General features: G+C 72.0%; 105 protein-coding genes, 1 other RNA gene and 6 pseudogenes (2 of these 112 cut by a window edge). 49 read left to right on the forward strand and 63 right to left on the reverse strand.

The window, feature by feature from the left end; genetic code table 11:
- From KHP12_RS35285 to KHP12_RS35295, 3 genes are all read right to left on the reverse strand, one after another.
- A protein-coding gene (locus KHP12_RS35285) for a GNAT family N-acetyltransferase (protein WP_086883609.1) crosses the window boundary here: on the reverse strand, nt 1–297 show its 5' portion. Its footprint begins 270 nt before the window's first position; only the first 297 of its 567 coding nucleotides appear in the window; its start codon is at nt 295–297; its stop codon lies off the left edge, out of view.
- Between the two features lie 65 nt (nt 298–362).
- The gene (locus KHP12_RS35290) at nt 363–1877 is read right to left on the reverse strand and encodes a cytochrome P450 (protein ID WP_086883608.1); all 1515 of its coding nucleotides are present in this window, start codon (nt 1875–1877) and stop codon (nt 363–365) included.
- Between the two features lie 102 nt (nt 1878–1979).
- Nucleotides 1980–3032, reverse strand: coding sequence for a Strvi_7410 family MBL fold metallo-hydrolase (locus KHP12_RS35295; protein WP_086883607.1), 1053 nt, complete (start codon nt 3030–3032; stop codon nt 1980–1982).
- Nucleotides 3033–3215: 183 nt separating this feature from the next.
- On the opposite strand from KHP12_RS35295, the gene KHP12_RS35300 reads away from it, so the two are divergent.
- Together KHP12_RS35300 and KHP12_RS35305 are read left to right on the forward strand one after the other, a co-directional pair.
- A complete protein-coding gene (locus KHP12_RS35300; protein WP_211834074.1) occupies nt 3216–4682 on the forward strand; it encodes an aldehyde dehydrogenase in 1467 nt (488 codons plus the stop codon).
- Entirely contained in the window at nt 4682–4915 is a 234-nt protein-coding gene (locus KHP12_RS35305; protein WP_086883605.1) for a ferredoxin, read from the forward strand. Before KHP12_RS35300 ends, KHP12_RS35305 begins: the two co-directional genes overlap by 1 nt.
- A 50-nt stretch (nt 4916–4965) precedes the next feature.
- Here the strand turns inward: KHP12_RS35305 and KHP12_RS35310 are convergent, their stop codons facing one another.
- Together KHP12_RS35310 and KHP12_RS35315 are read right to left on the reverse strand one after the other, a co-directional pair.
- Nucleotides 4966–5586: a response regulator transcription factor gene (locus KHP12_RS35310; protein WP_182470612.1), complete on the reverse strand. Its 621-nt coding sequence runs from the start codon at nt 5584–5586 to the stop codon at nt 4966–4968.
- 229 nt (nt 5587–5815) lie between these two features.
- Entirely contained in the window at nt 5816–6430 is a 615-nt protein-coding gene (locus tag KHP12_RS35315) for a TetR family transcriptional regulator (RefSeq protein ID WP_044576156.1), read from the reverse strand.
- Between the two features lie 392 nt (nt 6431–6822).
- Here KHP12_RS35315 and KHP12_RS35320 point away from each other — a divergent pair, with 392 nt between their 5' ends.
- The 3 genes from KHP12_RS35320 (at nt 6823) to KHP12_RS35330 (ending at nt 10108) form a co-directional block, all read left to right on the forward strand.
- The gene (locus tag KHP12_RS35320) at nt 6823–8163 is read left to right on the forward strand and encodes a glycosyltransferase family 4 protein (protein WP_210609217.1); all 1341 of its coding nucleotides are present in this window, start codon (nt 6823–6825) and stop codon (nt 8161–8163) included.
- A 113-nt stretch (nt 8164–8276) separates the two neighbouring features.
- A complete protein-coding gene (locus KHP12_RS35325; RefSeq protein WP_037947107.1) occupies nt 8277–9011 on the forward strand; it encodes a class I SAM-dependent methyltransferase in 735 nt (244 codons plus the stop codon).
- Nucleotides 9008–10108: a prenyltransferase/squalene oxidase repeat-containing protein gene (locus KHP12_RS35330; protein ID WP_086886597.1), complete on the forward strand. Its 1101-nt coding sequence runs from the start codon at nt 9008–9010 to the stop codon at nt 10106–10108. Before KHP12_RS35325 ends, KHP12_RS35330 begins: the two co-directional genes overlap by 4 nt.
- A 397-nt stretch (nt 10109–10505) precedes the next feature.
- On the opposite strand, the gene KHP12_RS35335 is transcribed toward KHP12_RS35330, so the two are convergent.
- The 5 genes from KHP12_RS35335 to KHP12_RS35355 all read right to left on the reverse strand — a co-directional run bounded on the left by KHP12_RS35335 (nt 10506) and on the right by KHP12_RS35355 (nt 15111).
- The gene (locus KHP12_RS35335; RefSeq protein ID WP_037947102.1) at nt 10506–10799 is read right to left on the reverse strand and encodes a hypothetical protein; all 294 of its coding nucleotides are present in this window, start codon (nt 10797–10799) and stop codon (nt 10506–10508) included.
- A gap of 100 nt (nt 10800–10899) precedes the next feature.
- Nucleotides 10900–11910 (reverse strand): LLM class F420-dependent oxidoreductase, encoded by a 1011-nt coding sequence (locus KHP12_RS35340; protein ID WP_211834946.1) that lies wholly within the window; start codon nt 11908–11910, stop codon nt 10900–10902.
- A gap of 185 nt (nt 11911–12095) precedes the next feature.
- On the reverse strand, nt 12096–12935 hold the full coding sequence (locus KHP12_RS35345) for a DUF5336 domain-containing protein (protein WP_086885603.1): 840 nt from the start codon (nt 12933–12935) through the stop codon (nt 12096–12098).
- Between the two features lie 162 nt (nt 12936–13097).
- On the reverse strand, nt 13098–14033 hold the full coding sequence (locus tag KHP12_RS35350) for an N-acetylmuramoyl-L-alanine amidase (protein WP_308016973.1): 936 nt from the start codon (nt 14031–14033) through the stop codon (nt 13098–13100).
- A gap of 397 nt (nt 14034–14430) precedes the next feature.
- Nucleotides 14431–15111 carry a class I SAM-dependent methyltransferase gene (locus KHP12_RS35355; protein WP_210609216.1) on the reverse strand — a complete coding sequence of 227 codons (681 nt, stop codon included), beginning with the start codon at nt 15109–15111 and terminating at the stop codon, nt 14431–14433.
- Nucleotides 15112–15338: 227 nt separating this feature from the next.
- Between KHP12_RS35355 and KHP12_RS35360 the strand changes: the two genes are divergently transcribed.
- Complete coding sequence (locus tag KHP12_RS35360) at nt 15339–16799, forward strand: MFS transporter (protein WP_210609214.1); 1461 nt, start codon at nt 15339–15341, stop codon at nt 16797–16799.
- A gap of 5 nt (nt 16800–16804) precedes the next feature.
- Here the strand turns inward: KHP12_RS35360 and KHP12_RS35365 are convergent, their stop codons facing one another.
- Both KHP12_RS35365 and KHP12_RS35370 read right to left on the reverse strand, forming a co-directional pair.
- Complete coding sequence (locus tag KHP12_RS35365; protein ID WP_086885420.1) at nt 16805–17410, reverse strand: response regulator transcription factor; 606 nt, start codon at nt 17408–17410, stop codon at nt 16805–16807.
- A gap of 50 nt (nt 17411–17460) precedes the next feature.
- Nucleotides 17461–18675 (reverse strand): sensor histidine kinase, encoded by a 1215-nt coding sequence (locus tag KHP12_RS35370; protein ID WP_211834075.1) that lies wholly within the window; start codon nt 18673–18675, stop codon nt 17461–17463.
- A 317-nt stretch (nt 18676–18992) separates the two neighbouring features.
- On the opposite strand from KHP12_RS35370, the gene chsH3 reads away from it, so the two are divergent.
- The 3 genes from chsH3 to KHP12_RS35385 all read left to right on the forward strand — a co-directional run bounded on the left by chsH3 (nt 18993) and on the right by KHP12_RS35385 (nt 21968).
- Nucleotides 18993–19847, forward strand: coding sequence for an enoyl-CoA hydratase ChsH3 (chsH3, locus tag KHP12_RS35375; protein ID WP_086885421.1), 855 nt, complete (start codon nt 18993–18995; stop codon nt 19845–19847).
- A gap of 97 nt (nt 19848–19944) precedes the next feature.
- Nucleotides 19945–21030 (forward strand): Zn-dependent alcohol dehydrogenase, encoded by a 1086-nt coding sequence (locus KHP12_RS35380; protein WP_086885417.1) that lies wholly within the window; start codon nt 19945–19947, stop codon nt 21028–21030.
- Nucleotides 21027–21968, forward strand: a complete 942-nt coding sequence (locus tag KHP12_RS35385; protein ID WP_086885418.1) for a 3-oxoacyl-ACP reductase — start codon at nt 21027–21029, stop codon at nt 21966–21968. The genes KHP12_RS35380 and KHP12_RS35385 overlap by 4 nt, the downstream gene beginning before the upstream one ends.
- Before the next feature lie 76 nt (nt 21969–22044).
- On the opposite strand, the gene KHP12_RS35390 is transcribed toward KHP12_RS35385, so the two are convergent.
- Both KHP12_RS35390 and KHP12_RS53840 read right to left on the reverse strand, forming a co-directional pair.
- Nucleotides 22045–22206, reverse strand: a complete 162-nt coding sequence (locus KHP12_RS35390; RefSeq protein ID WP_210609212.1) for a hypothetical protein — start codon at nt 22204–22206, stop codon at nt 22045–22047.
- Nucleotides 22207–23038: 832 nt separating this feature from the next.
- Nucleotides 23039–24241 (reverse strand): annotated as a pseudogene (locus KHP12_RS53840) (hypothetical protein); the annotation flags it as partial.
- Nucleotides 24242–24468: 227 nt separating this feature from the next.
- Here KHP12_RS53840 and KHP12_RS35400 point away from each other — a divergent pair.
- The 4 genes from KHP12_RS35400 to KHP12_RS35415 all read left to right on the forward strand — a co-directional run bounded on the left by KHP12_RS35400 (nt 24469) and on the right by KHP12_RS35415 (nt 28502).
- A complete protein-coding gene (locus KHP12_RS35400) occupies nt 24469–25503 on the forward strand; it encodes an ABC transporter substrate-binding protein (protein WP_210609211.1) in 1035 nt (344 codons plus the stop codon).
- A 128-nt stretch (nt 25504–25631) separates the two neighbouring features.
- Nucleotides 25632–26480: a Nif3-like dinuclear metal center hexameric protein gene (locus KHP12_RS35405; protein WP_210609210.1), complete on the forward strand. Its 849-nt coding sequence runs from the start codon at nt 25632–25634 to the stop codon at nt 26478–26480.
- A 41-nt stretch (nt 26481–26521) separates the two neighbouring features.
- On the forward strand, nt 26522–27265 hold the full coding sequence (locus tag KHP12_RS35410) for a zinc ribbon domain-containing protein (protein WP_210610393.1): 744 nt from the start codon (nt 26522–26524) through the stop codon (nt 27263–27265).
- Between the two features lie 4 nt (nt 27266–27269).
- Nucleotides 27270–28502: a bifunctional RNase H/acid phosphatase gene (locus tag KHP12_RS35415; protein WP_211834076.1), complete on the forward strand. Its 1233-nt coding sequence runs from the start codon at nt 27270–27272 to the stop codon at nt 28500–28502.
- Nucleotides 28503–28601: 99 nt separating this feature from the next.
- On the opposite strand, the gene eda is transcribed toward KHP12_RS35415, so the two are convergent.
- From eda to KHP12_RS35435, 4 genes and pseudogenes are all read right to left on the reverse strand, one after another.
- Nucleotides 28602–29261 carry a bifunctional 4-hydroxy-2-oxoglutarate aldolase/2-dehydro-3-deoxy-phosphogluconate aldolase gene (gene eda / locus KHP12_RS35420; RefSeq protein ID WP_210609208.1) on the reverse strand — a complete coding sequence of 220 codons (660 nt, stop codon included), beginning with the start codon at nt 29259–29261 and terminating at the stop codon, nt 28602–28604.
- A gap of 115 nt (nt 29262–29376) precedes the next feature.
- On the reverse strand, nt 29377–30180 hold the full coding sequence (yaaA, locus tag KHP12_RS35425; protein WP_211834077.1) for a peroxide stress protein YaaA: 804 nt from the start codon (nt 30178–30180) through the stop codon (nt 29377–29379).
- Nucleotides 30181–30450: 270 nt separating this feature from the next.
- Nucleotides 30451–30911, reverse strand: a pseudogene (locus KHP12_RS35430) (alpha-amylase family glycosyl hydrolase); the annotation flags it as partial.
- A gap of 30 nt (nt 30912–30941) precedes the next feature.
- Entirely contained in the window at nt 30942–31271 is a 330-nt protein-coding gene (locus KHP12_RS35435) for a DUF2795 domain-containing protein (RefSeq protein ID WP_086885211.1), read from the reverse strand.
- 272 nt (nt 31272–31543) lie between these two features.
- On the opposite strand from KHP12_RS35435, the gene rnpB reads away from it, so the two are divergent.
- Nucleotides 31544–31945: RNase P RNA component class A (rnpB, locus tag KHP12_RS35440), an RNA gene on the forward strand.
- Nucleotides 31946–32481: 536 nt separating this feature from the next.
- Here rnpB and KHP12_RS35445 read toward each other — a convergent pair.
- Nucleotides 32482–32847, reverse strand: coding sequence for a hypothetical protein (locus KHP12_RS35445; protein ID WP_210609206.1), 366 nt, complete (start codon nt 32845–32847; stop codon nt 32482–32484).
- Between the two features lie 93 nt (nt 32848–32940).
- On the opposite strand from KHP12_RS35445, the gene KHP12_RS35450 reads away from it, so the two are divergent.
- Entirely contained in the window at nt 32941–33429 is a 489-nt protein-coding gene (locus tag KHP12_RS35450) for a hypothetical protein (protein ID WP_143678395.1), read from the forward strand.
- Nucleotides 33430–33831: 402 nt separating this feature from the next.
- On the opposite strand, the gene KHP12_RS35455 is transcribed toward KHP12_RS35450, so the two are convergent.
- Nucleotides 33832–34239, reverse strand: coding sequence for a MerR family transcriptional regulator (locus KHP12_RS35455; protein ID WP_308016974.1), 408 nt, complete (start codon nt 34237–34239; stop codon nt 33832–33834).
- An 86-nt stretch (nt 34240–34325) separates the two neighbouring features.
- Here KHP12_RS35455 and KHP12_RS35460 point away from each other — a divergent pair, with 86 nt between their 5' ends.
- The 7 genes and pseudogenes from KHP12_RS35460 (at nt 34326) to KHP12_RS53530 (ending at nt 37856) form a co-directional block, all read left to right on the forward strand.
- Nucleotides 34326–35054 carry an SDR family oxidoreductase gene (locus KHP12_RS35460; RefSeq protein ID WP_086885208.1) on the forward strand — a complete coding sequence of 243 codons (729 nt, stop codon included), beginning with the start codon at nt 34326–34328 and terminating at the stop codon, nt 35052–35054.
- A gap of 297 nt (nt 35055–35351) precedes the next feature.
- A pseudogene (locus KHP12_RS35465) lies at nt 35352–35775 on the forward strand (transposase); the annotation flags it as partial.
- Nucleotides 35776–36256: 481 nt separating this feature from the next.
- Nucleotides 36257–36481, forward strand: a complete 225-nt coding sequence (locus KHP12_RS35470; RefSeq protein ID WP_037946845.1) for a hypothetical protein — start codon at nt 36257–36259, stop codon at nt 36479–36481.
- Between the two features lie 143 nt (nt 36482–36624).
- Nucleotides 36625–36894, forward strand: a complete 270-nt coding sequence (locus KHP12_RS35475; protein ID WP_276328674.1) for a MerR family DNA-binding protein — start codon at nt 36625–36627, stop codon at nt 36892–36894.
- Between the two features lie 2 nt (nt 36895–36896).
- Complete coding sequence (locus KHP12_RS52530; RefSeq protein WP_276328673.1) at nt 36897–37019, forward strand: hypothetical protein; 123 nt, start codon at nt 36897–36899, stop codon at nt 37017–37019.
- A 91-nt stretch (nt 37020–37110) separates the two neighbouring features.
- On the forward strand, nt 37111–37647 hold the full coding sequence (locus KHP12_RS35480) for a zinc-binding dehydrogenase (RefSeq protein ID WP_244203313.1): 537 nt from the start codon (nt 37111–37113) through the stop codon (nt 37645–37647).
- A 131-nt stretch (nt 37648–37778) separates the two neighbouring features.
- The gene (locus KHP12_RS53530) at nt 37779–37856 is read left to right on the forward strand and encodes a 50S ribosomal protein bL37 (RefSeq protein WP_370443954.1); all 78 of its coding nucleotides are present in this window, start codon (nt 37779–37781) and stop codon (nt 37854–37856) included.
- Between the two features lie 112 nt (nt 37857–37968).
- Here the strand turns inward: KHP12_RS53530 and KHP12_RS35485 are convergent, their stop codons facing one another.
- The 3 genes from KHP12_RS35485 to KHP12_RS35495 form a co-directional block, all read right to left on the reverse strand.
- Nucleotides 37969–38451, reverse strand: a complete 483-nt coding sequence (locus KHP12_RS35485; protein ID WP_211834078.1) for a MepB family protein — start codon at nt 38449–38451, stop codon at nt 37969–37971.
- A 107-nt stretch (nt 38452–38558) separates the two neighbouring features.
- On the reverse strand, nt 38559–39635 hold the full coding sequence (locus tag KHP12_RS35490; RefSeq protein ID WP_211834079.1) for a tartrate dehydrogenase: 1077 nt from the start codon (nt 39633–39635) through the stop codon (nt 38559–38561).
- 70 nt (nt 39636–39705) lie between these two features.
- A complete protein-coding gene (locus KHP12_RS35495) occupies nt 39706–40593 on the reverse strand; it encodes a LysR family transcriptional regulator (RefSeq protein WP_211834080.1) in 888 nt (295 codons plus the stop codon).
- A 150-nt stretch (nt 40594–40743) separates the two neighbouring features.
- On the opposite strand from KHP12_RS35495, the gene KHP12_RS35500 reads away from it, so the two are divergent.
- Nucleotides 40744–41646 carry an alpha/beta fold hydrolase gene (locus tag KHP12_RS35500; RefSeq protein WP_086885203.1) on the forward strand — a complete coding sequence of 301 codons (903 nt, stop codon included), beginning with the start codon at nt 40744–40746 and terminating at the stop codon, nt 41644–41646.
- A 78-nt stretch (nt 41647–41724) separates the two neighbouring features.
- Here KHP12_RS35500 and KHP12_RS35505 read toward each other — a convergent pair whose 3' ends face one another.
- Nucleotides 41725–41904: a hypothetical protein gene (locus KHP12_RS35505; protein ID WP_211834081.1), complete on the reverse strand. Its 180-nt coding sequence runs from the start codon at nt 41902–41904 to the stop codon at nt 41725–41727.
- Here KHP12_RS35505 and KHP12_RS52995 point away from each other — a divergent pair.
- Nucleotides 41869–42315 carry a citrate/2-methylcitrate synthase gene (locus KHP12_RS52995; RefSeq protein ID WP_244203312.1) on the forward strand — a complete coding sequence of 149 codons (447 nt, stop codon included), beginning with the start codon at nt 41869–41871 and terminating at the stop codon, nt 42313–42315. The genes KHP12_RS35505 and KHP12_RS52995 overlap by 36 nt on opposite strands.
- Nucleotides 42316–42318: 3 nt before the next feature.
- Here KHP12_RS52995 and KHP12_RS35515 read toward each other — a convergent pair whose 3' ends face one another.
- From KHP12_RS35515 to KHP12_RS35575, 13 genes and pseudogenes are all read right to left on the reverse strand, one after another.
- Entirely contained in the window at nt 42319–43089 is a 771-nt protein-coding gene (locus tag KHP12_RS35515; RefSeq protein WP_211834082.1) for an IclR family transcriptional regulator, read from the reverse strand.
- An 83-nt stretch (nt 43090–43172) separates the two neighbouring features.
- The gene (locus tag KHP12_RS35520; RefSeq protein ID WP_086885201.1) at nt 43173–43604 is read right to left on the reverse strand and encodes a DUF2267 domain-containing protein; all 432 of its coding nucleotides are present in this window, start codon (nt 43602–43604) and stop codon (nt 43173–43175) included.
- A gap of 72 nt (nt 43605–43676) precedes the next feature.
- Entirely contained in the window at nt 43677–44255 is a 579-nt protein-coding gene (locus KHP12_RS35525) for an Hsp20/alpha crystallin family protein (RefSeq protein WP_211834083.1), read from the reverse strand.
- 149 nt (nt 44256–44404) lie between these two features.
- Entirely contained in the window at nt 44405–44875 is a 471-nt protein-coding gene (locus tag KHP12_RS35530) for a cyclic nucleotide-binding domain-containing protein (RefSeq protein ID WP_211834084.1), read from the reverse strand.
- Nucleotides 44875–45138: a UBP-type zinc finger domain-containing protein gene (locus tag KHP12_RS35535; RefSeq protein ID WP_086885212.1), complete on the reverse strand. Its 264-nt coding sequence runs from the start codon at nt 45136–45138 to the stop codon at nt 44875–44877. Before KHP12_RS35535 ends, KHP12_RS35530 begins: the two co-directional genes overlap by 1 nt.
- A 116-nt stretch (nt 45139–45254) precedes the next feature.
- Nucleotides 45255–45443: pseudogene (locus tag KHP12_RS35540) on the reverse strand (ClpB D2-like domain containing protein); the annotation flags it as partial.
- A gap of 80 nt (nt 45444–45523) precedes the next feature.
- Nucleotides 45524–45913, reverse strand: coding sequence for a chaperone modulator CbpM (locus KHP12_RS35545; RefSeq protein ID WP_086885198.1), 390 nt, complete (start codon nt 45911–45913; stop codon nt 45524–45526).
- Nucleotides 45910–46878 carry a DnaJ C-terminal domain-containing protein gene (locus KHP12_RS35550; RefSeq protein ID WP_210609204.1) on the reverse strand — a complete coding sequence of 323 codons (969 nt, stop codon included), beginning with the start codon at nt 46876–46878 and terminating at the stop codon, nt 45910–45912. The genes KHP12_RS35545 and KHP12_RS35550 overlap by 4 nt, the downstream gene beginning before the upstream one ends.
- A gap of 7 nt (nt 46879–46885) precedes the next feature.
- On the reverse strand, nt 46886–47497 hold the full coding sequence (locus tag KHP12_RS35555) for a nucleotide exchange factor GrpE (RefSeq protein ID WP_210609202.1): 612 nt from the start codon (nt 47495–47497) through the stop codon (nt 46886–46888).
- Between the two features lie 114 nt (nt 47498–47611).
- Nucleotides 47612–49531 (reverse strand): molecular chaperone DnaK, encoded by a 1920-nt coding sequence (gene dnaK, locus KHP12_RS35560; RefSeq protein WP_210609200.1) that lies wholly within the window; start codon nt 49529–49531, stop codon nt 47612–47614.
- A gap of 203 nt (nt 49532–49734) precedes the next feature.
- Nucleotides 49735–52302, reverse strand: a complete 2568-nt coding sequence (locus tag KHP12_RS35565; protein WP_211834948.1) for a SpoIIE family protein phosphatase — start codon at nt 52300–52302, stop codon at nt 49735–49737.
- Nucleotides 52303–52324: 22 nt separating this feature from the next.
- Nucleotides 52325–53527 carry a PP2C family protein-serine/threonine phosphatase gene (locus KHP12_RS35570; protein WP_210609198.1) on the reverse strand — a complete coding sequence of 401 codons (1203 nt, stop codon included), beginning with the start codon at nt 53525–53527 and terminating at the stop codon, nt 52325–52327.
- A 61-nt stretch (nt 53528–53588) separates the two neighbouring features.
- Nucleotides 53589–54722: a DMT family transporter gene (locus tag KHP12_RS35575; RefSeq protein ID WP_210609197.1), complete on the reverse strand. Its 1134-nt coding sequence runs from the start codon at nt 54720–54722 to the stop codon at nt 53589–53591.
- A gap of 192 nt (nt 54723–54914) precedes the next feature.
- On the opposite strand from KHP12_RS35575, the gene KHP12_RS35580 reads away from it, so the two are divergent.
- Complete coding sequence (locus tag KHP12_RS35580) at nt 54915–55535, forward strand: TetR/AcrR family transcriptional regulator (RefSeq protein ID WP_037965831.1); 621 nt, start codon at nt 54915–54917, stop codon at nt 55533–55535.
- Between the two features lie 243 nt (nt 55536–55778).
- On the opposite strand, the gene KHP12_RS35585 is transcribed toward KHP12_RS35580, so the two are convergent.
- From KHP12_RS35585 to KHP12_RS35595, 3 genes are all read right to left on the reverse strand, one after another.
- Nucleotides 55779–56627, reverse strand: coding sequence for a glycosyltransferase family 2 protein (locus KHP12_RS35585; protein WP_211834949.1), 849 nt, complete (start codon nt 56625–56627; stop codon nt 55779–55781).
- A gap of 185 nt (nt 56628–56812) precedes the next feature.
- On the reverse strand, nt 56813–57424 hold the full coding sequence (locus KHP12_RS35590; protein ID WP_210609196.1) for a hypothetical protein: 612 nt from the start codon (nt 57422–57424) through the stop codon (nt 56813–56815).
- Between the two features lie 257 nt (nt 57425–57681).
- Nucleotides 57682–58455 (reverse strand): SDR family oxidoreductase, encoded by a 774-nt coding sequence (locus KHP12_RS35595; protein WP_210609195.1) that lies wholly within the window; start codon nt 58453–58455, stop codon nt 57682–57684.
- Nucleotides 58456–58628: 173 nt separating this feature from the next.
- Here KHP12_RS35595 and KHP12_RS35600 point away from each other — a divergent pair, with 173 nt between their 5' ends.
- Nucleotides 58629–60251, forward strand: coding sequence for an alkaline phosphatase D family protein (locus tag KHP12_RS35600; protein ID WP_211834085.1), 1623 nt, complete (start codon nt 58629–58631; stop codon nt 60249–60251).
- 101 nt (nt 60252–60352) lie between these two features.
- Here the strand turns inward: KHP12_RS35600 and KHP12_RS35605 are convergent, their stop codons facing one another.
- Complete coding sequence (locus tag KHP12_RS35605) at nt 60353–61378, reverse strand: Gfo/Idh/MocA family protein (protein ID WP_211834086.1); 1026 nt, start codon at nt 61376–61378, stop codon at nt 60353–60355.
- 91 nt (nt 61379–61469) lie between these two features.
- Here KHP12_RS35605 and KHP12_RS35610 point away from each other — a divergent pair, with 91 nt between their 5' ends.
- The 3 genes from KHP12_RS35610 (at nt 61470) to KHP12_RS35620 (ending at nt 65342) form a co-directional block, all read left to right on the forward strand.
- Entirely contained in the window at nt 61470–62801 is a 1332-nt protein-coding gene (locus KHP12_RS35610) for a multidrug effflux MFS transporter (RefSeq protein WP_086884845.1), read from the forward strand.
- A 5-nt stretch (nt 62802–62806) separates the two neighbouring features.
- A complete protein-coding gene (locus KHP12_RS35615) occupies nt 62807–63877 on the forward strand; it encodes a serine hydrolase domain-containing protein (RefSeq protein WP_372455320.1) in 1071 nt (356 codons plus the stop codon).
- A gap of 121 nt (nt 63878–63998) precedes the next feature.
- Nucleotides 63999–65342, forward strand: coding sequence for a cytochrome P450 (locus KHP12_RS35620; protein WP_245010083.1), 1344 nt, complete (start codon nt 63999–64001; stop codon nt 65340–65342).
- A 402-nt stretch (nt 65343–65744) separates the two neighbouring features.
- On the opposite strand, the gene KHP12_RS35625 is transcribed toward KHP12_RS35620, so the two are convergent.
- Nucleotides 65745–66761, reverse strand: coding sequence for a small ribosomal subunit Rsm22 family protein (locus KHP12_RS35625; protein WP_211834087.1), 1017 nt, complete (start codon nt 66759–66761; stop codon nt 65745–65747).
- Nucleotides 66762–67125: 364 nt separating this feature from the next.
- Nucleotides 67126–68037 (reverse strand): glycerophosphodiester phosphodiesterase, encoded by a 912-nt coding sequence (locus tag KHP12_RS35630; protein ID WP_211834088.1) that lies wholly within the window; start codon nt 68035–68037, stop codon nt 67126–67128.
- A gap of 169 nt (nt 68038–68206) precedes the next feature.
- On the opposite strand from KHP12_RS35630, the gene KHP12_RS35635 reads away from it, so the two are divergent.
- Nucleotides 68207–68941 carry a bifunctional DNA primase/polymerase gene (locus tag KHP12_RS35635; protein WP_211834089.1) on the forward strand — a complete coding sequence of 245 codons (735 nt, stop codon included), beginning with the start codon at nt 68207–68209 and terminating at the stop codon, nt 68939–68941.
- A gap of 123 nt (nt 68942–69064) precedes the next feature.
- Here the strand turns inward: KHP12_RS35635 and KHP12_RS35640 are convergent, their stop codons facing one another.
- The 5 genes from KHP12_RS35640 to KHP12_RS35660 all read right to left on the reverse strand — a co-directional run bounded on the left by KHP12_RS35640 (nt 69065) and on the right by KHP12_RS35660 (nt 74395).
- Complete coding sequence (locus tag KHP12_RS35640) at nt 69065–69988, reverse strand: SCO2278 family lipoprotein (RefSeq protein WP_472911741.1); 924 nt, start codon at nt 69986–69988, stop codon at nt 69065–69067.
- Nucleotides 69921–70898 carry an iron uptake transporter permease EfeU gene (gene efeU, locus KHP12_RS35645; protein WP_086883419.1) on the reverse strand — a complete coding sequence of 326 codons (978 nt, stop codon included), beginning with the start codon at nt 70896–70898 and terminating at the stop codon, nt 69921–69923. The genes KHP12_RS35640 and efeU overlap by 68 nt, the downstream gene beginning before the upstream one ends.
- Before the next feature lie 88 nt (nt 70899–70986).
- Nucleotides 70987–72246, reverse strand: coding sequence for an iron uptake transporter deferrochelatase/peroxidase subunit (efeB, locus tag KHP12_RS35650; RefSeq protein WP_086883420.1), 1260 nt, complete (start codon nt 72244–72246; stop codon nt 70987–70989).
- An 11-nt stretch (nt 72247–72257) separates the two neighbouring features.
- Complete coding sequence (gene efeO, locus KHP12_RS35655; RefSeq protein ID WP_086883421.1) at nt 72258–73391, reverse strand: iron uptake system protein EfeO; 1134 nt, start codon at nt 73389–73391, stop codon at nt 72258–72260.
- Between the two features lie 359 nt (nt 73392–73750).
- Complete coding sequence (locus KHP12_RS35660; protein WP_086883422.1) at nt 73751–74395, reverse strand: biliverdin-producing heme oxygenase; 645 nt, start codon at nt 74393–74395, stop codon at nt 73751–73753.
- A gap of 390 nt (nt 74396–74785) precedes the next feature.
- Here KHP12_RS35660 and KHP12_RS35665 point away from each other — a divergent pair, with 390 nt between their 5' ends.
- Entirely contained in the window at nt 74786–76009 is a 1224-nt protein-coding gene (locus KHP12_RS35665) for an RNA-guided endonuclease InsQ/TnpB family protein (protein WP_086883423.1), read from the forward strand.
- Between the two features lie 54 nt (nt 76010–76063).
- Here KHP12_RS35665 and map read toward each other — a convergent pair whose 3' ends face one another.
- Nucleotides 76064–76921 (reverse strand): type I methionyl aminopeptidase, encoded by an 858-nt coding sequence (map, locus tag KHP12_RS35670; RefSeq protein WP_086883424.1) that lies wholly within the window; start codon nt 76919–76921, stop codon nt 76064–76066.
- 88 nt (nt 76922–77009) lie between these two features.
- Between map and KHP12_RS35675 the strand changes: the two genes are divergently transcribed.
- Entirely contained in the window at nt 77010–77234 is a 225-nt protein-coding gene (locus KHP12_RS35675) for a hypothetical protein (protein WP_037959585.1), read from the forward strand.
- A 47-nt stretch (nt 77235–77281) separates the two neighbouring features.
- On the opposite strand, the gene KHP12_RS35680 is transcribed toward KHP12_RS35675, so the two are convergent.
- Together KHP12_RS35680 and KHP12_RS35685 are read right to left on the reverse strand one after the other, a co-directional pair.
- A complete protein-coding gene (locus tag KHP12_RS35680) occupies nt 77282–77560 on the reverse strand; it encodes a hypothetical protein (RefSeq protein ID WP_211834091.1) in 279 nt (92 codons plus the stop codon).
- 98 nt (nt 77561–77658) lie between these two features.
- Entirely contained in the window at nt 77659–78261 is a 603-nt protein-coding gene (locus KHP12_RS35685; RefSeq protein WP_086883426.1) for a hypothetical protein, read from the reverse strand.
- Between the two features lie 128 nt (nt 78262–78389).
- Between KHP12_RS35685 and KHP12_RS35690 the strand changes: the two are divergent.
- Nucleotides 78390–78527, forward strand: a pseudogene (locus KHP12_RS35690) (IS481 family transposase); the annotation flags it as partial.
- Here the strand turns inward: KHP12_RS35690 and KHP12_RS35695 are convergent.
- The 4 genes from KHP12_RS35695 to KHP12_RS35710 form a co-directional block, all read right to left on the reverse strand.
- Complete coding sequence (locus KHP12_RS35695; protein ID WP_086883427.1) at nt 78513–79937, reverse strand: sensor histidine kinase; 1425 nt, start codon at nt 79935–79937, stop codon at nt 78513–78515. The pseudogene KHP12_RS35690 and the gene KHP12_RS35695 overlap by 15 nt on opposite strands.
- Nucleotides 79934–80671 (reverse strand): response regulator transcription factor, encoded by a 738-nt coding sequence (locus tag KHP12_RS35700; RefSeq protein ID WP_086883428.1) that lies wholly within the window; start codon nt 80669–80671, stop codon nt 79934–79936. The genes KHP12_RS35695 and KHP12_RS35700 overlap by 4 nt, the downstream gene beginning before the upstream one ends.
- A gap of 62 nt (nt 80672–80733) precedes the next feature.
- The gene (locus KHP12_RS35705) at nt 80734–82947 is read right to left on the reverse strand and encodes an MMPL family transporter (RefSeq protein WP_244203025.1); all 2214 of its coding nucleotides are present in this window, start codon (nt 82945–82947) and stop codon (nt 80734–80736) included.
- Between the two features lie 278 nt (nt 82948–83225).
- Nucleotides 83226–83951 (reverse strand): TetR/AcrR family transcriptional regulator, encoded by a 726-nt coding sequence (locus tag KHP12_RS35710; protein WP_244203026.1) that lies wholly within the window; start codon nt 83949–83951, stop codon nt 83226–83228.
- Nucleotides 83952–84083: 132 nt separating this feature from the next.
- Between KHP12_RS35710 and KHP12_RS35715 the strand changes: the two genes are divergently transcribed.
- On the forward strand, nt 84084–84704 hold the full coding sequence (locus KHP12_RS35715) for an NAD(P)-dependent oxidoreductase (protein ID WP_086883429.1): 621 nt from the start codon (nt 84084–84086) through the stop codon (nt 84702–84704).
- A 117-nt stretch (nt 84705–84821) separates the two neighbouring features.
- Here KHP12_RS35715 and KHP12_RS35720 read toward each other — a convergent pair whose 3' ends face one another.
- Nucleotides 84822–85445: an ISAs1 family transposase gene (locus KHP12_RS35720; protein ID WP_308289556.1), complete on the reverse strand. Its 624-nt coding sequence runs from the start codon at nt 85443–85445 to the stop codon at nt 84822–84824.
- A complete protein-coding gene (locus KHP12_RS51560) occupies nt 85352–85594 on the reverse strand; it encodes a transposase family protein (RefSeq protein ID WP_246649350.1) in 243 nt (80 codons plus the stop codon). Before KHP12_RS51560 ends, KHP12_RS35720 begins: the two co-directional genes overlap by 94 nt.
- Before the next feature lie 135 nt (nt 85595–85729).
- Here KHP12_RS51560 and KHP12_RS35725 point away from each other — a divergent pair, with 135 nt between their 5' ends.
- The 6 genes from KHP12_RS35725 to KHP12_RS35750 all read left to right on the forward strand — a co-directional run bounded on the left by KHP12_RS35725 (nt 85730) and on the right by KHP12_RS35750 (nt 91261).
- Complete coding sequence (locus KHP12_RS35725; RefSeq protein WP_086883433.1) at nt 85730–86857, forward strand: sialidase family protein; 1128 nt, start codon at nt 85730–85732, stop codon at nt 86855–86857.
- Nucleotides 86854–88209 (forward strand): ABC transporter substrate-binding protein, encoded by a 1356-nt coding sequence (locus tag KHP12_RS35730; protein WP_086883434.1) that lies wholly within the window; start codon nt 86854–86856, stop codon nt 88207–88209. Before KHP12_RS35725 ends, KHP12_RS35730 begins: the two co-directional genes overlap by 4 nt.
- A 5-nt stretch (nt 88210–88214) precedes the next feature.
- Nucleotides 88215–89147: a carbohydrate ABC transporter permease gene (locus KHP12_RS35735; RefSeq protein WP_086883435.1), complete on the forward strand. Its 933-nt coding sequence runs from the start codon at nt 88215–88217 to the stop codon at nt 89145–89147.
- Complete coding sequence (locus KHP12_RS35740; protein ID WP_244203027.1) at nt 89144–90148, forward strand: carbohydrate ABC transporter permease; 1005 nt, start codon at nt 89144–89146, stop codon at nt 90146–90148. Before KHP12_RS35735 ends, KHP12_RS35740 begins: the two co-directional genes overlap by 4 nt.
- A 47-nt stretch (nt 90149–90195) precedes the next feature.
- A complete protein-coding gene (npdG, locus tag KHP12_RS35745) occupies nt 90196–90933 on the forward strand; it encodes an NADPH-dependent F420 reductase (RefSeq protein ID WP_086883438.1) in 738 nt (245 codons plus the stop codon).
- A gap of 127 nt (nt 90934–91060) precedes the next feature.
- Complete coding sequence (locus KHP12_RS35750) at nt 91061–91261, forward strand: hypothetical protein (RefSeq protein ID WP_037959614.1); 201 nt, start codon at nt 91061–91063, stop codon at nt 91259–91261.
- 245 nt (nt 91262–91506) lie between these two features.
- Here KHP12_RS35750 and KHP12_RS35755 read toward each other — a convergent pair whose 3' ends face one another.
- Nucleotides 91507–92304: a site-2 protease family protein gene (locus KHP12_RS35755; RefSeq protein WP_086885634.1), complete on the reverse strand. Its 798-nt coding sequence runs from the start codon at nt 92302–92304 to the stop codon at nt 91507–91509.
- Between the two features lie 230 nt (nt 92305–92534).
- Between KHP12_RS35755 and KHP12_RS35760 the strand changes: the two genes are divergently transcribed.
- The gene (locus KHP12_RS35760) at nt 92535–95990 is read left to right on the forward strand and encodes an ATP-binding protein (RefSeq protein WP_211834093.1); all 3456 of its coding nucleotides are present in this window, start codon (nt 92535–92537) and stop codon (nt 95988–95990) included.
- Between the two features lie 60 nt (nt 95991–96050).
- Here the strand turns inward: KHP12_RS35760 and KHP12_RS35765 are convergent, their stop codons facing one another.
- From KHP12_RS35765 to panB, 3 genes are all read right to left on the reverse strand, one after another.
- A complete protein-coding gene (locus tag KHP12_RS35765) occupies nt 96051–96875 on the reverse strand; it encodes an ABC transporter permease (RefSeq protein WP_037959623.1) in 825 nt (274 codons plus the stop codon).
- Nucleotides 96872–97885 carry an ATP-binding cassette domain-containing protein gene (locus KHP12_RS35770; RefSeq protein WP_086885641.1) on the reverse strand — a complete coding sequence of 338 codons (1014 nt, stop codon included), beginning with the start codon at nt 97883–97885 and terminating at the stop codon, nt 96872–96874. The genes KHP12_RS35765 and KHP12_RS35770 overlap by 4 nt, the downstream gene beginning before the upstream one ends.
- Nucleotides 97886–98144: 259 nt before the next feature.
- Nucleotides 98145–99005, reverse strand: coding sequence for a 3-methyl-2-oxobutanoate hydroxymethyltransferase (gene panB / locus KHP12_RS35775; RefSeq protein WP_211834094.1), 861 nt, complete (start codon nt 99003–99005; stop codon nt 98145–98147).
- 157 nt (nt 99006–99162) lie between these two features.
- Between panB and KHP12_RS35780 the strand changes: the two genes are divergently transcribed.
- The 5 genes from KHP12_RS35780 to KHP12_RS35800 all read left to right on the forward strand — a co-directional run bounded on the left by KHP12_RS35780 (nt 99163) and on the right by KHP12_RS35800 (nt 106389).
- On the forward strand, nt 99163–100788 hold the full coding sequence (locus KHP12_RS35780; RefSeq protein ID WP_086885637.1) for an MFS transporter: 1626 nt from the start codon (nt 99163–99165) through the stop codon (nt 100786–100788).
- Nucleotides 100785–101393, forward strand: a complete 609-nt coding sequence (locus KHP12_RS35785; RefSeq protein WP_086885638.1) for a TetR/AcrR family transcriptional regulator — start codon at nt 100785–100787, stop codon at nt 101391–101393. Before KHP12_RS35780 ends, KHP12_RS35785 begins: the two co-directional genes overlap by 4 nt.
- 197 nt (nt 101394–101590) lie before the next feature.
- Entirely contained in the window at nt 101591–102616 is a 1026-nt protein-coding gene (locus KHP12_RS35790) for an endonuclease/exonuclease/phosphatase family protein (protein WP_086885639.1), read from the forward strand.
- Between the two features lie 181 nt (nt 102617–102797).
- On the forward strand, nt 102798–104003 hold the full coding sequence (locus KHP12_RS35795) for an MFS transporter (RefSeq protein ID WP_086885640.1): 1206 nt from the start codon (nt 102798–102800) through the stop codon (nt 104001–104003).
- A gap of 1510 nt (nt 104004–105513) precedes the next feature.
- Complete coding sequence (locus KHP12_RS35800; RefSeq protein ID WP_211834095.1) at nt 105514–106389, forward strand: alpha/beta fold hydrolase; 876 nt, start codon at nt 105514–105516, stop codon at nt 106387–106389.
- Between the two features lie 36 nt (nt 106390–106425).
- On the opposite strand, the gene KHP12_RS35805 is transcribed toward KHP12_RS35800, so the two are convergent.
- Both KHP12_RS35805 and KHP12_RS35810 read right to left on the reverse strand, forming a co-directional pair.
- Nucleotides 106426–108180: an NAD+ synthase gene (locus KHP12_RS35805; RefSeq protein WP_086885758.1), complete on the reverse strand. Its 1755-nt coding sequence runs from the start codon at nt 108178–108180 to the stop codon at nt 106426–106428.
- A gap of 97 nt (nt 108181–108277) precedes the next feature.
- A complete protein-coding gene (locus tag KHP12_RS35810; RefSeq protein ID WP_211834096.1) occupies nt 108278–110086 on the reverse strand; it encodes a multicopper oxidase family protein in 1809 nt (602 codons plus the stop codon).
- Between the two features lie 436 nt (nt 110087–110522).
- Here KHP12_RS35810 and glnA2 point away from each other — a divergent pair, with 436 nt between their 5' ends.
- The 3 genes and pseudogenes from glnA2 to KHP12_RS35820 all read left to right on the forward strand — a co-directional run.
- On the forward strand, nt 110523–111884 hold the full coding sequence (glnA2, locus tag KHP12_RS35815; protein WP_037959645.1) for a gamma-glutamylpolyamine synthetase GlnA2: 1362 nt from the start codon (nt 110523–110525) through the stop codon (nt 111882–111884).
- 120 nt (nt 111885–112004) lie between these two features.
- Nucleotides 112005–112175, forward strand: a pseudogene (locus tag KHP12_RS53845) (maleylpyruvate isomerase family mycothiol-dependent enzyme); the annotation flags it as partial.
- Nucleotides 112176–112294: 119 nt separating this feature from the next.
- A protein-coding gene (locus KHP12_RS35820) for a bifunctional [glutamine synthetase] adenylyltransferase/[glutamine synthetase]-adenylyl-L-tyrosine phosphorylase (RefSeq protein WP_086885760.1) crosses the window boundary here: on the forward strand, nt 112295–112978 show its 5' portion. 2538 nt of this gene lie beyond the right edge of the window; only the first 684 of its 3222 coding nucleotides appear in the window; the start codon lies at nt 112295–112297; its stop codon lies beyond the right edge, outside the window.

Here is a 112978-nt window from a genome sequence, read left to right on the forward strand (position 1 = left end):
CTCCGGCGCCAGCGCGTAGACGATCTCGTGGCCGCCGACGACCTCGGTCGGCTTGAGCTCGGCGTGGCCGACGTACCGGCCGTCCTCGCGGACGGCCCATACGTCGAACAGCCGCCGGGCGTAGACCTTGGTGAAGATCCGCCCGAACAGCGCCCGGTCCTCGGCCTCCTGGGCGAGCCTCCCGTCCCCCAGCCAGCGGCACACCCGCCGGTCCTGGAACAGCGCCACGAAGGCGTCCTCGTCCTCGGGCCGGTACGGCTCGAGCAGCAGGCGCGCGGTGCGCAGCGTCGGGGTCATGCGCCGCGACGCTACGCGGCCGGGCACCACCCGGCAATCCGAGTCCTCAGGCCCGACAGCTTCCGCTATCCGCGGCGCCACCACTGGGCCAGGGACTTCCACCAGCGGCGCCGGGCCTCGTGCTCGGCGCCGGATTCGGGCTCCGGTCGCGGCTCCGTGGTGGTGGACGCGGTGGCCGGGGTCTCGCCGGAGCCTTCGTCCGGGGCGTCCGCGCGGGCGACCGTGGGCGTCCGGCCCACGGCACCCGAGATGGCCGCGGTCGCTGCCGCCGCCATCTCGGCCAGTGCCTCGTCGGACTTGGCGGCGGTCCGCGGGAAGCGCACCGGCAGCGCGGCCAGGGCCCGGTGGAAGGGGCCGGGTCGCCACTCCAACGTCTCGGCGGGAACGGCGAGTTCGAGATCGGGCAGGCGGTCGAGCAGCTTCTCGATGGCGACGGAGGCGATCAGCTGGGCCGGGTCCTTCGCGGGGCAGGTGTGCGGGCCCGCGCTCCACGCCAGATGGGCCCGGTTGCCGCGCCGGTTGGAGAGCAGGTACGGGTCATTGTTGGCGGCGGCCAGGCTGATGACGACGGGGTCGCCCTTGGGCAGCCGGATTCCGTCGACCGTGACGTCGTGGCGCGGGTAGTGGACGCAGAAGTTGGCCAGCGGCGGGTCCTTCCACAGGACCTCGTTGAGCGCGTCCTCGATCAGCATGGTGCCGCCCGCGAGATCGCCCCGGAACCGTTCGTCGGACAGCAGGAGCAACAGCCCGTTGCAGATCAGGTTCTGCTGGGGCTGGGTGCCCGCGCCGACGAGGACGACGATCTGGTGGATCAGCTCCTCGTCGGTGAGCTCGGCGGGGTGGGCGATCAGCCAGGACGTCATGTCCGGGCCCGGATTCTCCCGCTTGAGGGCGATGAGCTGGAAGAGGGTCTCCGCGAGGAGCGCGTTGGCCTGCTCGGAGTCCTCGGTGACGTCGAAGAGCGCCGAGAGCGCCCGGACCAGCTTGTCGCTGAGCTCGGGCGGGCAGCCGAAGAGCTGGTTGAAGACGAGCAGGGGGAGCCGGGCGGAGTACTCCTTGAGCAGATCGGCCTCGCCCCTGGGGCCGAAGAGGTCGATCAGGAAGTCGGCGCTCCGCTCCACGTAGCGGCGCAGCGCGTGGATGTCCAGGCGGTCGAGGGTGTCGGAGATCGCCGCGCGCAGCCGGTGATGCTCCTCGCCGTCGCTGCACAGCGCGTTCGGCCGGTACATCATCATCGGCACCACGGGGTTGTCCATGGGGATGGTGCCATCGGTGAGCGCCTGCCAGTGGCGCGCGTCCTTGGAGAACGTCTCGGGGCCGCGCAGGATGTCCAGCGCGGTCTGATAGCTGGTGACGAGCGAGACGGGGACGCCGGGCGCCAGCTCCACGGGCGCGATCCGCCCGTGTGCCCGCAGCCGGGCGTAGGTGGCGGACGGGTCGGCGGCGAACTCGGGGCCGTGCAGCGACTCGAGCCCTGCCCCGGTCGGGGCCTGACCGGAGTGTGCGGGGCAGCCCGGGGGCGGCGTCGGGTCGGCCGTCGGACCTGGAGTCGGGTCGGAATCACGGGTGGGGCTCGTCACGCATGCTCCTGCTGATACGGCTGTCACGGGGGGTGTGCGCGGGTGTGCGCCAGGCCGGTAAGGCTAGCTTCCGGTTTGTCGGACCGGCACCCCATGCGTCACTCAAATCGCTTGGTACATCACCGGATTGCTACCCGGCACCGCTTCCGCCCTGCCCAGCTTCACCAGCCGGCGCACGTGCGCCTCCGCCTCCGAGACCGCGATATTGCGGGAGCCGAAGGGGATCTGCTCCCACGGGCGGTTCCACTCCATGGCCTCGGCGAGCCGCCACGGGGTGAGCGGAGTGGTGAGCAGCGCCAGCAGCCCGGACAGCCGCTCCTCATGGTGGTCCAGCAGCGCGCGCACCCGCGCCGGGGCGTCGGTGAAGGCGTACTGATGGGCGGGGAGCACCTCGGCCGGGGCGAGGGCGGCGACGCGTTCGAGGGAGTCGAGGTAGTCGCCGAGGGGGTCGGTGACGGTCATGTCGTCGGGGTCCTCGTAGAGCCCGATATGGGGGGTGATCTCGGGCAGCAGATGGTCACCGGAGAACAGACGGCCATGGCCGGGCAGGCCCTCCCCGGCCGCCGGATGGGCCTCTTCGAGGTGGAGGCAGACATGGCCGGGGGTGTGGCCGGGGGTCCAGATGGCTCGCAGCCGGCGGCCCGCCAGATCGAGGAGTTCACCGGGGACGATCTCGCGGTCGGGGAGCGCGGCCCGCTGCCCCGGGAGGTTCGTACGGCCGGACGCGCGGGTGGCGCGCAGCGGGGCCAGATGCTCCTCGGGCGCCCCGGCCGCGGCGAGCTTCTCCTCCAGATAGTCCAGCCAGCGGGAGGGCTCGGCCTCCCGGGTGCGCCGGACGACCTGGGCGTCGGCGGTGTGCATGGCGATCCACGCCCCGGACGCCTCCCGCACCTGGCCGGACAGCCCGTGGTGGTCGGGATGGTGATGGGTGACGAGGACGCCGTGGACGTCGGAGACGGAGGCGCCGCACGCGGCGAGCCCGGCGGTGAGGGTGTCCCAGGCCGTGGGGTCGTCCCAGCCGGTGTCGATCAGGACCGGGCCGCGATCGGTGTCGAGGAGGTGGACCAGGGTGTGCCCGAGCGGGTTGTCGGGGATCGGGACCGGGATGCTCCACACTCCACCGCCATGGTCGGTCACCCGCGTCACCTGCGCCATCGGCTCCCCCTCTCCTCGACACAAGCATTGCCCACTATAGCGAGAACTGGTATCAGTTCTGATGCAGCGTCAGATATTGGCCGCCTCCCATGGCGGTCCCGGCCCCCGGGCGGGCCCACCGCACATACCCGTACCCCCTCAGCCAGACCCACCCCCTCAGTCATCGGCCGGAAGGCATCAGCGATGAACGACCTCATCGAGCACGGGCAGCTCTTCATCGGCGGCGCGCTGGCCGATCCGGCGGGCGAGGACACCATCGAGGTCGTCTCGCCGCACACCGAGCAGATCATCGGCCGGGTGCCGCACGCCTCCCGCGCCGATGTGGACCGGGCGGTCGCGGCGGCGCGGACGGCGTTCGACGAGGGCCCCTGGGCCCGGACGAGCCTGGACGAGCGGATCGCGGTGGTCACCCGGATCAAGGACGCCATCGCCGTACGCCATGAGGAGATCGCCCGGGTCATCAGCGCGCAGAACGGCTCCCCGTACTCCTGGAGCGTCCTCGCCCAGGCGCTCGGCGCGATGATGGTGTGGGACGCGGCCATCACCGTGGCCCGCGACTTCGTCTTCGAGGAGCGGCGGGCCGGGGTGCTCGGCCCGCTGCTGGTGCGGCGGGAGCCGGTCGGAGTGGTCGCGGCCGTGGTGCCGTGGAACGTACCGCAGTTCGTGGCGGCCGCGAAGCTGGCGCCCGCGCTGCTCGCGGGGTGCTCGGTGATCCTCAAGCCGTCCCCCGAGACACCGCTGGACTCCTACATCCTGGCGGAGATCGCGGCCGAGGCGGGGCTGCCCGAGGGGGTGCTGTCGATCCTTCCGGCCGACCGCGAGGTCAGCGAGTACCTGGTCGGCCACCCGGGCGTGGACAAGGTGTCGTTCACCGGCTCGGTCGCGGCCGGCAAGCGGGTGATGGAGGTGGCCTCGCGCCGGCTGACCCGGGTCACGCTGGAGCTGGGCGGCAAGTCGGCCGCGGTGATCCTGCCGGACGCGGACCTGGAGGCGGCCGTCGCCGGGATCGTGCCCAACGCCTGGATGAACAACGGTCAGGCGTGTGTGGCCCAGACCCGGATCCTCGCGCCGCGCGCCCGCTACGACGAGATCGCCGAGCGGTTCGCGGCCGCCGCCTCCGCCCTGGTCGTCGGCGACCCGCTGGATCCGGCCACTCAGGTCGGGCCGCTGGTGGCGCGGCGGCAGCAGCAGCGGTCGCTGGACTACATCGCGCTGGGGCAGCGGGAGGGCGCCAAGGTGCTGACCGGCGGCGGCCGTCCGGAGGCCCAGCGGACCGGCTGGTACGTGGAGCCCACGCTCTTCGGCGATGTCGGCAACGACATGCGGATCGCCCGTGAGGAGATCTTCGGCCCGGTGATCTGTCTGCTGCCGTACGGGGACGAGGAGGAGGCGGCCCGGATCGCCAATGACTCCGAGTACGGGCTGTCCGGCTCCGTCTGGACGGCGGACGTCGGGCACGGCATCGACTTCGCACGGCGCGTCCGCACCGGCACCTACTCGGTCAACACCTTCAGCCTCGACATGCTCGGGCCGTTCGGCGGCTACAAGAACTCCGGTCTGGGCAGGGAGTTCGGCCCGGAGGGGTTCTCCGCGTATCTGGAGCACAAGATGATCCACCTGCCCCAGGGCTGGGACGGGGAGCCGAGCTGATGGGGGACCGCTGGCGGATCGAGGTGGACCGCGGCGTGTGCATCGGCTCGGGGATGTGCGTGAGCACCGCCCCCGGCGGCTTCCGGCTCGACGGGGCGCGGCAGTCGCATCCGGTCGAGACGGAGGCCGACGCTTCCGAGGCGGTGCTCGCGGCGGCCGAGGGCTGCCCGGTCGAGGCGATCGTCATCCGGCTGTCGGAAACCGGTGAGCAGGTCTTTCCCCCCGACGAGTAGCTCTCCTGGCCGCCGCCGCCCGCCGGGTCAGCGGCCCTCGTACCGCGATATCAGACCCAGCCCTCGCACTGCGATATCCGTATGGCGTCCACGCGGTTGCGCGCCCCGGTCTTCCGGGTGATCGCGGCCAGGTAGTTGCGGATCGTCCCGGTGGACAGGTGCAGCGTACGGGCGATCTCCGGTATGGAGGCGCCGTCGGCGGCCAGCGACAGCACGCCCAACTCCCGCTCGGTCAGCGGGATCTTGGCCGCCTGGAGGAAGCCGTAGCCGAGCGCGTCGTCCACGTACCGCTCCTTCTTCGCCACCTGCCGTATGGCCTCGACCAGCCGTTGCGGCGGTGCGTCCTTGTCCACGTAGCCGAGCGCCCGGGCCTCATGCGCGCGGCGCAGTGGGCCCGGCCGCTCCGAGTTGACCAGCACCAGCAGTCCGCAGTCCCCGCCCTCCCGAGAGGCGGCGGCCACGAACTTCCCCCACTCGCCCTTCCGTGCCGCCTTGTCGGCCGCCGGGCTGTCCGTGTCCACCACGCACACCTGCGGCTGCAAGGAACGGGCTCTGCTACGCGCGTCGCGCCAGGAGCACGCTGCCGCCTCGATGTCTGGTTCGGCCCCTATCACGGATGCCAGGGCTGATCGCAGCAATCCTGACTCGTGTACCAGAAGTAACCGGATCACGAACTTCTCCACCCCCCACGATGCGTTTCTCTCGTCGCGCGCCGTTGTCGCTCTGTCGCGCGCCGTTCATGAATACCGGGATTGGGCAGGGGCTGAACGCGGAATTTGAGCCAATGGGGGGCGCGAGGGCGCATAAACCCCGTCCAGAAGCTCGAAGGGGCGCAGGAATTGGCGCGCGCGCCCCTGTTGGTGTGCCGTCCGTCCGGCTATCGGGCCGGGGTCCGTCCGGCTATCGGGCCGGGGTCGGGGCGGTGAGGTCGATCAGCCGGCAGACGGTCTCGATGTCGATCTTCACCTGAGCGATCGAGGCACGCCCGGAGAGCCAGGTGATCAGCGCCGAATGCCAGGTGTGCTCGATGACGCGGACCGCCGAGAGCTGCTCGGCCGTCGGAGCCTCGTCCAGGCCCATCGCGTCGAGGATGATCGCGGTGGTGAGCCGGGAGACCGTGTCCACCTCCGGGCTGACCGACCGGTCGGCGAAGGTGAGCGCGCGCACCATCGCGTCGGCCAGATGGGGTTCGCGCTGGAGCGCGCGGAAGGCGCGCATCAGCGTCTGGGCGACCCGGGCGGCCGGTTCCTCCTCGGTCGGCGGCCGCTTGCGCAGCGTCTCGTGCATGTGCTGGAGCTGATCCTGCATCGTGGCGACCAGCAGATGGACCTTGGAGGGGAAGTAGCGGTAGAGGGTGCCGAGCGCCACCCCGGAGTTCTCCGCGACCTCGCGCATCTGGACCGCGTCGAAGCCGCCTCGGCTGGCCAGCCGGGCGCTGGCGTGCAGGATGCGCCGGCGGCGCGCCTCCTGCCGCTCGGTCAGCTGGAGGGCGGCCGGCTTGACTTCTGCGGTCATTTGTCCCACTTCGAATGTGTTGCGTCTGCGGGTCGGCGACAAGCGGACATCGTGCATGATGGCAGGACCGTCCCGGGCCTGCGAGTCACTGGAACTCGTTCTAGGCTAGCGCGGGTCCTTCGTGAAGCGCCCGTGTCCGCGCAGTTGGGGCAGGTTGCTGCCGCGCGGCGCCGGCGGTCGCGCCGGCGGGGGTTGCACCCGGTGCGCACCCCGGCCGTCAACTTCTCCTCAGGTCCCGGCTACCGAGTGGTAGGGATCACCTGCCCCGGCCCTGGAGCGGTCGCCGGGGGCAGGTATCTTCGTGACTCCTCAGGGGATGCGTTAGTGAAACTTGTTCTAGATAAACGGAAGCGGATACGCTCCCGCTGAACTGCACCAAGGAGGGGGCGCGAGTGACCGCAGAGGCCGCGCAGGAGACCGGGGCCGACCCGCTTCGAGCAGCACCCCCCACCGCCGCCGAGGAACGGCCGCTGCGCATCGCGCTGCTCAGCTACAAGGGGAATCCGTTCTGCGGGGGCCAGGGCGTCTATGTGCGCCATCTCTCCCGCGAACTCGCCCGGCTCGGCCACACCGTCGAGGTCATCGGCGCCCAGCCGTACCCGGTGCTCGACGCCGGGGAGGGCGTCACCCTCACCGAGCTGCCCAGCCTGGACCTCTACCGCCAGCCCGACCCGTTCCGCACCCCCCGGCGGGAGGAGTACCGGGACTGGATCGACGCCCTGGAGGTCTCCACCATGTGGACCGGCGGCTTCCCCGAGCCGCTCACCTTCAGCCTGCGCGCCCGCCGTCATCTCGCGGCGCGCCCCGGCCAGTTCGACGTCGTCCACGACAACCAGACCCTGGGCTACGGGCTGCTGGGCCTGGAGAAGCTCGGCTTCCCGCTGGTGACCACCATCCACCACCCGATCACCGTCGACCGGCAGCTGGAGCTGGACGCCGCCGAGGGCTGGAAGCGCCGGTTCTCCGTGCGCCGCTGGTACGGCTTCACCCGGATGCAGAAGCGGGTGGCCCGGCGGCTGCCCTCGGTGCTCACCGTCTCCGGCTCCTCCCGCCGGGAGATCGTGGAGGACCTCGGGGTGCGGCCGGACCGGATCCATGTGGTGCACATCGGCGCGGACACCGGCCTGTTCTCGCCCGACCCCGCCGTCCCGGAGACCCCCGGCCGCATCGTCACCACCTCCAGCGCCGATGTGCCGCTCAAGGGCCTGGTGCATCTGATCGAGGCGCTCGCCAAGGTCCGCACCGAGAACCCCGAGGCGCATCTGGTCGTCGTCGGCAAGCGGCCGGAGGAGGGGCCGGTGGCCACCACCATGGCGCGCCACGGGCTCGAGGACGCCGTCGAGTTCGTCAAGGGCATCAGCGACGCCGAACTGGTGGACCTGGTGCGCGGCGCCCAGATCGCCTGTGTGCCCTCGCTGTACGAGGGGTTCTCGCTGCCCGCCGCCGAGGCCATGGCCACCGGCACCCCGCTGGTCGCCACCACCGGTGGCGCGATACCCGAGGTCGCGGGGGCCGACGGCGAGACCTGTCTGGCCGTACCGCCCGGCGACGCCGACGCGCTCGCCGCGGCCCTGACCCGGCTGCTGGGCGACACCGACCTCAGACGGCGGCTGGGCGCGGCGGGCCGGGAACGGGTGCTGCGGCGCTTCACCTGGGAGCAGGCCGCGCGCGGCACCGTCGAGCAGTACCGCCAGGCGATCGGCGCCGCCGCGCGCACCGCCGCCCGCCGCTGAGCCCCGCTCCACCCCGTGTCACTCCCGCCCCGACCTCTCTCGCCCCCCGACCTCTCTCGCCCCCCGACCTCCTCTCCCGCCTCACGAATCCGCCGGACGAAAGCAGACCCCCCGTGCTGACCGTCGATTTCTCCCGCTTCCCCCTCGCCCCCGGCGATCGCGTCCTCGACCTCGGCTGTGGCGCCGGACGGCACGCCTTCGAGTGCTATCGACGCGGCGCCCAGGTCGTGGCGCTCGACCGCAACGGCGAGGAGATACGCGAGGTGGCCAAGTGGTTCGCCGCCATGAAGGAGGCCGGTGAGGCCCCGGCGGGCGCCACGGCCACCGCCATGGAGGGCGACGCGCTCGCCCTGCCCTTCCCCGACGACAGCTTCGACGTGGTCATCATCTCCGAGGTGATGGAGCACATACCCGACGACAAGGGCGTGCTCGCCGAGATGGTGCGGGTGCTCAGGCCCGGCGGCCGGATCGCCGTCACCGTGCCGCGCTACGGCCCGGAGAAGGTCTGCTGGGCGCTGTCGGACGCCTACCACGAGGTCGAGGGCGGCCATATCCGCATCTACCGCGCCGATGAGCTGCTGGAGCGGATGCGCGAGGCCGGACTGCGGCCGTACGGCACCCACCACGCCCATGCGCTGCACAGCCCCTACTGGTGGCTCAAGTGCGCCTTCGGGGTGGACAACGACAAGGCGCTGCCGGTGCGCGCGTACCACCAGCTGCTGGTGTGGGACATCATGAAGAAGCCGCTGGCCACGCGGCTCGCCGAGCGCGCCCTGAACCCCGTCATCGGCAAGAGCTTCGTGGCGTACGCGACCAAGCCCCACGCCCCGCGTGAGGACCGGGCGTGACGGCGCTCGGACCGCGCCCCGGCCCCCGCACCGAACGGCTCGCGCTGCCCGGGGTGCTCAGCCCCGAGCAGGTGCTGCGCACGGTCGAGGGCATCGCCGCCGTCCAGCGCGCGGACGGCGCCATACCGTGGTTCCGCGGCCACCACCTCGACCCCTGGGACCACATCGAGTCCGCGATGGCGCTGGACGCGGCGGGCGAGCACGAGCGCGCCACGGCCGCCTACCGCTGGCTGGCCCGGCACCAGAACCCCGACGGCTCCTGGTACGCGGCCTACCCCGACACCCCGGACGGCGTGGCCGCCACCGACCCCACCGACCGCGGCCGGGAGTCCAACTTCTGCGCCTACGTGGCCGTCGGTGCCTGGCACCACTACCTCTCCACGGGCGACGACGCCTTCCTCGACCAGAACTGGCCCACCGTCTTCGCCGCCATCGAGTTCGTGCTCGGGCTCCAGCAGAGCGGCGGCCAGATCGGCTGGCGGCACCGCGCCGACGGCACCGTGGACTCCGACGCCCTGCTGACCGGCTCCTCCTCCGTCTACCAGGCGCTGCGCTGCGCGCTGGCCATCGCGGAGCACCGCGAGGAGCCCCAGCCCGACTGGGAGCTGTCGGCCGGGCTGCTCGGCCACGCCATACGCCACCACCCCGAGCGGTTCCTGGACAAGCACCGCTACTCGATGGACTGGTACTACCCGGTCCTCGGCGGCGCGGTCACCGGCGCGGCCGCCAAGGAGCGCATCGAGGAGGGCTGGGACCGCTTCGTGGTCCCCGGACTCGGGGTGCGCTGTGTCTCGCCCAACCCCTGGGTCACCGGCGGCGAGAGCTGCGAACTGGCGCTCGCGCTCTGGGCGATGGGGGAGTCCGACCGCGCGGTGGACATCCTGCGGTGGATCCAGCCGACGCTGCGCGCCGAGGACGGCATGTACTGGACCGGCTACGTCTTCGAGGACGACGCGGTGTGGCCGGAGGAGCGCACGACGTGGACGGCCGGGTCGCTGCTGCTCGCCGTGGCGGCGCTGGGCGGTGACGAGGCGACGACGGCCGTCTTCGGTGGCGAGGGGCTGCCGCGTGGGTTGGACTCGGACTGCTGCGCCTAGGCCGTGGCCGGGCGCTGCTCCTCCGCGATTCGTTGCCGGGTGCCCTGATGGGGTGCGGGGCTGTGTCCATGTGCGGCTCCGCCGTGTGCGCCTGCGGCGGGCTCTTCCCCTCCCCGCCCCTTCCCACAGCGTCGATATGCGGCTCCGCCGCGTGGTGGGGCTTCGCCCCAGACCCCGCGGTCCAGGGGCGGAGCCGCGTATCGATGCGCCCCGAAGGGGCGCGGGGCTGTGCCGATGTGCGGCTCCGCCGCGTGGGCGCGACCGGCCACAACGGCGCCGCGGACGATCGACGACAGGTCGGGCCAGCCCCCGGGGGTCTGGGGCGGAGCCCCAGTTGTGGGAAGGGGCGGGGAGGGGAACAGCCCGCCGCCAGGCGTCACGTACCGTCGGACGCCCGCTAGCCGCGGCGGAGCCGCCCCGCGATGGCGTGGCCGATGAAGAGGTACACCACGGCCGGGAGGCCGTAGTTGAGGACGGTGCGGAGCCAGTCCGTGTCCATCGTGAAGAGGTCATGGGACCAGCCGGCGAGCCAGCTCGCCGCGTCATGGACCACCGTGACGAGGTCATTGGCGCGGTTGGCGTCGAGCAGGGCGAACAGGATCCAGAGGCCGAGGATGACGGCCATGACGTCCGCGACGACCGCCACGACGGTCGCCGCCTGGTTGCTTCCGTGGCGATAACTTCGTGACATGCCTCACGTGTTGCCCCGCGAAGCGAGGCCAAACCCAGCGCGACCGCACACCCGTACGAGGCGGTCGGTCGGCCCGGTACGACGCGCTTCGGTCCGCGTTTCAGCCCGCCAGCTCCGCCAGCACCCGCAACGTCCCGAGGTCCGGCGCCAGCGCCAGCAGATCCGTGATCGGGCCCTTGCGCCACAACTCCAGCCGCTCCGCGATCCGCTCACGCGGCCCGACCAGCGAGATCTCATCGGCGAAGGCGTCCGGCACCGTCTCGATCGCCTCCGCGCGCCGCCCCGCCAGGAACAGCTCCTGCACCCGGCGCGCCTCGGCCTCGTAGCCGAAGCGGGCCATCAGATCGGCGTGGAAGTTCCGGGCCGCGTGGCCCATCCCGCCGATGTAGAAGCCGAGCATCGCCTTGACCGGCTTCAGCCCCTCCGCCACATCGGCGCACACCCGCACCTGTGTCATCGGCGCCACCATGAAGCCGTCCCGGGCGTCGGCCAGCGTCGCCTGGTAGAGCTCCGTCCGCGACGGCGACCAGTACAGCGGCAGCCAGCCGTCGGCGATGCGCACGGTCTGGGCGATGTTCTTGGGCCCCTCCGCTCCGAGCAGCACCGGGAGGTCGGCGCGCAGCGGATGGACGATGGGCTTGAGGGGTTTGCCGAGGCCGGTGGCGTCCGGACCGGCGTAGGGGTGCGGATGGTAGCGCCCGTCGAGCCGCACCGGCGCCTCGCGGTTCAGCACCTGCCGGATGACCTCGACATACTCCCGGGTCGCCGTCAGCGGGCTCTTGGGGAACGGGCGTCCGTACCAGCCCTCGACCACCTGCGGTCCGGACAGCCCCAGCCCCAGCATCATCCGGCCGCCGGAGAGATGGTCCAGGGTGAGCGCCTGCATCGCGGTGGCGGTGGGGGTGCGGGCGGCCATCTGCGCGACCGCCGTGCCGAGCGCGATCCGGGTGGTGTGGGCGGCGAGCCAGGTGAGCGGGGTGAAGGCGTCCGAGCCCCAGGACTCGGCGGTCCACACCGAGTGGTAGCCCAGCCGCTCCGCCTCCTGGGCGAGTTCCAGATGGTGGGGGTCGGGGCCGCGGCCCCAGTAGCCGAGCGCCAGACCGAGCCGCATGTCGAGCCCCCTCGTTCCGCCGGACAGGGTGGAGAACGACGGCTGACGGCACGTCAGCCGCACACCGGCCGGACTGTACGGGCCGGGGCCGCACATGGCAACGGCCCCTCGCCCGAGCGTGACGGGCGAGGGGCCGTGGGTGCGTCATGCGACCCGTGTGCGCATGTCCATCGCGCACGTGCGGGTCAGCCGCGCTGGATCCCCGTGGTGTCCTGGAGCACACCGCGGCGGCCGTCCTGCGTCTGGGCGACCAGCGCCTGACCGCGCTGCTCCACCGCGAGGTACCAGGTGCCGGGGGCCAGTTCGGCGATGGTGCTCGACGAACCGTCCTCCGCGTACAGCGGACGGGCCACCGGGACCGCGAACCAGAACGGGGCGAAGTCCCCGCCACCCGCGGCCGGCGGGGTGGGGGCCGGAGCCTGCTGGCCGCCGAAGGACTGGCCGGGCTGCGGCTGGCCGGGCTGGCCCGGCTGCGGGGTGCCGTACGGCGCGGGGGCGCCGGGCTGGGCACCGCCCGGACCCGGGTAGCCGTACCCCGGCTGCGGGCCCTGGGCGCCGTACGGGGACGGGGCCGGGCCGGAGGCGTTCATCAGCGGGGCCTTGAGAGCCGGGACGCGCTGCGTGAGCAGCGCGACGGCCGCCATCGCCAGGGTGGCGATCAGGCCGAGGATCTGCCCGACGCCCTTGTCGACTCCGTCCGGGCCACCGATGATGGTCCACAGCGAGCTCCAGGCCGCGAAGACCGCGAGCGCCGAGCCCCACTGGTCGAGCGAGAGCCCGAAGAGGTTGCGGCCCGCGGGCTGGAAACGCGCGGAGACGATGAGCGCCGCGGCGATCAGGCCGGCCAGGAAGATCGACGGCAGTACGGGGAAGAAGCTGGACTTCCATCCGTTCTCACCGGCGTCCTTGCAGAAGCTGCTACCGCCGCAGTCGACGGTGTAGAAGTCGAGGAAGGAGGCGATGAACAGCAACACCGCTGCTCCGATCACCACGCCGTCGCCTCGAGTGAGCGAGCGGATGTTCAACGTGAGGTCCTTTGTCGGTTTCGTCTGTACGAGCGCTGCCGCCAGGCGCGATAGCGCGAAGGCGTCGGGGGTGGGCCCCATCGTACGGGTGAATCCGGCCGCGGAGGCCGGGGGTGTCCCATCGGTATCCCGGTCGTGACCTCCCGTTCGGTTGTGGAAGCCCTACTCGTTCAAGAAGTCCGTAATGCCCTGCGCGATACCGCGCGCCGCGCGCTCCCGCCACGCCGTATCGGTCAGTTCGGCGGCGTCCTGGGAGTCGCGCATATTGCCGCACTCGATGAACACCTTGGGAACGGTGGAGAGGTTGAGCCCGCCCAGGTCGCCCCGGACGTCCAACCCGCTGCCGTCGCCGATGTACTGCGCGGGCCCGCTGCCGGTGGCCTTGGCGAAATCGCCGCGCAGCCGCTCGCCGAGCCGGCGGGAGGGCGCGGTGATGGCGGAGGTGTCCGCGCCGCCGCCGCGTACGGACTTGGGCAGGATCACATGGAAGCCGCGCTCCCCGGCGGCCGCGCCGTCCGCGTGCACGGAGACCACGGCGTCGGCGTGGGCCTTGTTGCCGATCTCCGCGCGCTCGTCCACGCACGGCCCGTACGGCCGGTCGCCGTCCTGGGTGAACCGCACCGTGGCGCCGCGCGCTTCGAGCAGGGTCCGGGCGCGGCGCGCCACATCGAGGGTGAAGGACGCCTCGGGGTAACCGGAGTTGGTGGCCGTGCCCGTGGTGTCGCACTCCTTCTTCTCGGTGCCGATGTCCACGAGCCGGGCGATCCGCGAGGGGTGGTCGCGGTTGTGCGGATTGTGGCCGGGGTCGATCACCACGACCTTGCCCTCGAGGGGCTTTCCGGGCGCTCCGGGCTCCCCGGATGAGGCGGGCGGGGTGGGCGGGGCGGACGCGCCGGACGACGGGGGCGGCGGGGAGGACGTCGAGGAGGTCGTGGGCCCGCCCGTCCCGCCCGCCCCGCCCGCGCCGTCGTCCTTCGTACCGCCCAGGGAACTCCACAGCAGCCAGCCGACGAAGCAGGTCGGTATCAGCGCCACCAGAACGATGGCGAGGGTGCCGCGGCGACGACCGGGCTCTGGAGGAAAGCTGCCGTAGGACACGCGGGCGATGGTAGCGGCCCGGCCGGTGCACATCGGGCGCCGGGCGGGTAGCGGCCCGGCGGGCCCGGCCGCCCAGCCCTCGGCGGTCGCGCCGCCTCGTCCGCGCCGCCTCGTCCGCGCCGCCTCGTCCGGGTCGCCTCGGCCGGGGCGGGCGCCGCACCTTGTCACCGGGCGTGGCGGCCGCCGGCCTTCCGGCAGGCCCCGGCCGCGCGGGCGCGCTCACCGCGGATGCCTCAGCGGGGGACGGGGCGTCGGCCGCTGCCTGTCGCCGGGGGCGGGGCGTCGGCCGCCAACCGTCACCGGGGCGGGCGGGGGGCCAAGCCGGGCGCCCGGCCATGTGCTCGCGATCAGGCGGGCGGGGCGGCGGCGCCTCAGGCCCCGGCCTCAGGCCCCGGCCTCAGGCCCCGGGGCCGGTGGCGCCCGCCGTGCGGCGCAGGACGCGGAGTGAGCGGGTGGCGGAGACCTCGGTGAACGCGCCGGAGGCGAGCGCGCGGCGGTAGATCCGGTACGGCGCCTGGCCGCCGTCGGCCGGGTCGGGGAAGACGTCGTGGATCACCAGCAGCCCGCCCGGCGCGATATGCGGCGCCCAGCCCTCGTAGTCGGCGCTCGCGTGCTCGTCGGTGTGGCCGCCGTCGATGAACACCAGCCCGACCGGCTTCCCCCACACCGCCGCGACCCGCGGGGACCGCCCGACCACGGCGATGACGTGGTCCTCGAGGCCCGCCCGGTGGAGGGTGCGGCGGAAGGTGGGCAGTGTGTCCATCCGCCCCACCTCGGGGTCGACCACCTCCGGGTCGTGGTACTCCCAGCCCGGCTGCTGCTCCTCGGAGCCCCGGTGGTGGTCGACGGTCACGGCGACCGTCCCGGCCGCGCGGGCGGCGTCGGCCAGCAGGATCGTGGAGCGCCCGCAGTACGTGCCGACCTCCACCAGCGGCAGCCCCGGCGCCGCCGCCCGCACGGCCGCGGCATACAGGGCAAGCCCCTCGTCCAGCGGCATGAAGCCCTTCGCCGCCTCGAAGGCGTCGAGCACGGTGCGGTCGGGGGCCGCGGGCGCGGCGGCGGCAGCAGGCTGAGTCACCCGCTCATCCTGCCGCACCGCCATCGGCCCGCGGCGCCCGGGGCCACGGCCCCGTGACGGGTGCCCACCGGGGAGGTACTCAGCGGGTCAGAGCCAGCTACGACGGCGCCGCAGTCGGCCCACGGCGCATCGCGACACGTCCAGCGGGGGGCTTAGGTCTTGCGCCGTACCCAAATGCGCGGAAATGCCGATGCGTATGAGGGGTTCCGGATGCGAGCATCGCCGTCATGTCCACCCCAGCGCCCCTCCCCTCGGAAACCGCGGCCGCCGCCCGGGCCCCGCGCACCCCGCCCCCCGTGTGGGCGGTCCTGCTGGCCGCCTGCGCCGGACAGTTCCTGGTGGTGCTCGACATATCGGTGGTGAACGTCGCGCTGCCGTCGATGCGTACGGACCTGGGACTCGGCGAGACCGGGCTGCAATGGGTGGTGAACGCCTACGCGCTCACCTTCGCCGGGTTCCTGATGCTCGGCGGGCGCGCGGCCGACCTCTTCGGGCGCAAACGGGTCTTCCTCGCCGGGCTCGGGCTGTTCACCGCGGCCAGCCTGGCCGGTGGTGTCGCCCAGCAGCCCTGGCAGCTGATCGCCGCCCGCGCCCTTCAGGGCATCGGCGCGGCCGTGCTCTCCCCGGCCACCCTCACCATCCTCACCACCACCTTCCCGACCGGCTCCGCCCGCAACCGGGCCATCGGCACCTGGACCGCGGTCGGCGCCGGCGGGGGCGCGGCGGGCGCGCTGGTCGGCGGTGTGCTCACCGAGTACCTGTCCTGGCGCTGGGTGCTGCTGGTCAATGTGCCGGTGGGCATCGTGGTGCTGGTGGCCGCGGCGGTGTGGCTGGCCGAGGGCCGCTCCGGGACGGCGCGGCGGCTCGACGCACCGGGCGCGGTGCTGGTCACGGCGGGCGTCGCGGCGCTCGCGTACGGCATCGTGCAGACCGAACCGCACGGCTGGACCGCCGCCGCCTCGCTCGGCCCCCTGCTCGCCGGGCTCGTGCTGCTCGCGGTGTTCGTGGCCGTCGAGGCACGGACCGAGGAGCCGCTGATGCCGCTGCGGCTGTTCCGTATCCGGGCGGTGTCGGCGGCGAACGCGGTGATGGTGGTGTGCGGCGGCGGCATGTTCGCCATGTGGTACTTCATGACGCTCTACCTCCAGAACGTGCTCCACTACAGCCCGGTCAAGGCCGGTCTCGCCTTCCTCCCGCACAGCCTGTCGATCGTCCTCGGCTCGAAGCTCGCGCCCCGGCTGATGGCCCGGGTGGACGGCAAGCTGCTGGCGATCGTGGGCGGTTCGCTGGCCGTCGTCGGCTACGCGTGGCAGAGCCGGATGGGCGCCGACGGCACCTATGTGGGGACGGTCCTGGGCCCGGCGATCATCATGTCGCTCGGGAGCGGGCTGATGATGACCCCGCTCGCCGCCTCCGCCACCTCCGGCGCCGCCCCCTCCGAGGCGGGGCTGGTGTCCGGGCTGGTCAACACCTCACGGCAGCTCGGCGGCGCGCTCGGCCTGACCGTGCTGGCCACGGTCGCGGCCGAGCGGATCACGGCGCACGGCGGAGGTGGGCCTGAGGCGCTCGCGGCCGGGTACGGCCGCGCCTTCGTGGTGGCCACCGGGATCATCGCGACGGCGGTGGTGCTGATGGCCGTCCTGCTGCCGCGTACGCCCGCGGTCGCGGTCACCCGCGGCTCCTCGTAGCCGCCTTACAGCCAGCCGTTCTGGCGGGCGGCGCGGACGGCCTCCATGCGGTTGCGGGTCTGGGTCTTGCCGATGGCCGAGGAGAGATAGTTGCGCACGGTGGCGGGGGAGAGGTGGACCTTGGCCGCGATGTCCGCGACCGTCGCCCCGTCCACCGCCGCCGAGAGCACATCGCGCTCGCGCTGGGTCAGCGGGTTGGGGCCCGCGCTGAGGGCGGCGGCGGCCAGGCCCGGGTCGATCACGCGCTCACCGGCCAGCACCCGGCGGATCGCCACGGCCAGCTCCTCCACCGGGCCGTCCTTGACCAGGAACCCGGCCGCCCCCGCCTCCATCGCCCGGCGCAGATAGCCGGGGCGGCCGAAGGTGGTGAGGATCAGCACCTGGCACTCCGGCAGCGCCTCGCGCAGCGCGCCGGCCGCGTCCAGACCGCTGCGGCCGGGCAGCTCGATGTCGAGCAGCGCCACATCGGGCCGGGTCTCCAGGGCCCGGGGCACGATCTCGTCCCCGTTCCCGAGCTGCGCGACGATCTCGAAGTCGTCCTCCAGCCCCAGCAGCAGGGCGAGCGCGCCCCGCATCATCCCCTGGTCCTCGGCGAGCAGGAGCTTGATCACGCCTGTCGCGTCCCGCACGCCCTGCACGCCCTGCGCGTCCTCCGCCTCGTTCACGACGTCCGGGCTCCCTCGACCTCGGCCTCCACCACGTCCTCCGTATCCACCGGCAGTTCGGCGACGAGCCGGAAGCCCCGGCGCCCGGCGGGGCCGGACTCCAGCGAGCCGCCCGCCGCGGCCAGCCGCTCGGCCAGGCCCTTGAGCCCCGTACCGCCGGTCGTCGGACTGCCGGTCGTCGGACTGCCGGTCTTCGGACCGCCGTCCGCGTTCGTACCGGTGGCACGGGAGCCTACGCCGCCCCCGTCGTCCGTGATCTCCAGCCGTACCCGGTCCATGCCGCTCCGCACCTCGATCTCGCACCGGGACGCCCCGCTGTGCCGCACCACATTGGTGACGCCCTCGCGGACCACCCACCCCAGCAGCGCCTCGGTCTGCGGGGCCAGCGGCGGCCCCTCGCGGCGGACGACGGCCTCGATACCGGCGGCATCCAGCGCCGAGCGGGCCCGGTCCAGCTCGGTGGCCAGACTGCCCTCGCGATAGCCGGTCACGGCCTCGCGGATCTCGGTGAGCGCCTGCCGTCCCACCGCCTCGATGTCCGCGGCCTGCCCCAGCGCGGCCTCCAGGTTCTTCGGGGCGAGCCGACGCACCGCCTCCGCCTTGACCACGACGACCGACATGGTGTGGCCGAGCAGGTCGTGCAGATCGCGGGAGAACCGCAGCCGCTCCCTCTCCACCGCCGTACGGGCCAGCTCCTGGCGGGTCGCGCGGAGCTGGGCCACGGTCTCGAAGAGCGACAGGATGGCCGCCGTCACCAGGCCGGACAGCATGGTGCCGTAGGAGACCGTGAGCGAGTCCGAGGCGCCGCCGCGGAGCCCGGCGATGATTCCGGCGGAGACGGACAGGGTGATGATGACGGGCCCCAGCTTCCGCCTCCCCCCGCGCAGCACGATCCCGGAGGCCAGCGACAGCAGTGGGAAGCACAGCAGCCAGTTCCCGGCGTAGCCGATGCCCAGCGCATAGGTGACCGCCGCCAACCCGGCCAGCGCCAGCAGCGGGGTCCTGGTGTGGCGGCGGCGCTCGTCGAGGGCGGTGAAGACGGTGGTGAGATAGAGCGCCATGAAGGCCGCCACCCCCGCGCCGCCGAGCCACGGCAGCGGCGTCTTCCCCTTGAAGAGCGCCTGCACGTCCCCCGTGAGCATGAAGAGCCAGGGCACGAAGGCCAGGCGGCCCGGTGGCTTGAGGCGCTCGATGTGCTCGGCGGCATACATGCGTCCGACCTTACGGATCCCCGTATGAGCTGGGCAGATGCGGATGTCGGGGGATGGCCGTGACATTTGTCCCGGGGCCTTCGGCACCCAGGTCGCCGCCACCTGACGGGCCGTCAGCGCGCGTCGTCCGTACCCTTCCCCCTTCGGGGCGATTGGGCTATACAGGGTGCCATCGGCTAGAACGCGTTCTACATGTCCACGCGGACGACGTGACCCTGCCGACCAGCGACGACCCCGGCACGGCCGACGGTGCGGACGGGCGGGCCGGGGTCTTCGGACCGTGGCCCAGCGAGCGGACCAAGGAGTGGTGTCGCCCCATGCCCATCGATGTCGCGAAGGCCGTCTCGGCCGAACCCCGGAGCACGGCTCTCATCTGGGGGCAGAAGGACATCCAGCTCTACCACCTGGGCATCGGCGCCGGAATCCCCGCGACCGACCCCCAGGAGCTCCGCTACACCCTGGAGAGCAAGCTCCATGTGCTGCCCAGCTTCGCGACCGTCGCGGGCGGCGGGATGGCGGTCGCCGGGGGCATGGCCGCACCCGGTATCGACGTCGACCTCGCCGCGGTCCTGCACGGCGGCCAGACCGTCGAACTGCACCGGCCCATCCCGCTCGGCGGGGACGCCACCCAGACCTCGAAGGTCGCCGCCGTCTACGACAAGGGCAAGGCGGCGGTCATCGTGCTGCGCTCCGACGTGGCCGACGCGGACGGCCCGCTGTGGACCTGCGACACCCGGATCTTCGTCCGGGGCGAGGGCGGCTTCGGCGGTGAGCGTGGCCCCTCCGACCGCCTGGAGCCCCCGGCCCGCGAACCGGACCGCACCGTGGAGCGGGCCATCCGCGAGGACCAGGCGCTGCTCTACCGGCTCTCCGGGGACTGGAACCCGCTCCACGCCGACCCCGAGTTCGCCAAGCTGGCGGGGTTCGAGAAGCCCATCCTGCACGGGCTGTGCTCGTACGGGATGGTGCTCAAGGCGGTCGTGGACACGGCGCTGGACGGGGAGGTGGCCCGGGTGCGCTCGTACACCACCCGCTTCGCCGGGGTCGCGTATCCGGGCGAGACCCTGCGCGTCCGGATGTGGCAGGACGAGGGGCGCGTCCAGGTGACGGCGACCGCCGTCGAGCGGGACGACGCACCGGTCCTCACCGACACCATCGTCGAACACGCCTGAGACCACGCACGCCTGAGACCACGCACGCCTGAGACCACGCACGCTCGAGACCACGCACGCTCGAGAACACGCACGCTCGACATCACGAGGAGCCGCTGTGCGCGCAGCCGTACTTCACGAGACGGGACAGGACAAGCTCGAGGTCCTCGACGACATCGAGGCGGTGGGCTTCGGCCCCGGCAAGGTCCGGCTGCGGCTGAGGGCCACCGGGCTGTGCCACTCCGACCTCTCCGCGATGGCCGGGGTGCTGCCGCAGCCCGCGCCGTTCGTCCCCGGCCACGAGGGCGCGGGCGAGATCCTCGAGGTGGGCGACGGGGTGACCGGGCTGAGCGCCGGCGACCGGGTGCTGGTGTGCTGGCTGCCCGCGTGCGGCGGCTGTCCGTCCTGTCAGCGCGGTCAGACCGAGCTGTGCCTGACCGGGTTCATGAACGCCGGAACCCCCAACTTCCGCCGCCCGGGCGGCAGCCCGGAGGACGTCTTCGGCATGTCCGGGACCGGCACCTTCGCCGAGGAGATCGTCCTGGCCGCGCCCTGCGCCGTGCCGATCCCCGACGACGTCCCGTACGACATCGCGGCGCTCATCGGCTGCGGGGTGACCACCGGGCTCGGAGCCGTCTTCAACACCGCCCGGGTGGAGGCCGGTTCATCGGTCGCGGTCATCGGCTGCGGCGGGGTGGGCATCAGCGTCATCCAGGGGGCGAGGGCGTCGGGCGCGGCGCAGATCGTCGCCGTCGACCCCGTGGAGTCGCGGCGCGAGGCCGCGCTGCGCTTCGGCGCCACCGAGGCGGTGGCCCCGGACGGTCTCGACACCGCCAAGAACAGCGTCACGGCGGGCGAGGGCTTCGACTACGTCTTCGAGGTCGTGGGCCGCTCCGCCACCGCCCGCCGGGCGTACGAGATCACCCGGCGCGGCGGCACGCTGTGCGTGGTCGGCGCCGGGGCGCTGGACGACTTCCTCCAGCTCAACATGTTCGAGCTGTTCTTCGACGAGAAGCGGATCCTGCCCTCGCTGTACGGCGGCGGCGATGTGCTCCGCTCCTACCGGCGCACCATCGACCTGTGGCGGGCGGGCCGGCTCGACCTCGAAGGTCTGATCACCCACCGGGTGCGGCTCGGCGAGATCAACGACGCGATCGGCCAGATGCGGACCGGGGAGGCGCTGCGCACATGCATCGAGATGTGACCGGCCCGCTGACCGGGAAGACCGCGATCGTCACCGGCGCCGGGCGCGGCCTCGGCCGTGCCGAGGCCCTGGAGCTGGGGCGGCTGGGCGCCAGTGTCGTCGTCAACGACTACGGGCAGGGCGGACGCGACGGCAGCGGCGAGGCATCGGCGGGACCCGCCGAACAGGTCGCCGAGGAGATCCGCGCGGCCGGTGGCCGGGCCACGGCGCACGCGGGCGACGTGGCCGACTTCGGGCAGGCGGGCGAGCTGGTCCGGCTCGCGATCGACACCTACGGCACGCTGGACATCCTGGTCAACAACGCGGGCATCCTGCGCGACCGGATGGTCTTCTCGATGAGTGAGGACGAGTGGGACTCGGTGATCCGGGTCCACCTCAAGGGCCACTTCAACACCATCCGCTTCGCCGCCGCGCACTGGCGCGAGCGGTCCAAGGCGGCGGACGGCGGCCCGGTGCACGGCCGGGTGGTGAACACCTCCTCCGAGGCGTTCCTCGCCGGTTCGCCGGGCCAGCCGAACTACGCGGCGGCCAAGGGCGGCATCGTCGGGCTCACCACCTCCACGGCGGTGGCCCTCGCCAAGTACGGGGTGACGGCCAACACCATCTGCCCGCGCGCCCGCACCCGGATGACCGAGGACGTCTTCGCCGACTTCGAGCTCCCGGAGGACGGCCGCCTCGACGCACTCGCCCCGGAACACGTGGCCCCGCTGGTCGGCTATCTCGCCTCACCGGCCGCGGCGAAGGTGAACGGCCAGGTGTTCGTCGTGCACGGCGGCATGCTGGCGATCCTGGAGCGGCCGAAGGTGGCGGCGAAGGTGGACGCGAAGGGGGACGCCTTCGGCTTCGAGGAGCTGGACGCGGCGCTGACGCCGTACTTCGCGGAGCGGGGCGGGGAGGGCTTCGCGGCGGTGGAGGTGCTGGGGCTCAAGCGGGGGTGAGGTGCCGCCGGCCGGGGGCATCCCGCGATCGCGGGACGCCCCCGGGGCACCTACGGTCTTGGGGTCTTGACGGTCGTCAGGAGCCGTTCTCGTTCGGGCGACGGTGGCGGCCGTGGACCGGTGCCTGGGTCTCCTCGGACGCGGCCTGCCCCCGGTGCTTGCCCTGAGCGCCATCGGCCTGGGCCGCGGCGGCGTCCCGCGGGCGCGCCTGAGTCGTGTCGATGTGGGTTTCGGACATGGTGGGTACGTCACCCCGTCAGATCGCTTTGTACTGTGCGAAAGGGGCTGACCACGATGTCGCACGACGTTCCATGCGCATCACCCGAGGCGTCCCACGTGTGAACGCAGGGATGCGCAGCCCCTGACTCAGTCTAACCAAGTGGGTGATCCCGGACCCATCGGGGTGGCCGCGGCCGGGGTGGCCGAGCGAGCGGTGCCTGCTGTAGCGGTACGGGCCGCAGGGCGGGGCTCAGACCGGCCCCGGGGGCGGGCTCCGGCTCGGGCCCCATCTCCTGCTCGACCCCGGCCCACGACCCGGTCCCACCCCACGGCTCGACCCCGGATCCGCACTCGGGCTCGGGCACCCGCTCGTGTACGGGCAGTGGCGTCGGCTCGTGTACGGGCATCTCGTGCATGGGCAGCGGCGTCGGCTCGTGTACGGGCATCGGCACCGGTTGGTGTACGGGCATCGGCGCCCGCTCCCGTAGCGGCATCGGCTCGGGTGCCCGGGACGGCATCGGCGTCGGCTCTGGCGTCGGCCCGGACGCTCGCACGGGGGCGGACGCGCCGGGCCCGCCGACCCGGGTCCACGGTGTGATCCTGGTCGCGATCCCGGCCGCGGGCGCCGTCGCCCGCGACGCCTGAACGCCCTGCGCCTCGGCCGGAACCGGGCCGGACACCTCCGCCACCTGGCCGGACGGCTGGGTCGCCGGTGTCACCCGCGCGGTCCGCCGCGCTCCCGTCGCCTGGTCCGGCCCCCACGGCGTCGTCGCCTCGTCCGGCCCCCACGGCGTCGCCGTGGCGCCCGGTCTCCATGGCCCCGCCGTGTCGTCCTGCTGCCACGACCCCGTCGGGGCGTCGGGTCTCCATCGCGCCTCCGCCGTCCCGAACGACCCCGTCCCGAACGACCCCACCCCTGACGGCTCCGCCGCCGCGTGGCCCGTGGCACCGCTCGCCCACAAGCCCCCCGACAGCCTCGGTGCCGACCCAGCGGCCCCCGCCGCCCCGGATAGGCGCACCCTGGCCAGCCCGCAGGGCACCTGGGAGGTGACGTACGGCAGGCGCAGTTCGCCGTCCCTCGTCCACAGGCCCGCGCCCGGGAGCCAGCCCTCCGGGGCCGGGAACTCGCGCAGCCGCCGCTCCGCCGGGCGCCATACGCCCACCCACGGCCGCCCGGCCCCGGCCCCGGGCCCGGCCCCGGATCCGCCCCGTCCGTCGATGCGGAAGGCGACCGCGCACACCTCGGGCGTCAGCACCTGCCCCGGCTGCATCGCGAACGGCGTGGCCTCCGACCACCCCGCGGGCCGCAGACAGTCCGGGAACCGCACCGGCCGGGTGCTGCCCAGCACGCCCCAGCCCAGTCGCTGCTCGCCGGGTGCGTCGGACCGTACGAGAAGCAGACCGCTGTCGGGGTCGGCGAGCAGCAGCCGGTCGTCGCTGCGCTCGGTGATCTGGAGCAGCGGGCTGGTCTCGCCGCCGCGCCGCAGATCGACCACGACGGCCTTCGTACGGCCGTCGAGTTCGCGGTCGAGGGCCAGCAGCCGGCCCGTACGGTCCAGCCAACTGCCGCCCGTACATCGGCCGGGCACCTCGGCCAGGTGCTGGGGGGCGAGGACGCCGCCGCCGAACAGCAGCCAGACGGAGGTGGACCGCGCCCCGCGCCCCAGCGCGAACGCGCACAGGCCGCCGGGCGGGGGCGGCAGCAGCGAGACCTCGGCGCGGTCGATGCCGCCGAGCGGGCGCTCGCCGGTGCCGGGGCCGGTCGGGTAGAGCAGTGAGAAGGTGTGGTGGCCGGCCACCCGGCGGTGGATGAGCACCTGCCCGTCGGCCAGCGGCAGCAACTCGCTGTCCGGCTCCTCGGGCTGGGCGGCGGGCAGCGGTACGGCGTAGGGCTCCGGGCCGTCCAGCGTCCAGCGCTCGGGGTACCAGCAGCCCGTCTCCCCGCCGAGCGCGAGCCGCGCGCCGTACGAGCGGTCCGAGGCGATGGTGAAACCCCCTCGTGGCCGGTGGCCGACGCCCCCGGTGAGGGCGGTGTCGAAGGCACAGGCAGTCATCGGTCACTCACCTCCGGCCACTGAACGTAGTTTTCGCACTTCCTGCCGAAGGCCGTAATAGGCGCGCTCCACCCGTAAGTGTGGCTCTTGCCCGATTCGCCTGAGAGGTCGGGGGTGAATGTGCTGTAAGCGACGCGGGGATGGTTTGTGATTAAAGTAAGGCACACCTAAGTGCGATCGGCGCGCCCGGGAGAACGGGCGCGCCCAGCTATCCCTGGAGCTCCGTCATGTCCCTGCGCGTCCGCGGCAGTGCCGCCCTCGCCCTCGCCCTGGCCGGGGCGCTCTCCCTCACCGCCTGTGGATCGTCGGACGACGGCGCGGACGGCGGCAAGCGCAACGGCGGGGGCGGGAAGTCGGTCGCCCAGGGCGGCAAGGACTTCGGCAAGGCGGCCGAGGAGACCGCGAAGCTGGGCACGGACGCGAAGCCCGGCGCGTTCCCCCGCACCATCACCCACGCGATGGGAAAGACCGAGCTCAAGAGCAAGCCGAAGCGGGTCGTGGTGCTCGACGTCGGAGAGCTCGACAACGTGGTCTCGCTGGGGCTGAAGCCGGTCGGCTACGCCCCCTCCGAGGGCGACCAGGCCATCCCCGACTACCTCAAGAAGGACGCCGGGAACCCGAAGAACGTCGGCACCATCAACAACCTCAACCTCGAGGCCATCAACGCCCTCCACCCCGATCTGATCCTCGGCAGCAAGCTGCGCGCCGAGCCGCTCTACGACGAGCTGAAGCAGATCGCCCCCACCGTCTTCTCCATCCGCCCCGGCTTCACCTGGAAGGAGAACTACCGCCTCAACGCCGCGGCCCTGGACCGCACCGCCGAGGCCGAGCGCTCCCTCGACGCGTACGAGAAGAAGGCCGAGAAGCTGGGCGAGGACATCGGCGCCGACAAGCCGACGATCACCATGCTCCGCTTCATGCCGCAGGCCACCCGGCTCTACGCCAAGGCGTCCTTCATCGGCACCATCCTCCAGGACGTCGGTCTGCCGCGCCCGAAGAACCAGCAGGTCGACGACCTCGCCGCGGAGATCGGCCCGGAGCGGATCAACGAGGCCGACGCCGACTGGATCTTCACCGGTGTCTACGGCGACCCCAAGGCCACCAAGCGCGACCAGGCGCAGTCCAACCCGCTGTGGAAGAAGCTGACGGCGGTCAAGGCGGGCCGGGCTCGATACGTCGACGAGGAGACCTGGTACCTGGGTCTCGGCGTCACCGCCGCCGACCGGGTCCTGGACGATCTGCGCGGCTACCTCGTCCACTGATCCGCGACGACGGCGACTGATCCGCGACGACGACTGATCCGCGACCACGGCGACCGGGCGTCGCGGTGGTCGCGCTGAGTGAAGGCCGGGGCAGGGCTCAGCCGTGATCCGGGAGGTAGCCTTGCCCCGTGCCCGCACTCAACGACGTCCTCGCCGCGCTCGACGCCCTCTGGCCGCCCGAGCGGGCGGAGCAGTGGGACGCCGTCGGCACGGTGTGCGGTGACCCCGACGCCCAGGTCACCCGCGTGCTGTTCGCCGTCGACCCGGTCCAGGAAGTGGCCGACGAGGCGGTGGACCTCGGCGCCGACCTGCTGATCACCCACCATCCGCTCTATCTGCGGGGGACCACCACGGTCGCCGCTTCCACCTTCAAGGGCCGGGTGGTGCACACGCTCATCAAGAACGACATCGCCCTGCATGTCGCGCACACCAACGCCGACACCGCCGACCCCGGCGTCTCCGACGCCCTCGCCGGCGCGCTCGACCTGCGGATCGTCGGTCCGCTGGTGCCCGACGCCACCGACCCCGAGGGCCGCCGCGGACTGGGCCGGATCTGCGAGCTCGACCACCCCGAGACGCTGCGGGAGTTCGCCGGGCGCGCCGCCGCCCGGCTGCCCGCCACCGCGCAGGGCATCCGCGCCGCGGGCGACCCGGACCGCACCGTCCGCCGGGTGGCCGTCAGCGGCGGCTCCGGCGACAGCCTCTTCGACGCGGTGCGCGCGGCCGGGGTCGACGCGTTCCTCACCGCCGACCTGCGCCACCACCCGTCGTCGGAGGCGCGGGAGCACAGCGATCTCGCCCTGCTGGACGCCGCGCACTGGGCCACCGAATGGCCCTGGACCGAGCAGGCCGCGGCCCAGCTGGACGAGATCTCCGACCGGCACGGGTGGGGTCTGCGGACGCATGTCTCCCGTATCGTGACCGACCCCTGGACGGCCCACGCCGCGGCCCCCGCCGCCCCTCGCTCGACCCCCTGACCTCGTTTCCGTCCCCAACTCGACTCCCCTGGAGCCCCACGCTGAATGCCGCGCCCGCCGATCAGATCCGCCTCCTCGACGTCCAGGCGCTCGACGTCCGGCTGTCGCAGCTCGCGCACAAGCGCAAGACGCTGCCCGAGCACGCCGAGATCGAGACGCTGAACGCCGATCACACCCAGCTGCGCGACCTGCTGATCGCCGCGCAGACCGAGGAGAGCGACACCGCCCGCGAGCAGACCAAGGCGGAGCAGGACGTGGAGCAGGTGCGCCAGCGCGCCGCCCGCGACCAGAAGCGCCTGGACTCCGGGGCCGTCACCTCGCCGAAGGACCTGGAGAACCTCCAGCACGAGATCGCCTCCCTCGCCAAGCGCCAGGGCGACCTGGAGGACGTCGTCCTGGAGGTCATGGAGCGCCGGGAGTCCGTCCAGGAGCGGGCCGCCGAGCTGACCGAGCGGGTGGAGTCCCTCCAGTCCAAGATCGCTGACGCCATCTCGCGCCGGGACGCGGCGGCCGAGGGGATCGACGCCGAGATCGCGACCGCCACCAAGGAGCGCGAGGTGATCGCCGGGACCATCCCCGCCGATCTGCTGAAGCTCTACGACAAGCTGCGCGAGCAGCAGGGCGGCGTCGGCGCGGCCCGGCTCTACCAGCGCAGCTGCGACGGCTGCCGCCAGGAGCTCGCCATCACCGAGCTCAACGAGGTGCGCTCGGCGGCCCCCGACACGGTGCTGCGCTGCGAGAACTGCCGCCGGATCCTGGTCCGTACGCCCGAGTCGGGGCTGTAGGCCGATGGCGCGGCGCTTCATCGTCGAGGCGGACGGCGGGTCCCGGGGCAACCCCGGGCCGGCCGGCTACGGCGCCCTCGTGCGCGACGCCGAGACCGGTGAGACGCTCGCCGAGGTGGCCGAGTACCTCGGCACCGCGACCAACAACGTGGCCGAGTACAAGGGCCTGATCGCCGGGTTGCGGGCGGCGCACGCCCTGGACCCGGCGGCCGAGGTCCGGGTGCGGATGGACTCCAAGCTGGTCATCGAGCAGATGTCGGGCCGCTGGAAGATCAAGCACCCCGATATGCGGCCGCTCGCCGCCGAGGCCAAGAGGATCGTCCCGCCCGGCCAGGTGACGTACGAGTGGATCCCGCGCGAGAACAACAAGCACGCGGACCGGCTCGCCAACGAGGCCATGGACGCGGGCAAGCGGGGCGAGCGGTGGCAGCCGAAGGTGCCGCCCGGCGGCACGCTGGCGGCGGGCGCGCCGGAGGCCGCCGCGCCCGCCGACGACACTCTCGCCGAGCCCGCCGCCACGGGGGCCGCCCCGGCCACGGGGGCCGCCTCCGCCACGGGGCCCGCCTCCGCCACGGGGGCCGCCCCGGCGGTGGGCTGGGGCTCGGCGGATCTGGGCACCCCCGCCACGTTCGTCCTGCTCCGGCACGGGGAGACCCCGCTCACCCCCGAGAAGCGTTTCTCCGGCAGCGGCGGTACCGACCCCGCACTCTCCGACGTGGGCCGCCACCAGGCCGAGCGGGTGGCGGCGGCGCTCGCCGCACGCGGCACCATCCAGGCCGTCGTCGCCTCACCGCTGCGGCGCTGCCGGGAGACCGCCGAGGTGGTGGCCCGGCGCCTGGGCTTGGAAGTCCGCGTCGAAGAGGGACTGCGGGAGACGGACTTCGGCGCCTGGGAGGGCCTGACCTTCGCGGAGGTCAAGGAGCGCTACCCGGACGACCTGGACGCATGGCTGGCCTCCACGGAGGTGGCCCCCACCGGCGGCGGCGAGAGCTTCGCGGCGGTCACCCGCCGGGTCGCGCTCACCCGCGACAAGCTGATCGCCCGCTACCCGGGCCGTACGGTGCTGCTGGTCACGCATGTGACCCCGATCAAGACCCTGGTCCGGCTGGCCCTGGGCGCCCCGCCGGAGTCCCTGTTCCGCATGGAGCTCTCGGCGGCCTCGCTGACGGCGGTGGCGTACTACGGGGACGGGAACGCGTCGTTGCGGCTGCTGAACGAGACGGCGCATCTGCGGTAGGGGCTGACGGCGGTAGCCGTCACGGTGCCGATCGCGGGGGCGGGGGGCTGCCAAGGTGCCGCCCCGCGGCGGCCGTCACGGCGCTTACCGCGGTGGCCGTCACCGCCGCAGTGCCGCCGCCTCCCGGGCCAGGGACTCGACCCGAGCCCAGTCGCCCGCGTCCAGCGCGTCCGGCGGCAGCATCCAAGTGCCGCCCACGCAGCCGACGTTGGGGAGGGAGAGATACCCAAGGGCGTTCGAGGCGTTGACCCCGCCCGTCGGGCAGAAGCGGGCCCGGGGGAGCGGTGAGGCGAGCGCTTTCAGATACGGCGTGCCCCCGGCCGCCTCCGCCGGGAAGAACTTCATCTCCTCGACCCCGCGCTCCAGCAGCGCCACGACCTCCGAAGTGGTCGAAACGCCCGGCAGATACGGCAGGCCGGACGCGTCGAGCGCCCCCAGCAGCCGGTCCGTCCAGCCGGGCGTGACCAGGAAGCGCGACCCGGCGGCGACGGCCGTCTCCACCTGCTCCGGGGTCAGGACCGTACCGGCGCCGACGACCGCGCCCGGAACCTCGTCGGCGATCGCCCGGATCGCGTCCGCGGCGGCGGGCGTCCGGAAGGTCACCTCGATCACCGGCAGCCCGCCCGCCACCAGCGCACGGGCCAGCGGGACCGCCTGGGCCGCGTCATGGACGATGACCACGGGGATCACGGGGGCGAGATCGAGCAGCGAGGACGCCGGGGAACCGGGGGAGGGCGCGGTGCTAGTCACGGTGCCCATCCTGCCCGCGGTGCGGCGCACTGCGCAATGGTGGTTGCGTATGTCGCAACGCCCACGCATCGTCAGGGTTGCTCCCGGGCGCCGCAGCTCGGAACGCCACCTGGCTCCCCAAGCCCTACAGCTCGGTCACCACCACGTCCAGCCTCCACGCCTGCCCCGCCCGCTCCGGCACCGCGGCCTCCACCACGTACCCGAGCCCCCGCAGCGCCTCCACCAGCTCGCTCGGACCGCTCGGCGTGGCCTCGGCGGTCAGCAGGTCCCGTACCATCCGGCCCTTCGTCGCCTTGTTGAAGTGGCTGACGACGGACCGCTTCTCCACCCCGCTCACGATCTTCGACTGGAGCACCCGCACCGTCGCCGTACGCTCGGCGAGCGCACCCTTCGGCTTCCACGCCGCCGCGTACGCCGCCGACCTGAGGTCCAGCACCAGTCCGCGCCCGGCGGCCTGCGGGATCACCTCGGCCATCGGGGTCCGGTTCCGCCAGTACGTGCCCAGCGCGCCGAGCCCCGGCAGCTTCACCCCCATTGAGCAGCGGTAGGAGGGAATGCGGTCGCCGATCCGCACCGCGCCCCACAGCCCGGAGAACACCAGCAGCGACCGGCCCGCCCGGCGCCGGGCGGCGGTGGGCAGGGTGGCCAGACCGAGCGCGTCGTACAGCACCCCGGTGTAGATCTCGCCCGCGGGCCGGGTCCCGGCCTCCCGCAGCGCCGCGTTCTTCGCGATCTCGCCGCGCAGCCCTTCGCTGAGCCCCAGCACCTCGGCGGCCTTCGTCTCGTCGCCCGAGCACAGCGACACCAGCTCGTCCAGGACCTCCGCCCGTGCCTCGCCCAGTTCGGGCAGCGACAGCGCTCCCAGGTCCAGCGGGGAGCGAGAGCCTCCCGTGGCCTTTCCCTCGGACGGCGGCAGCAGGACGAGCACGGCGGATCTCCTCGAACGGTTGGCGGCAGGGCGCGGGACGGGCCCGGAGAACGACCCCCGCCCCGCCCGCAGCCTACGACCTCCCGCTCACGCAGCCAGACCGTCGTCTGCGCGGGCACCCGGTCCACGGTGCCGGCCTCCCCCTCGAGCGGACCGCTGGCCAGCACCACCTCCAGGCCCTCCGGCAGCGGCACCGGGCCCGCCGAGAGATTGCTCAGGCTGTGCAGCCGGTGGAGCGCCGGAAGTGCAGCACCCCCGCGCTCAGGGCGTGCGGCGGGAGGTGCGGACCCACGCCTCGGCCACGGCGATCCGCGGCGGGTCGTACTCGTCCCTCACCTTGCGCCACTCGCGGAAGATGCCGTGCACCTCATCGCGGTCCCACAGCGGATGGCTGCCGTCCTCGGGCAGTTCGTCCGGGCCGTAGCCCGGATGTCCTCGATGTCGCGCAGCGGTTCGGCCAGGTCCTTGGCGAGGCCATGGGCCACGTTGACGCGGAAGCCCGCCACGCCGCGGTCGGACCAGAAGCGCAGCGTGGCGAGGAAGTCGGTGCGCACCTCCGGGTGGTCCCAGTTCAGGTCCGGCTGCTCGGGCGCGAACAGACGCAGATACCACTGCCCGTCGGGGAGCCGGGTCCACGCCGGGCCGCCGAAGCAGGAGACCCAGTCGGTGGGCGGAAGCGAGCCGTCCGGGCCGCGCCCGTCGCGGAAGACGTACCGGGCATGGGCGGCGGCCGGTGCCGGTGGCGCGGGCCGGTGGCCGAGTCAGCGCTCCCGGCCCCGCTCCTGCTCCTCCTCGACCGGGGGCTTCGGCACGTCCCGCAGATACTGAGACTGCCCCGGTCTGCCGCCCCGCCGGGCCTGCTCCCCGCGCTGCCCGGGACTGTGCCCCAGATCCGAGTCCGGGGGCACCCGCACGGACCGTGCCACCTCCTCGCGGTTCTGGTACTCCTCCGGCGGAATACCGCGCAACGCCTTGACGACCCCCTCCGAGGCATTCGCGCGCCGCGCCGCGTCCAGCAGTTCGTCCTTGTCCGCGGGGAAATCGACATCCCGCACGGCGTCGAGCACCTTGTTCACATCCGTGTCGCTCATGGGCCCTCCTCGCAACCGCCTCGACCGTCCGCAGGACGGCCCCCGGGTGCCCGGGGGCCCATCGGGGAAACCGCCCAGAACGGAGCAAAGGGGGGCGGAACCGCGGCCCGCGACCCTTCAGCGACCCGGAGCCACCGACTACCGGCAGCACGTCACGGTCCCCTTCGACAAGCCACTCGACCTGCCCTGACCGTTCTCCTTCGGGTGGGAGACGGCGTGCTTCCGCTGAGCCGTCCGGCCGCCTCGCCAGGTATCATGGTCATTACGGCGGACGAGCCGGCCGGGCGGTCGCGTCGGGATCTTCGGATCCCGCCGAGGAACGTCCGGGCTCCACACGGCAAGGTGGTGGGTAACGCCCACCCGGGGTGACCCGCGGGACAGTGCCACAGAAAACAGACCGCCGAGGGCTTCGGCCCCCGGTAAGGGTGAAACGGTGGTGTAAGAGACCACCAGCGTCCGAGGTGACTCGGACGGCTCGGTAAACCCCACCTGGAGCAAGGTCAAGAGGAGCCGCCGCAAGGCGGCTCTGCGCGGACGATCGAGGGCTGCCCGCCCGAGTCCGCGGGTAGACCGCACGAGACCGGCGGCAACGCCGGTCCTAGATGGATGGCCGCCTCCCCGAGGGCCGCAAGGCCCCCGGGAGACAGAACCCGGCGTACAGGCCGACTCGTCCGCCGCTAGGGGGCTCTGATCAGGGAAATTGCTGGTCAGGGGCCTTTTTCGTGGAAACGGGAGCTTGGCCAGACCCCGGTCCGCACCGGTTCAAACGGGGCTATGTGGCTACGTACGTAGCCATGAAAGTAGCCATGAGCCCTAGGGCCGGAGATCGGCGGCGACAGGGCCTGACCTGCTGGAGTTGGCTTCTGGCCTGGGCCATCTGGGTGGTCCCGCCGCGGTGCCTGAGCGTACAGCGCAGCCACTGCTGGCTTGCACCATCCGGTCCGGTAGAGGGACGAGCACGATCCGGCGGTGGCGGGCCTGTTCCATGTTGCGCACGAGGGCGGGGATGCTGAACTTCGTTGGGATGGGAAGGTTGGCTAACCCGTCTTCGCAGACTCTACGCAGCGGCTCGCGCAGGGACATCAGCGGCCTCGACGTTGGTTTCTCTCGCAGCGGTGTGCGATAGGGGTGGGGGTGATGGTATCGACCGGCTGTGAACAAGTGTTCGCTATGAGGTCGTGGCCTCGGGGCTGCCGTCGCCCTGTTGGAACTAGCGGACCTGCTCGAGGACGAAGTCGAGCATCTCGGCGGACATGCCCTCCTCGCCGATGCTGCGGCCCGCGATGCCGCTGATGTCGCCGGTCCGGGTTCCCGCGAGGAGCGCGAGGCCCGCCATGACGTCTTCTACGACGTCGGTCTGGTCTTTGAAGAAGCGCCAGTTGGCGATGCCGAAGCCGAGGGCCAGGGCTTGCAGGGTCTCGTCGCGTACCTCGGTGATCTGGCCTTTGCGCAGCTTGCCGAAGTAGCTGTGGGAGAGGGCGCCTCCGTGGCTCTCGACGATCCGGCAGAACTCGCGGTCGCTCGGTGCTCCATCCGGGAACGCGTGATCCAGCAGGTAGACGATCTTCTCCTGCAAGGTGTGTGGCTCGTCTCTCTCGTCGCCACCCATTTCCGCCCCCAGCCCGTTCGTGCACCAGTTGATCCGAATTGCGTGCAAGGGGTTCGGGTGGTGGCCCATCCCACTGAGCAAGAGTTCACCTGGGCCTCCAGTCTGCGGCCCCCGGCGGCCAGGCGCAGCCCCGCTGGTTCGCAGGTCCTCAGCGCGGAGAACTCCCTCGAGTTCCGGACCGGCCCCGAACGCCAGCCCACCGAAGCCATGCGCCGCTCGCGCCGGTTCGCCGCAATGGTGCTGCCGGCGCTACTAGGCGAGATGTCGGAAGCCGCAGCCGTCGCCGAGTCAGTGCTCGGAGTGCTCACGGAGTTGGTCGACGTCACCGCGCGTCACCGCGCGAGTGTTGACCTGGCGGGCCGGATCTCATGCGACGGGGTCCATGTCCTGCTCGCCGTCGGGGAGATGGACCGGCCTCTGCCGGATCCGGAGGTAGAGCCGGGCCTGTATCTCGTGCACCGCCTGGTCGACGACATCGGCCAGTACCGCGGCGACGAGGCTGGGTATGTGACCTGGGCGTCCGTACCGGCTCCGTCGAAGACTCAGTAGCGCCTTTTCCTGCGCGACTGCTGCGGGGGGCTCCCTGTGCGTCATCGCCACAGCTTGCCCGGAGGGCCGGCATACGGCCCCCGTCGACTGCTCGGTGTGCGTGGCTCGACGCCCGCCACGATCACCCCATTGATCCCGCACCCCTCAGGTACGTGGGGTCGAGTCGATCGCCGTGGAGCGCCCTGTGATGGGTGAAGATCTGAGTTTCCGGATGCTTGCCGTTTCGGAAAGGGTGAGTCTCCGTCCCGGGTCCCCGTCGCAAGTTCAAAGGTCGTGGTCAGGCACGCCCACTCCGTCAGTGGGCGTGCTGAACAATCATTTCCGGGGTGAAACACTGGGAGAAAACGACCTCTGAAGCCCGGGGAGGTGCTCAGGACCCGGCGGCCAGTTCGAGTACCTCCCTCAGGCCGTGGCGGCGAGTGCGTCGTCACGCTGCCGGGCGAGGTGGCCCGCCGCCCCGGCCATCAGTGCGTCGAGGTGGTCGCGAGTGGTGAGCAGGGCGGAGATCTGCGCCTCGATCCGCTCGCGCTCACGTCGCATCACTTCCAACGCCTGCACGGTGATGTCGTCCGAGGGGGTGTCGGCGCACGGCAGCAGCGCGGTGATCGTCTCGCTCGACAGGCCGCCGTCGAACAGCCGGCGCAGCAGGCGCACGCGGTCCACCGCGTCTTCCAGGTAGAGCCGCTGCCCTCCCGTCGTCCGGGTGGAGGTCAGCAGGCCGCGCTGCTCGTAGTACCGGAGCGAGCGGATGCTGACGCCCGTGCGGGCGGACAGCTCGCCGATGCGCATCCGCTGGTCTTCTTCGCTCACTGTGACCTCCGCCACTTCTCGTTGAACCTGACATCAGTGTCAGATTCTACCCTGCGATCGGAACCACAACAGGAAAGGACACCATCGTGGAGATCGCGGGATCGGTCGCTTTGGTCACTGGGGCCAATCGCGGCCTCGGCCGGGAATTCGTCGAGCAGCTGAGGGAGCGGGGCGCCAAGAAGGTGTACGCCGCCGCGCGCGACACCAGCACCATCACGACGCCGGGCGTCGTGCCCGTGGCACTGGACGTGCTCGACCCGGAGAGCATCGAGCGGGCCGCCCAGCAGGCGGGGGACGTGACCCTGCTCGTCAACAACGCCGGGATCGCGACCGGCCAGAACCTCATCCGCGGCGACCTGGCGCAGGTCCGCCGGGAGATGGAGGTCAACTTCTTCGGCACGCTGACGGTCACCCGCGCCTTCGCCGACATCCTCGGCGGCAACGGTGGCGGGGCCATCATCAACGTCCTGTCGGTACTGTCCTGGTTCTCCTGGGACGGGGCCACGTCGTACTCGGCCGCGAAGGCGGCGGAGTGGAGCCTGACCGCCGGCACGCGCGTCGAACTCGCCGGGCAGGGCACGCAGGTGCTGGGCGTGCACCTCGGCTCCGCCGCCACCGACATGACGAGCGACTACGACGGGCCCAAGCTCAAGCCGAGCGAGGTCATCGGGGCCGCGCTCGACGGCCTGGCCGACGGTGCCGTCGAGGTCCTCGCGGACGAGTGGAGCCGGACCACGAAGGCCGGCCTCGCCCAGGACCCGGCGGAGTTCTACGCCGCGGCCATGCGCCCAATCCGGAGGCGCACGGCCGGGTGACCGGCCCAGACCTGGTGACCGGCCCGGCCGGTCACGGCGCGGGGTGGCGGCGGCTTCGGTCGCGGCCACCCCGGGATCCGGTGGTGGGGGTCGGCTCGGGGCCTGCTGGTGAGGCCACCCCGGGGACCGGTGGCCGGAACCAGCCCGGGATCCAGTGGCCGGGTTCGGTCTGGGAACCGATGGTCGGGACCGCCTCGGGAACCCGGTGGTGCGACTCGGTCCGAAATTCGGCTGTGGGATCGGCCCGGCAACCGGCGGCCGGGACCACCACGGAAGGACAACACATGTAGCTTGGCGCCGGGCTCGAAACACCATGTGCTGACCGACGGGAACGGCATCCCGCTGCGGGTATCACTGACCGGCGCCCACCGCAATGACGTCACCCAACTCCTTCCGCTGGTCGATGGACTGACACCGGTGCGGGGTAAACGGGGCCGGCCACGCCGCAAGCCCGGAGTGCTGTACGCCGACCGCGGGTACGACCACGACATCTACCGCCGACGGCTCCGCGAACGACGCATCACTCCGCGGATCGCGCGTCGCGGACAGGCCCACCGGGTCGGGGTTGGGCCGCGTCCGGTGGGTTGCCGAAGCCGCTATCACCCATCTTCATGGCCCGCGACGCTTACGTATGCGCTGGGAGTCGCGGGACGACATGCACGACGCGTTTCTCCAACTCGCTCACTGCATGGTCCTCGCCCGCAGACTCCCAGCTTTCTGAAAGCACTCCTTAGGGGAGGTTCGCGACGTCTATCAGTAATCGGCTTGGATTCAATCTGGTTGTGCGTGCGGCCGGTGTGGACGGGGCAGACGATATGTCGTCCATGCAGAGTGCTTGCCTGGCGCAGCTTGGGCCTCTGAATTTCGGAGATGGTCCCGCTGGGAATCGCCCGCCTGCATTACCCAAGCCCTCCCATCCCGCGAAGCCATCGTCCTGGCTCGCGACGCGAACGACGAGGCCGCCGACGCGGTCGTCGCGCACCCCGCACCGGAAGTCCCTGGACGGCCTGGCGCACGGGCCGGTCGTCGAGCTGATCGAGCGGGCCGCCCAGGGTGGCTGACCGCCCTGGGTCGCTTTGCCCCCGGCGCCGGTCGACCCGGACCTGCCGAGCGCGGACATCCGCATCGGCCAGGAGGGGCGCCGTGCTGGTGGCCTCGGGCCTGGAGTCCGTCCTGGCCGCGCGGTTTCCTACACTCACGGGATGGACAACAACACGTGCACCCACTGCGGCACCGTCGGCCTGGCGGAAGGTTTCATCGAGGACGCCGGCGAGCACTCGCGCGGGTACGCGCGCTGGATCGAAGGGGCGATGGAGCGGGGATTTTTCGGGGGTGCCAAGCGGACGGGCCGACCCCGACGGCAGATAGTGGCATTCCGCTGCCCCAAGTGCGGGCACCTCGAGCTGTTCGCCGCCGACGAGGTGTAGCCCTCCCCTGGTGAGGAGGGACCGGGCGCACCCTCACCAGCGGCGGGCCGGGACATTTGCGCTGGAGTCAACTCCAGCTTCTAGCGTGGGGGTATGGCTGACTCCTCCGCGCCGGACCGGGTCGGCATCCGCGCTGTGTCGCGCTGCGCCGTACCGGCATGTCGGTGGACGACGTGCGGGCCTTCGTGCGGATGGGCTCCGGCCTGGAGTGGCACGACAGGCGTACGGCGCTCCTGGAGCGGCGCGTCGCGGCCATCGAGGAGCAGATCGGTCAGTTGCGTCAGGACCTGGCGGTCGTGCGGGAGAAGATCGCGCACCACCGCGATCTGAAACGGCGTGGTCTGGACTGCGAGGACGAGATCGGCACGACGCGAACGGCGCGAGCAACGCGAACGGTGAAAGACGGGAATTGAGCATGCGTAAGGTCAGCGGATGGGCGGCTCACGCACCCGGCGCGGCCGTGACCCCGTGGGACTTCGAGCGCCGGAAGCCCCAGGACAAGGACATCGCGGTGCGGGTCCGCTACTGCGGTGTGTGAGCCAGCGACCTGTCCGCGATCCGCCACGGCGACCCGGCCGCCTTCCCGCTCGTTGCGGGTCACGAGATCGTCGGGGAGGTCAGCGCGGTCGTTGCGCCGCTGGGGCACCGGCCCCGGCCGGACGGTCGGCATAGTCGGCATGGGTGGCCTGGGCCATATCGCTCTCCAACTCGCCCATGCCATGGGCGCCGAGGTCGTGCAGTTCACCACCTCTCCCGACAAGGCCACCGAAGCACGCCGACTGGGCGCCGACGACGTGGTCTTCTCCCAGGACGAGCAGCGGATGGCCGCGCAGACGGGGCGCTTCGACCTGATCCTCGGCACCGTCGGAGCGCCGCACGCGCTGGAGCCCTGTCTGAGCGCCCTGGCCATCGATGGAACCCTGTGCCTGGTCGGCATCCCGGAGCAGGAACTGCGGCTCAGCGCGCTCAGCCTGATCGTCGGCGCGAAGAACCTGGCCGGCGCGGGCAGCGGTGGAACCGGCGAAACCCAGGGAATGCTCGACTTCTGCGGCGAGCTCGGCATCACCGCCGAGACCGAGATCGTGCCCGCGCACGACGTCAATACCAGCCTCGACCGGCTGGCCCGCAACGACGTGCGCTACCGCTTCGTCCTCGACCTGGCCTGATGCGCGGCGTGAGGTGTTTCACGGAGGGGCGTGAGGTGTCAGGGGGCTGGGTACGCGCGCCGCGATCATCGCTTGAGATGCCGAGGTAATCGGTACACATAGGGCGAAAGTATTGCTGGAAAGGAGGCGACATGTCGTCGAAGCGACGTCGTAAGAAGAAGGCCCGTCGTAAGAACGGAGCCAATCACGGTAGCCGTCCCCAGTCCTGACCTGGGGCTTCTGCCGAGTGACGGTGACGGGCTCCCCGAGCGCGTGGCGCGCCGCCGCGCCCGGGCGCGGGGAGTCCCGGCGGCGAGCCACTCCCCTCCCCGCCCCTTCCCGTTACCAGGGGCTCCGCCCCTGGACCCCGGGGGTCAGGGGCGGTGCCCCTGCCGTGTGGCGGTGCCCCTGCCGTGCGGCGGAGCCCCTGCCGTGCGGCGGAGCCGCGTATCGGTGGCGTGGGGAGGGGAGTGGCTCGCCGCCGGGCGGGTAGACCCGGAACCCCCGCTTCCCGCCCCTGCCGTCACGGGAGACGACGCCGCGCTCGCACAGCACCGCGCACGGGAACACGAACTGGCCGAAGCCGCGGTCGTCCCGGCTGCTGATGATGAAGAGGTCCACCCCGTCGTCGGCGTCGAAGGGGCGGATCGGCCCGTTCTCGGACCGCTGCCACACGGTGACGAACTGCTCCACCTTCGGCGGGGTGGTTTTGGCCACCCGGAATCGGACCGAACGGCCGTCGAGCGTGAACCCGCACGCCGCGTATTCGGCGCTCTCCGGTTCGGGCACCGGCGGCGAGCAGGTAAAACCGCTCGGGTCGTACACCAGTGCCTTCGCCGCCAGCAGGTCGCCATGGAGCCCCGCCCATGGCTGGAGCCCCGCCCATGGCTAAACCCCGCCTGTGGCTGATTTGTCACCATGCGGTCATTCTGTCATCGGAGCGGTTCGAGCAGGGCGTCGGTGAATTCCTCGGTGGTGGCCGTACCGCCCAGGTCCGGGGTGCGGACGGGGGTCTTCGCCAGGACGGTCGCCATGGCGTCGGTGACGCGGGTGGCCGCCTCGGGGTGGCCGAGGTGGTCGAGCATCATCGCGGCGGACCAGATCGCGCCGAGCGGATTGGCGATCCCGCGTCCGGCGATGTCGGGCGCGGAGCCGTGGACGGGCTCGAACATGGAGGGGAAGTCGCGCTCGGGGTTGAGGTTGGCCGCGGGGGCGATGCCGATGCTGCCCGCGACCGCGGCGGCGAGGTCGCTGAGGATGTCGCCGAAGAGGTTGGAGGCCACGACGACGTCGAAGCGCCGCGGGTCGAGGACGAACTTGGCGGCGAGGGCGTCGATGTGCTCCTGGTCCCAGACCACCTCCGGGTGCGCGGTGGCGCGTTCGGCCACCAGCTCGTCCCAGAAGGGCATGGTGTGGATGATGCCGTTGGACTTGGTGGCCGAGGTGAGCCGGCCGCCGCGCCGCTCGGCGAGGGCGAAGGCGTAGTCCAGGACGCGGGTGACGCCCTTGCGGGTGAACACCGCTTCCTGGACGGCCATTTCCTCCGGGAGCCCCCGCCCGAGGCGGCCGCCGATCTCGCCGTACTCGCCCTCGACGTTCTCCCGGACGACGACGAGGTCGACATCGCCGGGGTCCGCGTCGCGCAGCGGGCTGGGCACGCCCTCGAAGACGCGGATGGGGCGCAGATTGACGTACTGCTGGAAGCCCCGGCGGATGGGGATCAGCAGCCCCCACAGCGAGACATGGTCCGGGACGCCGGGGTGGCCGACCGCGCCGAGCAGGATCGCGTCATGGCCGCGCAACTGGTCAAGACCGTCGTCGGGCATCATCGCGCCGAGGTCGGCATAGCGCTCGCAGGACCAGTCGTACGTCTCGTACGTGAAGCCGAGGCCGTGCCGGGCGGCGACGGTGTCCAGGACGCGGCGGGCGGCCGGGATGACCTCGTTGCCGATGCCGTCGCCGGGGATCAGGGCGATGCGGTGGGTGGTGGTCGTGCGGCGGTTCGTCATGGAGGGGATTGCAGCAGGGGAGCGAGTTCCGCGTCCAAGACGCAGATCACATGGGTCTTATAGGCCCGCCCTATGAGGTTCCATGAGATTCCACGGCGGCGTTGACGAACGCCTCCGCCGCCGGTGTCAGCGGGGCCCGCCGGCTGACCAGGGCGATATGCAGACTGGTGCTCGGCTCCAGGTCCAGGACCAGGGCCCCCGCCCGCTCCGCGAGGCCGCGCCAGGCGTCGGCCACCACCGCCAGGCCGACGCCCCGCAGCACCAGCGGCAGGATCGACACCCGGTGCTCGGTCTCGACCACGACGGTCAGCGCCACGCCCTCGGCCACCAGATCGTCGACGTAGCGGCGCATCCCCGTCCCCTTCTGGCCCACGATCAGCCGGTGTCCGGACAGCTGCTCATGGCGCACCGGCACCCCGGGGCGGAACGGCCCGTCCGGGGGTGTCAGCAGCACGAAGCGCTGCTCGGACAGCGGATAGGTGCGCACATCGCCCTGCGGTACGGGGTCGGGGGAGGCCAGCAGCCCCAGCTCGCACACGCCGGTGCGCACCATCTCCGTCACATCGCGCGGGGTGAACGCGGCCTGCACCCGTACGGACACCGCGGGATGGGCGCGGGCGAAGCGGTCGATCAGCCCCGTCAGCGGCTCGACGGCCTGGGAGGGCGGGGCCGCGATGTCCACCTGGCCGCCGCGCAGCCCGTGCACCGACTCCACACTGGCCCGCGCGAGCTGGAGACTGCGCACCGCATCCCGCGCCGGTCCGATCAGGGCCGTGCCCGCGTCGGTGAGGACCGCCCGGCGGCCGATGCGGTGGAAGAGGTCGCTGCCCAGGTCGCGCTCCAGGGCGCGGATGGCCTGGGAGAGGGACGGCTGGGACAGATACAGCGCGGAGGCGGCCCGGTTGAACCCGCCGTGGTCCACCACGGCCAGGAAGTACTCCAGCTGTCGCACATCCACCGCGCCGCCTCCCCGCGCCTCGCCACTCCCGCCACCGTCGGCGCGCCCTCGGCACCTGTCGGCGCTCGCACCCGTCCATAGGTGTTGCTTATAAGGATTGTCGTCAACGGGTCTTGGACGCGCACCGCGGGTGGCTGCTGGGATCGGACCATGAGCGATCAGCCCCTGGGCGACTTCGACCGCCGCACCGTCCATGTCGAGGGTGTGGGAATCAACGTACGCACCGCCGGGGACGGGCCGCCGGTCCTCCTCCTGCACGGCTATCCGCAGACCCATATGATCTGGCACCACATCGCCCCGGCGCTCGCCGCCACCCACCGCGTGGTCCTGGCCGATCTGCGCGGCTACGGCGACAGCGACAAGCCCGCGTCCGACGCCGGGCACACCCCGTACTCCAAGCGGGCCATGGCGCGCGACCAGCTGCTGGTGATGCGGGAGCTGGGCTTCGACCGGTTCGCGGTGGTCGGCCACGACCGGGGCGGCCGGGTCGCCCACCGGCTGGCCCTCGACCATCCGCGCGCGGTCGCCGCGCTCGCGGTCCTGGACATCGTGCCCACGCGGTACGTCTTCCAGCACGCCGACAAGGACTTCGGTCTCGGCTACTTCCACTGGTTCTTCCTGGCGGCGGACCACGGCATCCCGGAACACCTCATCGGCCAGGACCCCGCGTTCTGGATCCGCACCCGGATGGGGGCGCGCCACCGGGGCGGAACCCCGTTCGACGAGGCGGCCCAGGCCGAGTACATCCGCTGCTTCTCGGATCCCGCGGCCATCCACGCCAGCTGCGAGGACTACCGCGCCGCCGCCTCCATCGACCTGGTCCACGACGACGCGGACGCCGCCGCGGGCCACCGGGTCACCGCACCGCTGCTGGCCCTGTGGGGCGCGCACGGTTTCGTCGGCCGCCACTACGACGTACCGGAGGTCTGGCGCGGTTACGCCGACGATGTGCGCGGGCAGGCCCTGCCGTGCGACCACTACCTTCCCGAGGAGGCGCCGGAGGAGACGCTGCGCCATCTGCGGGCGTTCCTCACGGACCCGGGGAGTGTCTGATCGGGGGCCAGGGGAGTGCCCGATCGGGGGGCCAGGGAAGTGCCCGATCGGGAGGCCAGGGAAGTGCCCGATCGGGGGTCACGGCGCCGCCTGGAGGTTCTGCTCCGGTGCGGCCGTCTCCTCGGCCGGGTCGGCGGCCCCGCGCGTCTCCCGCGCCAGTGCCACCGTGGCCACGGTGAGCGCGCTCATCAGGGCGATGAAGACGACGACGCCCGTGACGCTGTGGTCGAACCAGAGCAGCAGCGCGGACGCGAGCATGGGCGCGAGGCCGCCGGTGAGCACGGTCCCGATGTTGTTGGCGATGCCGACCGCGCTGAACCGGACCGTGGTGTCGAAGAGTTCGGCGGCGAGGCGCCGGGCTGGGCGCTGCGCGCCGGGACGGCCCTGGAGCGGGCGCTGGCGGAGGGCCGCAGCCGTCCCGTGCCGATGAACATCGACGGTGCCACCGCCATCGTCTACAGCGAACTCGGCTTTCCGCCCGAGCTCGGACGCGGGCTGTTCGTGCTCTCCCGCAGCGTGGGCATCCTCGCCCACGCCTGGGAGGAGAAGTCCGGTGGAGCCAGGATCAAGGGCCCGCTGCCCCGGCGGCTGCTGCCCTCCTACGAGGGCCCGGCGCCCCGGGACCTCAACCGGCCGGAGAGCGGTGGGAACGGCGCCGGGAGCGCCTGAACGTCAGCCGCTCCCGCCGAGGAACCCCAGCTCCGACAGCCGCTTCGCGGCCTCGGCCAGCGCCGGGCGGAACGACTCCACGCGCTCCTCGGTGAAGCGGCTGGTGGGCCCGCCGAGCCCCACCGCGGCGACGACCTGCCCGGTCGCGTCGGTGACCGGGGCGGCCACGGCGGACACCCCGTCCTCGCGCTCACCGTGGCTGACCGCCCAGCCCCGCTCCGCGGCGAGGCGCGCCCGGGTCGCCAGGACGGAGGTGAAGTCGGGGCCGCGCCCGGCCGCCGCGGCCACCCGGCTCAGGGTCCGGGACGAGCCGCCGATGAGCAGGACGTGCCCGGAGGCACCGGCCCACAGGGGCATCTCCTCGCCGATGCGCACCACATGGCGCAGCTGCTGGGTGCCCTCGTGCTGGGCCACACACACCCTGGAGCCGCCCTGGCGGATGTAGATCCGGGAGGATTCGCCACCCGACCGGATCGAGAGGACACGCAGACACTCCACCGCCTCCGGGGGCAGCCGCCAGGCGTCCTGGGCGAGCGCCGCCCAGCGCAGCAGACCCGCGCCGGGGGTGAGCCGGCCGTCCCCCCGGCTCCACAGCAGCCCGCGCTGTTCGAGGGTGGCCACCAGCCGCACCACGGTGGACTTGGCCAGCCCGGTGGCGTCGGTCAACTCCCGTACGCTGCGGGAGCGGTGGGTGTCGTCGAACAGGGCGAGCAGATCCAGTGCGCGCAGGACGCTCCGTACGCCCTCGCCGCCCTCTCCGGCCGCCGTCCCCATCGCCGTCCTCCTCGCCGCACACCGCATAAGCCACCTATCGGTGCGACGGTACCACCAGGCGGTCCAAGGGGGGTGGGAGTCGGCTACGCCGGAATGACCGTGGCCAGGTCGGCGGGCATCCGGCCCCGGAGATCATCCCACTCGCCCGCGCTGATATGGCGTTGCAGGGCCTCCAGGACGGTGTGGACCAGCTGTTCGGTGTCGCCCTGGATCGCGTACGGGAAGTCGTGCCGGATCCGCTGGAAGAACTCCTCGCTGTGCATCTTCACGGGCGTCTCCGCCGGTCTCCATCCCTCGTAGTAGATGCCGCGCACCAGCATCGGGAGCTGTGCGCCGAACTGGACGGCCTCGTCCACCGTCAGCCGGTCCCGCAGCTGGTGCAGCACCGTGCGCAGGGCGGCGTAGGACTGTTTACGGCGCTCCTTGGGCCAGCCGTACGCGTCCTCGATCTCCTTGAGGAGCCGGTTGGTCTTGTCGACGGTCGTGTCGAACGCGGGAAAGCCTGTCGCAACCATCGTGTTCGTCCTTTCGGTGCCCGCGGCGGCCGCCCGGCGACGCGGAGGGCCGCTGCGAGGGGTGGGAGAGCCTCAGAAGCCTCCCGGCTGTTGCGGCTGTTGCTGTTGCTGTTGCTGTTGCTGTTGTTGTTGCTGGGGCTCCTGCTGCTGTCGGCTCTCGCCCTGGATGCTCTCGGTGATCTCTATGTGGCGGGGCTTGGCGGTCTCCGCCTTGGGCACGGTGATCGTGAGGATGCCCTCGGACATGGCCGCCTTGACGCCCTCGGTGTTCACCTCGCTCGGGAGCCGCAGCCGGTACTCGAAACGACCCGTGCGGCGCCCGCCGCGGCGCAGGACGCCCTTGCGCTCCCGTTCCTTGATCTCCCCGGTGACGGTCAGCTCCTGGCCGTTGACCTCGATGTCGATCTCCTGGCGCCGCACGCCGGGGAGTTCGAGTTCGACGTGGTACGCCTCGTCCCCTTCGGTCACGTCGGCGGCGGGTGTCCACGTCGCGAGTCCGGGCACCGCGGCCCCCCCGACCGTGGATTCGAGCAAACCGCCCATCTGGCTGAGCAGGTCGTCGAACTCCGCCAGCGGATTGCGCACCCAGACCCGGGGGCGGTCCATCGCGCCTTGGCGCTGCGGTTGGTGTCGTCGTACGGGTGTGCTCATCGCCGTTCACCTCCGGTCGTATGGAGTGGATGTGGATGGGGAGCGGATGGGTATCGGATCGGCGGTCGGGCGGGTGAGGTCGGCGGCGGTGTGGCCGAGGTGGTCATGGACGTGGTGGACGGCCATCGCCCCCTCGCCGGCCGCCGAGGTCACCCGCTTGACCGAGCCGCTGCGCACATCACCGGCGGCGAAGACCCCCGGCAGACGCGGGCCACCAGCACCCGCAGCCGGTCCACCGGGACGGCCAGCACCTCCCCGGCCTCCCGGACGTGGGCGGCGAAGAAGGCCGCCTGCCCCTGGAGCAGGGCCAGTTCGCCGGGGAAGCGCCCCGGGCCGTGCACCCTCAGCACCCGCTCGTCCGGGGTGCCGTGCTGCTCGGTGATCGCGATGGTGCCGCTGAGGACGACGAGGAAGTCCGTGCCCCGGTCGCCCTCGCGGATGACCGCCTCACCAGCCGCCACCGACCGGCGGGTGCCGTGCCCGGAGAGGAACGCGATCTGCTGGTCCGTCAGCCGCGGAAACGCGCCGTACAGATCCGGGGTCTCGTCCGGCAGATCCGGGGTCTCGTCCGGTGCCGCTCCCTCCGGTGCGGTGTCCGGGGAACGGTCCTCGCCCGACATCAGGCCATGGCCTCGTGGGCGTAGCACCACCGCCAGGTCTCGCCCGGTTCCATGGGCTCGACGATGGGGTGTTCCTCGGCGTACGCGTGGGCCCGGGCGTGCTTGAGCGGCGAGGAGTCGCAGCACCCCACGTGTCCACAGGTCAGGCAGAGCCGCAGATGGACCCAGGGGGACCCCAGGCGCAGGCACTCCTCGCACCCCTCGGGGCTGCGCGGGGAGACCGGGCGCACCATCGACAGATGCGGATCGGGCTCGATGGCCATGGCGTTCACCCTTTCTCGTTTCCAGGATGAGCAGGGACGGGACGGCCCGCACCTCGAACCGCGCGGCGGTCCGGAGGGTGCGGCCGATGGCGGGACGGTCCGGTGCGGCATCGGGCTCACGCGGCTTTCCCGAGTCCGGCGATCTCCGGGTGCCGCTCGTAGGTGACCACCAGTTCGCCGTGTCGGCCGTCGACCTTGACGGTGGTGCCTTCCTGGACGTCGCCGCGTAGCAGGGCGCGTCCGATGCGGGTCTCGACCTCGTGGGAGATGTAGCGGCGCAGCGGGCGGGCGCCGTAGACCGGGTCGTCGATCTCGGTGTGGCCGTAATCCTGGGCCCTGGTCTGGGCGTTCTGGAGGGCTTCCTGGGACTTCTGGGCGAGGCGGTTCATGTCCATGGTGGTTCTTCACTCCTCGCGCCTGGTTCTTCACTCCTCGCGCCGCTGCGGCGCAGTGCGGCTTCGAGCCGGTTGATGCGGTCGAGCAGATCGAGCACCAGGCCGATGGAGGCGTAGTTCAGGCAGAGCCCGGTGTGCAGCCGCTCGACGCGGCCCAGCGCCGCCGGGGCGTCGAGGGCGAACACCAGCCGTCCGGCGGCGTCGCGTTCGGCGTCGATCAGGCCGAGGGCGACGAAGCGCCGGATCAGGTCGGGGTGGAGCCCGGTGCGGCCGGCCACGGTCTCCAGGGACAGCCTGCGCGCGGGCACCAGCTCGTAGTGGACGGACGTCACGGGCAGGTGGCGGGTGGCCGTGACGGTCCCGGGTACGTGCGTGCTCATCGCTCACTCCTGGGGTCGAAGGAGGAGGTGCGGCCCAGCTCCTCGAACAGCTCCCGCTCCCGGGCGCCGGGGTGGGGCGGCACCATGATGCGGATCTCGGCGTACAGATCGCCGTCGGGGCCGCGGGGGTTGGGCATGCCCTCGCCGCGCAGCCGCAGCTTGCGGCCGGTGGAGGTGCCGGGCGGGACGGTCACCTTGGCGGTGCCGCCGGGCGTGGGTACGGGGACGGTCGCGCCGAGCGCGGCTTCCCAGGGGGACACCGGAAGGTGGATGTGGACGTTCCGGCCCTCCAGCCGGAACCGCGGATGCGGCAGGATCCGCACCCGCAGATACAGATCCCCGGCCGGTGCGTCACCGGTGCCCCGGCCGCCCTGCCCGGCCAGCCGGATGCGCTGGCCATCCACGACGCCGGGCGGTACGTCGACCTCGAAGCTGCGCTGCCCCGTCGGCCCGGCCAGGGTGACGGTGCGGCGGCCGCCGTGGTACGCGTCCTCGACGGTGAGCGGCAGCTCCGCCTCCTGGTCGGCCCCGGGGATGTCCATGCGGCCTCCGCCCCGGCCCCCCATGCCGCCGCCGAAGAACGCGCCGAACAGGTCCTCGAAGTCCACTCCGCCGCCCGCGACGTCGTCGCCGAAGCCACGGACGAACCGGACCCGGTCCCCGTCCCCGGAGGTCGTCCAGCCGCGGAATCCGCCGCCTCCGCCGCCGACACCGGCGCCGACCCGCTCCTCCCAGTCCTCGGGGATCTTGCGGTAGTCCTCGCCGAACCGGTCATAGCGGGCCCGGGTCTTCGGGTCGGAGAGCACGCTGTAGGCGTCGTTGAGCTCCTTGAACCGCTCCTCGGCGTTCGGGTCCTTGTTCACATCCGGGTGGTACTTGCGGGCCTGGGTGCGGAACGCCTGCTGGATCTCGTCCTGGCTCGCGCCCCGGGACACCCCCAGCACCTCGTAGTAGTCCCGTGCCATGGCCGTCTCACTCCCGCTTCGCCACGGCCACGGCCACCGGCCTCAGCTGTTTGTCGGCCTTCCCGTAGCCGGGGCGCAGCACCTGGACCACGGTGCCCGGTTCCGCGTCGGGGTCCTCGACCACGCCGACCACCTCGTGCCGGGCCGGATCGAACGGCACCCCCGTCTCGGCCTCCCGCTCGTAGCCGAGCCGGGACAGGGTGTCCACGGCCTGGTCGTGGATGGCCCTGACGCCCTCCACGATCGAGCCGGGATCGGCCTCGGCGTGGGAGAGGGCCAGCTCGAGGTTGTCGATCACGGGCAGCAGGGCCGCCGCCGTACGGGCCCGCTCGGCGGCCCGCTCCCGCTCCAACTCCCTGGCATGGCGCTTGCGCAGATTCTCCAGATCGGCCAAGGCCCGGCGCCAGCGGTCGTCGAGCTCGGCCACCGCGGCGGCCTGCTCGACCGCCCGCTCGTCGGCTTCGCGGAGGGCGGGGCCGCCGGCCGCGTCCGGGCCGGGGCCCTCCCCGCCCGCGCCGCGCGCCTCCGCGGCGCCCGGGGCGGGCAGGCCCTGCTCCTGCTCCGGCTCCGTCACGGCGCCCTCCGGCACCGGGTCGGGCTGCTGCGGTTGAGTGGACATGGCGGCCTCTCAGTGCGCCTTCGTGGGATCGGCCTGTGCGGTCTTCGTGGGATCGGTCTTGGTCGGATCTGCCGTCGTCGGATCGGCCTTTCGGTTGAGCCCTTGTCGCATCGGTCAGCCCTTGTCGAACTCGGCGTCGATCACGTCCTCGTCGGCTCCGCCGCCCCCGGCGCCGGTGTCCTGGGCGTCGCCCGCCCCGGGTCCGGCCTCGCCGCCTGCCGCGCCGGCACCCGCGCCCGCGGGCTCGTGGGCCTGGAGCCCCGCGTAGACCTGCTGGAGCTCGGAGGCCAGCGGCCTGGTCCGATCGACACCGGCCTCGTCCCTGACCGCCTCGCGGGCATCGTGCACCAGCATCTCGGCGCGCGATCTCTCATGGGAGGGCACCGCGTCGCCCAGTTCAGCGAGCCGCTTCTCGACCTGGTAAGCGGCGGCATCCAGCTCATTGCGCGCGTCCACCGCCTCACGCAGCGCCTGATCCTCACCACGGTTGCGCTCGGCCTCCTGGACCATCCGCTCCACCTCCCCACGGTCGAGATTGCCGGTCTCACTGATCTGAACGGACTGCTCCTTGCCGGTGTCCCTGTCCCGCGCCGTGACGTTGAGGATGCCGTTGGCGTCGATATCGAAGGTCACCTCCACCTGCGGCTCACCACGCGGCGCCGGACGGATACCGGTCAGCTGGAACCGGCCGAGCACCCGGTTGTCAGCAGCCCGCTCACGCTCACCCTGAAGGATCACGATGTCCACAGCCTGCTGATTGTCCTCAGCCGTGGAGAACGTCTCAGTGCGGCGCACCGGAATCGTGGTGTTCCGGTCAATGATCTTCGTCATCACACCGCCACGGGTCTCCACACCCAGCGACAACGGCGTCACATCCAGCAGCAGGACATCCTTGACCTCACCCTTGAGCACCCCGGCCTGGATCGCCGCACCCAGCGCCACCACCTCATCGGGATTGACGCTCATATTCGGCTCCTTGCCACCGGTCATCCGGCGGACCAGAGCCTGCACAGCGGGCATCCGGGTCGAGCCACCGACCAGGATCACCTCATCGATATCACTCTCACCCACCTTGGCATCGCCCATGGCCTGCCGCACCGGGCCCAGACACCGCTCCACCAGATCCCCGGTGATCTGCTCGAACGTGGACCGCATCACCGTCTCGGTCAAATGCTTCGGACCGGAAGCATCCGCGGTGATAAACGGCAGACTGACCTGGGTCCGGGCCACCGAACTCAGCTCGGTCTTGGCCTTCTCCGCGGCCTCGAAGAGCCGCTGCAACGCCTGCGGGTCCCGACGCAGATCAATCCCGTTCTCCCGCTGGAACCCATCGGCAAGATGATCGACCAGCCGCCGGTCGAAATCGTCCCCGCCCAGATGACTGTCACCCGCCGTGGAGCGGACCTCCACCACCCCGTCCCCGACATCCAGGATGGACACATCGAAGGTGCCGCCACCGAGGTCGAAGACCAGGACAGTCTCATGACCCTTCTTGTCCAGACCGTAGGCGAGGGCAGCCGCGGTCGGCTCGTTGATGATCCGCAGCACCTTCAGACCGGCGATCTCCCCCGCATCCTTGGTCGCACTGCGCTGGGCATCGTTGAAATACGCGGGCACCGTGATGACCGCCTCGGTCACCCGCTCCCCCAGCTGCTTCCCGGCGTCGTCAGCCAGCTTGCGCAGCACCTGCGCACTGATCTCCTCCGGCGAGTACAGCTTCTCACCCACCTTGAAGCGGGCCAGCCCCCCCTCGTCCGGGACGACGTCATAGGCCACCGCCCTGGCCTCGTCGGAAACCTCGTCATAGTGACGGCCGATGAACCGCTTGGCCGAGTAGATGGTGCCCTTGGGATTGAGGATCGCCTGGCGCCGGGCCAACTGCCCCACCAGCCGCTCACCGGTATCGGTGAAAGCCACCACCGACGGTGTGGTGCGGCTTCCCTCGGAATTCGGAACGACCGAGGCCTCACCGCCTTCCCACGCGGCGATCACCGAGTTGGTGGTACCCAGGTCGATACCGACTGCCTTGGCCATGGCAACTCCTTCCAGGGGCGGCCCCGGGCCACATGCACTGCCCAGACGGCCGCGGAAGCGGGATCGATGGACGGGGCCTCTCCTTCAAGGGTGACAAATCGGACAGGAATCGGCCCCTGTGCGCCGGGGTCGAATATCGGTGGCCCGAATACGCCCATGGACGGGGGCCGGGGCCGGCCCCTCAGGCCATGGGGCCGGTCCCCTCAGCTGGTGGAGCCCTCGGAGCTGGTGGAGCCCTCGGAACCCGTGGAGACGTCCTGCTCGACCCAGATCGTCTTGCCGTCCGTGCTCTGCCGGGTGCCCCAGCGCGTCGCCATCTGGGCGACCAGCATCAGGCCCCGGCCGCCCTCGTCGAAGACCCGGGCCCGCCGCATATGGGGTGCCGTGCTGCTGGCGTCGGAGACCTCGCAGATGAGGTCGCGGTCGCGGATCAGCCGCAGCCGGATCGGCGGGCGGCCGTAGCGGATCGCGTTGGTGACCAGTTCGCTGACGATCAACTCGGTGGTGAAGACGGTCTCCTCAAGACCCCAGTCGATCAGTTGCTCGGTGGTGCTCCGGCGGGCCTCGGTGACGGCGGGCGCCTCCGCCGGGACGTCCCAGGTGGCGACCCGGTCGGAGTGGAGCGCCCGGGTGCGGGCGAGGAGCAGGGCGATGTCGTCGTCCGTGTGGGCCGGGGGCAGGACCCGCAGGACGTCGTCGCAGAGCGCGTCCAGGGAGGGGGCGGGACGGCTCAGGACATCGCGCAGCGTCTCGAGTCCGTCGCCGTTCTCGCGGTCGCGGCCGTTGATCAGGCCGTTGGTGTAGAGGGCGAGCAGACTGCCCTCGGGCAGCTCCGTCTCCATGATCTCGAAGGGCAGTTCACCGAGGCCCAGGGGCGGGCCGATGGGCGGGCCGAGCACATCGGCGGTGCCCTCCGGGCTGATCACCAGCGGCGCGGGATGGCCCGCCGCGGCGATGGAGCAGCGGCGCGAGACCGGGTCGTAGACCACGTACAGACAGGTGGCGCCGAAGGACCAGAAGCGCTCGGTCTCCTCGTCCGAGTACAGCCGGGTGACCATGTCGTCGAGGTGGGTCAGCAGCTCCCCGGGCGGCAGATCGATATCGGCCAGGGCGCGTACGGCGGTGCGCAGCCGCCCCATGGTGGCGGCCGCCTGGATGCCGCGCCCCACGACATCCCCGACCACCACGGCGGCGCGGGCGCCGGACAGCTGGATCGCGTCGAACCAGTCGCCGCCCACCCCGGCCCAGGCGCCCGAGGGCAGATAGCGCGAGGCGATCTCCAGGGCGGTCAGCTCGGGCAGCCGCTGCGGCAGCAGGCTGCGCTGGAGGGTCTCGGCCGTTCTGCGCTCGCGCAGATAGCGGCGGGTGTTGTCCACACAGACCGCCGCCCGGGCGGTGAGCTCCTCGGCCAGCAGCGTGTCGTCGTCGGTGAAGGGCGCCGGGGTGCGGTGGCGGGCGAAGAAGGCCGCGCCGAGGGTGACCCCGCGGGCGCGCATCGGCGTCACGATCACCGAGTGCACTCCGTGCGCGCGGATACGGGCGGCCCGGCCGGGGTCCTTGGTCTCCCAGCTCGCCAGCAGGGACGGCGTCACCTGGTGCCGTGCGGCCCGGCCCTTGAGCAGGCACGCCGCCGTGGGGGAGTGCTCGGGGTGGGTGGCCAGGTCCCCGACGTCGGCCAGCGCCTCGGGGGCGCCGTCCAGGACCGACCGGTGGGCCGCGCGCCGCAGGGTGACGGGCTCGCGCAGCGGCCCCTCCGGGGGCTCGTCGCCCTCGTGGAGGAAGGTGAGCAGATCGACGCTGGCGAAGTCGGCGAGCCGGGGGACCGCCACGGCGGCCAGCTCCTGGGCGATCCGGTCCAGGTCCAGATGGCTGCCCAGCCGCGCCCCCGCCTCGTTGAGCAGCTGGAGCCGCTGCCGGGCCTCCTGCTCGGCGGTGGTGTCGCGGGCCGCGAAGCACACGCCGCGCAGCCCGCCGGTGCGGTTGTTGGCCAACGGGGCCAGCGAGACCGACCAGGCGTGCTCATGGCGCTCGCCGGGCCTCCGCAGATGGGTCTCCAGCTCCAGCCGTTCGCCGCTCTCCAGCACCTGCCGCATGGCCCGCTCGACCCGGTCGCTCTCCCCGTGGCCGACCAGCTCGGTCAGCCGCAGTCCGCGCATCTGCTCCTCGGTGCGGTCGGTGGCGGCCTCCATATCAACGTTGGCCCGGGCCAGCCGCAGCTCGGTGTCGAAGAGCGCCAGGACGCAGGGGCACTGGGCGAAGGCGTGGTCCGCGGGGGTGACCGGCTCCCGCGGTTCCCGCGGCGCGGCGGAGACCAGGAGCCAGCCCGCGGGGCCGTCGTCGCGCGGGCCGCGGTGGGCCAGCAGCTCGACCTCCAGCGAATGGCCGTCCCGGTGGCACAGCGCGATTCGGCCGCTCCACCGGGGCCCGTGGGCCAGGCACGGGCCGGCGGCCGCGTCGGTGTCCCCGGCGGTGCCCCTGCCGGTGTCTTCGGCGGTGCCCCTGCCGGTGTCCTCGCCGCTGCCCGGGGCGGTGCCCCCGCCGCTGTCCCCGGCGGCCGTCTCGCCGCCGCTGCCCCCGGCGGTCGGCTCGGCGCGCAGCTCGGCCGCCGGCCGCCCTACGACCTCCTCGGCGCGATAGCCCAGCAGCCGCCGCGCGCCCTCGCTCCACCCGGTCAGCACGCCGTGGTCGTCGACCGTGGCCGTGGCCAGGCCGAGGGCGCCGGGCGGCGGGTCCGGCCGGACGCCGGGGGCGGTGGGGTCGGGAGGCGTCATCATCGGGCATCGGGTCGACGGCTCATGGACCCGGCGGATGCCACTCGATCATCAAAATCGTGGCGTCGTCGCTGAGTTCGCTGTGCCGGTGGTCGAGGATCGCGTGGATGAGCAGGCGCAGTACCTCGGGGGCGTTCTGCCCGGCGGCCGTCGAGCGGATGATGTGGTCGGCGAAGCGCTCCAGGCCGAACTGCTCGCCTCCCTCGTCGCGCGACTCCACGACCCCGTCGGTGTAGAGCAGGACGCGGTCACCGGGCTCCAGCGTCGTCTCGTGGATCTGGCGGGGCGCGTCCGACAGCCGCGCGGGCAGCCCCAGCGGCGGTTCGGCGGGCCGCTCCAGCTCCTTGTCCAGCAGCCGCTGGCGGCGGATGACCAGCGGTGTGGGGTGGCCGCAGTTGGACCAGCGCAGCGTCCCGCTGGGCATGTGCAGCTGGAGGAAGACGCCCGTGCAGAACTGGTCCGGAAGCCATTTGGCCAGCGCCTCGTCCACGGTGGTGACGAGCGCCGCCAGATCGGCGCCGGTGCGCCGGGCGTTGCGGCTGCCCGCCATCGCCACGGAGGTGGTCAGCCCGGACGCCAGGTCGTGGCCCATCGCGTCGAGGATCGTGGCGTGCAGGATGTCCTCGGTGAACGAGTGGTCGAAGGCGTCGCCCCCCAGCTCGTACGCGGGCTCCACGACGGCCGTCGAGACCACCTGGCCGGTGCCGATGGAGCGGGGCGGGAGAAAGGCCCGCAGCATCTCCGTGGGCAGCTGCATGGACCGGGTGCGGGTGCGCTGCGCGAAGGTGTCGATATAGGTCCGCTTGGCCGTGATGACCATGGCGAGGAGCGAGGCCAGCGTCCGGCAGCGCCAGAGCCTGAGCCCGTCCAGGGAGGCCATCCGCAGTTGCAGGACCCCCAGCCGCTCCGCGCCGTTCAGCAGCGGCAGCCATACGGTGAGCCCGCCCGTACCCTCCTCCTCGATCCGCACCGAATCGGTGCGGTAGGCGAATCCGGCCAGGGAGTGGTCGAGCTCCAGGCGCGGCTCGCCCTCCTCGAGCGGCATCAGCAGCCGCTGCCGGAGGTCGATCAGGAAGACGACCGCGTGGCCCATGTTCATGGCCTCGGTGTAGTGGTCCAGGGCCACCGGGAGCTCCGCCGGTGATGCCTCCTGGGTGGCCCTGAGCAACTCCTCCAGCAACTGCTCAGCGGTCTCGGCCGAGGTCGACACGTTCGCGTCCACCATGCGCTCAACCTTACGGCGGCGGGCCCGGCGACGCCCGGGGCTCACGGGGGATCACGGGGGATCACGGGGGCGTGGGCACCGGCTCCCGGGGGACGGCGGCGGGCTCGCCGGGGGCGAGGGCCTCCCGTGCGGCGGCCTGGCGTACGACGGTCTCCAGGCCGGCCTGGCGTACGACGGTCTTTCGTAGGGCGGTCTTCGGCAGGGCCAGGGCGGTATCGCGCAGGGCGGTCTCCGGTACGGCTACGGCGCCAGCGCGTACGGACTCCGGTACGACCACGACGCCATCGCGTACGGCGGACTCCCGTACGACCACGGTGGCATCGCGCGCCCCCGCCCCCACTCCCGCCCCCGACTGCGGAGCCCGGGAGAGCAGGACCACCCCGCGGGCGGCCGCCGCCGCGCCCACGGCGGCCAGGGCCCAGCCGCCCGGGCCGCCCCGGAACCGCTCGTCCAGCAGGACGATCCCGATGGCGGCCGCCGCCACCGGGTTGGCCAGGGTCAGGGTGGCCAGGGGCGCGCCGAGGCCGCTGCCGTAGGCGCTCTGGGACAGCAGCAGACCACTCACCGCGAAGGCCGCGACCAGCAGGGCCACCACCACGGTCCGCCAGGACACCAGGGCCGCCCCGGGGGCGCGGGAGGCGGCGAGCGCGACCGTGAGGGTCTGGGTGAGCGCCGAGGCGACACCGGAGGCGACCCCGGACGCGGTGGCGAACCGCAGCCCACGGCCCGGTGTGCCGCGCCCCCCGCGCCCCCGCCGGACGCACAGCCCGATGAACGCCAGCACGACGGCCGCCAGCCCGACCGCCTCCGGCAGGCTCAGCGTCTCGCGCGGGGTCTCCCCGGCGGTGACCGGCAGCAGGGCGCCGAGGCCGAGCAGGGCGAGGACCACGCCCCGCCACTCGTCCCGGACCACCCGCCGCCCCGCGAGTCGCGCGCCCAGCGGGACGGCCGCCACCAGGGTCAGCGCGCCGAGCGGCTGGACCAGGGTGAGCGGTCCGTACCGCAGCGCGGCCACATGCAGCAGGGCACCGGTGGAGTTGAGGCCGACCGCTCCCCACCAGGCGCCGCGCAGCAGCAGCCGCGGCATGCGGTCCGGCCGGCCGCCCGCGGCCAGCCGTTCCTGGGCCACGGCCGCGGTCGCGTAGGCGACGGCCGAGGCGAGCGCGAGCGCTACGGCTATGACGGTCGGGTTCATCGTGAACCCTGCCTTCCTCTGGGCACTGTCTGTCTGCCACCGATGGCGCTATCGGCACACAGACGTATCGATACGAGAGTGTACCGGTGCAGGGCCGTATCGGTACAAGGGTGTATCGGTACGCGGATGTGTCGGTACACTGCGTGGTCGGGGAGGGGAGCCGGAGTCCGGTGGACCGAGGAGGAGAACCCGATGGCGACGCAGAGCCCGGAGACGGACGCGCCGCAGCGCCGTTCCAAGATCACCCCCGAGCGGGAGCAGGAGTTCTATCAGGCGGTCCTCGACCTGCTCCAGGAGGGCGGCTACGAGGCCCTCACCATCGAGGCGGTCGCCGCCCGCACCCGCGCCAGCCGCTCCACCCTCTACCGGCAGTGGTGCACCAAGCCCCAGCTCGTCGTCGCCGCGCTGCGCTCGTGCAAGCGCCCCTTCGCGCTGGAGGGCATCGACACCGGTTCCCTCGCGGGCGATCTGCGCGCCGTCGCGGAGGCCGTGGGCGAGGCGGGGGAGGTGTGCGGCGGTGACACCGCGCTGGTGTACGCCCTCGGGCACGCCGCGCTCCAGAACCCCGATCTGCTCCAGGCGCTGCGCGCCGCGCTGATCGAGCACGAGGTGAAGACGATCCAGGCGATGGTCCGCCGGGGCGTGGAGCGCGGCGAGGTGGCGGCGGACAACCCCGCCGTCGAGTTCGTCCCCACGCAGCTGATCGGCGCGATGCGGGTGCGCCATCTGCTCGAGGGCCGGGTCGCCGACCGCGCGTATCTGACGCGCTTCCTCGAGGCGTCGGTCTTCCCCGCGCTCGGGCTGGCGCCTTAGGGGGCGCCCGGCGGCCCGTGCCGCCTGCGGCGAGCTCCTCCCCTCCCCACCCCTCCCCAAAACCGGGCCTCCGCCCCAGACCCCACAACCGGGGCTTCACCCCAGCCCCCACCGGGCCCTGCCCCAGCCCCCGCCGGGGCTCCGCCCCAGCCCCCCGGGGTCCAGGGGCGGAGCCTCTGGTTGCGGGAAGGGGCGGGGAGGGGAAAGAACCAGCGGGCACCCCTCAGCGCTGCCGGGCCGCCGTCAGATGATGGGCGGGCGGCCCAGCTTGGTCATGTGCCACACCGTGCGCCAGCGCATCGGGCGGCGGCGCCCGCAGTTGGTGCGGAGGCCCTCCAGGAAGCCGCCCGCCCAGGCCCGCAGCCCGGCCAGGGAGCGGGTGCGGGCGAGTGTGAGCAGGGTCCAGGTGGCCAGGTAGAGCGGCACCAGCGGCAGCGGGAGATGGCGGCGGGCCAGCCAGACCCGGTTGCGGGCGGTCATCCGGTGGTAGACGGCGTGCCGGGCGGGGGAGGTCCGGGGGTGCTGGAGCAGCAGTTCAGGGGCGTAGACGACCTTCCATCGCGCGTCGAGGGCCCGCCAGGCGAGGTCGGTCTCCTCATGGGTGAAGAAGAACTCGTCCGGCCAGCCGCCGATCTGCTCCAGCATCGCCATCGACAGGCCGTGGGCGCCACCGAGGAAGGTGGTCACCTCACCGCCGCGCATCGGGTCGGACGCGCGCAGCCGGGGCACGTGGCGGCGCTGGGTCTCGCCCGTCTCGTCGGCGATGCGGAAGCTCACGATGCCCAGGCGCGGGTCGTCGGCGTACAGATCGCGCACCCGGCGGAAGACATCGGCGTCCACCAGCAGCCCGTCGTCGTCGAGGTCGACCACCACGTCCACGTCGCCGAACTCGCGCAGCCGCCGCCAGGCGACGTTACGGCCGCCCGAGACCCCGAGGTTCTCCGCCAGCTCGACCGTGGTCACCTCGGCGGGGAACTCCGGGAACTCCGGGAGCGGGGAGCCGTTGCCGACGACCACGACACGGGCCGGGGGCACGTCCTGCTTCGCGACCGACTCCAGCAGGGCGGCCACCTCTCTGGGCCGGTTGCCCATGGTCAGGATGGCGATACCCAGGCGTGGTTCGGGGGCGGCGGACACGGTGGGACTCCAGAGTTCGGTTGCGATGCCCGCGATCGTAACCGTTCACTCAGAAAGACACTTCCGTATGGCTGATGTTCATCAAGGGTCGAGCAATGAGTCAGTTTCAATGAGTCAGGCTCAAAGACTGAGCAAAACAATCAGCCGTCGAGTGCGGCGAGCGCCTTCCTGGCCGCGCTGATGGCGCCCTTACGGATGTCATCGGAGCCGGCGGCCTTGTGGCTCTCGAAGTCGCCGCCGTTGTAGGTCACGGTGACCGTGGCGTTGTCCTGGTGGACCGTCACCACGGCCTCGCGTATGCCCTGGTCGTCGTCCTCGGTGGTCTTCTCGGTCACCGAGGCGTCGTCGCCGAGGCCGGGCACCGCGCTGCCGCCCTCGCTCTTCTGCTTCCCCGCGACGCTCTTGACGTCGTAGGCGATGTCCAGCCAGCGGTAGTCGAAGTCGTCCAGCGCATGCCAGGAACAGCCCGTACGGCGGTTGAGGTCGCTGGACTTCAGCTCGTTCCCGGCCGTTTTGGCGCCCGGCACCAGGTCCTTGATCATCGACCCCGGGAGGACCGTACACGCCTCCTCGGGCGGCTTGGCGTAGCGCGGTGCGGCGGCGCCGGTGGCGGGGGCCGAGGTCTGCGGGGAGGGGCCCGCCGGGGTGGCGCTCGCGTCCGAGTCGTCCGACGTCGTCATGGCCACCCCCGCGGCGGCGAGGACGGCGACGGGCAGCAGACGGGCGACCAGGGTGAGCGGCAGAGAACGCACGGCGGTCTCTCTTCGTTCGGATGCCGGTGTGGGGCGGTGGTGCGGCGGTGGTGGGGCAGTGTGGGGCGGTGGTGGGGCAGTGGTGAAGATGTGGCGCGGTGGGAAACGACCCTGCCATATCGAGCGGTCCTCGAACAGTCCGGGGGGTGGGGAGGGGGCGCCCGGGAACCGCTGTGCCGATGGGGTGAATTGCCCGCATCTCCACATTATCTCCACAATCGGAGGGTTATCTACGACGGGTGACGTTCCCTCATCCGTCAGCCGCGGCCGATGTACGGCATCGCCGTCGCCATGACCGTCGCGAACTGCACATTCGCCTCCAGGGGCAGCGACGCCATGTGCCGCACCGTCCGTGCCACGTCCGCCACGTCCATCACGGGCTCGGCCACCACCTCCCCGCTCGCCTGTGGCACCCCGGCGGACATCCGCTCGGTCATCTCGGTCGCCGCGTTGCCGATGTCGATCTGCCCGCAGGCGATGCCGTACCGGCGCCCGTCCAGCGACAGCGACTTGGTGAGCCCGGTGATCGCGTGCTTGGTGGCCGTGTACGCCACGCTGTCCGGCCTGGGCGTGTGCGCCGAGAGCGAGCCGTTGTTGATGATCCGGCCGCCCCGGGGGTCCTGGTCCCGCATCAGCCGGAAGGCCGCCTGCGCGCACAGGAACGCCCCCGTGAGATTGGTGTCCACGACCGACCGCCAGTCCTCGTAGGCCAGATCCTCCAGCGGCACGCCGCGCGGGCCGAAGCCGCCCGCGTTGTTGAACAGCAGATCCACCCGCCCGAACCGCTCCCGCGCCGCCGCGAAGAGCGCGTCCACCCGCTCCGGGTCGGCCACGTCCGTCGGCACCACCGGGGCCGGGGGGCCGCCACCGGCCAGCCGCGCCGTCTCGGCCAGGGCCTCCTCGCGGCGCCCCGCCAGCACCACCGACCAGCCCGCCTCGAGGAGTTCGAGCGCCACGGCCCGGCCGACCCCGGAGCCCGCGCCCGTCACCACCGCCACTTTCGACACCACCGACACACGACCGTCGCTCATGGCGCCGCAGCGTACGCCACGTCAGTTCGATGTGCAGGAGGGCCGATTCGCGGTAAAGGTCCCTTCCGGCAACGGACCTCACCGAGCGGTCATATCGATGTCGTGTGCACGCAAACGCCCGGCCGTCCTCCGGCACTCCAATTCCTCTGACGCCACGAGCCAGGGGAGAGCACATGGCACACGACTCGCATCAGCGCGCCATACGAGCCGCGGCCGCAACGTTGGGACGCCGCCACTTCCTCACCGTGACGGGGGCCGCCGCCGCGCTCGCCTTCACCACCAACCTGCCCAGCGCCCACGCCGCGCAGGTGTCGCCGCACGCGCTCGCCGACAACCCGTTCACGCTCGGCGTGGCCTCCGGCGACCCGCTGCCCGACGCCGTCGTGCTGTGGACCAGGTTGGCGCCCCGCCCCTACGAGCCGGGCAACGGGCTGCCCGAACAGGGCACCGCCAAGGTCGAGTGGGAGATCGCCCGCGACGAGAAGTTCCGCCGCGTCGCCCGCCGGGGGACCGTCACCGCGCACGCCGAGTTCAACTACACGGTGCACGTGGACGCCAAGGGCCTCGAGCCGGGCCGCGTCTACTGGTACCGCTTCAAGGCCGGGAACTGGACCAGCCCGGTGGGCCGCACCCGCACCACCCCCGCCCTGGGCGCCAAGGTCCAGGAGGTCCGCTTCGGCCTGGTGTCCTGCCAGGCGTACCACGACGGCTACTTCACCGCCTACCGCCACCTGGCGGAGGAGGACCTGGACGCCGTCTTCCACGTCGGCGACTACCAGTACGAGTACGCGGTCAACGCGGCGGGCGGCGCCCGCAAGTACACCGACCGCACCCTCCCCGCGGTGTTCAACAAGGAGACCATGACCCTCGGGGACTACCGGCTGCGCTACGCGCTCTACAAGTCCGACGAGGACCTCCAGGCCGCCCACGCCGCCTTCCCCTGGTACGTCACCTGGGACGACCACGAGACCGAGAACAACTACGCGGGCGACATCGACGAGAACGGCGGCCCGTCGGACGAGTTCCTGATCCGCCGGGCGGCCGCCTACCGGGCGTACTGGGAGAACATGCCGCTGCGGATGCCGCAGCAGCCGAGCGGCGCCGACATGCGGCTCTACCGCCGCTTCCACTACGGCAAGCTGGCCCAGTTCGACATCCTCGACACCCGCCAGTACCGCTCCAACCAGGCGTACGGCGACGGCTGGCAGTACCCGGGCCCGGAGTCCGAGGACCCCTCGCGCACCCTCACCGGCACCACCCAGGAGCGCTGGCTGCTCGACGGCTTCCAGCGCTCCACCGCCACCTGGAACGTGCTGCCGCAGCAGGTCACCTTCTCCCAGCGGAAGAACACCACGGCCGCGCGCTCCAAGCTCTCCATGGACTCCTGGGACGGCTACCCCGCCTCCCGGGAGCGGATCCTGGCCGGTGTCGAGAAGGCGGGCCTGGACAACTTCGTCGTCCTGACCGGCGATGTCCATGTGCACTACGCCTTCGACATCAAGAAGGACTTCGACGACCCGGGCTCCCGGACCCTGGGCGTGGAGTTCGTCGGCACCTCCATCAGCAGCGGCAAGGACGGCGCCGACAAGCCCGACAACTGGGCCACCTACATGGCCGCGAACCCGCATATGAAGTTCTACAACGGCCGGCGCGGCTATGTGACGGTCTCGCTGGACGAGGAGCGGGCACGGGCCGACTACAAGACTGTCTCCGCGGTCACGACCCAGGGCGCGCCGCTCACCACGGCGGCGTCGTTCGTCAGCGAGGCCGGGAACCCCGGCCTGAAGCAGGTCTGACGGGCGGGCGGGCCCGGCGCGCACCCCATGCGCCGGGCCCGCCCCGCTCACGCCTCGTCACCGGCCCGCCCCGCTCACGCCTCGTCACCGGCCCGCCCCGCTCACGCCGCGCCCTCGTGCGTGTCCGTGTCCTCTCCCGGATAACGCACCCCCAGCCGCTCCCGCGCCGCGTCCAGGGTCCGCATCACCGCCAGCGTGCCGTCCAGTGGCACCAGCGGGGACTCCGTCTCGCCCGCGCGCAGCGCGCGCATCACCTCCGCCGCCTCCCGCTGGTAGGAGCGCAGCCCGTCCGCCGCCGTGATCTCCTCCGGATCCCGGCCGGGCCGGTGCAGTACGAACCGCTCGGGGTGGAAGAAGCCGCGCGGGAACTCGATCCGCCCCGCCGTGCCCGTCACCGCCGCCGTCATCGGCGTATCGGCGGTGATCGAGCAGGACAGCAGCGCCACCGCCCCGCTGTCCCAGCCCAGCGCCAGGCCCGTGTTCACATCCACGCCCTCGGGGGAGAGCTGCCCCACCGCCCGTACCTCGTCCGGCTCGCCGAGCAGCAGCTGGGCGAAGGAGACCGGATAGACGCCGAGGTCCAGCAGGGCGCCGCCGCCCAGCGCCGGATCGCGCAGCCGGTGGTCCTCGGGAAACGGGCCGGGCAGCCCGAAGTCCGCGTGGACCGCCCGGACCTCGCCGATCGCGCCGTCGTGGATCAGCTCGGTCATCCGGCGGACGACCGGATCGCAGTACGTCCACATCGCCTCCATCAGGAAGCGGCCCCGGGCCCGGGCGAGGTCCACCAGCTCCTCGGCCTCGCGGACATTGAGCGTGAACGGCTTCTCGCACAGCACCGCACGCCCCGCCTCCAGGCACAGCCCGGCCGCCGCCCGATGGGCCGAGTGCGGGGTGGCGACATAGATCACATCGATGTCGTCATCGGCGGCCAGCTCCTCCCAGCCGCCGTAGGCGCGGGGTATCCCGAACCGCTCCGCGAACCGCTTCGCCGACTCCGGCCGGCGCGAGCCGACCGCGATGACCTGCGCGTCCGTCATCTCCAGCAGATCCGTGACGAACGAGGCGGCGATCCCACCGGTCGCCAGAATCCCCCACCGCACGGTGCCCGAGCCGCTCGTCCCGGCCATCCCGACCCCGTTCTCCCCTGTCCCCAGAGGTTCGAGTCCATTCGAATCGCTGAGAGCATAGGAACGTATCAACGACTCATGGAAGGTACGCATGCAGCAGCCCGGCCAACCGGCCGCCGCTCCCACCCGGGCCGACCTGCCCGGAACCCCGTCCCCCGAAGCCTCCCGCACCTCCGCTGCCGCCTCTCCCGGGCTCATCGCGCAGCGCCGTACGAGCCTCCTCGTCACCTTCGTCCTCGGCGGGCTCACCGCTCTCCCCGCCCTCTCGATGGACATGTACCTCCCGGCCCTGCCGGAGGTCACCGACGCGCTCCACAGCTCCGCCGCCACCGCCCAGCTCACCCTCACCGCCTGCCTGATGGGCATGGCGCTCGGCCAGCTCGTCGTCGGCCCGATGAGCGACAAGTGGGGCCGCCGCCGTCCCCTCCTCATCGGCATGGTGATCTACGTCATCGCCACCGCCATCTGCGCCTTCGCGCCCACCGCCGGGCTGCTCATCGGATTCCGGCTGCTCCAGGGGCTCGCCGGGTCGGCCGGGATCGTGATCGCCCGCGCCGTCGTCCGCGACCTGTACGACGGCGTCGCGATGGCCCGCTTCTTCTCCACCCTCATGCTGATCTCCGGCGTCGCGCCCATCGCCGCGCCCGTCATCGGCGGGCAGATCCTGCGCTTCACCGACTGGCGCGGCGTCTTCGTCGTCCTCACCGTGATCGGCGCCCTGCTCACCCTCGTCGTCTGGCGCTTCCTGGGCGAGACCCTGCCCGCGGAGCGCCGCCAGGACGGCGGGCTCGGCCAGACGCTCCGTACGATGCGCGGGCTGCTCGCCGACCGCGTCTTCGCCGGATACATGCTCGCGGGCAGCTTCGCCTTCGCCGCCCTCTTCGCCTATGTCTCCGGTTCGTCCTTCGTCGTCCAGGAGATCTACGGCGCCTCGCCGCAGACCTTCAGCCTCCTCTTCGGGCTCAACTCGATCGGCCTCATCGGCATGGGCCAGATCAACGGCCGGGTGCTCGTCGGCCGGGTCAACATGGACAAGGTGCTGGCCGTGGCGCTGACGCTGATCGCCCTCGCGGCGACCGCGCTGCTGGCCCTCTCCGCCGGGGTCTTCGGCGAGGCCGGTCTGGGTCCGGTCGCGGCCTGCCTGTTCGTGCTGATGTCGTCGATGGGTCTGGCCATGCCCAACACCAACGCCTCGGCGCTGATGCGCACCCCGCACGCCGCCGGTTCCGCCTCCGCGCTGCTGGGCACCTCCACCTTCCTGCTGGGCGCGGTCGCCTCCCCGCTGGTGGGGATCGCGGGCGAGACCACGGCGGTGCCGATGGCCGTCGTCCAGCTGGTGTGCGCGCTCGCGGCCATGGCCTGTTTCATGGGACTCTGCCGTCCGTGGCAGCGACGTACGAAGCACAGCGTGACCGTGGTCTGACCCGGCTGCTGGAGACCGTCAGGGCGCTTCCCGAGGGGGAGCGCCCTTGGTGTTCCGGGGTGGCGCTGGCCGCCGGGACCGGCTCCGGCCCGCTGGCCGAGGAGTGCTTCGGCTGGGCGGTGCGGTACGCGGCGTACGACGAGAGGGCCGACCGGGGCGTGGAGCTGCCGCGCGAGCGGTGGGTGCCGGTGCGCCGGGGCCGGCGGCAGGACACGATCTTCGACCTCGCCTCGCTCACCAAGCTGTGCACCACGATGGTGGCGCTGCGGGCCGTCGAGCGCGGGCTGATCGCGCTGGACGGGCGGGTCGCCGCGTACGCCCCGGAGTGCACGGCCGCCGCCGAGCACGGCATCACCGTGCGGCAGCTGCTCACCCACACCTCCGGGCTGATCCCCGAACTGCCGCTGTACGAGGAGGACGGGCGGGAGCGGGCGCTGGCCCGGCTCGCGGCCGAGCCGCCGGCCACCCCGCCCGGCACCGCCCGCCGCTACTCGGACCTCAACTTCCTGCTGCTCCAGCGCGTGGTGGAGCGTTCGGCGGGGCAGCCGCTCGACCGGCTCGTCCAGGAGACGGTCACCGGCCCGCTGGGCATGGCCGATACCCGCTTCAACCCGCCCGCCTCCTGGCTGCCCCGGATCGCGGCCACCGAGGACCAGCGGCGGCCCTGGGGCAAGCTGGACCGGGGGATGCTGCGGGGCGTGGTGCACGACGAGAACGCCTGGGCGCTGGGCGGGGTCGCGGGGCACGCCGGGCTCTTCTCGACCGCCGGGGACCTGGCCGCGCTGTGCCGGGCGCTGCTGGCCGGTGGCGGGCCCGTGCTGTCGGCGGAGTCCACCGAGCTGATGCTGACCGCGCCGGGGCTGGGCTTCGAGGTCGACCAGCCGTGGTTCATGGGGGAGTTGGCGGGACGGGGCGCGGCGGGGCACACCGGGTTCACCGGGACCAGTCTGGTGGTGGACCGGGCCCGTGGCGCCTATCTGGTGCTGCTCGCCACCACCGTGCATCCGCGCCGCCGCCCCGGTGACAGCGCGCCCCGCGCGGCGGCGGCCACGGCGCTGGCCCGCGCCCTGGACTGATGTGCCCTCACCAGTCGGCGATGTCCGGACCGTTGGCCTGATGCGTTCGCTTGGTTAGCCTGTGCAACTGCCGTGTACCCCCGGACGGCCGCGCTGCTCCACCGCCATGAGGAAGACCGCTGTGACGAACCTCCAGGACCCGCAGGACTCTCCGGCCCCTCCGGCCCCTCAGGACCCACCGGGCGCGGAGGACGCGCCCGGCGACCCGGGCCCGGCGGCGCCGCCCCCCGGCTGCCCCGCCCACGCCGACCCCTCCTACGCCGGCCCCGCGCTGCTGTACGGGGAGCGATACCTGCGGAACCCCGCCGAGAGCTACGAGCGGATGCGGCGCGACCACGGACAGGTGGCCCCGGTCCTCCTGGAGTCCGACGTCCCCGCCTGGCTCGTCCTCGGCTATCGCGAGATACGCCAGGTCGTCACCGACGTCCAGACCTACGGCCGCGACTCACGCCGCTGGAACCGCTGGGACGAGGTGCCGTCCGACTGGCCCCTCATGCCCTGGGTGGCCCACAGCCCCATGATCCACTTCACCGAGGGGGACGAGCACCGGCGGCGCTCGGCGGCCGTCAGCGACGCCCTCGCCTCCGTCGACCCCTTCGAACTGCGCCGGCACTGCGAGCGCTTCGCCGACTCGCTGATCGACAAGTTCGTCGGCAGCGGCAAGGCGGACCTGGTCTTCGACTACGTCTACTCGGTGCCCGCCCTCGCCATGGGCCAGATGTTCGGCCTGCCCGAGGACCAGCTGGAGTACATGGCGGAGGCGGTGACCGTCTCACTGCTCTCCAACGACGAGGCCATGGCGGCCCAGCAGCGGGCCGCGGAGGTGGTGCAACGGCTGGTGGCGGCCAAGCGCGAGGAGCCGGGCCCGGACGTCACCTCCCGGTTCATCCAGAACTCCCCGGACCTCACCGATGAGCAACTCGTCGGTGACCTGATGGTGATGATCGCCGCGGGCATGCCCGCCACGTCCTACTGGATCGGCAACACCGTCCGGCTGATGCTCACCGACGACCGGTTCACCATGACCCTCGCGGGCAACCGCCGCAGCATCGGCGAGGCCATGAACGAGGTGCTGTGGGCGGACTCCCCGCTCCAGAACGTCATCGGCCGCTTCGCCACCCGGGACACCACGCTCGGGGGCCAGCGCATCCGCGCCGGCGACCTCCTCGTCCTCGGCCTCGCCGCCGCCAACGCGGACCCGCTGCTGTGGCCCGACGCCGGGGCGGGGTACGCAGGGAACAACGCGTATGTGTCCTTCACCGGCGGCGACTACGGATGTCCGGCGGGCGCGCCGGACCTGGGCAAGATCATCTCGGAGACGGCGATCGAGGTGCTGCTGGACCGGGTGCCGGACCTGGAGCTGGCGGTCGAGCCCGACGAGCTCCAGTGGATGGACTCCCTCTGGTACCGCTGCCTGGTCTCCCTCCCGGTCACCTTCACCCCGGCCCCGGCCGCGGGGCCGTGACGCCCGCGGCGGGCTGTTCCCCTCCCCGCCCCTCCCCACAACTGGGGCTCCGCCCCAGACCCCGGCGGCGGGGCCGCCGGTAGTGGTGCGCGGAGGGGGAGCCCCCTCCGAACCGGCTGCGGGGCCAGGCGGCGCCCGGCGGGTCGTGACGCCTGCGGCGGGCTGAGCTTCGATAGGCGGCTCCCCCGCGTCCCAGACCCCGGGGTCCAGGGGCGGACCCCCTGGTAACGGGAAGGGGCGGGGAGGGGAAAGATCCGCCCGGACACCCCGTAGGAGCGTGCCCCCGAAGGGGCGCGGGGCTGTGTCGATGTGCGGCTCCGCCGCGTGGGCGCGACCAGCCACGATGGCGCCGCGGACGATCGACGGCAGGGCACGGTTCCGGCGGAGCGCTCGGCGGAGCGTCTAGCGGGGTGGCGCCTCCTCGGGCGGCCAGACGTCGCCCCAGGCGACATCGCGGGCGGCCCGGTACAGCGGCCCCTGACGCTTGGTCACCGTGGCGCGCCCCAGCCCCTCCTCGGGTGCGCACAGGTCCAGCAGCACCTGGCCCTTGCGGATCTGCGGGCGGCGCACCACCCGCGCCTCGGCGGGCGTCGCGTCGAACCGTACGGCCGCGACATAGCTGAACTTCTCGTCCTCGTACGGCAGCGAACCGCCCTTGACCCGCCGGTGGAGGGAGGAGCGGCGGACCCGGGTGGCGAAGTGGCACCAGTCGGCGCCGGGTTCGATCGGGCAGGACGCGCCGTGCGGGCAGGGGGTGACGATCCGCAGCCCGGCCGCGAGCAGCCGGTCCCGGGCCTCGCGGATCCGCAGATAGCCCTCCGGGGTGCCCGGTTCGATCAGCACCACGGCCTGCGCCGCGCGCGCCGCCTCGGCCACGACGGCGTGCCGGTCGGCCTCGGTCAGCTCGCCCAGCACATAGCTGACGGTCACCAGGTCGGTCCCGTCCGGCAGCGCGAGGCCGTCGCCGATGGCCCGGCGCTGCCAGTGGGCGGTGCGCAGCGACTCGGAGGGCGCCTGCCGGGCCAGTTCGCGGCCGAGGGTCAGCGCGGGCTCGGCCCAGTCCAGGACCGTGGTGGTGTGCCCGGCCCGCGGCCAGGTGGCGGCCACCGCCCAACTGGCCGCGCCCGTACCGCCGCCGATGTCGATGTGCGTGGCCGGGGCCCACTCGGGCGTACGGGCGCGGAAGGCGTCGAGGGCGGCGCGCACGGCCTCGAAGGTCGCGGGCATCCGGTACGCGGCGTACGCGGCGACGTCGGAGCGGTCGCGCAACACGGGCGCGTCGGTCGGGGTGCGCCCCCGGTAGTGGCCGATCAGCCGGTCGACCGCCTGGGCCGCCTGGCGGGGCGGCAGACCGTCGAGGAGCCCGGCGAGCGCGGTGTGGGGCGTCTCGTCGGTGGGGGCGGCGTCGGGGGCGTGCATTCGGGGGATTCTACCGGCGGGAGGGGGCGCCTTCGGCGCCTGGGCAGAGGGCCGCCGCTTGAGCCTGGACCGGGGGCCTCTCGCGGGGTCCGCTGCTCACGGGGCCCCGCCGCCTGGGCTGGGGGCTCTCTCGCGGGGGTCGGCTGCGTTCCAGGTCGGCGTCGGCGTCGGCGTCGGCGCCTGGGCCGGGGCCTCCCTCGGGGTCCGCTGTGCCCCAGGCCGGCGTTGGCACCTGGGCCGGGGCCTCTCGCGGGGTCGGCGGCGTCCCAGGTCGGCCACGCCACCTGAGGCGGGAACCTCCCGCGCGGTCCGCTGTCCCCAGAGCCACCCTCCCCGCCCGGGTGGGGGCGCTGTCCGGCCTCGCTCACCCCCCGCTGAGCGCCCGCGGCATTCGTACGGGCGTGGAGATCAGCCGTCCCGGCGCGTCCGTGATGATGCCGTCGCAGCCCAGCCGCAGCATCCGGTCCCGCTGGGTCGGGGTGTCCACGGTGTGCGCCCACACCCGCGGTATCCCGGAGGCGACGGCCCGCCGTACGTCCTGGTCGCGCGCCCGGTAGTCGACGTCCAGCAGATCGACGACCCCGCGCCAGTCGCGCGGGGTGTCGGTGCGCATCTGCCGGGCGGACCGCCACAGCTGGGTCAGCAGCCCCATGCGGTGGGCCTCGCGGGCCACCTCGGGGTGGTTGCTGTTGACGTAGACGGAGTGGACCAGCCCCCGGTCGCGGATCAGCTTCGCCAGCCGCGGCAGGCTCTCCGGGTCCTTGGCCTCGACCATCAAGGTGATCCGGCCGCCGAACCGGTCCAGCACCTCGGCGACGGTCGGTGGCCGCTCGGGCCGCCAGGTGCCGCGCAGGGAGGGGTCGGGGCGCAGCCGGACGTCCCGCCACTGGGCGGTGGTCAGGGCCCGTACGGGCCCGGTCCGGTCGGTGGTGCGGTCCAGCGTCGCGTCGTGCATCACCACGAGCGTGCCGTCCGCCAGCATGCGGCTGTCGAAGTCCAGGACCTGGACGTCATGTCTGCTGAAGGCGGCGGCCAGCCCGGACATGCTGTTCTCGGGCACTTCCAGGGCGCCGCCGCGGTGCGCGGTGTAGACGACGCCGGGCTTACGGGACGACGGCGTCGTGAGCGCGGGCCGGAGGCCGAGGCGCGCGGGTTCGGCGGCCGACGGGGGTATGAGGCGTCGTACGGACGGACGAGCGGTGGGGTGGGCCGCGACGGCCGCCGGTATGGAGAGGCCCAGCACCAGGACGGCGGTCAGAAAATGCCTGCTGATCATATAGGGAACGCTAGGTGCGTGACATCCCTTATGCCCTGATATCGGCACCCGGTCGGGGTGCTCTCACCCACCCCGGATGCGGACACCGGCCACTTCCGGAGCAGGATGGTGGCAGCATTGATCGGGTGCCGGCGGTACCGCCGGGACCGGCGGTGAAGCGAGGCGGTAGATGGAACGCAAGGGCAGGTTCTCCCAGTGGCTGCGCCGGCCGAGGAGCGGAGCGGGCGGCGACCAGGGGACGGGAGCGGGCGCCGGAGGCGTCCGCGAGGACCTGCTCATGGCCGCCGCGGCGGCGGGATTCCCGCTCGCGCCGGCCGCGCACCCCTCCGGCTACGGCTGCTCCTGCGACCGCATCGGCTGCCCCACCCCGGCCCGCCACCCCGTCTCGTTCGCGTGGCAGACCCAGGCGACGACGGACCCGGACAAGGTCGCGCAGTGGCTGCGCGCCGATCCCCAGGCCAACTTCATCACCGCCACCGGAATCGTCCACGATGTGCTCGACGTGCCCGCGGACGCGGGGCGGCTGGCCCTGGAGCGGCTGGGGGCGGCCGAGGTCGAGGTCGGGCCCGTGGCCACGAGCAGTGGCGATCTCCAGCAGGGCCGGATGCTGTTCTTCACGGCCACGCGGGGTACGCCCGACGACGAGGACGAGTGGTGGCCGTGTGAGCTGGACTGTCATCCGGAGACGATGGATGAGCATCCGGGGCTGCGGTGGCATTGCCGGGGGAGCTATGTGCTGGTGCCGCCCGCGCGGTTGCCCGGGGACGGGCATGTGGGGTGGGTGCTCGGGCCGGAGCGGGCGCTGCCGGATCCCTTGACGCTGCTGGAGGCTCTCACCGATGCGTGTGCCCGCTTCGCGGGCGAGGATCAGGATCAGGCGGCCGCCTGGCCCATGGGGCGGTAAGGCAGGGGTGTGGGGCAATCGTTCCTCCCCCAGCTACCGCTGGGAGGTGCCCCCGGGCGGAACGGGTGGGCACACCCCACCCACCGGCCCGCACCCGACAACGAAACCCCACGGGCCCGGCGCCTATTCGCCCTTCGCGGCGGTGACGCCCTCCAGGCGGTTCAGGAAGACCACCTTCGGGTCTGCCGCGTCCTTCGCCGGGACCCGTACCGCCGACTCCGCGATCCTCGTCAGCGTCACCGCCTTCTTCGCCTCCCCCGTCATCAGCGCCTTGATCTGCGGATCCGGGTTGGGCCGGAACCCCTTCGCCATGGTCTGCTTCTGCCGGTGGTGCGAGGTGAAGAAGACGATCGCCCCGCCGTCCGAGGTGCGCAGCCCCACCGGGGCGTCCTGCGCGCCCTGCGCCGGGCTGTCGATGTACTCGGTCCAGAACTTCGGCGTGCGCAGGTACTTCTTCCGGGCGTCCCGCATCCCCGATGTGGACTGGCCGTCGGCGAAGACCGAGCCCTTGCCCGTCATCAGGTAGTCGGCGTACTCCGCGCTCAGCTTGTCCGGCCGGGTGGCCAGCTTCGGGGCCGGCCCCGAGGTCCGGACCGGCTTGGCCCAGCCGTCCTTGTCGGTCGCGAAGTCCGGCACCTCGTCCTGGCTGAGGATCGACAGATACGCGGCCTTCCACGGCTCGTCCGCACCGTCACGGGTGAAGACGAACAGCCAGCGGTTGTCGTCGCGGTTGCTGTCGGTGTCCGCGACGAAGAACTTCGGCCAGCCCACCTGCTTGGGGATGCGGTAGGTGACGTCGGACAGCTCCAGCGACGGGTACTGGGGGTTGCCCTCGGGCGAACTCGCGTGCTGGGCCTTGAGGTCGGCCGTGGTGATGGCCTCCAGCGGGCCCGTCTCCACCTGGCTCGCCAGCGCCGGATCCAGCTCCCGGTACGCCTTGTTGTACGTGTCGGTGAACTGCTTGAGCGCCTTGGGCGCCTCAGCCTTGTCCACCGACGGAATGTTCTCCCGCTCGCCGTGCACCGTCATGCACCCCGTGAGCGTCATCCCCAGCGTCAGTACCACCGCTGCGGTCGGAACTGCCAGCTGCCGACGGGGCGACCTGCGTGTCATGGGGCTCCGGCTCCCGATTCGTGGGGGCTGCTGTGGACGGCGACACCCTACCGGGGCGAAGGAACAGCGCGAGCGTGGGGACCAGGTAGAGCGCCCACATCCACACCTGGAGCCAGGTCGGGTCCGGCTGGAAGTTGAAGACGCCCTTGAGCACCGTGCCGTACCAGGAGTCCGGCGCGATGGTGGAGCTGATGTCGAAGGCCAGCGAGTGCAGCCCGGGCAGCCAGTCGGCCTCCTGGAGGTCGTGGAAGCCGTACGCGAGCACCCCCGCCGCCACCACGACCAGCATCGCACCGGTCCAGGTGAAGAACTTCGCCAGGTTGATCCGCAGCGCGCCCCGGTAGAACAGCCAGCCCAGCACCACCGCGGTGACCAGGCCCAGGACCACGCCGATCAGCGGGTCCGCCGTACCGTCGTTGCTCGCCCGCACCGCCGTCCACACGAACAGCGCGGTCTCCAGGCCCTCCCGGCCGACCGCGAGGAAGGCCGTGGCCACCAGCGCCCCGGTGCCCATCGCGAGCGCCGCGTCCAGCTTGCTGTGCAGCTCGGACTTCAGATGGCGGGCGGTGCGCCGCATCCAGAACACCATCCAGGTCACCAGGCCCACCGACAGGATCGACAGCGAGCCGCCCAGCGCCTCCTTCGCCTCGAAGGTCAGCTCCTGCGAGCCGAACTCCAGCGCCGCGCCGAAGGACATGCTCAGGATCACCGCGACGGCGATCCCGAGCCACACCGGGCGCAGCGCCTCCCGGCGCCCGGTCTTGACCAGATAGGCGACCAGGATGCACACCACCAGGCTGGCTTCCAGCCCTTCGCGCAGACCGATCAGGTAATTGCCGAACACGGGGTTCGCCTTCCTTGTCGAGGGTTCGTGGAAGAGGTCGAGGGTTCCTGGCGGAGTCCGTCAGGAGAACACCCCCTGGCGGAGTCCGTCAGGAGAACAGCGCTCTGCCCCACCAGTCGTCCGCGTCCCGGACGCCCGGCGGGACGGCGAAGAGCGCCGAACCCACGTGCTGGATGTACTCGTTGAGCGCGTCGGTGCGCGCCAGCCGCCGCTGTACGGGCACGAATCCGTCCCGTACGTCGTGCTGGTAGGCGAGGAAGAACAGCCCCGCGTCCAGCCGCCCCAGACCGTCCGTGCCATCGGTGAAGGAGTAGCCGCGGCGCAGGATCCGGGCCCCGCCGTTGGAGTCCGGATGCGCGAGGCGGACATGCGCGGTGGGCAGCATCGCCTTCAGATTGGGCTCGTCGTGCTCGCGCTGCCTGCCCTGCGGCGCGCCCTCGCCCTTGTCCCGGCCGAAGACGTCCTCCTGCTCCTTGAGCGACGTGCGGTCCCAGGTCTCGATGTGCATCCGGATGCGGCGCGCCACCAGGTACGAGCCGCCGGCCAGCCACGCCGGGCCCGCCTTCCCGCTCACCCACACATGCTTGTCCAGGGCGGCGGTGTCGGTGCCCGCGATGTTCCGGGTGCCGTCCTTGAAGCCCATCATGTTGCGCGGGGTCTGCGCGTCCGGCGTGGTCGAGGAGGTCTTGCCGAAGCCCAGCTGCGACCAGCGGATGGCCACCTTGCCCATGCCGATCCGGGCCAGGTTGCGGATGGCGTGCACGGCCACCTGCGGGTCGTCGGCGCACGCCTGCACACACAGATCGCCGTCGCTGCGCGCCGGGTCGAGGTTGTCGCCGGGGAAGGCGGGCAGATCGATCAGCGCCTCGGGGCGGCGGTCGGCGATGCCGAAGCGGTCCCTGCCCTTCCTGTCCTTGAACAGCGTGGGCCCGAAGCCGATGGTGAGGGTGAGCCGGGACGCCTTGAGCCCCAGCGCCTCACCGGTGTCGTCCGGCGGGGCCTCCGCCAGGTCGCTCACCGCGCCGCCGCCGACCGCGTGCCCCTGGGTCATCCGGGCCGCCGCCTTCGTCCACTCCTTCAGCAGCGCGATCAGTTCGGCGCGGTCGTCGGTGGTGACGTCGAACGCCGCGAAGTGCAGCCGGTCCTGCACCGCGGTGGCGATCCCCGCCTGGTGCGCCCCGTAGAAGGGCACCGCGGCGCCGCTGTCGGAGACCGTCCGGGTGTCGTCCGCGTCGCCGCTCAGCGCGGCCACGGTGCCCCCGGCGGCCGCGGCGCCGAGCGCGAGCCCGGCGCCGCCCCAGCCGATCAGCGCCCGGCGGGAGGGAGCCGTGTTGGCCTCGTCGGTCATGCCCGGCCCCCTCACTTGGTGACGACGGCGGCGGCGAGCCGGGAGAGCGGCTCGGCGAGCGCGTTGACGGCGTCGGACAGCTTCTTGCGCTCGGACTCCGAGACGGTGTCGTACGACACGAAGCCATCGCCCTCGCGGTACTTGTCCAGCAGTTTCCCGACGGCCGCGAACTGCTTGTCGAGCTCCTTGGCCAGCTCCGGGTCGTTCTTCGAAGCCACGGGCTTGAGCAGCTTGTACGAGGTCTCGGCACCCTCGACGTTGCCCTTGAAGTCCACCAGGTCGGTGTGGCTGTAGCGCTCCTCCTCACCGGTGACCTTGCCGGTCTGCACCTCGTCCAGCAGCTCCTTGGCGCCGTTGGCCATGCCGGTGGGGGTGATGTCGGCGGTGCCGACGCGCTTCTGCCAGTCCTTCAGGTCCTTGATGAGCTGGTCGGCGAGGTCATGGTCGGCCGCGGTGATCTTCTTGGTCTGCCACAGCGACTTCTCCAGCCGGTGCCAGCCGGTCCACTTCTGGCCCTTCTCCAGGCCGTCCTCGCGCACATCCACCTTGGGGTCGATATCGCCGAAGGACTCGGCGACCGGCTCGGTGCGCTCCCAGCCGATGCGCGAGGGGGCGTAGAGCTTCTTGGCGCCCTCGAGGTCGTCCTTCTTGACCGCGTCGGCGAACTTCTGGACCGTGGGGAGCGTGTCGTCGGCCTGCTTCTGGACGTACGTCCGGTACTCGGCCACCGCCTTGTCCAGCTTGGGGTCGCGCTGGGCCGGCTTGCCCTTGCCGGTGGCGGACACCTTCTGGCGGATGCCGTGGCCCTTCATCCCGGGCTTGCAGGCGATCTCGTACGAACCGGCCTTGATCTCGGCGTTGATGGAGGTGCTGGTGCCGGGGCCGATGTTCTCCCGCTCGGTGACGATCCGGTCGCCCGGGGCGTAGACGTAGACCTCGGTGACCTTGGAGCCCTTGTTCTCCACCGCGAACTTCACATGCCCGGCGGGGAAGGAGGTCTTGGAGACCTCGCACGCGCTGTCGGAGGCGGTGACCTGGATGGCGTCCGAGTCCTTGGCGTCGGACTTCTGGGCGCATCCGGCGACGGCGGTGATCGTCGTCAGTGCCGATATCGCGGCGACAACAGGGGTGCGAGCGGCTCGCATACAGGCTCCAGACGGAATCAGGGCAGGCAGGACAGGACGGACGTTCGGCGGGCGGATAAGGCTGGCCTAACTTAACTGAGCCTTGCCTGTGTCGATCCTGTGTAAGGTCAAGGAGTGCCCCGTGAATGGCAAAGGTTTGGTCAAGGTGGCTGATTTGGTGCGGTTCGCAGTTCGGGAAGAGTGACGCACGCCTCTTGTGGGCGCGGTGCTTTCACGGGCACGGCGCTTCTATGGGTGCGGCGCTTCAATGGGCTCGGCTCTTCCCGCGGGTGCGGCTCGTCAGATGTCGTCCCCCGGTCGCGTGGCGGGCAGACCGGCGGGGAGGGCCGCCGACGGCGTGGACTCGCCCGCGCCCCCGCTCAGGCGCTGAGCCGGAACTCCTCGGCCAGCTCCCGGAAGATCCCCGCGTTCAGCGCGTAGGCGCGCTTGCACTCCTCCACGACGTGCTGCTTCTCCAGATCGTCCACCGGCAGCGCGTCCAGCAGCGCGCGGTACTCGCGCTTGAACGCGGCGGGGTTGGTTATCGACTCGAAGACGTAGAACCGCACCCCGTCGCCCTTACGGTCGAAGCCCCAGGTCTTCTCCGCCGTGTCCCGGACGATCTGGCCGCCGGACAGATCGCCCATATAGCGGGTGTAGTGGTGGGCCACGTAGCCCGCTGGCCAGTCACGCGCGCACTCCGCGACCCGCGCCGCGTACGCCGCCGTGGCGGGCAGCGCGGTGAGGCCGCTGCGCCAGTCGGGGCCGCCGAGGTGGGCCAGATCGCGCTCCAGCTCGGCCAGCCGGGCCAGCTCCGGCCGGAGGAACGGGCTCGCCACCGGGTCTGTCGCGAGCGCGTCGGCCGGAGACTCCAGGGCGCGGTAGACGTACCACAGCTGCTCGGAGTAGCGGCGGTAGGCCGCCACCCCCAGTCGGCCACCGAGCAGATCGCTCATGAACGACGAGCTCCCGACGTCCGAGTGCGCTTCCCGTGAGGCGGTGCGGATCTGGGCGGAGAACTCCACGGTGGATTTCCAGGGGCCGAGGTGTGTAGGTTAGCCTTGCCTAAATAGAGAGCGTCAATACTTTCCCGACAGACTGTCGGTAAAACGGCGCGTCCGTTCGGCTGTCGGCTACCGGGATCCATTGGTTCCGGCGGAGCCGGGCAGGGGGCAGTGACCTTGGGGCGGGAAGTTCACCCACAGCGGAACGTGGCGTTGAACGCCGCAAGTTCGTACTCGAAGTCCGCGGGCCGACCGCGTGATCTCCTCCATTCGCACCGGGTGAAGTCCGTGAACACGTTGTGCCGGAACTTTGTCACGAAGACCGCGTGCATATGCATCACGAAAGCACTGTGCTGACCAGTTCTGATCTCCTGCATCTCTCCCATAGCCCAAGTGCGTACGGTGGCTCTCATGCGGCTTCGGTACAGCTTTCGCCTGTACCCGAATCACGCCCAACGCGGCGCGTTGGCACGGGCATTCGGGTGCGCCCGCGTCGTCTTCAATGACGCCGTGCGCGCCCGCGAGGACGCCAGAGCGGCGGGAGGCCCGTTCCCGAAAGCCGGGGAGCTGTCCACGCGCCTGATCACCCAGGCCAAACAGACCAAGGCCCGCTCCTGGCTGGGCGAGGTCTCCGCAGTCGTGCTCCAGCAGTCCCTGCGCGACGCCGAGACGGCCTACAAGAACTTCTTCGCCTCCCTCAAGGGCGAGCGCAAGGGACCCAAACTCGGGGCGCCGAGGTTCAAGTCCCGCAAGGATGCCCGGCAGTCGATCCGGTTCACCGCCAACGCCCGCTGGTCGGTCACCGGCAGCGGACAACTGAGCCTGCCGAAGATCGGGGCCGTCAAGGTGAAGTGGTCGCGCACCCTGCCCACCACCCCCACCTCCGTCACCGTGATCAAGGACGCGGCCGGGAGGTACTTCGCCTCCTTCGTCATTGACACCGACCCGGCTGCCGACGCCGCCCGGATGCCCGACAGCGATCGGACCGTCGGCATCGACCTGGGGCTGACGCACTTCGCGATCCTCGACGACGGCACGAAGATCGACTCTCCGCGGTTTCTGCGCCGCGCGGAGAAGAAGCTGAAGAAGGCCCAGCGGGAGCTGTCCCGCAAACAGAAGGGATCCAGGAACCGGGAGAAGGCCCGCCTGAAGGTCGCCCGTGAGCATGCCCGCGTCGCCGACGCGCGCCGTGAATTTCACCACCAGCTTTCCACGAAGCTGATCCGCGAGAACCAAGCCATCGGCGTGGAGGACCTGGCGGTGAACGCACTGGCACGCACCAGACTGGCCAAGAGTGTGCACGATGCGGGCTGGTCACGGTTTGTGGCCATGCTCGTCTACAAGGCCGACCGGTACGGACGCACCCTGATCAAGATCGGCAGGTTCGTGCCGACCAGTCGGACCTGCTCGTACTGCGGCCACGTGGACGGACCCAAACCCCTCCACATCCGGGAATGGACCTGCCCCGCTTGCGGAGCCCTCCTCGACCGGGACATCAACTCCGCACGCAACGTGAAAAAGGCCGCCGGACTGGCGGTATCGGCCTGTGGAGCGCCGATAAGACCAGAACCCGTTCTGGCACAGCGCAACGAAGCAGGAAGCCACGGATTCCCTCCAGAAGTCTGTGCCGCATAGCACAGACTTCGGAAGGGAAGGCCAGAATCCTCGGACTTCAGTCCGAGGAGCAAGTCAAGGCAGCGTGAGGATCTCCGCCCCGGTCTCGGTCACCACCAGTGTGTGCTCGAACTGCGCCGTCCGCTTGCGGTCCTTGGTGACCACGGTCCAGCCGTCCTCCCACATGTCGTACTCATGGGTGCCGAGCGTCAGCATCGGCTCGATGGTGAAGGTCATCCCCGGCTTGATCTCGGTGGTGTGGTGCGGGCTGTCGTAGTGCGGCACGATCAGGCCGGAGTGGAACGAGGTGTTGATCCCGTGGCCGGTGAAGTCGCGAACCACGCCGTAGCCGAAGCGCTTGGCGTACGACTCGATGACCCGCCCGATGATGTTGATCCGGCGGCCCGGCTTGACGGCCTTGATCGCGCGGTTGAGGGACTCACGGGTGCGCTCGACGAGCAGCCGCGACTCCTCGTCCACCTCGCCGCACAGGTAGGTGGCGTTGTTGTCCCCGTGCACCCCGCCGATGTAGGCGGTGACGTCGAGGTTCACGATGTCGCCGTCCTTGAGGACGGTGGTGTCGGGGATGCCGTGGCAGATGACCTCGTTGACCGAGCTGCACAGCGACTTGGGGAACCCGCGGTAGCCCAGCGTCGAGGGGTACGCGCCGTGGTCGCACATGTACTCGTGGGCCACCCGGTCCAGCTCGTCCGTGGTGACCCCCGGTGCGATCAGCTTGGCGGCCTCCTCCATCGCCCGCGCGGCGATCCGCCCGGCGATCCGCATGCGCTCGATCGTCTCGGCGTCCTGGACCTCGGGCCCGTCGTAACGAGTGGGGCCCTCCTTCCCGACGTACTCCGGACGCGGGATCGAGGCGGGGACGGTGCGGGTGGGGGAGAGCTTCCCCGGGACTAGAAGCGACTGGCCAGACATATCAGCGAGTGTATCGGCGGCGCATGGGGCAGCATGGCCGCAAGGGCCCTTCGGGCCACTGGGGAACGAGCGGAGGCCGGAGGCCGGGATGGCGCTGTTCAAGAGGGGAACCGCCGGCAAGCCCGGCGAGTGGTACTACTGCATCAAGCACCAGAAGGTCGAGGAGGGCCCGGAGTGCCGCGCCGCCGACCGCCTCGGCCCGTACGGCTCCCCGGAGGAGGCCGCCCGCGCGATGGAGACGGCGCGCGAGCGCAATGAGGAGTGGCGGAACGACCCGCGCTGGCGCGACGACGATCCCGCGGCGACGGACTGAGGCCGACCGGGGTCCCCGCCCACAGGTGTGCGGTGGACCTCCACACCTCAGTCGCGCTTCTCCTTGCGCTGCCTGTCCCGCAAGTACTCCTCCACCACATCCGGGTGGCGCCGCATCGCGGCCTTGAGCTGGCCTCTGCGGTAGCGGACCCGGCCTTCTTCGACTCTCTGCCCCCAGCCGTCGTGCGCCTCGACAAGCCGTTCGGTGATGAGGAACTCGATGACATCCTCGATACAGGGCCTGAACCGGTTCCCGCCCGTCGAAGCGGCAGAGGCAGGTCTCCAGGTCCTCGTCGGCGAAGAGTCCGCGCAGGACACTGACAGCATCCCGTATTCGCGACCTCGCCGACAGTTACATACCCCGATTGGGTGAACTGTTACCGGTCGGAGTGGTCGACCGAGTGAGCGGCGTCGGCGGGGCCCCCTCACCAATGCGTCGGCGGCGCCGCCAAGTGCTCCGCCAGCCGGGCCAGCCGGTCCTGGAAGCGGCGGCGGCCGGGACGCGGCAGGCTGTTTTCGCCGGCGGCCGCGCTGACCAGGTGCTGGAGGGTGTCGAGGTCGAGTTCGCCGCCCTCGGGGGCGGAGAGCGCGTCGTGGGCCAGGGCGTGCAGCTCGGCGTCGCCGCCGTCGAGGGCGAGCACGGTGGCCCCGCCCCGGCGGGCGTCGTTCACCCGCTCCAGCAGTCCGGACCCGGGCTCGCCCGGCGCGACCACCAGCAGGGTCTCCCCGCGGCCCGCCCGCTCCAGCCGCCCGAGCCCGACCGCCAGATGCGCGGGGACGGCGCCGCCCTCCGGCACCCGGTGGCGGACGAGGGTGGGGGACAGCTCGGGCAGCCCGGACCAGGCCGCCTCGTCGTCGAGGTGCGCGGCCAGGTGCCACGGTTCGTAAGCCTCGCTGCCGACCAGCAGCAGTCCGCCCGCGCGCGGTCCGACCGAGGCCCGTAGCGAGCCCGCGAAGCGGCGGGCGGCCTGGAGCCATTCCGTTCCGGCGAGGACTTCGCGCAGCAGCGCGACCCTTACGGCGTCCATGGCATCCGGATCCTGCCCCGGCCCGCGCCCCGGCGGGCGCGATTCGGGTCCGGCTCACCCGTTCGAGGCATATGCGGTGGGCATGCCGTGGACAGGGCGAAAGCGTTCTCGCCTGATGAGGCGTCACGACGAGCCGCCCGCACCACAGCCCGCGCCGGACCCCGACCCGCACCGAGCGGCGGATCATCAAGGTCCGCGTGCTGCGCCGGTGGGGCCCGGCCCGCATCGCCCACCTGTATCCCGCGGTTCGGTCAACCGGTCATCAACCGTACGGTGACGGTGGTCCCGACACCTACGGCTGACTCCACCGAGACGTGGCCGTGGTGGGCGTGGACGATCGCCTCGACGATGGCCAGACCCAGGCCGGAACCACCGTAGGAGCGGCTGCGACTGGCCTCGGCACGCCAGAAGCGTTCGAAGACGCGCGGCAGGTCGTCATGGGCGATGCCGGGGCCGTCGTCGGCGACCGAGACCTGGACGTATCCGGGGGTGGTGGTGACAGTGACGTGTACGGCGGCCTGTGCCGGGGTGTGCTGGACCGCGTTGCCGACGAGGTTGCGCAGCACCTGCTGGAGTCGGGCCGCGTCGCCGGTCACCCGGGCCGGTCCGGTGGCGGTCAGGGTGATGCTACGGGCCGCGTAGATGACCCGTGCGTCCTCCACCACGCTGGCGGCCAGCGCGGTCAGATCCAGGGGTTCCTGCTCGATGGGCCTGCCGGCATCGAGGCGGGCGAGCAGCGAGAGGTCCTCGACCAGCAGCCGCATGCGGCCGACCTCGTTCTCGATGTGCCCGAGCGCGGTCTCCAGCCGGGGCCCGGTCAGTCCGCCCTGGCGGTGCAGGTCGAGCCAGCCGGAGATGGTGGACAGCGGAGTGCGCAATTCGTGCGAGGTGTCCGCGGCCAGTGAGCGGACAGTGGCCTCTGCGCGGGCCTGCGCGTCGAAAGCCCGGTTGACCGCTTCGGCCAGTTGGTCGGTCTCGCTGCGGTTTCCGCGGGTGGGAAGGCGTTCGGTCAGGTGTCCTTCGGCGATCGCGTCGGCGCTGGCGGCCATCGTGGCCAGTGGCCGCATACCCAGCCGCAGTACCAGGACGGCGAGGGCGAGGAGCAGCACCAGGGCGCCGGCGACGATCGCCAGTTGGCGAGCGACGAGGGTATCGGTGGTGGAGTCGTCGACCGCGATGTCCATCACCAGGATGACGGCTGCCGGCCTGACGGCAGACCTGCCCGCTCTCTCCAGGACGAGGCCGGGGCTGGGAATGCGGACGGCACTGAGGTGGTCCCGTCCCGTGACGTTGCCGTAGTCGATGACGCGGCCGGCGGGGACGGTGGTGGTGGCGCGGACAAGCGCCTCGGGGGCGAGATCGCCGGAGCCGGTGGACAGCAGGATCCGGTCGTGCGCGTCGATGGCGATGCTGCCGAACGGCGGGCCCAGCAGAGCGGAGATCTGGTCGCCGTCGGCGACTTGCGGACCTCGGGCGATGACGGCCTGCAGCCGGGCGGAAGTGTCCCGCAGGGTGCGCGTGTTGCGTTTGTGGAGGAAGCTTTCCAGCATCAGGATGCTGGTCACCGAACTCGCCGTCAGCCCGGCCACGAGCAGGACGGCGAGTCCGGCCAGGATGCGTAGGCGGACCCCGGCGCGCGAGGGCCGCAGGCGGCCGTGGAGCCCTGCGAGGTTCATCGGTCGCCGTGCTGCCGGAGGGTGTAACCGATGCCGCGGACGGTGTGCAGGAGCGGGGCGCGGCCGTGGTCGATCTTGCGGCGGAGGTTGGAGACGAACCGTTCGACGACGACCGAGTCGCCGCCGAAGTCGTACTGCCAGACCGCTTCGAGGATTTGCGACCGGGACAGCACCTGGCCCTGGCGGGACATGAGGTGGTGCAGCAGGCGGTACTCGGTGGGCGACAGGTCGACGAGGGTGCCGCCGCGGCGCACCTCGTGGCGCAGGTCGTCGATCTCCAGGTCGGCGCAGCGAAGTGTCGACTCCTCCGCGGCGGGCGAGCCGCCGCGGGCGCGGCGGAGCAGCGCCTGCAGGCGGGCACCCACCTCGACGACGCTGAACGGCTTGGTGACGTAGTCGTCGCCGCCCAGGCGCAGTCCGCGGACCCGGTCCTCCACCGCGTCCCGGGCAGTGAGGAAGAGGACGGGGACTGTGATGCCGCGTTCGCGCAGGAGCTGCAGGATCTCGAAACCGTCCGCCCCGGGGAGCATCACGTCCAGGACGACGACGTCGGGCGGGCGGCGGGCGACCAGGGCCAGTGCCTCGGTCAGGTCGCCCGCCGCGTCCACGGTGAACCCGGCGAACCCGAGCGCCGAGATCAGCAACTGCCGGATACCGGGGTCATCGTCGACGACCAGGACCCTGTCGGGTTCCGGGCCGGAGCCGGCAGCGGCCGGGACATTGCTGACACTCATGTGCGCTGCGCTCCTCGGGTCGGGACGACGGCTTCTTTGCTCCCGGGCATCGGCAGATCCGGTCATCGTGCCACGGACTCGCTTTCCAGGCCGTCGCGGGTGGGAATGCGGTCCGCGCCGTCGGGGCCCGCGGTGATGCTTTCGCCTTCGAGGTCCAGGTGCGGCAGGAAGCGCTCCAGGCGGCGGGGGAGCCACCAGGCGCGGTCGCCGAGCAGAGCGAGAACCGCGGGCACGAGGGTCATTCTGACCAGGAAGGCGTCCACCAGGACGCCGAAGGCGAGACCGAAGGCGATCGGCATGACGTCGGGATCCTTGCCGAACACGAAGTCGACGAAGACCGCGATCATGATGAGGGCGGCGGAGGTCACTATCCGGGAAGCGTTGCGCGCCCCGACGACGATCGCGCGGCGGGCGTCCTTGCGGTGGCCGTATTCCTCGCGCATCGCCGAAACCAGGAACACCTCGTAGTCCATGGCCAGCCCGAACAGCACCGCCATGACGATGATGGGGACGAAGCTGCCGACCGGGCCGAGGCTGGGCACACCGAGCAGGTCAGCGAGCCAGCCCCACTGGAAGACGGCGACCATCGCGCCAAAGGCCGAGCTGACCGACAGCAGGAACCCGGCGGTGGCCTTGATCGGGATGGCGAGGGACCGGAAGGCGATCAGCAGCAGCAACAGTGACAGGCCCACGACGACGACCGCGAACGGGACCAGCGCGCCGCTGAGTTTGGTGGAGACGTCGATGCTGACGGCCGTCTGGCCGGTGACAGCAACGTAGCTGCCGCTGTGCCGGGCCACGGGTCCGGTGACCTCGTTCAGGCGGGAGACGAGTCGGCTGGTGGCCTGCGTGCGCGGACCGGTGGTCGGGATGACCTGGATACGGGCGGCGTCGAGGTCCTTGGCGGTGTCGATCCCGCTGATGTCCGCGATGCCGTCGATGCCCTTGAGCTTCTGCTTCACCGCGGCGGCGGTCTGTGCCGTGGCCTTGGCGTCGGCGCCTTCGACGAGGACGATCAGCGGGCCGTTGGCGCCGGGGCCGAAGGCATGGCCGATGGTGTCGTATGCCTGGCGGGTGGCGGTCCCCTTCGCGTTCGAGCCGTCGTCGGTCAGGGCCATCTTCAGTTGCAGGGCGGGCGCGGCGATCACCAGAAGCCCGACCGTCACCACGATCAGGTAGCGCACCGGGTGGCGGAGCACGCCGCTCACCCACTTCGCGCCCATCGTCGTCCTGGCCGGGTGGGTGGTACGGGCCGCCCGGGAGCCGGGTTTGGGAACGAGCCTGCGGCCGAAGGCGGACATCACCGCGGGCAGCAGCGTCAGCGCCATGATCATGGCCATCGCGACGGCGCCCGCCGAGGCCAGGCCCATGGAGGTCAGCATGGGGACGCCGGCGAGCGACAGTCCTGCCAGTGCGATGAGCACGGTCGCGCCGGCGAAGACCACGGCGCTGCCCGCGGTGGCGGTGGCCTTCGCCACCGACTCTCCGACGGGCATGCCCGAGGCGAGGTGCGCGCGGTGACGCGAGACGATGAGCAGCGCGTAGTCGATGCCGACCGCGAGCCCGAGCATGACCGCCAGCGTGGGGGCGTTCTCGGAGATGCCGACCGCCGAGGCGAGGCCCATGGTCGCCATCATGCTGCCGACCACGCCGAGGACGGCGGTGAGCAGCGGCATTCCGGCTGACAGCAGTGAACCGAAGGTGATGACGAGGATCGCCAGGGCCACGAGGATGCCGATCAGCTCGGTCGGGCCGACCGGGGACGTCGTGGGGGCGTACGCGTCACCGCCGTACACGACCGTCAGCCCGGCCTTCGTGGCCGTGGCGCCGGTGGCCTTCAAGGCGTCCAGCGTCGCGGTGGGCACGTCGCTGTCCTTCGCGGTGCTGAACCCCACCTGGGCCACCGCGGTCCGCCCGTCGGGCGAGACCATGCCGTCCTGGGCGGGGTCGCCGACCGCCGTGACCCCGGCGACCTTGCCTGCCGCCGCCAGACTGGCGCGCAGCGGCCCCTGGAATCCGGGCTCGCTCAGCTTGTGACCGGGTGGCGCCTGGAAAACGACCTGTGCGGACTGCTTGTCCGGTTCGGGCCAGTGCCGGTCCATCCTCGTCAGCGCGGTCTGGGCCGGGGAGCCCGGGATGGAATCGCTGTTCTGGAACGATCCGCCGAACGTCAGTCCCAGGCCGATGACGGCCGCGAGAACGATCAGCCATCCGATCACCATCGTCCGCCATCGTCGTGCGCCGAAGGCGCCGAGCCGGTACAGAAGCGTTGCCATTGCCCATCTCTCGTCAAAAGGTAGAAGTGACAACGACGATCCTGTTCGGCGTGCTTGACGGTCGTCCCACGCTGCGCTTGACGGCTGCTTGACGGTATGCAGGGCACCTTTCAGGTCCGGCGGGCAGGAAACCGCGGCGTGCGTGTCCACGACGAGGTGACGAAAGCGCGGAGCCGTCGCGGTTCCTGAACGCGGACTGTGGAATGAGCGGCTTCCTGGGGGCAAGCCCGGTCACGGCCGCCCTGTCCCGGCACCGGCCGCCCTTGCCGAGGCCACGGTCAAGGTGCGGCCGTGAGGGACTGCGCCGTTCCCCGGGCGAGTACATCTGCGATCTCCTTCGCGGACCGCGCCGTGTGCAGGGCGATCAGATCGGCGAGCAGGTCGTCCAGCGGTGGCCAGGGAAGGTCGCCGTGGTCGTTGTAGAGGCTGATCAGGCCATGCATGGCGGTCCACAGGAGCAGGCCGGCCTGCCATCGCCGTTCGGGCGCGTCGGGCGTTCCGGTGACCGCTGCCAGTGCGGCGATCAGCGCCTCCAGCAGGCCTGCACCGGCTTCGTGAACGGAGTCGCCGTACGCCTCGGCCTCCGCGCCGGTGCCGGTCGTCGCGTCCGGGCGAGGAGCCAGGTCGCGGGGCATCCGTCCGCCGAAGAGCGTCCTGTAGTGGCCCGGCTGCTCCACGCCCCAGCGGACGTAGGCAGCGCAGCGGGCGACGAGCGCACCCAACGGGTCCGTGGCCGAAGCCTCGGCCCGGTCCATCAGACGCGCCAACTCCTCGTACCGCTGGCACAGAACGTGATCGATGAGGGCGCCCAGGTCCGGGAAGTGGCTGTAGATGCTCGCCGGAGCCACTCCGACTTCACGTGCGACCCGTCGCAGCGTCAAGGTCTCGGGCTGATCCAGGGTTGCCAGCAAGTGGGCGGCCGCCTCGATCAGCTGCGCCCTGAGCACCTGCCCCTGCCCGCGCGGGTTGCGCCGGCGTACCGGCGCCGGGTCACCAGCAGTCATGCGCATCCCTCCCGGGTCCGCCCGAATCCCAAAGCAACACCTGTTCACCTTACCTGCTCGCATCGGCTTGACATCTTTAACCAACACTTGTTCACTCACATTGCCAACAGTTGTTCAGTCAAAGGGGAAGTCATGCGCATCGCCGTGCTGGGAGCCACCGGCAGGACCGGCCGCACCGTCGTGGAGCAAGCCCTCGCCCGCGGGCACCAGGTGGTCGCTCTGGTCCGCCGGCCCGAAGCGTTCGCCGTCTCCGATCCCAGTGCCGGCGATCGGGTCGGGATCAGGCGGGCCGAGGTCGCCTCACCGGCTGCGTTTCCCGACCTCTCCGACGTCGATGTCGTCATCTCCGCCCTCGGTGTCAGCAAGGGTGAGGGCCCCGGCGTCCTGGAGGCGGGCGCGAAGCGTCTTGTCGCCGCGAAGGTCCGTACGATCTGGCTCGGCGCCCTCGGCTCAGGGGTCTCGACCGGCGCGGGCGGAGCGATCTACCAGGCGGTGATGCGGATGTTCGTGGGTAAGGAGCTCGCCGAGAAGGCCACTGCCGACGGCATCGCACTGGCCGGGGGCGCCACTGTCTTTCACGCGCCGGACGTCGCCAAGGGGCCCGTCAGCTCGACTCGGCGCATCCTGCGCCTGGCCGATTACCCGCAGCCCTTCCTCCCTCCCCGGATCACCCGCGACACCCTCGCGGCCCTCCTGATCGACGAGGCGGAGGCGCCTGCGCACCGCGCTGAGATCCTCGTCCCGCTCGGCTGACCCGGTACGTCGGTCCGCACCGCTCGGCTGCCCCTTCGTAGCAGGCGGCCCAGCCGCACGGCAGGTGGCGAGCGGCGCGGATCCCCACCGCCGGAGGCCGGGCCGCCCGGCCCGGGATCAAGTGGGCCATGGCCGTCGGCACCGTGATCGTGACGGCGGGTGCCCGGGCAGCGGCGGGTCCGCCCAGGCCGAGGAGCGCGTCCCCGCGCAGTGGCGCCGCTTCAACACCGCTTGCAGGGTCGGGTGGTTGGCCTTGACGACGGCGATGAAGTGCGCGTTCTTCTCCTTGACCAGGAATCGTGCGTGATCGGCCTGGGTGTGCAGGGCGTCGAAGGTCAGCACGGCGCGGGCCGGGTCGAGGGAGGCCAGGAGCGGCCGGAAGGCGGTGATCTCGTTGCTTTTGGTTGCCACCTGCCGCTGGGCGATGACCGCGCCACCGTGGACGGCGGCGGCGACCAGGTGGACCGCCTGGTGCAGCGCGGTGCGCGAGCCCCGCAGGGTCTTGCCGTCCACCGCCACCGCGGTCCGCGGTGCCCGGCCCGGCGATTCTCCCTCCGCGTCCATGCGGCCTTGTCCGAGCGGCCAGGCCCCCGGGGCGTCATCCAGGGCATCGGCGTCGATCCGGGCGATCAGCCGGGACAGCGTGGTCAGCGCCGGGACGGCGTGGTCAGCGCCGGGACTGCGCCGACCAGGCCGAGGCGGGTGCGCAGGTCCGGGGCGAGGTGGGCGGTGAAGCGGCAGACGGTGACGAGGCTGCGGGCGCCGGCCATGACCGCGAGGACGTACAGGGCCGGCAGGGTGCCCAGCCGATAGCGGCGGCCCTGCCGCGAGAACGCTTTCGCCCTGATGCCGTAGACCCGTGCCGCGCCCGGCGCCCACACGCCCTCCATCCGCGTCTCCAACTGTTCATGCGCCGTCTCTTGACGCTCTGTAAGGCAAACCCTAAGGTCGCCGCACACAAGGGACGTCCTACGTCCCATTTATCTGACTCGGCACTCGATTGCGACGGGGCATCGGGAGGTCTGGTGACAGTCGACACGGGGGCGGCACGCTCGTACGAGGTGTCCGTTCCGTTCCGGGCGGGGACCGAGGGCTATGCGAGCTACCGGATCCCGGCAGTCGTGCTGACCCACGACGGCACCGTCCTCGCCTTCGCCGAAGGCAGGGTGAACTCCTCCGCCGACGACGGCCATATCGACCTCGTGCTCAAGCGGTCGGCCGACGGCGGACGGACCTGGGGCGCCTTACAGGTCGTCGCCCGCAACGGCGACGGAACGGCGGGCAACCCCGCCCCCGTCGTCCTCGACGGCGGCCCGGACGACGGCCGCGTCCTGCTGGTGCACGTCCGCAGCGCCGCCTCCGCCACCGAGGACCGGATCCGGCGCGGCGAGGTGAGCGCGGCCGACGGGCGGCGGGTGTGGCTGACGTACAGCGATGACGACGGTGTGAGCTGGAGCGAGGCCCGCGAGATCACCGCGAGCACCAAGCGGCCCGAATGGCGCTGGTACGCCACCACCCCGGGCCATGCCCTCCAGTTGCGGTACGGCCCCCACGCGGGCCGGATCGTCATCCCCGGCAACCACTCCCTGCCCCCGACCGTCCCCGGCGACAACGGCACCGAGGGGCGGTACAACGGCGGGCACGACCTGCTCAGCGACGACGACGGCGCCACCTGGCGGATCGGGTACGTGGACGACAACCCCGACGGCTACGTCAACGTCAACGAGACCACCGCCGCCCAACTCCCCGACGGCCGGGTCTACTTCAACACCCGCACCGACGCCACCGCGCCCGGCACCCGCGCCGACGCCCACTCCGGCGACGGCGGCGCCACCCTGGACCTCCCCTTCCGGCCGCAGGCCGGTCTGGTCGCCCCGGTGGTGGAGTGCAGCGTGCTGCACCTCGGGGAGCCGGACGCGCTGCTCTTCTCCGGCCCCGCCGACCCCGCGTACCGGGCGCTGATGACCGTCCGCACCAGCTTTGACGGCGGCGTCACCTGGCGGCCGAGCCACACCGTGAACGGCCTGCCCGCCGCCTACTCCGATCTGGTCCGGCTCGACGACGCCACGGTCGGACTGCTCTACGAGACCGGCGACTTCAGCGCCTACTCGACCATCACATTCCGGCGCATTCCGACGGAGGAGCTGGTATGAGCGACACCGCAAGAAACCGGAACACCTGGACGCACGGCACGCCGCGCCGCGCGGTCCTCGGCGGCGCGGCCGCCGCGGCCGCCGGGTTCGCCCTCGCGGGCTGCGGCTCGGACGGCGACGGGGGTGATGAGCCCAAGGACCGCAAGAAGGGCGAGAAGATCACCCTGACCTTCTGGTCCTGGGTGCCGGGCATCGACAAGCCCGTCGCCCTGTGGAACAGCAAGAACCCCGAGGTGCGGGTCAAGGTCGAGAAGGTCTCGGCCGTCGACGGCGCCCAGTACGCCAAGATGCACGCCGCCATCAAGGCGGGCAATCCGCCGGACCTCGGCCAGATCGAGTACCCGGTCGTGCCCAGCTTCCTCATCGACAACGGGCTGCTTGACCTGACCAAGTACGGGGTCGCCGACCACAAGGACAAGTTCATCGGCTGGCAGTGGCAGCAGTCCGTCTTCGGCAAGGCCGTCTACGCCGTACCGCAGGCGTCCGGTCCGATGGGCCTGTTCATCCGTCAGGACCTCTTCGAGAAGTGGGGCATAGAGCCGCCCGCCACCTGGGACGAGTACGAGGCGGCGGCCACCGCGATCCGTAAGAAGGGCGCCTGGATCGAGACCTTCTCGGCCACCAACGGCAACCGCTTCGCGGGGCTCGCCTGGCAGGCCGGGGCGCGCTGGTTCGGCACCGAGGGCGACACCTGGACCGTCTCCATCGACGACGAGCCCACCCGTAAGGTCGCCGACTACTGGTACGGGCTGGTCCGCCGGAAGCTCATCAAGACCATCCCGGACCGGCAGAACGCCTGGTACAAGGATGTCCAGACCGGCGACATGGCCTCCTGGCTCGGCGCCAGCTGGGGCGACGCCCTGCTGGTGGGCAACGCCCCCAAGACCGCGGGCAAATGGCGCGTGGTGCCCATGCCGCAGTGGAAGAAGGGCGACGCCGCCTACGCCAACTGGGGCGGCTCCACCACCGCGGTCTTCGCCAAGAGCAAGTACCCCAAGGACGCGCTGGCCTTCGCGATCTGGCTCAACACCGACCCCGAGTCGATCAAGCTGCTGATCGAGAACGGCTATGGCACCCCGGGCGCCAAGCAGGGCTACACCACCTCCCAGCTCGACGTGCACAAGGACTTCTTCGGCGGCCAGGAGTACAGCAAGGTCTTCGACGAGGCGAGCAAGGGCGTGGACACCAGCTGGAAGTGGGGCCCCGCCACCGACACCCTCTACCAGCGGCTCGGCGACGCCTTCACGGCGGCCATCGGGGACGGGTCCGACTTCCGCTCCGTGCTGAAGAAGGTGCAGAGTCAGACGATCACCGATCTGAAGGAAAAGGGCCTCCAGGTGAAGGCCGGGTGAGGCGGATGAGAGGAGCCCCCCGCCGCCTCACCAGGACCGAGGCACGCAGCGCCCGAGCGGCGTCCGGGTTCCTGCTGCCCTTCCTCGCGCTCTTCCTGCTGTGCTTCATCGCCCCGATCGGCTACGCCCTCTACGAGAGCCTGCTGAAGGTCGAGCGCACCGGGCCGCTCGGCCTCGGCGGGGAGACCAAGCAGGTGTGGGCGGGGCTGTCCAACTACGCCCACGCGCTGGAGGACGACCGGTTCACGGCGGGCTTCGGGCGGGTGCTGCTCTTCGGCGCCGTCCAGATCCCGGTGATGATCGCCTTCGCCACCGGGCTGGCGCTGCTGCTGGACGCGGCGTCCGCGCGCTGGGTGGGCTTCTTCCGGACCGCCTTCTTCCTGCCGTACGGGGTGCCCGGTGTGATCGCCTCGATCCTGTGGGGCTTCCTCTACGTCCCCGGGATCAGCCCGCTGGTGGAGATGGCCCACTCGGCGGGCTGGGACGTGGACTTCCTGGGCCGCGGAGCGGTCCTGTGGTCCATCGCCAACATCGTCACCTGGCAGTTCACCGGCTACAACATGCTGGTGCTGATCGCCCAGCTCAAGGCCGTCCCCGGCGAGCTGTACGAGGCGGCGCGGATCGACGGGGCCAGTGCCTGGCAGGTGGCCCGGCACATCAAGCTCCCGCTGATCCGGCCCGCGCTCGTGCTCACCACCGTCTTCAGCCTCATCGGCACCCTCCAGCTCTTCGCCGAACCGAAGGTGCTCAAACCGCTGAGCAACTCCATCGACTCCGGCTACACCCCCAATCTGGCCGCCTACAACGAGGCGTTCACCAGCAACAACCAGCACATCGCGGCGGCCGAGGCGGTGCTGCTCGCCCTTGTCGCCTGCGTGCTGTCCTTCGGCTTCCTGAGGCTCGTGGGACAGCGGGGGAAGGACGGCGAGAGCGGATGACCGAGGCGAACGACCTGACCGGCGGCGTGGTCGCCGACGAGCCCGGCGGGCCCGGCGAGCCCACGGATGGGGCCGCGCGCGGGCGGGGGCCCGAGGCCGCCCCGCCCGGCGCCCGGCCCGGTGCGGGCCGCCGCCGCGCGGCGAAGGGCCGGGCGGGTCTTGAACCCCCCTTGCGGCACCGCATCATCACCGCCTCGCTGCTCACCGTCGCCGCCCTCTACTTCCTGACCCCCGTCTACTGGCTCGTGGTCTCCTCCACCAAGTCCAGCAGCGACCTCTTCGGCACCTTCGGCTTCTGGTTCCACGACCCGCACCCGCTGGACTATCTGCACCGGGTGCTCACCTACGACGACGGCATCTACGTCCGGTGGTTCGCCAACAGCCTGATGTACGCGGGCGTCGGCGCGCTCGCCGCCACCCTGCTGTCGGCCGCGGCCGGTTACGCCCTGGCCAAGTACCGCTTCCCCGGCCGGGAGGGCATCTTCAACGTCATCCTGGCCGGGGTGCTGATCCCGGGCACGGCGCTCGCCCTCCCGCTGTATCTGCTCTTCAGCGAGATCGGCCTGGCCAACACCTACTGGGCCGTGCTGATCCCCAGCGTGGTCAGCCCGTTCGGGGTCTATCTGTGCCGGATCTACGCGGCCGCCGCCGTCCCGGACTCCCTCCTGGAGGCGGCGCGGATCGACGGCGCGGGGGAGGCCCGGATCTTCTCCACGCTGGGGCTGCGGCTGATGACTCCGGCGCTGGTGACCGTCTTCCTGTTCCAGTTCGTGCACATCTGGAACAACTTCTTTCTGCCGCTGGTCATGCTCTCCGACTCCGACCTCTATCCGATCCAGCTCGGTCTGACGTCCTGGCAGGGGTACGCGGACCGGCAGCCGGAGCTGTACCAGTACACGGTCGGCGGGGCGTTCCTGTCCGTCCTGCCGCTGATGGTGCTGATGGGCGTACTCCAGCGGTACTGGCGCACAGGGCTGACGGAGGGGAGTGTCAAAGCGTAAGAGACGTCACCATGAAGGTGGCCGTGGTGCGTGACAGGATCACTGTCATGACTACTCCTGATGCCCCGAACTCCGCGTCCGACGCCCCCGCGAAGAAGGCCCCCGCCAAGGACCCCTGGGACCTCCCCGATGTGTCCGGCCTGACCGTCGGTGTCCTCGGTGGCACCGGTGACCAGGGCCGTGGTCTCGCCTACCGGCTGGCCAGGGCCGGCCAGAAGGTGATCATCGGCTCGCGCGCCGCCGAGCGCGCGCAGACCGCGGCGCGGGAGCTGGGCGGCGCGGAGCTCGGCATCGAGGGCGCGGACAACGCGGAGTGCTCGCGCCGCAGCGACATCGTCATCGTCGCGGTCCCGTGGGACGGCCACGCCAAGACGCTGGAGGGGCTGCGCGAGGAGCTCGGCGGCAAGCTGGTCATCGACTGCGTCAACCCGCTGGGCTTCGACAAGAAGGGCGCGTACGCGCTGCGGCCGGAGGAGGGCAGCGCCGCCGAGCAGGCCGCCGCGCTGCTGCCGGACTCCCGGGTCACCGCGGCCTTCCACCACCTCTCGGCCGTGCTGCTCCAGGACCCCGAGGTCGAGCAGATCGACACCGATGTGATGGTCCTGGGCGAGTCGCGCGCCGACACCGACCTGGTCCAGGCGCTCGCGGCGCGCATCCCGGGCATGCGCGGGGTCTTCGCGGGCCGGCTGCGCAACGCCCACCAGGTGGAGTCCCTGGTGGCCAATCTGATCTCGGTCAACCGCCGCTACAAGGCCCACGCGGGCCTGCGCATCACGGACGTCTGAGGGCGGCCCCGCGGGCTTGTCCGGATCCGGGGGCCCGGGATGTCCACACCCGGGGCGCCCGGCCCCTCCGGCGGCGCGTGGGGGACAATGGCGGGGAGTGACACACCCCCCGACAGGAGCCGACCCCATGCCCCGCCTCGCCCTCTACACCCTGGCCGTCTGCGTGCTCGCGATCGCCGCGGCCGTCGTGTCCTTCGCGCGGGGGAGCTGGCTCGGCGTCGTCTGGATCCTGATCGCCGGTATCTCGTCCAACATGGCCTGGTACTACCTCCGCAAGGCCCGCGCCGACCGCGCGGCCGACCGCGAGCGCACGGGCGCCGCGGGCTGAGGCTGCGGCCGCGCGCCGAGGCCGCGGGGGAGCCGTTACGGGTGTCCGGCGGATCTGTCCCCTCCCCGCCCCTTCCCGTTACTGGGGCTCCGCCCCAGACCCCGGGGTCCAGGGGCTCCGCCCCGGCACCTGACGATGTGCGGCTCCGCCGCGTGCGGGGGCTGAAGCCCCAGACCCTGGGGTCTGGGGCTTCAGCCCCAGTTTCGGGAAGGGGCGGGGAGGGGAACAGCCCGCCGCAGGCGCCCCTATGCGCGGAATCCGGCGATATCGGGCTCGCCCTGCCAGAAGCGGAAGAACTCCTGACCCCAGTAGGTGTCCCACTCCGATACCCCCAGGGCCCGCATCACCGCGTCGATCGCATCGAAGAACGCCTGGTTGACCTCCGGTATCCACAGGATCCCGAAGACCGCGAGCAGCCCGAACGGCGCGTACGGCTCGACCTGGCGCCGGATGCGGTAGGACAGCCACGGCTCGATCACCCCGTACCCGTCCAGCCCCGGCACCGGCAGGAAGTTCAGGATCGCCGCCGTGACCTGGAGCAGCGCCAGGAAGGCGAGCGCGAAGCGGAAGAGCTCCGGCACCCGGTCCGTGGCGCCGAGCCAGAACGGCGCGGTCAGCGCGGCCGCGAACAGTACATTCGTCAGCGGCCCGGCGGCCGAGATCAGGCTGTGCTTCCAGCGCCCCCGGATCCGGTGCCGCTCGATGAACACCGCCCCGCCCGGCAGCCCGATCCCGCCCATGATCACGAAGATCACGGGCAGCACGATGCTCAGCGCCACATGGGTGTACTTCAGCGGGTTGAGGGTCAGATAGCCCTTCGCGCCGATCGTCAGATCCCCGCCGTGCAGCGCGGTGCGCGCATGGGCGTACTCATGCAGACAGAGGGAGACGATCCAGCCCGAGACGACGAACAGGAACATGGCGAAGCCGGGGCTCGCGGAGTACTCCGTCCACACGGCCCACGCGGATACGACCATGATCGCGAACAGACCGAGGAAGACGGGGCTGATACGCCGGTCACGGCGGCTGATGGCGGTGGTCATCGGGTGGGGTCTCCATAAGGGCTGGTGAGCGCTGAGGGGGAAACGACGGACAGTGTGCGCGGAGTTCCGGGCCGGGAGGGCCGGATGTGAGCAGCGCCACGCGCGCGCCCCAAGCCCGCTCGCGACGCGTCACCGTTCCCGCGACGCGTCACCGTTCCCGCGACGCGTCACCGTTCCCGCGCGTCCGAGGCCGATGCCCCGCCCGGCGGGCCATCCATCAGAATGGGCCCGTGCGCTACGGCATCCTCGGCACCACCCAGGCCCGCCATGACGACGGCACCCCCGTGGACGTCGGCGGGGCGCGGCTGCGTGCGCTGCTGGCGGCGCTCGCGCTGGCGCCCGGGCGGGCGCGGACCACCGGGGCGCTCATCGGGGAGATCTGGGCCACCGATCCGCCCGCCGATGAGCACGGCGCCCTTCAGGCGCTGGTCGGGCGGTTGCGACGGGCGCTCGGCAAGGACGCCGTGGAGTCCGTCCCCGGCGGCTACCGGCTGAGCGCCGACCCCGACGACGTCGATCTGTACCGCTTCGAACGGCTCGCGGAGGAGGGCGCCCGCGCCCTCGCCGACGGCGATCCGGCCAAGGCCGTCGATCTGCTCGACGCCGCCCTCGCGCTGTGGCGCGGGCCCGCGCTCAGCGATCTGCCCGACGCCACCGCGCCCGCCGCCCGCGCCGAGGCGCGACGGCTGGCCGCGCGGCGCGCCCGGCTCGCCGCCGACCTCGCCCTCGGCCGCGCCGACCACGCCCTCCCCGCGCTCACCGGGCTCTGCGACGCCCACCCGCTGGACGAGCCGCTGCACGCGCTGCGCATCCGCGCCCTGCGGGACGTGGGGCGGGTGGCGGAGGCGCTGGCCGCGTACGAGGCGATCCGTACGGAGATCGCCGACCGGCTGGGCGCCGATCCGGGGCCGGAGCTGCGGGCGCTCCATGCCGAGCTGCTGGCGGTGACCGGCGTGGGGGCGCCCGGGCCGCCGGGCCCCGGTTCGCCGGAGCCCGTACCGGCAGCCACCGCCCGCGGCGGCGGTGGCAATCTGCGGGCCCGGCTGACCAGCTTCGTCGGGCGCGAGGCCGATCTGGCGGCGCTGCGCGGCGATCTGGCCGAGCACCGGCTGATCACGCTCCTCGGACCCGGCGGGGCCGGGAAGACACGGCTGTCCCAGGAGGCCGCCGAGGCGGTCGCACCCGGCTGGCCGGACGGGGTGTGGCTGGCCGAGCTCGCGCCCGTGGACGACCCCGAGACCGTTCCGGAGACGGTCCTCAGCGCGCTCGGGGCGCGCGAGACGGTCATCCTCGGCACGGCGGCCGAGGGGCTGCGCGCCGCCACCGACCCGACCCTGCACGATCCCCGCGCCCGGCTCATCGAGCACTGCGCCCCGCGCCGGATGCTGATCGTGCTCGACAACTGCGAACACCTCGTGGCGGCCGCGGCCCACCTCGCCGAGTCCCTGCTCGCCCAGTGCCCCGGGGTCACCATCCTGGCCACCAGCCGCGAACCCCTCGCCGTCCCGGGCGAGTTGGTGCGTCCGGTGGAGCCGCTGCCCGACCCCGTCGCGCTGCGGCTGCTCCAGGACCGGGGCGCGGCGGCCCGGCCCGGGTTCCGTACCGAGGACGACCCGGCCGCGTGCGCCGAGATCTGCCACCGCCTCGACGGGCTGCCGCTGGCGATCGAGCTGGCCGCCGCGCGGCTGCGGCTGCTCACCCCGCGCCAGCTCGCCGACCGGCTGGACGACCGCTTCCGCCTGCTGACCAGCGGCAGCCGTACGGCGCTGCCCCGCCAGCAGACCCTGCGCGCGGTCGTCGACTGGTCCTGGGGCCTGCTCGACGCCCCCGAGCGCACCGTGCTCGCCCGGCTGTCCGTCTTCGCGGGCGGCTGCGGGCTGGCCGAGGCGGAGGCGGTGTGCGGGGACAGCCAAGAGCACACCGAAGAGCACACCGAAGAGCACGCCGAAACCGTGGACCCCCGCGACGTGGCCGCCCTGCTCGGTTCCCTTATCGATAAATCGCTCGTCGTCACGGCGCCCGGAACGGAGGCCGGAGCAGAACCCGGAGCAGAGCCCGGAGCGGACGGGGAGATGCGCTACCGGCTGCTGGAGACCGTCGCCGAGTACGCGGCGGAGCGGCTGGACGAGTCCGGCGAGCGGGCCGCGGTCGAACGCCGCCATCTGGTCGCCTACCGGGAGCTGGCCCGTACCGCCGATCCGCTGCTGCGCGGCCCGGCACAGCGCCACTGGCTCCTCCGGCTGGAGACCGAGCACGAGAATCTGCGTACCGCGCTGCGCCGGGCCGTGGCCGCCCGCGACGAGCAGGAGGCGCTGTGCCTGGTGCTTTCGCTCGGCTGGTTCTGGCATCTGCGCGGCCACCGCGCCGAGGCACACCACTGGGCGACCGCCGCTGCCGAGCTCGGGCCGAGCCCCTTCGAGCCGCCGGTGACGCCCGCGCCGCCGCTGTACGTCAGCTGTATCGCCGCCCCGCCGCCGATGGAGCCCGAGCTGCTGGAGGAGGCGCGGCGCGGGGCGCGGCTGTTCGCGCTGTCCAACATCGAGGGCGGCCTCCAGGCCATGATAGGCGGCGACACCCAGCGCGAGCTGGAGGGCATCGTCTCCGCCTACCGGCCGGGGCTGCCCCAGACCTGCGGTCTCCCGGGCGTGCTGTGGTTCTTCGCGGTGATCCTCAAGGGTGACTTCGCGCTGCTGCGGGGGATGGCCGACGAGGCGGTACGCACCTGCCGGGAGCTGGGCTACGCGTGGGAGCTGGCGTTCAACCTCCAGCTGCGCGCCAGGGTCCACAACGAGCGGATCGACGATCAGGAGGGCGCGATCCGCGACGCCGACGAGGCCCTGGAGATCTTCCGCCGGCTCGGTGACGTATGGGGCACGGCGGAGGCGCTGGCCGGCCGCGCCGAGACACGGGAGCAGCGCGGCGAGGGCGCGGCCGCGGCCGCGGACTACCGCGCGGCGATCCGCTGCGCCCAGGAGTCCGGCGCCCATGAACAGGTGCTGTTCCTCCGCTCCCGGCTGGCCGGGATCTTCGTGGAGCTGGGCGACGAGGAGGAGGCCGCGGAGGGCGAGCGGATCCTGCGCGAGGTGGTCGAGCAGCGGCAGCACGTGGGAGCCGAGGCGCTGTCATACGCCCGGACCCATCTGGCGCTGCGCTACGGGTCCACGGGCCGCCTCGCCGAGGCACGGGCCCTTCTGGCCACCTTGCACGGGGAGTTCGAGGGCCGGGCGCTGCGGCTGTTCGCGGGCATGGTGGAGGGGATGCTGGCCTGGCTCGACCTGCTGGAGGGGCGGCCGGGCGACGCCCTGGAGAATGTGCGCGGAGCGCTGGCGAAGACGCCCGGCCGGATGACGGACCTCATCGCGCCGTACATCCCGGTGACCCAGCTGCTCACCGGGGCCGAGGCGCTGAGCGGCCTCGGCGGCGCCGAGCGGGCCGGGACCGCGGCGCGGCTGGTGGGGGCGTACGACGTGCTGCGCGAGGCGCAGTACTACCGGAAGTCCGCCGTCGAGCGGACGGGTCGGGAGCGCACCGTGGCCGCGGCGCGGGCCGCGCTCGGGGACGCCGCGTACGAGCGGGCCTACGCCGAGGGCACCGGGCTCACACTGGAGGAGGCCACCGCACTGATCCGCACGGGTCCGCCCGGCACCGTTCTGACCGGGCCCGACCCGGGCCCGGCGGCGACATGACAACGGCCGGGCGCGTCCCCCCTGGGACGCGCCCGGCCGGTGGTGCGGGGCCGCGGACCGTCAGCTCGTCTTGATGCGGAACCTGCGCACCGCGAGCGGCGCCACGATCACCGTGAGGGCCACCGCCCAGCCCAGGGTCACCAGCACCGGTTCGGCCACCGCGCCATGGCCGCTGGTCAGCGCCCGTGCGGCGTCCGCGAGCCGGGACAGCGGGTTGTACTCGGTGAAGGACCGCAGCCACCCCGGCATGGTGGCGGTCGGGGCGAAGATGGAGGAGCCGAACTGGAGCGGCATCATCACTATGAAGCCCATACCGCTGACCGCCTGCGGGGTGCTCAGCGACATCCCCAGCAGCATGAAGATCCAGGTCAGCGACGATCCGAAGACCACGGACAGCGCCACCGCGGCCAGCAGCTGCACGGGCCCGGTCTCGAGCTCGAAGCCCATGATGAAGCCCATGATCAGCAGGATGACGGTGGACACCAGCATCCGGCCGGCCTCCACGATCAGCTTGGCGATCAGCACCGAGGAGCGGGCGATCGGCATGGTGCGGAAGCGGTCCATGACGCCCTTGCTGAAGTCGTCATTGACGCCGATGCCGATCGACATCGCGATGTTGAGACCGCCCATCGCCATCAGACCGGGGATGAAGTAGTTGACGTACTCGGAGCGGTTGCCGCCGGTCATCGCGCCGCCGAAGACATAGGTGAACAGCAGCGCGAAGACGATCGGCTGGGCCAGGGCGTCGAACATCGCGAACGGTTCGTACCTGATCTGCATGGCGTTGCGCCGCACCAGCGCGCCGATGTGGCGCAGATTGGCGCGGAGGCCGATCCGGCCGTCGCTCTTCCCCCGCACGGGCGCGGTCATCGTGGCCGTACTCACGCGGCGACCTCTTCCAGCGTCTTGTTGTCCTGCGGTGCGGACGCCTTCCGGCCGGTGATGGCCAGGAAGACCTCGTCCAGGCTGGGCAGTTGGGTGTGGATCCCGGAGATCGCGAAGCCGCGCTCACCGAGCAGACCGATCAGGGCGGTCAGCTGCTCATCGCTGGCGATGGGCACATTGACCTGGCACTCCTCCACATCGGCGATCGCGCCGCCGATGCCGTCGAGCCCCGCCTGGCTGATGGCGCCGACCATGCGGTGCAGCTCACCGGGGTCGGACGGGCGGATCTGGAGGGTGCGGCCGCCGATCTTGGCCTTGAGCTCGTGCACCCGGCCGTTGGCGATGACCCTGCCCCGGTCGATCACCGTCAGGTTGTCGGCGAGCTGCTCGGCCTCCTCCATGTACTGGGTGGTCAGCAGCACGGTGGCGCCGTCGGCGACCATCCGCCGGACCTCGTCCCACACCTCGTTGCGCGAGTGCGGGTCCAGACCGGTCGTGGGCTCGTCCAGATAGAGCACCGACGGCCGGCCGATCATGGACGCGGCCAGGTCGAGCCGGCGGCGCATACCGCCGGAGTAGGTGCGCACCCGCCGCTTGCCCGCCTCGGTGAGCGAGAACCGCTCGAGCATGGCGTCCGCCCGGGTCCGCGCCTCCTTGCGGGAGAGATCGAGCAGCCGCCCGATCATGTAGAGGTTCTCCCAGCCGGGGAGCTTCTCGTCGACCGAGGCGTACTGCCCGGTCAGCCCGATGGTGCGGCGCAGCTGCCGGGGCTGGCGCATCACGTCGTACCCGGCCACCATCGCGGTACCGGCGTCCGGCACCAGCAGTGTGGACAGACACCGGACGACGGTCGTCTTACCGGCGCCATTGGGTCCCAGCACTCCCAGGACGGTGCCCTCCGGCACGTCCAGATCCACTCCGTCGACGGCCTTGGTGTCACCGAAGTGCTTGACCAGCCCCCGAACTTCGACGGCGTTGCCGTCCCTGATCCTGTGTTCCCGTCGCGTCATGCCGCCCACGATGTCAGCCGTCACCGACAGACCACCGACAAGCGGCAGACAGCCCGCCGACGGGGGAAGATCGGCGGGCTGTCGTTGTACCGCGGTGGCTCCTGGCGCCTAAGCGCTCCGCTGGAAGTGCCGTGATGCGTCGTCGGCCGTCTGCTGCGCCGTCGTGGCCGGTCGCGCCCACGCGGCGGAGCCGCACAGCGACACAGCCCCGCGCCCCTTCGGGGCGCCATCGAACCGTAGCGGACTTCTTCCGACCTGCTTAGTGGAAAGAGTGTTCCTCGGCCGGGTAGGACCCGCCGACGACGTCCTCCGCGAAGGCCCGCGCCGCGTCGCCCAGGCCCTGGCGAAGCTGGGCGTACTGCTTGACGAAGCGCGGCACCCGGCCGTCGGTCATGCCCGCCATGTCCGTCCACACCAGCACCTGGGCGTCGCAGTCCGGACCGGCGCCGATGCCGACGGTGGCGATGTGCAGCGACCGGGTCACCTCGGCGGCCAGCTCGGCCGGGACCAGCTCCAGGACGACCGCGAACGCGCCCGCGTCCTGGACCGCCTTGGCGTCCCGCAGCAGCTGCTGGGCCGCCTCCTCGCCGCGCCCCTGGACGGGGTAGCCGCCGTAGGCGTTGACGGACTGCGGGGTCAGGCCGATGTGCGCCATGACCGGGATGCCGGACTGGACCAGCAGCTCGATCTGGTGGGCGGAGCGCTCCCCGCCCTCCAGCTTCACCGCGCCCACGCCCGCCTCCTTGACCAGGCGGGTGGCGTTGCGCAGCGCCTGGACCGGGCCCTCCTGGTACGAGCCGAAGGGCAGGTCGCCGACGACGAGGGCGCGCCGGGTGCCGCGGACCACGGCGGCGGACAGCAGCGCCATCTCGTCCATGGTGACGGGCACGGTGGACTCGTAGCCCAGATGGCAGTTGCCCATCGAGTCGCCGACCAGCAGCACCGGGATGCCCGCCTGGTCGAGGACGGACGCGGTCATCGCGTCGTAGGCGGTGAGCATCGGCCACTTCTCGGCGCGCTCCTTGGCGGCCGCGATGTCACGGACGGTGATGCGGCGGGAGCCCGTGCCCCCGTAGAGCGCCTTCTCGGACTGCTTTCGCGCAGGACTGACGTGCGTCATCGCTACGGCTCCTGTTCATCATCTCGAGGCGCCCTGACGGCGTCCCCGGACCAACCCCATGCTGGCACGGCTCCTGCCGGGGCGAAAGTGGGCCCGGATCGCAAAGATTTTCCAATACGAGACGGTCTCGTATCGTAAGTCGCCTAGCCTGGGCGGCATGGCAACCCCACCCAGCACCCAGGGCGCACCGGCCGGATCCGGCGCCCCCGAGGCGATCCACCGCAGGCGCTGGGCGATCCTCGTCGTCCTGATGTTCAGCGTGCTGGTCGTCGTCCTCGACAACTCGATACTCAACGTGGCGATGAAGACCATCGCCTCGCCGAAGCCCACCGGACTCGGCGCCACCCAGAGCCAGCTCGAGTGGGCGATCAACTCCTACACGCTGGTCTTCGCCGGGCTGCTGTTCACCGCGGGGATCCTCGGCGACCGGATCGGCCGTAAGAAGGTCCTGCTCGGCGGGATGGCGGTGTTCGGCATCGGCTCGGTGCTCGCCGCCTTCTCCGGATCGCCCGGTGAACTCATCGGCTTCCGGGCGCTCATGGGTCTCGGCGCCGCCTTCGTGATGCCCGCGACCCTCGCCATCCTGGTCAATGTCTTCGAACGCGAGGAGCAGGCCAAGGCGATCGGCATCTGGGTCGCCGCGGTGGGGCTGGCCATCGCCATCGGACCGATCACCGGTGGACTGCTGCTCGAGCACTTCTGGTGGGGCTCGGTCTTCTTCGTCAATGTGCCGATCGTGATCGCCGGACTGATCGCGATGGTGGTGCTCGTCCCCGACTCCAGGGACCCGGCGCCCGGCCGGATGGACCCGCTGGGCGTGCTGCTGTCCGTGGTCGGGCTCGTCCTGCTGGTCTACGGCATCATCAAGGGCGGCCAGCTCGCCGACTTCACCGATGCCCAGGTGCTGGGCTCGATCGCCGCCGGGCTCGCCGTCCTGGCGCTGTTCGTGGTGCACGAGAAGCGCAGCGACCACCCGGCCATCGACGTCGGCTACTTCCGCAACCCCGCCTTCTCCGCCGCCATCGCCGCCGTCGCCCTGGTCTTCTTCGCCCTCATGGGCGTGACCTTCTTCATGGTCTTCTACACCCAGAGCGTGCGCGGCTACAGCGCCCTCGAATCCGGGCTGCTGATCCTGCCGCTGGCCGTGGCGCAGCTGATCTTCGCCCCGCGGGCCCGGCTGGTCGTCGAGCGGTTCGGCGCCCGCGCGGTGTGCACCTGCGGGATGCTGCTGGTGGCCGCCGCCATGTCGGGGTTCCTGCTGCTCGGCGTGGACACCCCGATCGTCGTGCTCGAGGTGCTGTTCTTCGCCCAGGGCGCCGGAATGGCGCATATCATGCCGCCGGTGACCACCGGGATCATGCAGGCGCTGCCGCGCCAGAAGGCCGGTTCCGGCTCGGCGCTCAACAACACCTTCCGGCAGGTCGGCGGCGCGCTCGGGGTCGCGGTGCTGGGCTCGGTGCTCTCCACCGCCTACCGCGACCGGATCGGGGACACCCTGGCCGCCGTGCCCGGACTGCCCGACTCCGTACAGCGCTCGGCGGGCGAGTCCGTCGAGGCGACCATGGGGGTCGCCGAGAAGCTCGGGCCCAAGGGGCAGGCGCTGGTGGGCCCGGCCCAGGACGCCTTCGTCCACGCCATGCACATCACCGCCCTCGGCTCGGCGGGCGTCGCCGTCCTCGGCGCGCTGGTCGTGCTGGCCTTCCTGCCCGGCAAGGAAGGCTCCGGCCCGGCCCCCGACGACGGGCGGCCGCAGTCGCGGGAGGAGGCGTCGGCCGACCGATGACCGTACCGGAGAGCTCCGCGCCCAGGCTCCGTGGCCGCCCCCGCAGCCCCGCCACCGATGCCGCGATCATCGAGGCCGCGCTGCGGCTGTTGGAGGAGGGCGCCTCGGTCGGCGGTCTGTCGATCGAGGGGATCGCCCGCGAGGCGGGGGTCGGCAAGGCCACCGTCTACCGCCGCTGGCCCGGTAAGGACGCGCTGATGCTCGATGTGCTGCGCTCCCTGGAGGAGCCCAGCCCCGAGCCGGCCGGGGTCTCGGTGCGCGACGACCTCGTCACCATCCTGGAGTTCATGCGCCGCCGCGGGCTCGCCAAGCGCAACTCCGCCCTGCTGCGCAGCGTCATCACCCAGATGCACGCGCACAAGGAGCTGTGGCGGGCGTACGACGAGAACGTCATAGCGGCCCGCCGCGCGAGCCTGCGCGCCGTGCTGCGGCGGGGCCGGGAGAGCGGTGAGATCCGCGCCGATGTGGATCTGGAGCTGCTCGCCGACCTCTTCACCGGCCCGATGCTCGCCCGCGCCATGCTCCACGAGTGGAAGGAGCTGCCCGAGGGGCTGGCCGAGCGGATCGTCGACACGGTCCTCGAAGGGGTCTCCCCACGCCACTGAACTCCGTTGAGCTCCGCTGAGCGGTTTGTGCCTGTTGTGTCACAACACCCCTTCCCGGGCCGGGACGTGGAACTCGGGGCCGTCCTCCCGTCGTCCTCGGACGGGGAGCACCCCACCCGGGGGCGTCGGGAAAAGCCCTGGTCATCACCTAGGGTCGTAGTCCAAGGCGCGGCAGTTGAGGCAGTGAGGGACAGCGAATGACGCAGGCGTACACGCAGGAGACGGGACAGCTCGGGGACGCGCCCCAGCAATCGGGCTCCCGGATCGGCCGCCTGTTCGACCGGCTGCGGAACGACCGCGGCATCTGGCGGCGCGGACTGGTGCTGGCGGCGATCGCGATCCTGCTCGCCCTGGTCATGGTCCTCCACGCCGACATCCCCAACCGGGTGGGCAACCTCGGCTCGCTGCTGGAGACCTTCCTGCCGTGGCTGGGCCTGTTCCTTCCGGTGCTGCTGGTGCTCGGCCTGGTGCGGCGGTCGGCGAGCGCCGTGCTGGCGCTGGTGCTGCCCGTCGCCGTCTGGCTGAACCTCTTCGGCGGCCTGATGTTCTCCGACAAGTCCGGCAGCGGCGGTGAGCTGACCGTCGTCACCCACAACGTCAACGCGGAGAACGCCGATCCGACCGGCACCGCGAAGGATGTGGCCGCCTCGGGCGCCGATGTGGTGGCCCTGGAGGAGCTGACGGACTCGGCCGTGCCGACGTACGAGCGGGCCATGGCGGGCACCTACCACTACCACACCGTGCAGGGCACGGTGGGGCTGTGGAGCAAGTACCCGCTGTCCGGCACCAAGCCGGTGAACATCAAGCTGGGCTGGACGCGGGCGCTGCGCACCGCCGTCGCCACCCCGCGCGGTGAGGTCGGCGTCTATGTGGCCCATCTGCCCTCGGTACGCGTGAAGTTCAACGCGGGCTTCACCGCCGGGCAGCGCGACGACAGCGCCGAGGCGCTGGGCCAGGCCATCGCGCGGGAGCCGCTGAAGAAGGTGATCCTGCTGGGCGATCTGAACGGCACCATGAACGACCGCGCGCTCGCCCCCGTCACCGCGCAGATGCGGTCCGCCCAGGGCGCTGCGGGCGACGGCTTCGGCTTCAGCTGGCCCGCCTCGTTCCCGATGGCGCGGATCGACCAGATCATGGTGCGGGGGCTGGATCCGGTCTCGGCGTGGGCGCTGCCCAGGACCGGCAGCGACCACCTTCCGCTGGCGGCGTCGGTCGACTACTGAGCCGGTTACCGGGCCCATGCCGTCCGGGGTCGTCGGGTGACACAGCTCACGGGGCACCCGGCGAGATCTTACGTGCCGTTCATCTTGGGGATCACCTCGGGAACATTCTGCGTGAGAGACTTTGTTCAGCTAGAGAACATATGCATCCCTGCACGTTTCTCCTTCGTTTGAAAGGTCTCTCATGCCCCTGGCCCTGCTCGCCCTTGCTGTGAGCGCCTTCGGCATTGGTACTACCGAATTCGTGATGATGGGCCTGCTGCCCAATGTCGCGAATGATCTGGACACCTCGGTGCCCACGGCCGGATACCTCGTCTCCGCCTACGCCATCGGAGTCGTGGTGGGCGCTCCGCTGCTGACCGCCCTCGGTTCCCGTATCCCGCGCAAGCGGATGCTCGTGTTGCTCATGGCGCTCTTCACGGTGGGCAACCTGGCCTCCGCCCTCGCCCCCAACTTCGGGCTGCTGATCGCGGGCCGGGTGCTCGCCGGGCTGCCCCACGGCGCGTTCTTCGGCGTCGGCGCGGTGGTCGCCGCGCGGCTGGTGACCGAGGACCGGCGGGCCCGGGCGGTCGCCACCATGTTCCTCGGGCTGACCATCGCCAACATCGTCGGCGTCCCCGTGGCCACCCTGCTCGGCCAGAACCTCGGCTGGCGCGCGACCTTCCTGGTCGTCGCCGCGATCGGCGTGGTCGCCATGGCCGCGCTCGCCAGGCTCGTTCCCCAGATCTCCCATGAGCAGCACGGCGGGCTGCGCCAGGAGCTCGGCGCGCTGCGCGACCGCCAGGTGCTGCTGGGGCTGCTCACCGCCGTCTTCGGCTTCGCCGGCGTCTTCGCCGTCTACAGCTACCTCGCCTCGATGATGACCGAGGTCACCGGGTTCGGTGAGTCGACGGTCACCCTGGTGCTGGCGCTGTTCGGCATCGGCATGACACTGGGCGCCCTGGTCGCCGGTCCGCTCACCGACCGGGCGCTGCGGCCCACGCTCTACGGCTCGCTGGCGGCGCTGGCCGCCGTGCTCGTGGCCTTCGACTTCACGGTGCATGTGAAGTGGGCGGCGCTGCTGTCGGTCGTGGTGCTGGGCGCGGTCGGCTTCATGACCACCACCCCGCTCCAGATGCTGGTGATGAACAAGGCCCAGCACGCCCCTACGCTGGCCTCCGCCTCCAACCACTCCGCCTTCAACCTGGCCAACGCCGGTGGCGCGTGGCTCGGCGGCGTCGCCATCGCGGCGGGCTGGGGCTGGACCTCCCCGACGCTGGTCGGCGCGGTGCTCGCGGTGATCGGTCTCGGGATCGCGCTGATCGCGGGGCTGACGGACCGGGCTCCGGGGGGTGACTCGCGGGTCGTGGCGAGCAGTGAGGTGCTGCCGCGCATGTCCGAGGTGGGCTGAGCTCAGCGCTCCGTCGGAGCGGGACGCCTGCGGCGGGCTGTCCCCCTCCCCGCCCCTTCCCGAAACCGGGGCTCCGCCCCAGCCCCCGAAGCCGGGCTCCGTCCGAGGCCCCGAGTCGGGGCTTCGTCCCGGGTCCCGTGCCGGGGCTCTGCCCCGGGTCCCGTGCCGGGGCTCTGCCCCGGGTCCCGTGCCGGGGCTTCGTCCGAGGCTCCGAAGCCGGGGCTCCGCCCCAGACCCCGAGCCGGGCTTCGTCCCTGGCCCTGAGCTGGGGCTCTGCCCCGGGCCCCGTGCCGGGGCTTCGTCCCGGGCCTCGAGCCGGGGCTTCGTCCGAGATCCCGTGCCGGGGCTTCGTCCCGGGTCCCGTGCCGGGGCTCTGCGCGAGGTCCCGTGCCGGGGCTTCACCCAGGTCCCGTGCCGGGGCTCCGCCTCGGGCCCCGGGTCGGGTTTCGTCCCTGGCCCTGAGCTGGGGCTCTGCCCCGGGCCCCGTGCCGGGGCTTCGTCCCGGGCCTCGAGCCGGGGCTTCGTCCGAGATCCCGTGCCGGGGCTTCGTCCCGGGTCCCGTGCCGGGGCTCTGCGCGAGGTCCCGTGCCGGGGCTTCACCCAGGTCCCGTGCCGGGGCTCCGCCTCGGGCCCCGGGTCGGGTTTCGTCCCTGGCCCTGAGCTGGGGATCTGCCCCGGGCCCCGTGCCGGGGCTTCGTCCCGGGCCTCGAGCCGGGGCTTCGTCCGAGATCCCGTGCCGGGGCTTCGTCCCGGGTCCCGTGCCGGGGCTCTGCGCGAGGTCCCGTGCCGGGGCTTCACCCAGGTCCCGTGCCGGGGCTCCGCCTCGGGCCCCGGGTCGGGTTTCGTCCCTGGCCCTGAGCTGGGGATCTGCCCCGGGCCCCGTGCCGGGGCTTCGTCCCGGGCCTCGAGCCGGGGCTTCGTCCGAGATCCCGTGCCGGGGCTTCGTCCCGGGTCCCGTGCCGGGGCTCTGCGCGAGGTCCCGTGCCGGGGCTTCACCCAGGTCCCGTGCCGGGGCTCCGCCTCGGGCCCCGGGTCGGGCTTCGTCCCTGGCCCTGAGCTGGGGCTCCGCCCCAGGTCCCGAGCCGGGCTTCGTCCGAGGCTCCGAAGCCGGGGCTCTGTCCCGGGCCCCGTGCCGGGGCTTCGTCCGAGGTCCCGAGCCAGGGCTCTGACCCAGGCTCCGAGCGGGGCTTCGTCCCGGGTCCGAGCCGGGGCTCCGTCCCAGGCCCCGGGCCGGAGCTCTGCCCCAGGTCCCGAGCCGGGGCTTCGCTCCTTCCCGCGGCATCGATGTGCGGATCCGCACCGAGCCCCGGGGTCCGGGGGCGGAACCCGGGGGCCGGGGTCTGGGGCGGAGCCCCGGTTCTGGGGTCTGGGGCGGAGCCCCCAGTTTCGGGAAGGGGCGGGGAGGGGAAAGACCCGGCGCCCACGCGGCCCCGGTGGGCTTGACTTTGACATCGATGTGAGGCTTTAGCGTCCCCGTCATCAGCCAAGACGTGACGTAAGGACGCACCTGATGACCAGCACCTCACCCCTCGCCCGCATCGTCCGCGGCACCGGCCCCGGGCTGCTGCTCGCCCACGGCGGGACCGGCTCCATCGAGGGGAACTACGGTCCGATCCTGGACGGTCTCGCCGAGCGCCACCGCGTGGTCGGCCCCGACTACCCCGGCTCCGGCCGCACCCCGCGCGCGAGCGGGCCGCTGGACCTCGACACCCTGGCCGACCAGCTGGTGGGCACGGCCGTCGAGGAGGGTCTGGACACCTTCGCCATCGCCGGATACTCCCTCGGCGGGCCCGTCGCCCTGCGCGCCGCCACCCGCCACCCCGAGCGGGTCACCGCTCTGGTCCTGACCGCGACCTTCGCCCACCCCAGCGCCCGGATGCGGCTCCTGGTGGACGACTGGCTGCGCCAGCTCCGCTCGGGCGACGAGGAGGCGACCGCCCGCTGGACCGCGCTCATCGGCGCGGGCGCGCCCTATCTGGACCGGATGACGCCCGAGGAGCTCGCCACGGTGATCGAGGGCGCCCGCGCCTCGGTGCCGCCCGGCGCGATCGATCAGGTCGAACTGGTCGGCCGGATCGACGTCCGCGAGGACCTGGGCCGGATCCGGGTGCCCACCCTGGTGATCTCCACGACGCTGGACGCGATGGCCACGCCGTACCACCACCGCCAGGTGGCGGACGCGATCCCCGGGGCGCGCCTCGCCGAGCTGGAGTCCGGCCATCTGCCGTTCGCGGAGGCGCCCGATGCGTGGCTGGGCCTGATCAGGACGTTCCTGGACGCCCAGGTTGGGTCGGACGCCCAGGTGCGGTCAGGCGCCCAGGTGCGGTCAGGCGCCCAGGTGCGGTCAGGCGCCCAGGCACAGTCAGGCGCCCAGGCACAGTCATAGGGCGTGCCGCCCTGCGCCGCGCGCCGCCCCAGAGCCTCAGGCGTGCTCCCGCCAGCGATTGGTGATGGGCAGCCGGCGGTCCTTGCCGAAACCCTTCGCGGAGATCTTCGTGCCCGGCGGGTACTGCCGGCGCTTGTACTCGGCGGTGTCCACCAGCCGCAGGATCCGGGTCACCAGCGCGTCGTCGTATCCCGCCGCCACGATCTCGGTACGCCCCTGGTCGCGGTCGACATACAGCTCCAGGATCCGGTCGAGGACGTCGTAGTCGGGGAGCGAGTCGGTGTCGACCTGGCCGGGGCGCAGCTCGGCGCTCGGCGGCTTGGTGATCGAGTTCTCGGGGATGGGCGGGGTCTGGCCTCGCTCTTCCGCCGCACGGTTACGCCATTTCGACAGCCGGAAGACGGAGGTCTTGTAGACGTCCTTGATCGGGCCGTACGCGCCGACCGAGTCCCCGTAGAGCGTGGAGTAGCCGCAGGCCAGCTCGGACTTGTTGCCCGGGGCGAGGACGATGTGGCCCTCCTGGTTGGAGATCGCCATCAGCATCGTGCCGCGCAGCCGCGACTGGAGGTTCTCCTCGGCCAGCCCGGTGAGCCCCAGGGAGCCCATATAGGCGTCGAACATCGGGGCGATCGGGACCGTGCGGAAGTTCAGCCCGGTACGCCGCGCCAGCTCGGCCGCGTCGTCGATCGAGTGCTCGGAGGAGTAGCGCGAGGGCATCGCGACGCCGTACACGTTCTGCGCGCCGACCGCGTCACACGCGATGGCGGCGACGAGCGAGGAGTCGATCCCGCCGGAGAGCCCGATCAGCACACTGCGGAAACCGTTCTTCGCCACATAGGCCCGCAGCCCCACGACCAGCGCCGTGTAGATCTCCTCGTCGTCCCCGAGCCGCTCGGCCTCGCCGCCCGCGAGCTCCGGCTCATAGCGGGGCAGCGGGTCGGCGGAGAGGGTGACGTGGTCGATGCGGAGCCCGTCGTCCACCACCCCCTCGGGAACCGAGCCCGGGTCGGCGGCGGGCAGATCGAGGTCGAGCAGCACACAGCCCTCGGCGAACTGCGGCGCCCGCGCGATGACTTCGCCGTCCCGGTCGACCACGATCGAGTCGCCGTCGAAGACCAGCTCGTCCTGGCCGCCGATCATGGCCAGGTACGCGGTGGTGCAGCCCGCCTCCTGGGCCCGCTTGCGCACCAGGTCCAGCCGGGTGTCGTCCTTCTCCCGCTCGTACGGCGAGGCGTTGATCGACAGCAGCAGCCCGGCCCCCGCCGAGCAGCTGGCCGGCACCCGGCCGCCGTCCTGCCACAGGTCCTCGCAGATGGCGAGCGCCACGTCGATGCCGTGGACGCGGACCATGGGCAGGGTGTCGCCGGGCACGAAGTAGCGGAACTCGTCGAAGACGCCGTAGTTCGGCAGATGGTGCTTGGCGAAGGTCAGGACGACCGCGCCCCGGTGCAGCACGGCGCCCGCGTTCTGCGGCGACCCGGCCGGCTGGCCGTAGCGCCGGGCGCGCTCGCTGCGGTCGAGGTAGCCGACGACCACCGGCACCTCGCCCAGCCCCTCGGCGTTCAGCCGCTCGGCGAGCGAGCGCAGCGCGGTGCGCGACGCCTCGACGAAGGACGAGCGCAGCGCCAGGTCCTCGACGGGATAGCCGGTCAGCACCATCTCGGGGAACGCCACCAGATGGGCGCCCTGTTCGGCGGAGTGCCGGGTCCAGTGGAGTATCGATTCGGTGTTGCCGTCGAGGTCGCCGACGGTCGAGTCGATCTGGTTCAGAGCGAGGCGAAGTTGAGGCACGGGCCCAGTGTAATCGTCTGTCTGACGCGATAGCCGGGGGTGTCTCCCTTCTCACGCCGGTCACGTCTGGCTTCTCTCACGCCGGTCACGTCTGGCTTCACTTCTGGTAGCCGAGGATGGTCATCATCCCGGACTCCGAGTGGTAGACGTTGTGGCAGTGGACCATCCACAGCCCCGGGTTGTCGGCGTCGAGGTCCACGTTCACCTTGTGGTGCGGCAGCAGGACCGTGGTGTCCTTACGGGGGCCGCCGTCCGGCAGCGCGAAGGTGTGGCCGTGCAGATGGACCGGATGCCACATGTCGGTGCCGTTGATGAACGTGATCCGCACCCGCTCACCCTCCCGTACCGGATAGCGCTGCGAGGGGTCGTACGGCCGGCCGTTGATCGCCCAGTTCCAGCGCCGCATCGAGCCGGTGAGCCGCATCCGGATGATGCGGTCGGGCTCCTTGGGCGTCAGCCGGACGTCCTCAGCCGCCTTCAGCCGGTCCGCGGTGAGCAGCTCGCCGTCCAGCTCCTTGGGGCGCGGGAACTTCACCGGGCTCTTGCCGCGGGTGCGCAGCACCGCCATCGCGGACCGCCCCTTGCCCTCGGCGATCACGGCGAGCGGGAAGACCCCGTCCTTGACGGTGACCAGCACGTCGTAGCGCTCGCCCATGCCCAGCAGCAGCGCGTCCGTCTTGGCCGGTACGACGGGGTAGCCGTCGGTGTGGGTGACGGTCATCCGGTGGCCGCCGAGGGCGACGCGGAAGGCGGTGTCGCCGCCCGCGTTGATGATGCGGATGCGCACCCGGTCGCCGCGCTTGGCGCGGAAGACCTGCGGGGACTCGGGGCTGCGGCCGTTGACCAGGTAGTAGGGGTAGGTGACATCACCGGCGTGGCCGCCCAGCAGCCGGCTCTCCATGGGCGCGGCCTTGGGTGCGGCCTTCTTCGGCGCCGTGGACCGGGTCCGGTCGCGTTTGGCGCCGGCCGCGGCGGTGCTCTTGGCTGTCGCTTTGGGCTTGGCTGTCGCCGTGGCTTTGGCCGTGGGCGTAGGCGTGGGCGTGGGCGTGGCTTTGGCCGTGGCCGTGGCCGTGGCCGTGGCTTTGGTTTTGGCTGTGGCCGTGGCGCCGCGCTTGCCGTCGTCGTCCGTCGAGCCGCCGTCCGTCGAGCCGTCATCCATCGAGCCGTCGTCCATCGCATGGCCGGCCGCGCCGCCCTTGCCCGCGTTGAGCCGCTCGAACTCCTTGTCCGGGGTGCGGCCGCCCACCCCGTCGAGCCAGTCGTCCAGGACGACGACCCACTCCTTGTCGTACGCCAGCGGCTCCTTCGGATCCTCCACGATCAGCGGTGCGTACAGCCCCCGGTCCAGCTGGACGCCCGAGTGCGGATGGATCCAGTACGTGCCCGGGTAGAACGCGGTGAAGCGGTAGTCGAAGGCGGCGCCCGTCTTGATCGCCCGCTGGGTCACCCCGGGGACGCCGTCCATGTCGTTGCGCAGCCGGATGCCGTGCCAGTGCAGCGTGGTGGGCTGCGGCAGGTTGTTGGCGAGCGTGAGCGCGATCGTGTCGCCCGCCGTCACCCGGATCTCCCGGCCCGGCACCTGGTCCTCGTACGCCCAGGACGTCACCTTGCGGGCGCCGATGTCCAGGGTGGTCGCGGTGGCGGTGAGCCGGAAGGTGCGCACCGGGCCGGGGCCCCGCCGCCGCTCGGCCGCGGCGACCTCCGGGCCATGGGGGGAGACGTACTGCGCCGGGGTGTCGTCCGCGGGCGCGCCGGGCCGGGCGGGTGCGCCCATCGTGTTCCCGTCCACGCCGTCGGGGCCTCCGGCACGGGGGCGGGGGCCGGAGGAGCCGCAGGCGGTGAGCAGACCGCTGCCCGCGGCGGCGATGCCCGTGCCGAGCACGGCACGGCGAGTCTTTTCGTGCATGAGTCAGTACCCCAATGCTGATGTGTGCCGGATGCGTGAGGGTCCGCGCGTCCACCGCCCCGCCGGGAGGGCGGGCGGCCGACGCGCCGCTCTATGCGCCGCATCAGCGATCGGCTCTGGGGTGAGGGGCTTCGCCGCATCGCCGCCTCCATCTGACCGTTCTGACCTTCAGATCATCATCCGACCGTTTGATCATCTTGATATTCGGCACCCTACCCCCAAGGGGTATGGAGCCCCGGCAGGCGCCACGGAGGGGGCAGAACGGTCGGGTCCGGGACCGGCCGGGTGAAAGTACGATGCACCCATCGTGGTGAGGTGAAGAGAGGCCGGGGCGACCGGACGAAACCTCTGTGAAATCCCGCCGCGTGATACTGGGGAGGCGGAAGGTGCCCCGCGCCCGCGCAAAGAGCCGTTTGACCTGCAAGGATTGGGGACCATGGATAAGCAGCAGGAGTTCGTGCTCCGTACGCTCGAAGAGCGCGACATCCGGTTTGTGCGGCTCTGGTTCACCGATGTGCTCGGCTTCCTGAAGTCCGTGGCCGTCGCGCCGGCCGAGCTCGAGGGCGCCTTCGACGAGGGCATCGGATTCGATGGTTCCGCTATCGAGGGCTTCGCCCGGGTCTACGAATCCGACATGATCGCCAAGCCGGACCCCGGTACGTTCCAGATCCTGCCCTGGCGCGCCGAGGCCCCCGGGACCGCACGGATGTTCTGCGACATCCTGATGCCGGACGGCTCACCGTCCTTCGCCGACCCCCGCTTCGTCCTCAAGCGCATCCTCGCCAAGACCTCCGACCTCGGGTTCACCTTCTACACCCACCCCGAGATCGAGTTCTTCCTGCTCAACCAGAAGCCGGTGGACGGCAGCCGCCCGGTGCCCGCCGACTCCTCGGGCTACTTCGACCACACCCCGCAGAACATCGGCATGGACTTCCGCCGCCAGGCGATCACCATGCTCGAATCGATGGGCATCTCGGTCGAGTTCTCCCACCACGAGGGCGCCCCCGGCCAGCAGGAGATCGATCTGCGCTACGCCGACGCGCTCTCCACCGCCGACAACATCATGACGTTCCGCCTGGTCATGAAGCAGGTCGCGCTGGAGCAGGGGGTCCAGGCCACCTTCATGCCCAAGCCGTTCTCGGAGTTCCCCGGCTCGGGCATGCACACCCACCTCTCCCTCTTCGAGGGCGACCGCAACGCCTTCTACGAGTCCGGCGCCGAGTTCCAGCTCTCCAAGGTGGGCCGCTCCTTCATCGCGGGCCTGCTGCGCCACGCCGGGGAGATCTCCGCCGTCACCAATCAGTGGGTCAACTCCTACAAGCGCATCTGGGGCGGCTCCAAGCGCACCGCCGGCGCGGGCGGCGAGGCCCCCTCCTACATCTGCTGGGGCCACAACAACCGCTCCGCCCTCGTCCGCGTCCCCCTCTACAAGCCCGGCAAGACCGGCTCCACCCGCGTCGAGGTCCGCTCCCTGGACTCCGGCGCCAACCCCTACCTGGCCTACGCGGCCCTCCTCGCCGCCGGCCTCAAGGGCATCGAGGGCGGCTACGAACTCCCGGCCGGCGCCGACGACGACGTCTGGGCCCTCTCCGACGCCGAACGCCGCTCCCTCGGCATCGAGCCCCTCCCGCAGAACCTGGGCGAGGCGATCGACCTGATGGAGCGCAGCGAACTGGTCGCCGAGACGCTCGGGGAGCATGTCTTCGACTTCTTCCTGCGCAACAAGAAGCAGGAGTGGGAGGAGTACCGCTCCGAGGTGACGCCGTTCGAACTGCGCAAGAACCTCCCGGTGCTGTAGCCGCAGGTCAGAGCGGTAGTCCCGCCGCAGCGGCCATCCGGGCCGACGGTTGTGTACCGTCGGCCCGGAGCCGTCTCACCGGACCTGGGCCGTCCGTGGGCCGTCAGACGCTGAACGAGTGGCTGTGACCAGCACCGGGTCCGGCTGCGCGCCGACGATCTGGACTGGTCGTACGGCAGCGGGGCCGAGCTGACCGGGGCCGCTCAGGACCTGCTTCTGGTCGCCTATGGCCGGCGGCTGCCGCCGGGGCATCTTCGTGGCGAGCCGCGGGGCCGTTTCGTCGGCGCCTGACGCCGCCCGGACCTGCCGCTTCGCCCGCGGGGTCGCTTAGGCTCGTCAGCGGCGCCTTTGATCACGGGTGTGCGCGTGGTCGAGCGGCGCGGAGTCGACCAGGGACGGGAGGCGGCGGGATGGCCGTACCGCAGGGACGCAGGAGCAGCAATATCACCCGGCTGCTGCGGCACGGTTTCACCGACGCCTCGGCCGCGCAGCGGCTGCTGGACGCGCCCGAGCTGGCCGCGGTGCGGAGCGATTCGGTGCTGCTGGAGGCGCTCGGCGCGACCGCCGACCCCGATCTGGCGCTGCTCGGGCTCGTACGGCTCGTCGAGGCGCTGCCCGAGGAGGACGCGGAGGAGAAGGAGGACGGCGGGCAGCGGGCCGGTTCGCGGCAGGCGCTGCTGGACACCCTCGTCACCGCCAAACCGCTGCGCGACCGGCTGCTCGGGGTGCTCGGCGCCTCCGAGGCGCTGGGCGACCACCTCGCCCGCCACCCGGGCGACTGGCACGCCCTGGTGACCTACGAGTCGGCCGATCTGCACCCCACCACCCCCGAGTTCGAGCGGGCCCTGGCCGAGGGGGTCTGGGGCGCGCCCGGGGCGGGGATGCCCCGGCCCGACGCGCTGCGCGTCGCCTACCGCCGGGCGCTGCTGGCCATCGCCGCCCGCGATGTGTGCGGCACCACCGACATCACCCAGACGGCCGCCGAGCTCGCCGACCTGGCGACCGCCACCGTGCGGGCCGCGCTGGAGATCGCGGCCGAGGAGCAGCCGCGGGACGCCGCCGCCTGCCGGCTGGCCGTGATCGGCATGGGCAAA

This window comes from Streptomyces asiaticus (assembly GCF_018138715.1).
GTDB lineage: Bacteria > Actinomycetota > Actinomycetes > Streptomycetales > Streptomycetaceae > Streptomyces > Streptomyces asiaticus.

Bases quoted from the DNA above. Each gene is read 5' to 3' on its own strand.
- KHP12_RS35295 (WP_086883607.1), bottom strand. From the start codon at position 3,032: ATGGCGCAGGTGACGCGGGTGACCGACCATGGCGGTGGAGTGTGGAGC.
- KHP12_RS35300 (WP_211834074.1), top strand. From the start codon at position 3,216: ATGAACGACCTCATCGAGCACGGGCAGCTCTTCATCGGCGGCGCGCTG.
- KHP12_RS35305 (WP_086883605.1), top strand. From the start codon at position 4,682: ATGGGGGACCGCTGGCGGATCGAGGTGGACCGCGGCGTGTGCATCGGC.
- KHP12_RS35315 (WP_044576156.1), bottom strand. From the start codon at position 6,430: ATGACCGCAGAAGTCAAGCCGGCCGCCCTCCAGCTGACCGAGCGGCAG.
- KHP12_RS35335 (WP_037947102.1), bottom strand. From the start codon at position 10,799: ATGTCACGAAGTTATCGCCACGGAAGCAACCAGGCGGCGACCGTCGTG.
- KHP12_RS35340 (WP_211834946.1), bottom strand. From the start codon at position 11,910: ATGCGGCTCGGTCTGGCGCTCGGCTACTGGGGCCGCGGCCCCGACCCC.
- KHP12_RS35360 (WP_210609214.1), top strand. From the start codon at position 15,339: ATGTCCACCCCAGCGCCCCTCCCCTCGGAAACCGCGGCCGCCGCCCGG.
- KHP12_RS35370 (WP_211834075.1), bottom strand. From the start codon at position 18,675: ATGTATGCCGCCGAGCACATCGAGCGCCTCAAGCCACCGGGCCGCCTG.
- chsH3 (WP_086885421.1), top strand. From the start codon at position 18,993: ATGCCCATCGATGTCGCGAAGGCCGTCTCGGCCGAACCCCGGAGCACG.
- KHP12_RS35390 (WP_210609212.1), bottom strand. From the start codon at position 22,206: ATGTCCGAAACCCACATCGACACGACTCAGGCGCGCCCGCGGGACGCC.
- KHP12_RS35400 (WP_210609211.1), top strand. From the start codon at position 24,469: ATGTCCCTGCGCGTCCGCGGCAGTGCCGCCCTCGCCCTCGCCCTGGCC.
- KHP12_RS35415 (WP_211834076.1), top strand. From the start codon at position 27,270: ATGGCGCGGCGCTTCATCGTCGAGGCGGACGGCGGGTCCCGGGGCAAC.
- eda (WP_210609208.1), bottom strand. From the start codon at position 29,261: ATGGGCACCGTGACTAGCACCGCGCCCTCCCCCGGTTCCCCGGCGTCC.
- KHP12_RS35435 (WP_086885211.1), bottom strand. From the start codon at position 31,271: ATGAGCGACACGGATGTGAACAAGGTGCTCGACGCCGTGCGGGATGTC.
- KHP12_RS35470 (WP_037946845.1), top strand. From the start codon at position 36,257: ATGGACAACAACACGTGCACCCACTGCGGCACCGTCGGCCTGGCGGAA.
- KHP12_RS52530 (WP_276328673.1), top strand. From the start codon at position 36,897: ATGCGTAAGGTCAGCGGATGGGCGGCTCACGCACCCGGCGCGGCCGTG.
- KHP12_RS53530 (WP_370443954.1), top strand. From the start codon at position 37,779: ATGTCGTCGAAGCGACGTCGTAAGAAGAAGGCCCGTCGTAAGAACGGA.
- KHP12_RS35490 (WP_211834079.1), bottom strand. From the start codon at position 39,635: ATGACGAACCGCCGCACGACCACCACCCACCGCATCGCCCTGATCCCC.
- KHP12_RS35500 (WP_086885203.1), top strand. From the start codon at position 40,744: ATGAGCGATCAGCCCCTGGGCGACTTCGACCGCCGCACCGTCCATGTC.
- KHP12_RS35505 (WP_211834081.1), bottom strand. From the start codon at position 41,904: ATGCTCGCGTCCGCGCTGCTGCTCTGGTTCGACCACAGCGTCACGGGC.
- KHP12_RS35515 (WP_211834082.1), bottom strand. From the start codon at position 43,089: ATGGGGACGGCGGCCGGAGAGGGCGGCGAGGGCGTACGGAGCGTCCTG.
- KHP12_RS35520 (WP_086885201.1), bottom strand. From the start codon at position 43,604: ATGGTTGCGACAGGCTTTCCCGCGTTCGACACGACCGTCGACAAGACC.
- KHP12_RS35525 (WP_211834083.1), bottom strand. From the start codon at position 44,255: ATGAGCACACCCGTACGACGACACCAACCGCAGCGCCAAGGCGCGATG.
- KHP12_RS35530 (WP_211834084.1), bottom strand. From the start codon at position 44,875: ATGTCGGGCGAGGACCGTTCCCCGGACACCGCACCGGAGGGAGCGGCA.
- KHP12_RS35535 (WP_086885212.1), bottom strand. From the start codon at position 45,138: ATGGCCATCGAGCCCGATCCGCATCTGTCGATGGTGCGCCCGGTCTCC.
- KHP12_RS35545 (WP_086885198.1), bottom strand. From the start codon at position 45,913: ATGAGCACGCACGTACCCGGGACCGTCACGGCCACCCGCCACCTGCCC.
- KHP12_RS35550 (WP_210609204.1), bottom strand. From the start codon at position 46,878: ATGGCACGGGACTACTACGAGGTGCTGGGGGTGTCCCGGGGCGCGAGC.
- KHP12_RS35555 (WP_210609202.1), bottom strand. From the start codon at position 47,497: ATGTCCACTCAACCGCAGCAGCCCGACCCGGTGCCGGAGGGCGCCGTG.
- dnaK (WP_210609200.1), bottom strand. From the start codon at position 49,531: ATGGCCAAGGCAGTCGGTATCGACCTGGGTACCACCAACTCGGTGATC.
- KHP12_RS35565 (WP_211834948.1), bottom strand. From the start codon at position 52,302: ATGACGCCTCCCGACCCCACCGCCCCCGGCGTCCGGCCGGACCCGCCG.
- KHP12_RS35570 (WP_210609198.1), bottom strand. From the start codon at position 53,527: ATGGTGGACGCGAACGTGTCGACCTCGGCCGAGACCGCTGAGCAGTTG.
- KHP12_RS35575 (WP_210609197.1), bottom strand. From the start codon at position 54,722: ATGAACCCGACCGTCATAGCCGTAGCGCTCGCGCTCGCCTCGGCCGTC.
- KHP12_RS35580 (WP_037965831.1), top strand. From the start codon at position 54,915: ATGGCGACGCAGAGCCCGGAGACGGACGCGCCGCAGCGCCGTTCCAAG.
- KHP12_RS35585 (WP_211834949.1), bottom strand. From the start codon at position 56,627: ATGGGCAACCGGCCCAGAGAGGTGGCCGCCCTGCTGGAGTCGGTCGCG.
- KHP12_RS35595 (WP_210609195.1), bottom strand. From the start codon at position 58,455: ATGAGCGACGGTCGTGTGTCGGTGGTGTCGAAAGTGGCGGTGGTGACG.
- KHP12_RS35600 (WP_211834085.1), top strand. From the start codon at position 58,629: ATGGCACACGACTCGCATCAGCGCGCCATACGAGCCGCGGCCGCAACG.
- KHP12_RS35605 (WP_211834086.1), bottom strand. From the start codon at position 61,378: ATGGCCGGGACGAGCGGCTCGGGCACCGTGCGGTGGGGGATTCTGGCG.
- KHP12_RS35610 (WP_086884845.1), top strand. From the start codon at position 61,470: ATGCAGCAGCCCGGCCAACCGGCCGCCGCTCCCACCCGGGCCGACCTG.
- KHP12_RS35625 (WP_211834087.1), bottom strand. From the start codon at position 66,761: ATGCACGCCCCCGACGCCGCCCCCACCGACGAGACGCCCCACACCGCG.
- KHP12_RS35630 (WP_211834088.1), bottom strand. From the start codon at position 68,037: ATGATCAGCAGGCATTTTCTGACCGCCGTCCTGGTGCTGGGCCTCTCC.
- KHP12_RS35635 (WP_211834089.1), top strand. From the start codon at position 68,207: ATGGAACGCAAGGGCAGGTTCTCCCAGTGGCTGCGCCGGCCGAGGAGC.
- KHP12_RS35640 (WP_472911741.1), bottom strand. From the start codon at position 69,988: ATGACGCTCACGGGGTGCATGACGGTGCACGGCGAGCGGGAGAACATT.
- efeB (WP_086883420.1), bottom strand. From the start codon at position 72,246: ATGACCGACGAGGCCAACACGGCTCCCTCCCGCCGGGCGCTGATCGGC.
- efeO (WP_086883421.1), bottom strand. From the start codon at position 73,391: ATGCGAGCCGCTCGCACCCCTGTTGTCGCCGCGATATCGGCACTGACG.
- KHP12_RS35665 (WP_086883423.1), top strand. From the start codon at position 74,786: ATGCGGCTTCGGTACAGCTTTCGCCTGTACCCGAATCACGCCCAACGC.
- map (WP_086883424.1), bottom strand. From the start codon at position 76,921: ATGTCTGGCCAGTCGCTTCTAGTCCCGGGGAAGCTCTCCCCCACCCGC.
- KHP12_RS35675 (WP_037959585.1), top strand. From the start codon at position 77,010: ATGGCGCTGTTCAAGAGGGGAACCGCCGGCAAGCCCGGCGAGTGGTAC.
- KHP12_RS35680 (WP_211834091.1), bottom strand. From the start codon at position 77,560: ATGCTGTCAGTGTCCTGCGCGGACTCTTCGCCGACGAGGACCTGGAGA.
- KHP12_RS35685 (WP_086883426.1), bottom strand. From the start codon at position 78,261: ATGGACGCCGTAAGGGTCGCGCTGCTGCGCGAAGTCCTCGCCGGAACG.
- KHP12_RS35695 (WP_086883427.1), bottom strand. From the start codon at position 79,937: ATGAACCTCGCAGGGCTCCACGGCCGCCTGCGGCCCTCGCGCGCCGGG.
- KHP12_RS35700 (WP_086883428.1), bottom strand. From the start codon at position 80,671: ATGAGTGTCAGCAATGTCCCGGCCGCTGCCGGCTCCGGCCCGGAACCC.
- KHP12_RS35705 (WP_244203025.1), bottom strand. From the start codon at position 82,947: ATGGCAACGCTTCTGTACCGGCTCGGCGCCTTCGGCGCACGACGATGG.
- KHP12_RS35710 (WP_244203026.1), bottom strand. From the start codon at position 83,951: ATGACTGCTGGTGACCCGGCGCCGGTACGCCGGCGCAACCCGCGCGGG.
- KHP12_RS35715 (WP_086883429.1), top strand. From the start codon at position 84,084: ATGCGCATCGCCGTGCTGGGAGCCACCGGCAGGACCGGCCGCACCGTC.
- KHP12_RS51560 (WP_246649350.1), bottom strand. From the start codon at position 85,594: ATGGAGGGCGTGTGGGCGCCGGGCGCGGCACGGGTCTACGGCATCAGG.
- KHP12_RS35730 (WP_086883434.1), top strand. From the start codon at position 86,854: ATGAGCGACACCGCAAGAAACCGGAACACCTGGACGCACGGCACGCCG.
- KHP12_RS35735 (WP_086883435.1), top strand. From the start codon at position 88,215: ATGAGAGGAGCCCCCCGCCGCCTCACCAGGACCGAGGCACGCAGCGCC.
- KHP12_RS35740 (WP_244203027.1), top strand. From the start codon at position 89,144: ATGACCGAGGCGAACGACCTGACCGGCGGCGTGGTCGCCGACGAGCCC.
- npdG (WP_086883438.1), top strand. From the start codon at position 90,196: ATGACTACTCCTGATGCCCCGAACTCCGCGTCCGACGCCCCCGCGAAG.
- KHP12_RS35750 (WP_037959614.1), top strand. From the start codon at position 91,061: ATGCCCCGCCTCGCCCTCTACACCCTGGCCGTCTGCGTGCTCGCGATC.
- KHP12_RS35755 (WP_086885634.1), bottom strand. From the start codon at position 92,304: ATGACCACCGCCATCAGCCGCCGTGACCGGCGTATCAGCCCCGTCTTC.
- KHP12_RS35770 (WP_086885641.1), bottom strand. From the start codon at position 97,885: ATGACGCGACGGGAACACAGGATCAGGGACGGCAACGCCGTCGAAGTT.
- panB (WP_211834094.1), bottom strand. From the start codon at position 99,005: ATGACGCACGTCAGTCCTGCGCGAAAGCAGTCCGAGAAGGCGCTCTAC.
- KHP12_RS35780 (WP_086885637.1), top strand. From the start codon at position 99,163: ATGGCAACCCCACCCAGCACCCAGGGCGCACCGGCCGGATCCGGCGCC.
- KHP12_RS35785 (WP_086885638.1), top strand. From the start codon at position 100,785: ATGACCGTACCGGAGAGCTCCGCGCCCAGGCTCCGTGGCCGCCCCCGC.
- KHP12_RS35790 (WP_086885639.1), top strand. From the start codon at position 101,591: ATGACGCAGGCGTACACGCAGGAGACGGGACAGCTCGGGGACGCGCCC.
- KHP12_RS35795 (WP_086885640.1), top strand. From the start codon at position 102,798: ATGCCCCTGGCCCTGCTCGCCCTTGCTGTGAGCGCCTTCGGCATTGGT.
- KHP12_RS35800 (WP_211834095.1), top strand. From the start codon at position 105,514: ATGACCAGCACCTCACCCCTCGCCCGCATCGTCCGCGGCACCGGCCCC.
- KHP12_RS35810 (WP_211834096.1), bottom strand. From the start codon at position 110,086: ATGCACGAAAAGACTCGCCGTGCCGTGCTCGGCACGGGCATCGCCGCC.
- glnA2 (WP_037959645.1), top strand. From the start codon at position 110,523: ATGGATAAGCAGCAGGAGTTCGTGCTCCGTACGCTCGAAGAGCGCGAC.